This is a genomic window from Streptomyces sp. NPDC047061, from assembly GCF_040643955.1.
Taxonomy (GTDB): Bacteria; Actinomycetota; Actinomycetes; order Streptomycetales; family Streptomycetaceae; genus Streptomyces.
Genome location: NZ_JBEYVI010000015.1, coordinates 55038 through 168530, shown reverse-complemented (window position 1 = coordinate 168530; position 113493 = coordinate 55038). Strand labels below are relative to the sequence as shown.

Annotated in this window: 102 protein-coding genes and 1 pseudogene (1 of these 103 cut by a window edge); 39 read left to right on the top strand and 64 right to left on the bottom strand. The window is 70.7% G+C overall.

Annotated features, from left to right (window positions below; genetic code table 11):
• Together ABZ887_RS22865 and ABZ887_RS22860 are read right to left on the bottom strand one after the other, a co-directional pair.
• Window positions 1-750, bottom strand: partial view of a DUF3152 domain-containing protein gene (locus ABZ887_RS22865; protein WP_361292237.1) — the beginning only. Its footprint begins 783 nt before the window's first position; the window shows 750 of its 1533 coding nt (coding positions 1-750); its start codon is at window positions 748-750; its stop codon lies beyond the left edge, outside the window.
• Window positions 751-757: 7 nt separating this feature from the next.
• Window positions 758-1789, bottom strand: a complete 1032-nt coding sequence (locus tag ABZ887_RS22860; RefSeq protein ID WP_361292235.1) for an alpha/beta hydrolase — start codon at window positions 1787-1789, stop codon at window positions 758-760.
• Window positions 1790-2036: 247 nt separating this feature from the next.
• On the opposite strand from ABZ887_RS22860, the gene ABZ887_RS22855 reads away from it, so the two are divergent.
• From ABZ887_RS22855 to ABZ887_RS22840, 4 genes are all read left to right on the top strand, one after another.
• Window positions 2037-2261 (top strand): hypothetical protein, encoded by a 225-nt coding sequence (locus ABZ887_RS22855; protein WP_361292233.1) that lies wholly within the window; start codon window positions 2037-2039, stop codon window positions 2259-2261.
• Window positions 2262-2429: 168 nt separating this feature from the next.
• Window positions 2430-3074, top strand: coding sequence for a TetR/AcrR family transcriptional regulator (locus tag ABZ887_RS22850; RefSeq protein ID WP_089098915.1), 645 nt, complete (start codon window positions 2430-2432; stop codon window positions 3072-3074).
• 139 nt (window positions 3075-3213) lie between these two features.
• A complete protein-coding gene (locus tag ABZ887_RS22845; protein WP_046730492.1) occupies window positions 3214-3441 on the top strand; it encodes a DUF3107 domain-containing protein in 228 nt (75 codons plus the stop codon).
• Between the two features lie 199 nt (window positions 3442-3640).
• A complete protein-coding gene (locus ABZ887_RS22840; RefSeq protein ID WP_089098916.1) occupies window positions 3641-3913 on the top strand; it encodes a hypothetical protein in 273 nt (90 codons plus the stop codon).
• A gap of 97 nt (window positions 3914-4010) precedes the next feature.
• Here the strand turns inward: ABZ887_RS22840 and ABZ887_RS22835 are convergent, their stop codons facing one another.
• Window positions 4011-4757 (bottom strand): ferritin-like fold-containing protein, encoded by a 747-nt coding sequence (locus ABZ887_RS22835; RefSeq protein WP_352367017.1) that lies wholly within the window; start codon window positions 4755-4757, stop codon window positions 4011-4013.
• A gap of 552 nt (window positions 4758-5309) precedes the next feature.
• Here ABZ887_RS22835 and ABZ887_RS22830 point away from each other — a divergent pair.
• Together ABZ887_RS22830 and ABZ887_RS22825 are read left to right on the top strand one after the other, a co-directional pair.
• The gene (locus tag ABZ887_RS22830; RefSeq protein ID WP_361292230.1) at window positions 5310-7925 is read left to right on the top strand and encodes a DEAD/DEAH box helicase; all 2616 of its coding nucleotides are present in this window, start codon (window positions 5310-5312) and stop codon (window positions 7923-7925) included.
• A 261-nt stretch (window positions 7926-8186) separates the two neighbouring features.
• On the top strand, window positions 8187-9089 hold the full coding sequence (locus ABZ887_RS22825; RefSeq protein ID WP_361292228.1) for an alpha/beta hydrolase: 903 nt from the start codon (window positions 8187-8189) through the stop codon (window positions 9087-9089).
• On the opposite strand, the gene ABZ887_RS22820 is transcribed toward ABZ887_RS22825, so the two are convergent.
• Window positions 9086-9979 carry an NYN domain-containing protein gene (locus ABZ887_RS22820; RefSeq protein ID WP_361292227.1) on the bottom strand — a complete coding sequence of 298 codons (894 nt, stop codon included), beginning with the start codon at window positions 9977-9979 and terminating at the stop codon, window positions 9086-9088. The two genes, ABZ887_RS22825 and ABZ887_RS22820, sit on opposite strands and share 4 nt — an antisense overlap.
• Before the next feature lie 170 nt (window positions 9980-10149).
• Here ABZ887_RS22820 and ABZ887_RS22815 point away from each other — a divergent pair, with 170 nt between their 5' ends.
• Window positions 10150-10302, top strand: coding sequence for a hypothetical protein (locus ABZ887_RS22815; protein ID WP_361292225.1), 153 nt, complete (start codon window positions 10150-10152; stop codon window positions 10300-10302).
• Window positions 10303-10486: 184 nt separating this feature from the next.
• On the opposite strand, the gene ABZ887_RS22810 is transcribed toward ABZ887_RS22815, so the two are convergent.
• The 3 genes from ABZ887_RS22810 to ABZ887_RS22800 form a co-directional block, all read right to left on the bottom strand.
• Window positions 10487-11092 carry a MarC family protein gene (locus tag ABZ887_RS22810; RefSeq protein WP_361292223.1) on the bottom strand — a complete coding sequence of 202 codons (606 nt, stop codon included), beginning with the start codon at window positions 11090-11092 and terminating at the stop codon, window positions 10487-10489.
• Window positions 11093-11147: 55 nt separating this feature from the next.
• On the bottom strand, window positions 11148-12005 hold the full coding sequence (locus ABZ887_RS22805; protein WP_361292221.1) for a PHP domain-containing protein: 858 nt from the start codon (window positions 12003-12005) through the stop codon (window positions 11148-11150).
• 217 nt (window positions 12006-12222) lie between these two features.
• The gene (locus ABZ887_RS22800; protein ID WP_361292219.1) at window positions 12223-12864 is read right to left on the bottom strand and encodes a DUF6758 family protein; all 642 of its coding nucleotides are present in this window, start codon (window positions 12862-12864) and stop codon (window positions 12223-12225) included.
• A 159-nt stretch (window positions 12865-13023) separates the two neighbouring features.
• Between ABZ887_RS22800 and ABZ887_RS22795 the strand changes: the two genes are divergently transcribed.
• Window positions 13024-14250, top strand: coding sequence for an MFS transporter (locus tag ABZ887_RS22795; RefSeq protein ID WP_361292217.1), 1227 nt, complete (start codon window positions 13024-13026; stop codon window positions 14248-14250).
• A gap of 53 nt (window positions 14251-14303) precedes the next feature.
• Here the strand turns inward: ABZ887_RS22795 and ABZ887_RS22790 are convergent, their stop codons facing one another.
• The gene (locus ABZ887_RS22790; RefSeq protein ID WP_361292214.1) at window positions 14304-14900 is read right to left on the bottom strand and encodes a suppressor of fused domain protein; all 597 of its coding nucleotides are present in this window, start codon (window positions 14898-14900) and stop codon (window positions 14304-14306) included.
• A gap of 485 nt (window positions 14901-15385) precedes the next feature.
• Between ABZ887_RS22790 and ABZ887_RS22785 the strand changes: the two genes are divergently transcribed.
• Both ABZ887_RS22785 and ABZ887_RS22780 read left to right on the top strand, forming a co-directional pair.
• Window positions 15386-16516: a magnesium and cobalt transport protein CorA gene (locus ABZ887_RS22785; protein ID WP_361292212.1), complete on the top strand. Its 1131-nt coding sequence runs from the start codon at window positions 15386-15388 to the stop codon at window positions 16514-16516.
• Window positions 16517-16539: 23 nt separating this feature from the next.
• Window positions 16540-17052: a hypothetical protein gene (locus ABZ887_RS22780; protein WP_361292210.1), complete on the top strand. Its 513-nt coding sequence runs from the start codon at window positions 16540-16542 to the stop codon at window positions 17050-17052.
• Window positions 17053-17254: 202 nt separating this feature from the next.
• On the opposite strand, the gene ABZ887_RS22775 is transcribed toward ABZ887_RS22780, so the two are convergent.
• Entirely contained in the window at window positions 17255-17980 is a 726-nt protein-coding gene (locus ABZ887_RS22775; RefSeq protein ID WP_361292208.1) for a hypothetical protein, read from the bottom strand.
• Window positions 17981-18179: 199 nt separating this feature from the next.
• Between ABZ887_RS22775 and ABZ887_RS22770 the strand changes: the two genes are divergently transcribed.
• From ABZ887_RS22770 to ABZ887_RS22760, 3 genes are read left to right on the top strand one after another with little or no spacing between them, the layout of a single operon-like run.
• Entirely contained in the window at window positions 18180-19514 is a 1335-nt protein-coding gene (locus ABZ887_RS22770) for a CBS domain-containing protein (protein WP_361292206.1), read from the top strand.
• The gene (locus ABZ887_RS22765; RefSeq protein ID WP_361292204.1) at window positions 19504-20091 is read left to right on the top strand and encodes a DUF1003 domain-containing protein; all 588 of its coding nucleotides are present in this window, start codon (window positions 19504-19506) and stop codon (window positions 20089-20091) included. The genes ABZ887_RS22770 and ABZ887_RS22765 overlap by 11 nt, the downstream gene beginning before the upstream one ends.
• 43 nt (window positions 20092-20134) lie before the next feature.
• A complete protein-coding gene (locus ABZ887_RS22760; protein ID WP_361292202.1) occupies window positions 20135-21268 on the top strand; it encodes an Mrp/NBP35 family ATP-binding protein in 1134 nt (377 codons plus the stop codon).
• Between the two features lie 81 nt (window positions 21269-21349).
• Here the strand turns inward: ABZ887_RS22760 and ABZ887_RS22755 are convergent, their stop codons facing one another.
• Entirely contained in the window at window positions 21350-21787 is a 438-nt protein-coding gene (locus ABZ887_RS22755; RefSeq protein WP_361292200.1) for a hypothetical protein, read from the bottom strand.
• A gap of 183 nt (window positions 21788-21970) precedes the next feature.
• On the opposite strand from ABZ887_RS22755, the gene ABZ887_RS22750 reads away from it, so the two are divergent.
• Window positions 21971-24526 (top strand): DUF6185 family protein, encoded by a 2556-nt coding sequence (locus ABZ887_RS22750; RefSeq protein WP_361292319.1) that lies wholly within the window; start codon window positions 21971-21973, stop codon window positions 24524-24526.
• Between the two features lie 106 nt (window positions 24527-24632).
• Here ABZ887_RS22750 and ABZ887_RS22745 read toward each other — a convergent pair whose 3' ends face one another.
• From ABZ887_RS22745 to sigE, 5 genes are all read right to left on the bottom strand, one after another.
• Window positions 24633-25304: a hypothetical protein gene (locus ABZ887_RS22745; protein ID WP_361292198.1), complete on the bottom strand. Its 672-nt coding sequence runs from the start codon at window positions 25302-25304 to the stop codon at window positions 24633-24635.
• A 239-nt stretch (window positions 25305-25543) separates the two neighbouring features.
• Window positions 25544-25990 carry a sec-independent translocase gene (locus ABZ887_RS22740; protein ID WP_361292196.1) on the bottom strand — a complete coding sequence of 149 codons (447 nt, stop codon included), beginning with the start codon at window positions 25988-25990 and terminating at the stop codon, window positions 25544-25546.
• Window positions 25991-26191: 201 nt separating this feature from the next.
• Complete coding sequence (locus ABZ887_RS22735; protein WP_361292194.1) at window positions 26192-26788, bottom strand: trypsin-like peptidase domain-containing protein; 597 nt, start codon at window positions 26786-26788, stop codon at window positions 26192-26194.
• A gap of 178 nt (window positions 26789-26966) precedes the next feature.
• Complete coding sequence (locus ABZ887_RS22730) at window positions 26967-27944, bottom strand: zf-HC2 domain-containing protein (protein WP_361292192.1); 978 nt, start codon at window positions 27942-27944, stop codon at window positions 26967-26969.
• On the bottom strand, window positions 27941-28657 hold the full coding sequence (sigE, locus tag ABZ887_RS22725; RefSeq protein ID WP_361292190.1) for an RNA polymerase sigma factor SigE: 717 nt from the start codon (window positions 28655-28657) through the stop codon (window positions 27941-27943). The genes ABZ887_RS22730 and sigE overlap by 4 nt, the downstream gene beginning before the upstream one ends.
• Window positions 28658-28907: 250 nt before the next feature.
• Between sigE and ABZ887_RS22720 the strand changes: the two genes are divergently transcribed.
• Entirely contained in the window at window positions 28908-29591 is a 684-nt protein-coding gene (locus ABZ887_RS22720) for an O-methyltransferase (protein WP_361292188.1), read from the top strand.
• A gap of 126 nt (window positions 29592-29717) precedes the next feature.
• Here ABZ887_RS22720 and ABZ887_RS22715 read toward each other — a convergent pair whose 3' ends face one another.
• Entirely contained in the window at window positions 29718-29885 is a 168-nt protein-coding gene (locus tag ABZ887_RS22715; protein ID WP_069751535.1) for a DUF3117 domain-containing protein, read from the bottom strand.
• 389 nt (window positions 29886-30274) lie between these two features.
• Here ABZ887_RS22715 and ABZ887_RS22710 point away from each other — a divergent pair, with 389 nt between their 5' ends.
• Entirely contained in the window at window positions 30275-31078 is an 804-nt protein-coding gene (locus ABZ887_RS22710; protein ID WP_361292186.1) for an enoyl-CoA hydratase-related protein, read from the top strand.
• Between the two features lie 95 nt (window positions 31079-31173).
• On the opposite strand, the gene ABZ887_RS22705 is transcribed toward ABZ887_RS22710, so the two are convergent.
• Complete coding sequence (locus tag ABZ887_RS22705; RefSeq protein WP_361292184.1) at window positions 31174-31779, bottom strand: DNA-3-methyladenine glycosylase I; 606 nt, start codon at window positions 31777-31779, stop codon at window positions 31174-31176.
• Window positions 31776-32144, bottom strand: a complete 369-nt coding sequence (locus tag ABZ887_RS22700) for a DivIVA domain-containing protein (protein WP_361292182.1) — start codon at window positions 32142-32144, stop codon at window positions 31776-31778. The genes ABZ887_RS22705 and ABZ887_RS22700 overlap by 4 nt, the downstream gene beginning before the upstream one ends.
• A 161-nt stretch (window positions 32145-32305) precedes the next feature.
• Here ABZ887_RS22700 and folP point away from each other — a divergent pair, with 161 nt between their 5' ends.
• Complete coding sequence (gene folP / locus ABZ887_RS22695) at window positions 32306-33166, top strand: dihydropteroate synthase (RefSeq protein WP_361292180.1); 861 nt, start codon at window positions 32306-32308, stop codon at window positions 33164-33166.
• A gap of 233 nt (window positions 33167-33399) precedes the next feature.
• On the opposite strand, the gene ABZ887_RS22690 is transcribed toward folP, so the two are convergent.
• Window positions 33400-34158, bottom strand: coding sequence for a TIGR00730 family Rossman fold protein (locus ABZ887_RS22690; protein ID WP_361292178.1), 759 nt, complete (start codon window positions 34156-34158; stop codon window positions 33400-33402).
• Between the two features lie 104 nt (window positions 34159-34262).
• On the bottom strand, window positions 34263-35342 hold the full coding sequence (dapE, locus tag ABZ887_RS22685) for a succinyl-diaminopimelate desuccinylase (RefSeq protein ID WP_361292176.1): 1080 nt from the start codon (window positions 35340-35342) through the stop codon (window positions 34263-34265).
• Window positions 35343-35489: 147 nt separating this feature from the next.
• Between dapE and ABZ887_RS22680 the strand changes: the two genes are divergently transcribed.
• Both ABZ887_RS22680 and ABZ887_RS22675 read left to right on the top strand, forming a co-directional pair.
• Complete coding sequence (locus tag ABZ887_RS22680) at window positions 35490-36455, top strand: heavy metal transporter (RefSeq protein ID WP_361292174.1); 966 nt, start codon at window positions 35490-35492, stop codon at window positions 36453-36455.
• A gap of 271 nt (window positions 36456-36726) precedes the next feature.
• A complete protein-coding gene (locus tag ABZ887_RS22675) occupies window positions 36727-37158 on the top strand; it encodes an ATP-binding protein (RefSeq protein WP_361292172.1) in 432 nt (143 codons plus the stop codon).
• 135 nt (window positions 37159-37293) lie between these two features.
• On the opposite strand, the gene ABZ887_RS22670 is transcribed toward ABZ887_RS22675, so the two are convergent.
• Entirely contained in the window at window positions 37294-38388 is a 1095-nt protein-coding gene (locus tag ABZ887_RS22670) for a bifunctional succinyldiaminopimelate transaminase/glutamate-prephenate aminotransferase (RefSeq protein WP_361292170.1), read from the bottom strand.
• 147 nt (window positions 38389-38535) lie between these two features.
• Entirely contained in the window at window positions 38536-38856 is a 321-nt protein-coding gene (fdxA, locus tag ABZ887_RS22665; protein WP_089098949.1) for a ferredoxin, read from the bottom strand.
• Between the two features lie 140 nt (window positions 38857-38996).
• Between fdxA and ABZ887_RS22660 the strand changes: the two genes are divergently transcribed.
• Together ABZ887_RS22660 and ABZ887_RS22655 are read left to right on the top strand one after the other, a co-directional pair.
• A complete protein-coding gene (locus ABZ887_RS22660) occupies window positions 38997-40010 on the top strand; it encodes a GNAT family N-acetyltransferase (protein WP_361292168.1) in 1014 nt (337 codons plus the stop codon).
• A 50-nt stretch (window positions 40011-40060) separates the two neighbouring features.
• Complete coding sequence (locus tag ABZ887_RS22655) at window positions 40061-40924, top strand: transglutaminase-like domain-containing protein (protein ID WP_361292166.1); 864 nt, start codon at window positions 40061-40063, stop codon at window positions 40922-40924.
• Between the two features lie 261 nt (window positions 40925-41185).
• Here the strand turns inward: ABZ887_RS22655 and ABZ887_RS22650 are convergent, their stop codons facing one another.
• From ABZ887_RS22650 to ABZ887_RS22610, 9 genes are all read right to left on the bottom strand, one after another.
• Window positions 41186-41800, bottom strand: a complete 615-nt coding sequence (locus ABZ887_RS22650) for a response regulator transcription factor (RefSeq protein ID WP_361292164.1) — start codon at window positions 41798-41800, stop codon at window positions 41186-41188.
• Window positions 41797-42996: a histidine kinase gene (locus ABZ887_RS22645; protein ID WP_361292317.1), complete on the bottom strand. Its 1200-nt coding sequence runs from the start codon at window positions 42994-42996 to the stop codon at window positions 41797-41799. Before ABZ887_RS22645 ends, ABZ887_RS22650 begins: the two co-directional genes overlap by 4 nt.
• 5 nt (window positions 42997-43001) lie before the next feature.
• On the bottom strand, window positions 43002-43742 hold the full coding sequence (locus tag ABZ887_RS22640; protein WP_361292162.1) for an ABC transporter permease: 741 nt from the start codon (window positions 43740-43742) through the stop codon (window positions 43002-43004).
• Window positions 43739-44707, bottom strand: coding sequence for an ABC transporter ATP-binding protein (locus ABZ887_RS22635; RefSeq protein WP_361292160.1), 969 nt, complete (start codon window positions 44705-44707; stop codon window positions 43739-43741). The genes ABZ887_RS22640 and ABZ887_RS22635 overlap by 4 nt, the downstream gene beginning before the upstream one ends.
• A 151-nt stretch (window positions 44708-44858) precedes the next feature.
• Complete coding sequence (locus ABZ887_RS22630; protein ID WP_361292158.1) at window positions 44859-45311, bottom strand: hypothetical protein; 453 nt, start codon at window positions 45309-45311, stop codon at window positions 44859-44861.
• Window positions 45312-45500: 189 nt separating this feature from the next.
• Window positions 45501-47912 carry a hypothetical protein gene (locus ABZ887_RS22625; protein WP_361292156.1) on the bottom strand — a complete coding sequence of 804 codons (2412 nt, stop codon included), beginning with the start codon at window positions 47910-47912 and terminating at the stop codon, window positions 45501-45503.
• Between the two features lie 156 nt (window positions 47913-48068).
• Window positions 48069-48485: a DUF6113 family protein gene (locus ABZ887_RS22620; protein ID WP_361292154.1), complete on the bottom strand. Its 417-nt coding sequence runs from the start codon at window positions 48483-48485 to the stop codon at window positions 48069-48071.
• On the bottom strand, window positions 48482-49348 hold the full coding sequence (gene mshB / locus ABZ887_RS22615) for an N-acetyl-1-D-myo-inositol-2-amino-2-deoxy-alpha-D-glucopyranoside deacetylase (RefSeq protein ID WP_361292152.1): 867 nt from the start codon (window positions 49346-49348) through the stop codon (window positions 48482-48484). The genes ABZ887_RS22620 and mshB overlap by 4 nt, the downstream gene beginning before the upstream one ends.
• A 71-nt stretch (window positions 49349-49419) precedes the next feature.
• Entirely contained in the window at window positions 49420-49614 is a 195-nt protein-coding gene (locus ABZ887_RS22610; RefSeq protein WP_351711165.1) for a hypothetical protein, read from the bottom strand.
• A gap of 202 nt (window positions 49615-49816) precedes the next feature.
• Between ABZ887_RS22610 and ABZ887_RS22605 the strand changes: the two genes are divergently transcribed.
• Window positions 49817-51937: a prolyl oligopeptidase family serine peptidase gene (locus ABZ887_RS22605; protein ID WP_361292149.1), complete on the top strand. Its 2121-nt coding sequence runs from the start codon at window positions 49817-49819 to the stop codon at window positions 51935-51937.
• A 246-nt stretch (window positions 51938-52183) separates the two neighbouring features.
• Here the strand turns inward: ABZ887_RS22605 and ABZ887_RS22600 are convergent, their stop codons facing one another.
• From ABZ887_RS22600 to ABZ887_RS22580, 5 genes are read right to left on the bottom strand one after another with little or no spacing between them, the layout of a single operon-like run.
• Window positions 52184-53257: a dipeptide ABC transporter ATP-binding protein gene (locus tag ABZ887_RS22600; RefSeq protein ID WP_361292147.1), complete on the bottom strand. Its 1074-nt coding sequence runs from the start codon at window positions 53255-53257 to the stop codon at window positions 52184-52186.
• Window positions 53250-54224, bottom strand: a complete 975-nt coding sequence (locus ABZ887_RS22595; RefSeq protein WP_361292315.1) for an ABC transporter ATP-binding protein — start codon at window positions 54222-54224, stop codon at window positions 53250-53252. Before ABZ887_RS22595 ends, ABZ887_RS22600 begins: the two co-directional genes overlap by 8 nt.
• An 8-nt stretch (window positions 54225-54232) precedes the next feature.
• Entirely contained in the window at window positions 54233-55213 is a 981-nt protein-coding gene (locus tag ABZ887_RS22590) for an ABC transporter permease (RefSeq protein WP_361292145.1), read from the bottom strand.
• Complete coding sequence (locus ABZ887_RS22585; protein WP_361292143.1) at window positions 55206-56129, bottom strand: ABC transporter permease; 924 nt, start codon at window positions 56127-56129, stop codon at window positions 55206-55208. The genes ABZ887_RS22590 and ABZ887_RS22585 overlap by 8 nt, the downstream gene beginning before the upstream one ends.
• 6 nt (window positions 56130-56135) lie before the next feature.
• Entirely contained in the window at window positions 56136-57767 is a 1632-nt protein-coding gene (locus tag ABZ887_RS22580; protein ID WP_361292141.1) for an ABC transporter substrate-binding protein, read from the bottom strand.
• A gap of 601 nt (window positions 57768-58368) precedes the next feature.
• Between ABZ887_RS22580 and ABZ887_RS22575 the strand changes: the two genes are divergently transcribed.
• The 5 genes from ABZ887_RS22575 (at window position 58369) to ABZ887_RS22555 (ending at window position 64463) form a co-directional block, all read left to right on the top strand.
• Complete coding sequence (locus ABZ887_RS22575; RefSeq protein WP_361292139.1) at window positions 58369-59358, top strand: ABC transporter permease; 990 nt, start codon at window positions 58369-58371, stop codon at window positions 59356-59358.
• 78 nt (window positions 59359-59436) lie between these two features.
• Entirely contained in the window at window positions 59437-61203 is a 1767-nt protein-coding gene (locus tag ABZ887_RS22570) for an ABC transporter substrate-binding protein (RefSeq protein WP_361292137.1), read from the top strand.
• A 120-nt stretch (window positions 61204-61323) separates the two neighbouring features.
• Window positions 61324-62304 carry an ABC transporter permease gene (locus tag ABZ887_RS22565; protein ID WP_361292135.1) on the top strand — a complete coding sequence of 327 codons (981 nt, stop codon included), beginning with the start codon at window positions 61324-61326 and terminating at the stop codon, window positions 62302-62304.
• Window positions 62305-62355: 51 nt separating this feature from the next.
• Entirely contained in the window at window positions 62356-63393 is a 1038-nt protein-coding gene (locus ABZ887_RS22560; RefSeq protein ID WP_361292133.1) for an ABC transporter ATP-binding protein, read from the top strand.
• 26 nt (window positions 63394-63419) lie between these two features.
• Window positions 63420-64463 carry a dipeptide ABC transporter ATP-binding protein gene (locus tag ABZ887_RS22555; RefSeq protein WP_361292131.1) on the top strand — a complete coding sequence of 348 codons (1044 nt, stop codon included), beginning with the start codon at window positions 63420-63422 and terminating at the stop codon, window positions 64461-64463.
• A 120-nt stretch (window positions 64464-64583) separates the two neighbouring features.
• Here ABZ887_RS22555 and ABZ887_RS22550 read toward each other — a convergent pair whose 3' ends face one another.
• From ABZ887_RS22550 to ABZ887_RS22540, 3 genes are all read right to left on the bottom strand, one after another.
• Entirely contained in the window at window positions 64584-64889 is a 306-nt protein-coding gene (locus tag ABZ887_RS22550; protein WP_361292129.1) for a hypothetical protein, read from the bottom strand.
• A gap of 182 nt (window positions 64890-65071) precedes the next feature.
• A complete protein-coding gene (locus tag ABZ887_RS22545) occupies window positions 65072-66028 on the bottom strand; it encodes a hypothetical protein (protein WP_361292127.1) in 957 nt (318 codons plus the stop codon).
• Complete coding sequence (locus tag ABZ887_RS22540) at window positions 66028-66435, bottom strand: ATP-binding protein (RefSeq protein WP_361292125.1); 408 nt, start codon at window positions 66433-66435, stop codon at window positions 66028-66030. Before ABZ887_RS22540 ends, ABZ887_RS22545 begins: the two co-directional genes overlap by 1 nt.
• Window positions 66436-66631: 196 nt before the next feature.
• Between ABZ887_RS22540 and ABZ887_RS22535 the strand changes: the two genes are divergently transcribed.
• The 3 genes from ABZ887_RS22535 to ABZ887_RS22525 all read left to right on the top strand — a co-directional run bounded on the left by ABZ887_RS22535 (window position 66632) and on the right by ABZ887_RS22525 (window position 68495).
• Window positions 66632-67483, top strand: a complete 852-nt coding sequence (locus ABZ887_RS22535) for a helix-turn-helix transcriptional regulator (protein WP_361292123.1) — start codon at window positions 66632-66634, stop codon at window positions 67481-67483.
• 7 nt (window positions 67484-67490) lie between these two features.
• Window positions 67491-67691 (top strand): DUF397 domain-containing protein, encoded by a 201-nt coding sequence (locus tag ABZ887_RS22530; protein ID WP_361292121.1) that lies wholly within the window; start codon window positions 67491-67493, stop codon window positions 67689-67691.
• Between the two features lie 63 nt (window positions 67692-67754).
• Window positions 67755-68495, top strand: coding sequence for a class I SAM-dependent methyltransferase (locus ABZ887_RS22525; protein WP_361292119.1), 741 nt, complete (start codon window positions 67755-67757; stop codon window positions 68493-68495).
• On the opposite strand, the gene ABZ887_RS22520 is transcribed toward ABZ887_RS22525, so the two are convergent.
• The 8 genes from ABZ887_RS22520 to ABZ887_RS22485 all read right to left on the bottom strand — a co-directional run bounded on the left by ABZ887_RS22520 (window position 68473) and on the right by ABZ887_RS22485 (window position 80164).
• The gene (locus tag ABZ887_RS22520) at window positions 68473-68877 is read right to left on the bottom strand and encodes a hypothetical protein (protein ID WP_361292117.1); all 405 of its coding nucleotides are present in this window, start codon (window positions 68875-68877) and stop codon (window positions 68473-68475) included. The genes ABZ887_RS22525 and ABZ887_RS22520 overlap by 23 nt on opposite strands.
• 93 nt (window positions 68878-68970) lie before the next feature.
• Window positions 68971-70080 (bottom strand): dipeptide ABC transporter ATP-binding protein, encoded by a 1110-nt coding sequence (locus ABZ887_RS22515; protein ID WP_361292115.1) that lies wholly within the window; start codon window positions 70078-70080, stop codon window positions 68971-68973.
• Window positions 70081-70093: 13 nt separating this feature from the next.
• Window positions 70094-71155, bottom strand: a complete 1062-nt coding sequence (locus ABZ887_RS22510) for an ABC transporter ATP-binding protein (RefSeq protein WP_361292113.1) — start codon at window positions 71153-71155, stop codon at window positions 70094-70096.
• A gap of 22 nt (window positions 71156-71177) precedes the next feature.
• Window positions 71178-72158 (bottom strand): ABC transporter permease, encoded by a 981-nt coding sequence (locus ABZ887_RS22505; protein ID WP_361292111.1) that lies wholly within the window; start codon window positions 72156-72158, stop codon window positions 71178-71180.
• A gap of 94 nt (window positions 72159-72252) precedes the next feature.
• Window positions 72253-74064 carry an ABC transporter substrate-binding protein gene (locus ABZ887_RS22500; protein WP_361292313.1) on the bottom strand — a complete coding sequence of 604 codons (1812 nt, stop codon included), beginning with the start codon at window positions 74062-74064 and terminating at the stop codon, window positions 72253-72255.
• An 86-nt stretch (window positions 74065-74150) separates the two neighbouring features.
• Complete coding sequence (locus tag ABZ887_RS22495) at window positions 74151-75185, bottom strand: ABC transporter permease (RefSeq protein ID WP_361292109.1); 1035 nt, start codon at window positions 75183-75185, stop codon at window positions 74151-74153.
• A 699-nt stretch (window positions 75186-75884) separates the two neighbouring features.
• Complete coding sequence (gene typA, locus ABZ887_RS22490) at window positions 75885-77792, bottom strand: translational GTPase TypA (protein WP_361292107.1); 1908 nt, start codon at window positions 77790-77792, stop codon at window positions 75885-75887.
• Between the two features lie 140 nt (window positions 77793-77932).
• Entirely contained in the window at window positions 77933-80164 is a 2232-nt protein-coding gene (locus tag ABZ887_RS22485) for an ABC transporter family substrate-binding protein (protein ID WP_361292105.1), read from the bottom strand.
• Window positions 80165-80508: 344 nt separating this feature from the next.
• On the opposite strand from ABZ887_RS22485, the gene ABZ887_RS22480 reads away from it, so the two are divergent.
• The 4 genes from ABZ887_RS22480 to ABZ887_RS22465 are packed head-to-tail and all read left to right on the top strand — an operon-like array spanning window position 80509 to window position 84397.
• Window positions 80509-80799, top strand: coding sequence for a hypothetical protein (locus tag ABZ887_RS22480; protein WP_361292103.1), 291 nt, complete (start codon window positions 80509-80511; stop codon window positions 80797-80799).
• A 48-nt stretch (window positions 80800-80847) separates the two neighbouring features.
• On the top strand, window positions 80848-81669 hold the full coding sequence (locus tag ABZ887_RS22475; RefSeq protein WP_361292101.1) for a hypothetical protein: 822 nt from the start codon (window positions 80848-80850) through the stop codon (window positions 81667-81669).
• On the top strand, window positions 81669-83624 hold the full coding sequence (locus ABZ887_RS22470; RefSeq protein ID WP_361292099.1) for a fumarate reductase/succinate dehydrogenase flavoprotein subunit: 1956 nt from the start codon (window positions 81669-81671) through the stop codon (window positions 83622-83624). The genes ABZ887_RS22475 and ABZ887_RS22470 overlap by 1 nt, the downstream gene beginning before the upstream one ends.
• Window positions 83621-84397 (top strand): succinate dehydrogenase/fumarate reductase iron-sulfur subunit, encoded by a 777-nt coding sequence (locus ABZ887_RS22465; RefSeq protein WP_361292097.1) that lies wholly within the window; start codon window positions 83621-83623, stop codon window positions 84395-84397. The genes ABZ887_RS22470 and ABZ887_RS22465 overlap by 4 nt, the downstream gene beginning before the upstream one ends.
• Here ABZ887_RS22465 and ABZ887_RS22460 read toward each other — a convergent pair.
• Together ABZ887_RS22460 and ABZ887_RS22455 are read right to left on the bottom strand one after the other, a co-directional pair.
• Entirely contained in the window at window positions 84372-85361 is a 990-nt protein-coding gene (locus ABZ887_RS22460) for an aminoglycoside phosphotransferase family protein (RefSeq protein ID WP_361292095.1), read from the bottom strand. The genes ABZ887_RS22465 and ABZ887_RS22460 overlap by 26 nt on opposite strands.
• Window positions 85358-86476, bottom strand: coding sequence for a glycosyl hydrolase family 18 protein (locus tag ABZ887_RS22455; RefSeq protein WP_361292311.1), 1119 nt, complete (start codon window positions 86474-86476; stop codon window positions 85358-85360). The genes ABZ887_RS22460 and ABZ887_RS22455 overlap by 4 nt, the downstream gene beginning before the upstream one ends.
• A gap of 319 nt (window positions 86477-86795) precedes the next feature.
• Between ABZ887_RS22455 and ABZ887_RS22450 the strand changes: the two genes are divergently transcribed.
• Window positions 86796-88217, top strand: coding sequence for a hypothetical protein (locus tag ABZ887_RS22450; RefSeq protein WP_361292093.1), 1422 nt, complete (start codon window positions 86796-86798; stop codon window positions 88215-88217).
• 255 nt (window positions 88218-88472) lie between these two features.
• Here ABZ887_RS22450 and ABZ887_RS22445 read toward each other — a convergent pair whose 3' ends face one another.
• From ABZ887_RS22445 to ABZ887_RS22420, 6 genes are all read right to left on the bottom strand, one after another.
• Window positions 88473-91064, bottom strand: a complete 2592-nt coding sequence (locus ABZ887_RS22445; protein WP_361292091.1) for a SpoIIE family protein phosphatase — start codon at window positions 91062-91064, stop codon at window positions 88473-88475.
• A 259-nt stretch (window positions 91065-91323) separates the two neighbouring features.
• A complete protein-coding gene (locus ABZ887_RS22440; protein ID WP_361292089.1) occupies window positions 91324-91731 on the bottom strand; it encodes an ATP-binding protein in 408 nt (135 codons plus the stop codon).
• A 190-nt stretch (window positions 91732-91921) separates the two neighbouring features.
• A complete protein-coding gene (locus ABZ887_RS22435) occupies window positions 91922-92365 on the bottom strand; it encodes a (deoxy)nucleoside triphosphate pyrophosphohydrolase (RefSeq protein WP_361292087.1) in 444 nt (147 codons plus the stop codon).
• 21 nt (window positions 92366-92386) lie between these two features.
• Window positions 92387-92590 carry an SPOR domain-containing protein gene (locus ABZ887_RS22430; RefSeq protein WP_361292085.1) on the bottom strand — a complete coding sequence of 68 codons (204 nt, stop codon included), beginning with the start codon at window positions 92588-92590 and terminating at the stop codon, window positions 92387-92389.
• A gap of 330 nt (window positions 92591-92920) precedes the next feature.
• On the bottom strand, window positions 92921-93673 hold the full coding sequence (locus ABZ887_RS22425; protein ID WP_361292083.1) for a GntR family transcriptional regulator: 753 nt from the start codon (window positions 93671-93673) through the stop codon (window positions 92921-92923).
• Window positions 93674-93820: 147 nt separating this feature from the next.
• The gene (locus tag ABZ887_RS22420; RefSeq protein WP_361292081.1) at window positions 93821-95038 is read right to left on the bottom strand and encodes a DUF4190 domain-containing protein; all 1218 of its coding nucleotides are present in this window, start codon (window positions 95036-95038) and stop codon (window positions 93821-93823) included.
• A 100-nt stretch (window positions 95039-95138) separates the two neighbouring features.
• Here ABZ887_RS22420 and ABZ887_RS22415 point away from each other — a divergent pair.
• A pseudogene (locus ABZ887_RS22415) lies at window positions 95139-95336 on the top strand (proteinase inhibitor I4 serpin); the annotation flags it as partial.
• A gap of 155 nt (window positions 95337-95491) precedes the next feature.
• Window positions 95492-96664 carry a serpin family protein gene (locus ABZ887_RS22410; RefSeq protein WP_361292079.1) on the top strand — a complete coding sequence of 391 codons (1173 nt, stop codon included), beginning with the start codon at window positions 95492-95494 and terminating at the stop codon, window positions 96662-96664.
• Window positions 96665-96843: 179 nt separating this feature from the next.
• Here the strand turns inward: ABZ887_RS22410 and ABZ887_RS22405 are convergent, their stop codons facing one another.
• From ABZ887_RS22405 to ABZ887_RS22370, 8 genes are all read right to left on the bottom strand, one after another.
• Window positions 96844-97671: an oxidoreductase gene (locus ABZ887_RS22405; RefSeq protein ID WP_361292077.1), complete on the bottom strand. Its 828-nt coding sequence runs from the start codon at window positions 97669-97671 to the stop codon at window positions 96844-96846.
• A gap of 44 nt (window positions 97672-97715) precedes the next feature.
• The gene (locus ABZ887_RS22400; RefSeq protein WP_361292075.1) at window positions 97716-99233 is read right to left on the bottom strand and encodes an ATP-binding protein; all 1518 of its coding nucleotides are present in this window, start codon (window positions 99231-99233) and stop codon (window positions 97716-97718) included.
• Entirely contained in the window at window positions 99230-99937 is a 708-nt protein-coding gene (locus tag ABZ887_RS22395; RefSeq protein WP_361292073.1) for a response regulator transcription factor, read from the bottom strand. The genes ABZ887_RS22400 and ABZ887_RS22395 overlap by 4 nt, the downstream gene beginning before the upstream one ends.
• A gap of 97 nt (window positions 99938-100034) precedes the next feature.
• Window positions 100035-103013, bottom strand: coding sequence for a glycoside hydrolase family 2 TIM barrel-domain containing protein (locus tag ABZ887_RS22390; RefSeq protein WP_361292071.1), 2979 nt, complete (start codon window positions 103011-103013; stop codon window positions 100035-100037).
• Between the two features lie 102 nt (window positions 103014-103115).
• Window positions 103116-105860, bottom strand: coding sequence for an alpha-mannosidase (locus ABZ887_RS22385; protein ID WP_361292069.1), 2745 nt, complete (start codon window positions 105858-105860; stop codon window positions 103116-103118).
• 33 nt (window positions 105861-105893) lie between these two features.
• Complete coding sequence (locus ABZ887_RS22380; RefSeq protein ID WP_361292309.1) at window positions 105894-106700, bottom strand: carbohydrate ABC transporter permease; 807 nt, start codon at window positions 106698-106700, stop codon at window positions 105894-105896.
• Window positions 106701-106747: 47 nt separating this feature from the next.
• Window positions 106748-107695, bottom strand: coding sequence for a sugar ABC transporter permease (locus tag ABZ887_RS22375; RefSeq protein WP_361292067.1), 948 nt, complete (start codon window positions 107693-107695; stop codon window positions 106748-106750).
• A 7-nt stretch (window positions 107696-107702) separates the two neighbouring features.
• Window positions 107703-109037, bottom strand: a complete 1335-nt coding sequence (locus ABZ887_RS22370) for an ABC transporter substrate-binding protein (RefSeq protein WP_361292065.1) — start codon at window positions 109035-109037, stop codon at window positions 107703-107705.
• A gap of 268 nt (window positions 109038-109305) precedes the next feature.
• On the opposite strand from ABZ887_RS22370, the gene ABZ887_RS22365 reads away from it, so the two are divergent.
• Entirely contained in the window at window positions 109306-110307 is a 1002-nt protein-coding gene (locus ABZ887_RS22365; protein WP_361292063.1) for a LacI family DNA-binding transcriptional regulator, read from the top strand.
• Between the two features lie 80 nt (window positions 110308-110387).
• Here the strand turns inward: ABZ887_RS22365 and ABZ887_RS22360 are convergent, their stop codons facing one another.
• On the bottom strand, window positions 110388-112586 hold the full coding sequence (locus ABZ887_RS22360; RefSeq protein WP_361292061.1) for a DEAD/DEAH box helicase: 2199 nt from the start codon (window positions 112584-112586) through the stop codon (window positions 110388-110390).
• A 281-nt stretch (window positions 112587-112867) separates the two neighbouring features.
• Here ABZ887_RS22360 and ABZ887_RS22355 point away from each other — a divergent pair, with 281 nt between their 5' ends.
• Window positions 112868-113449, top strand: coding sequence for a Uma2 family endonuclease (locus ABZ887_RS22355; RefSeq protein ID WP_361292059.1), 582 nt, complete (start codon window positions 112868-112870; stop codon window positions 113447-113449).
• Window positions 113450-113493 lie beyond the last annotated feature (44 nt).

The window sequence follows — 113493 nt, the reverse complement described above, 5'->3', positions numbered from 1 at the left end:
GGCGGCGGCCGCGATCCCGGTGAAAGCCCGCCCCTTGCCGCCCTTGAGCTGGACGGCCGGTTCGCCGGTGGGCGGCGCGTCGTCGTCATCGCCGTCGTCCGTCCCGGACGGGAGCGGCGACGCCTGCGGGTCGGAGAAGGGCGGATACGTTTCCGCACGCTGGGCGCCGATGCCGGGGCGGGGCGTGAAGACGTCGGCGTCCTCGTCGAAGGCGTCGACATAGTCCTGCCGGGGCCCACCGGGCCCGCTGCGCCGCTGCCGCGGTATCGACACACCGGCGGCACCGGCCGCCCCGGCGACACCGGCCTGCCCGCCCGTCTCACCCCAGCCACCGCCCGCTTCACGCTGCTGGGGATGACCACCACGGACCCGGGGGACGCCGCGCGCGGGGGTCCCGTCCGGGAACCGGGGGACGCCGTGCGCGGGGGTCCCGTCCGGGAACCGGGGGACGCCGTGGGCCGGGGTGCCGTCCGAGTAGCGGGGCACGCCATGGGCCGGCGTACCGTCGGCGAACCGCGGCACCCCCCGCACGGGCGTGCCATCGGGCATGCGCGGGCTGCCCTGGGCCGGCGTCCCGTCCGCGAACCGGGGTGATCCGCCCGCAGGTGTCCCGTCGGACGGACGTGGCACTTTCGCGCCCGCAGGCCCGCGCCCACCGTCTCCCGGGCCTTGCTTCCGGGCCGCGCGCACGCCCGCTATGTCCGCGTCATCGCCTTTGGGTGCCGGGCCACGGCGGCTGTGGCGTCCCACTCGCCCCTCAGCTCCCCGCGCCCGGCGCGACCGGGCGGCCACCGGCGGTCCCGGCAGCCGATCCACCGGCCAACTCTTCGGCCAACTCCTCGGCGGACGCGAGGAGTTCACGGAACGCCCCGGCCACCGCCTCCGGGTACTCCATCATCGCCACATGCCCGGCGTCCGGCATGGACAGCAGCCGGGAGTGGCGGAAGCTGCGCGCGGCCTTCTGGGCCATGCGGTAGCCGACGAGCTGGTCGCGGCCGCCGTAGATCAGCAGGGTCGGGGCGAGGACGCGCTCGGCCTGGCGCCAGAGCCCGTGCTGGCCGCCCAGCGTGTAGGCGTTGATGATCCCGCGCGCGGAACGCGCCATCGCGTCCCAGAAGTACGGCAGTCGCAGCCGCCGTTCCAGCTCCGCCACCGCGTGCTCGAACGCCTCGGGCGTCACCCGGCCCGGATCGCCGTAGCAGAGGCCCAGGACACCCCGTACCCGCTGTTCGGCGGTCCACTTGCCGGTGGTGCGGGTGAGGAGCCCGGCGATGCCGGGGAGGCCGAGGATGACCGTCGGCACGGCCGTGCGCTGCACGCGGAGCTCGGGCAGGGCCGGCGAGACGAGCGTGAGGGTGCGGACGAGGTCCGGGCGGACGGCGGCGACCCGGGTGGCGACCGCACCGCCGAGGGAGTTGCCGAAGAGGTGGACGGGGCCGCGGCCGGCCGCGTCGAGATAGCGGATGACCGCGCGCGCGTGCCCGGTCACGGAGTAGTCGCCGTCGTCCGGCGGCGGGGAGTCGCCGAAGCCCGGCAGGTCGACGGCCTCGCCGTCGACGACGCCCTCGAGCCGCTCCATCAGCTCCGACCAGTTCTGCGAGGAGCCGCCGAGCCCGTGGATGTACAGCGCGGGCGGCAGGCCCGCGCGCGCGGGCGGCCGCGAACGGATCGAGAGGGTGACGCCGGGCAGTCCCACCGACCGCAGCCGCTCGCCCTCCGCGACTCTGACTGCCGCAGCCTCGGGGAGCACGCTGGTGGGCGGCACGAAGGGCAGTTCGGTCGAAGACATGGGCCAATGTTACGAGACGATCACACAGTGATTCATGTGTTCGCCGTCACAGGATTGCCCGGGCGAGCCGCGCGAGCCACGCACCGGCCGGGGTGAGGTGAAGGGTCACCGGCCGCCGGGAGCGAACGGCCCTGGTTGGCACGGCGATGGCATAGCGCCCGCTTCCGGTGTCTCCTACGCTCGTACACAGGGCACCCGTTTGTGGCCCCTGCATCCGCCAGGGATCTCCGAAGGAAGGGAGCCCACCATGGCCCATGACCCCACCGACCCGGACGTACTCGACGATCTGGAGGCGGAGGACGCCCCGGAGATCGGTGTCGAGGCCCCCGAGGGCGACGCAGCAGAGCAGCACACGGACGTCACACCGTCCCACGACGACCCGCTCACCGGTGTGGACCCGGGCCGCGCGAACGAGGCCGATCTCATCGAGCAGGCACGCGTGGTCTCCCTCGACGAGGACGACTACCGCTGACCGGAACCGGCCTCCGGCGGGCCCACCTGGCCTGTCCGCATTTCCCGGTGCGGCTTTCGCCGTCGTCCGGTACGTGAAATTCTGCGCTCGCACCGCGCACAGCACGGTTACCGAAAAGTACGATGGCCGCGCGGAGCGATCCGCATGTGGACGACATTGGGAGGCGGCGTGACAGCCATCGAGCAGACAGAGGCGGCACGCCCGCGGGGCACTCGCCTGCCGCGCCGTGCCCGCCGGAACCAGTTGCTGGGCGCCGCCCAGGAGGTATTCGTCGCGCAGGGGTACCACGCGGCCGCGATGGACGACATCGCCGAGCGTGCCGGCGTCAGCAAGCCGGTTCTCTACCAGCACTTCCCGGGCAAGCTCGACCTCTACCTGGCCCTGCTGGACCAGCACTGCGAAGCGCTGATCCAGGCGGTGCGCGGCGCGCTCGCGTCGACGACCGACAACAAGCAGCGGGTCCGGGCGACCATGGACGCGTACTTCGCGTACGTCGAGGACGACGGCGGGGCCTTCCGGCTGGTCTTCGAGTCCGACCTGACGAACGAGCCCGCGGTGCGCGAGCGCGTCGACAAGGTCACCACCCAGTGCGCCGAGGCGATCTGCGAGGTCATCGCCGAGGACACCGGCCTGCCGAGCGCCGAGTCGATGCTGCTGGCGTCGGGTCTCGGCGGACTCGCCCAGGTGGTGGCGCGGTCCTGGCTGCACAGCGACCGCAGCGTCCCGCGCGATCAGGCGGTACAGCTGCTGACCTCGCTGGCCTGGCGGGGCATCGCGGGCTTCCCGCTGCACGGGATCGACTCCCACCACTGACGCCCCCGCGCCGCATTCCCGTTCGCTGTTCGCTCCTGGCGTGCACGCCCGCAGCGTGTACGTCCCCTCACCGGGCTAATGTGTGCAGCGTACGGCGCGGAAGGTCGCGCACTTCACTGACCGTCGGAGGGACATAGCCGTGGAGGTCAAGATCGGCGTGCAGCACGCGCCCCGCGAGATCGTGCTGGAGAGCGGTCTGAACGCCGAGGAGGTCGAGCGCCTCGTCGCCGACGCGCTGGCCGGTAAGTCGCAGGTGCTGTCCCTGGAGGACGAGCGCGGCCGCAAGGTCCTGGTCCCGACGGACCGGCTGGCGTACATCGAGCTCGGTGAGCCGACCGTCCGCAAGGTCGGCTTCAGCGCGGTCTGACCACAGCAGCACGGAGGGGCCGGGTGGACGTGTGTCCACCCGGCCCCTCCGTATGTCGGCCCTCCACGTTCGGCCTCCACGTTCGGCCTCCACGTTCGGCCCACAAGTCGCCCACAGGGGAGGATTGCATTCCGCAGGTCACGGGTATGACGGGCTACGACCGTGAAGCACCGGCCGGCCGTGGGAGGGACCCCTCGTGATGCTCCTGGAAGTCCTAGGATCCGCCCTGCTCGGCCTGGCCTTGTCGTGGGCCGCGACCAGCCGCCTGTCCCACCGGCTCCCGGCCCGCCCCCTGGTGTTCTCCACGGGCGTCGCGGGAGCCCTCTTCGGCGACTTCGTCACCCACAGCGCACTCGGCCCCGGCGCGGTCCTGGTCACTCTCCTGGGCGCGGCGATCGTCTCGGCGGCATCCCTGTCCCTGCTGCTCCGCCCGGCGGGCCGCCGCCTCCGCCGACGATCGATCCCGGCGTAGCTCACCGAGACGCGCCCCAAAGGGGCGCGGGGAACTGCGCGACCAGCCACAACGCACCCGCAGCCGCGCAACTCCCGAAACCACTCCCGAGAGGGCGTTACGCGGCCAGCCCCAGCGCAGCCATCCGCTTCGTGTGCGCCTCCGTGATCCGCGAGAACATCCGCCCCACCTCGGCGAGATCGAACCCGTCGGCCACTCCCCCGACCAGCATGGTCGACAGCGCGTCCCGGTCGGCCACCACCCGCTGCGACTGCGACAGTGCCTCGCCCATCAACCGCCGTGCCCACAAGGCCAGTCGGCCGCCCACCCGGGGGTCGGCGTCGATGGCCGCCCGTACCTTCTCCACCGCGAACCCGGCATGCCCGGTGTCGTCGAGGACGGCCAGCACCAGCTCGCGCGTGTCGGAGTCGAGGCGGGCCGCGACCTCCCGGTAGAAGTCACTGGCGATCGAGTCGCCGACGTACGCCTTGACCAGGCCCTCCAGCCAGTCCGACGGCGCCGTCTGCCGGTGGAAGCCGTCGAGGGCCGCGACGAACGGCTCCATCGCCTGCGTCGCGTCCTCGCCGATCTCCGTCAGCCGGTTGCGCAGCCGCTCGAAGTGGTGGAACTCGGCCGACGCCATCTTCGCCAGCTCGGCCTTGTCCACCAGCGAGGGCGCCAGCTTGGCGTCCTCCGCGAGCCGCTCGAACGCCGCGAGCTCGCCGTACGCGAGGGCGCCGAGCAGGTCCACGACCGCGGCACGGTAGTGCGGGTCGGCGGCCGCCTGCGCCCAGTCCTGGGCAGCGACACCGGTCGGTTCGGCGGAGGCGGTCTCAGGCTTGTCAGAGCTCGTCATGAAGCGCACAATAGCCCGCCCACCGCGCCGAGGAAGCCCTGGGGAACCATCGGGGAAGTCCCGGCAGGCCATCCGATGTCTCCGCGAAGGCCCTGGTCAACCACTGTGACTACCACGACGTGACCAAATCGGCCATCACATGTGCACGATTCCGGGGTATGGTGGTAATGCGCCTGCTGGTACGCCGTCGATTCTCGACGTACCTCGACAGGCCGCACGTATGAGGATGCCCGGTCGGTGGCCCGATCGGCTCCGACCCGACAGCCCTCCCGGCTCGTACGGCACTGTGCGTACGACGACCGGAGGGACACACCCTCAGCGGTACGAGCGCTAGAGCGTCGGCAGAGGTCCCGTGCACTACGGCGTGCCCCCCACGGCCCGCACGTAAGGCAGCCGACGTCCCCCGGCACGGTCCGTCAAAGACCCCCGCGCTCGCCTCGCGCCGCGACACACAGAAGAGGCAGCACCCTGACTACGACGTTTCGTGAACTCGGAATCCTCCCCGAGACCGCCGAGGCCCTGGAAGCCGTCGGCATCGTCAATCCCTTCCCCATCCAGGAGATGACGCTCCCGGTCGCCCTGTCCGGCACCGACGTCATCGGCCAGGCCAAGACCGGCACCGGCAAGACCCTCGGCTTCGGTCTGCCGCTCCTGGAGCGCGTCACCGTCCCCGCCGACGTGGAGGCCGGCCGCGCCGCCCCCGAGGCCCTCACCGAGGCGCCGCAGGCGCTCGTCGTCGTCCCCACGCGCGAGCTCTGCACCCAGGTCACCAACGACCTGCTGACGGCCGGCAAGGTCCGCAACGTACGCGTCCTCGCCATCTACGGCGGTCGTGCCTACGAGCCGCAGGTCGAGGCCCTGAAGAAGGGCGTCGACGTGGTCGTCGGCACCCCGGGCCGGCTGCTCGACCTCGCGGGCCAGAAGAAGCTCAACCTCAAGCACATCAAGTCGCTCGTCCTCGACGAGGCCGACGAGATGCTCGACCTGGGCTTCCTGCCCGACGTCGAGAAGATCATCGACATGCTTCCGGCCAAGCGCCAGACCATGCTGTTCTCGGCCACCATGCCGGGCGCGGTCATCGGCCTCGCGCGCCGGTACATGAGCCAGCCCACCCACATCCGCGCCACCGCGCCGGACGACGAGGGCGCGACCGTCGCGAACATCGCGCAGTTCGTCTACCGCGCGCACTCCATGGACAAGCCGGAGATGATCTCGCGCATACTGCAGGCCGACGGCCGCGGGCTCGCGATGATCTTCTGCCGCACCAAGCGCACCGCCGCCGACATCGCCGAGCAGCTGCAGCGCCGCGGTTTCGCCTCCGGCGCCGTCCACGGCGACCTCGGCCAGGGCGCCCGCGAGCAGGCGCTGCGCGCGTTCCGCAACGGCAAGGTGGACGTCCTCGTCTGCACCGACGTCGCCGCGCGCGGCATCGACGTCGAGGGTGTCACCCACGTCATCAACTACCAGTCCCCCGAGGACGAGAAGACCTACCTGCACCGGGTCGGCCGTACCGGCCGCGCGGGTGCGTCGGGTACGGCGATCACGTTCGTCGACTGGGACGACATCCCGCGCTGGCAGCTGATCAACAAGGCGCTGGAACTGAAGTTCCACGACCCGGTGGAGACGTACTCCACGTCCCCGCACTTCTTCGAGGACCTCAAGATCCCCGCGGGCACCAAGGGTGTCCTGCCGCGCTCGGAGCGCACCCGCGCCGGGCTCGACGCGGAGGAGCTGGAGGACCTGGGCGAGACCGGCGGCCGCGGTGGCCGCGGTCGCGGTGGCCGGGGCGGTCGCCCCGAGTCCCGCGCCGACTCCCGCACCGAGGCCCGCTCCGAGGAGCGCGAGCGTCCGGCCCGCACCCCGCGCCGCCGCCGTCGCACGCGTGGCGGATCGGCCCTGGAGCAGGCCTCCGGTACGACGTCCTCGGCGCCCGCCGCCGAGTCCGCGTCGCCCGCCGCCTCCGACGACGCCCTCGCGGCGTCGGAGCCGTCGGCCACCCGCACTCCGCGCCGCCGTCGTCGCACCCGCAACGGTGCGCCGCAGGAGGCGGTGGCGGCCGCCGCTCCGGTGACCGTGACGCCGGAGGCCGTCGTCGAGACGGTCGAGGCCGTGGTCGAACCGGCCGCGCCGGAGCAGCCGCGCCGCCGCCGCACCCGCAGGTCCGCGGAGACGGCGCCGGTGGCGGAGGCGACGACGCCGGTGGCCGAGGCACCGGCCGCCGAAGAGGCGCCGGCAGCCCCCGTACGCCGCCGCACCCGCAAGGCGGCCGAGGCTCCGGAGGCAGCCGCCCCCGCGGCGGCCGTCGAGGCGGTCGAAGCAGTGGCCGAGCCGAAGCCGCGCCGCACCCGGAAGACGGCAGCCGCCGCCGAAGCCGCGGTGGACACCGCCGAAGCCGTCGAGGCCAAGCCCCGCCGCACCCGCAAGACGGCCGCAGCCGCCGCCGACACGGAGACGACCGAGGCAGCCACCGAGGCCAAGCCCCGCCGCACCCGGAAGACGGCAGCCGCCGCCGAGACCGCGGTGGACACCGCCGAGACCGTCGAGGCCAAGCCGCGCCGGACCCGGAAGACGGCCGCCACTGCCGAGGCAGCGGTGGACACCGCCGAAGGCACGGAGGCGAAGCCCCGCCGCACCCGCAAGGCGACCGCAGCCGCCGCCGACACGGAGACGACCGAGGCAGCCACCGAGGCCAAGCCCCGCCGCACCCGGAAGACGGCAGCCGCCGCCGAGACCGCGGTGGACACCGCCGAAGCCGTCGAGGCCAAGCCCCGCCGCACCCGCAAGACGGCCGCACCCGCCGCCGACACGGAGACGGTCGAGGCGGTCGCCGAGGTCAAGCCCCGCCGGACCCGGAAGACGGCAGCCGCCGCTCCCGAGGAGACCGCCGAGGCCGCGCCCAAGCCGCGCCGCACCCGGAAGGCGGCCGAGGCGGCCGTCGACACCGCCGAAGGCACCGAGGCCAAGCCCCGCCGGACCCGCAAGACGGCGGCAGCCGCCGTCACCGCGGAGATCCCGGCGCAGGCCACCGAGGAGCCGGCGGCCAAGCCGAGGCGACGCACGACCCGCAAGGTCACCGAGGCCGCCGAGACGGCCGGATCCGCCGAGGCGGCCGACGCGGAGGCGAAGCCGAAGGCCCGCCGGACCCGGAAGGCGACCGCCGCGGCCCCCGAGGCCTGAGCCGGCCTGAGTCCGTCACGACGGCCCGGACCACCCCGTGTGGTCCGGGCCGTCGGCGTTTCCGCAACACCCGCCGCACCCACCGCCCTCCCCGTCAGCCCATCGCACCGCACCCAACGCACCCCCCCTTCGGCCCATCCCGCCCTCCCCACCTCCCACGACCCGAGTCGCCGCCCGCCCCGCGGCGTTCGGCGCGTACCGGTGCCGGGATTCACCCACCGGCTCCCGGTCGGTCACCCCGCTCCGGATACCCTCTCCCCCATGAGCAGGCCTCGTACCTTCGTCCCGCCCGCCGGTGCCCGCGCGTATGCGCTCGCCACCGACCGGGGTGAGTTCGCCGTCGTCGACGCGCCCGTGGCCGCCGGCGTCGAGCCGAGGGGGGTCGCGCTGTTGCTGCCCGGGTTCACCGGCAGCAAGGAGGACTTCAACCGGCTGCACGAACCACTGGGCCGGCGCGGTTACCGGACGGTCGCCGTGGACGGGCGCGGGCAGTTCGAGTCGGACGGGCCCGCGGACGACGAATCGGCATACGCCCAGGACGAGTTGGCGCGGGACGTGCTCGCTCAGGCGGCGGCGGTCGGTGCGGGACGGCCGGTGCATCTGCTGGGGCACTCCTTCGGCGGTCAGGTCGCGCGTGCCGCCGTGCTCCTCGACCGCACGGCGTTCCGCTCGCTGACCCTGATGTCCTCGGGCCCGGCACAGATCTCCTCCTCCCAGCAGGAGCGCGTGAAGCTGCTGCGGGACGCGCTCGCCGTGATGTCGATGGCCGAGGTGTGGGACGCCATGCAGGCCATGGAGGCACCGGAGGAGCTGGAGGAACCGGACGCGCCGGCGGAGGGCCTGGAGGACGGCGAGGATCTTCGGCGCCGCTGGCTGGGCAACAAGCCGGCCCAACTCATCGCCGCAGGGCGCCAGTTGTGCATCGAGCCGGACCGCGTCGCGGAACTCGCCGCCGTACCGCTGCCGTTCCACGTCCTGTCGGGCGCCCGGGACGACACCTGGCCGGTCCCGCTGCTGGACGAGATGGCGCTGCGACTGCACGCACACCGGACGGTCGTCGAGGGGGCGGAGCACTCGCCCAACACGGACCGGCCCGCCCCCACCGCCGAGGCGATAGCCGCCTTCTGGGACAGCACCCAGGGCCAGGCCCGGAACCAGGGCTAGTACTGCGTCTGGAGGTGTTCCCAGAAGCCGTCCCGCAGGGCGCGGCGCAGGTCGGCCTGGCCGCGCAGGGAGTACTGGAGCATCCCCTCGGCCTCGACGAGGAGGTCCTGGTCGACGGAGCCCGGCAGGTAGGGGTGGCCGGGCAGCAGCTCGACGAGCGCCTCGCGCCCCCGCGAGGACAGCCACTTCGCGGCGATCTGCGCACCGACGAAACGGACGTCCTCGCGGGTGGGTCTGGTGGTGCCGGCCTCGTAGGCGGGGGCGGTGCGTCTGGAGACGTACGGCTTGAAGAACTCGAGGTCGAGGGTGCGCTGACTGTCGACCTCCCAGAGCAGCGGCTCGGCCTGGTTGCGGCCCTCGGGGGCCTCGATGCCCCACAGGTGGACGCGGGCGCCGTACCCCTGGGCGGCCTCGACCGCGGAGACCAGGTCCTCGTCGCCGCCGAGCAGGGCCGCGTCGCTGATGGCACGGTGCCGGGCGAGTGACTCCAGGTCGGTGCGGATCAGGGAGTCGACGCCCTTCTGCTGGTTGTTGGCGTTGAGGTTGCCGAGGCGGACCTTGACGTCGGGCAGTTCGGCGATGGTCTGCTGCTCGGCGGTGTGGATACGGCGGCGGGCACCGTCGTACCAGTAGACGCGGAGCAGCCGGCTGTCGGCGAAGATCTGGCGCGCCTTGTCGATGAGCGCCTCGATCAGTCCTTCGGCGTCGAGGTCGAAGGCGCGGCGGTCCTCCGTCCCGGCGACGAGCCGGCCCGTGGCCGCGTAGAGGTAGCCCGCGTCCACGAAGATGGCGTGCGTCGAGGGCGTCTTGGCCACTTCGGCGAGCATGCGGGTGAGCAGCTCGTTCGTCCGGTCGATACGGGCCTGGAGGGGGGCGAGGTCGTCGTTCATCGCCTCCATTGTCCCGGCGGTCACGCTGCGAACACAACCGGTCCCGGTCAGTCTCCTTGAGACTCGTACCGGTCGGTAATTAGACGTTCGAAAAATTTCTTTAGCGTAGGGAATGTTTGTAACACGCAAGCCGTTGACTCCTACGGAACACGACGACGAAGGGAGAGGCCATGCGCTTCGAAATCATGCGACTCGACGAGGTCAACGGAACCACCGTGGACAGCACTGTCGTGGACGCCGCCTCCGTCAGCAGGATCGTGCAGCAGGCCGCGGCCGTGGGGCAGCGCCTGTGGATCCGACCGGCCGAGAACCAGGCCTCGTGACGAGGCTTCGCACACGACGACGCGACACGAGAGACGAACGACAGCAACACCGACGACACTGACGACACGCGGAGCACCGCACAGTCTTCAGAACCCCCGTACGGCACCGATGCCGTGCGGGGGTTCTGCGTTCGCGGCCCGGCCCTGCGTCCCCGCCCGCTGCACGTCCTTGCGCCCGCGCCCGCTACGCGCCCTTGATCACCTGGGTGACGCCGTTGATGATCTGCTGCACGGCGATCGCGGAGAGCATCATGCCCGCGAGCCGCGTCACCAGGACCACGCCGCCGTCCTTGATGAGCCGGATGATCAGCAGGGAGTAGCGCATCACCAGCCACAGCACGACATGGATGGCGAGGATCGCGGTCCACACGGACACCTGCATGGCCGCGCTGTCGGCCTTCTGCACGGCGAGGATGACCGAGACGATCGCACCGGGACCCGCCAGCAGCGGCATGCCCAGCGGCACCAGCGCCACGTTGACGTCCTTGGTCTGCTTCGGCTCGTCGTTCTTGCCGGTCAGCAGGTCCAGGGCGATGAGCAGGAGCAGCAGCCCGCCCGCGATCATCAGCGCGGGCACGGAGACGTGCAGGTAGTCCAGGATCTGGTGCCCCAGCAGCCCGAAGACCGTGATCACACCGCCCGCCACGCACACGGCCTGGAAGGCCATCCGCCGCTGCACCTTGCCGGGCCGGCCGGCGGTGAGGGCGAGGAAGATCGGGGTGATCCCGGGGGGATCCATGATGACGAACAGGGTCAGGAAGAGGGAGCCGAAGACGGCGAGATCGAACATGGTGGTGCCACAGGCCTTGCTGGAGTGGGGGATTCGGGCGTGCGAGGGCGGAGCCTCAGGCCCCGCCGGTCCCCGGCACCGGGAAGGCACCCGTGGCCCGGCGCGTGATCTCGCCGTACACCTCGGGGTCGGTGGTGTACTCGCCAAGCGTCACCGTCTTGCGGCTGCCGTGGTAGTCGGACGACCCCGTGACCAGCAGCCCCAGTTCCCCGGCGAGTCCGCGCAGCCGTGCGCGCGTGTCCTCGTCGTGGTCCATGTGGTCGACCTCGATGCCGTCGAGGCCGGCCGCGGCCAGCTCGGCGATCGCCGACTCGGGCACCGTACGCCCGCGCTTGGCGGCCGCGGGGTGCGCGAACACGCACACTCCGCCGGCGCCCTTGACCAGCCGGATCGCCTCGAAGGGGTCGGTCTCGTGCTTCTCCACGAAGGCCCGGCCGCCGTCGGCCAGCCACTCCTCGGTGAAGGCGTCGCTCACGGTCGGTACGACGCCGAGCTCGACGAGCGCGGAGGCGACATGCGGCCGCCCGACCGAACCGTCCCCGGCGATCCGCTTCACCTGCTCCCAGGTGACCGGCACCCCCAGCCCGTTCAGCTTGGCGATCATGCCCTGGGCGCGCGGCACCCGGTCGTCCCGGACCAGCTCGCGCTCGGCGAGCAGACCGGGCTCCTCGGGGTCGAAGAGGTAGGCCAGCATGTGCATGGAGACGCCGTCGATCCGGCAGGACAGCTCGGCCCCGGTGACCAGGGTGAGCCCCTCGGGCAGCGCGGCGATCGCCTCGGCGTAGCCGCGGGTCGTGTCGTGGTCGGTCAGCGCGACGACGTCCAGCCCGGCAGCGGCGGCGTTGCGCACCAGCTCGGCCGGGGTGTCCGTACCGTCGGACGCGGTGGAGTGGCAGTGCAGATCGACACGCACGACACGGACTCCAACGGGACGGGACGGAAGGGACGCGTCAAGGATAACGGCCGCCAGAGGGTGCCCCTGTCACACGCGAAAGCCGGGGGCGCCCCATACAGCCAACGCACAGGACAACGCGCCCCGTCAGGGGCGCGGGGCTGTTTCGACATGCGGCTCCGCCGCGTGGGCGCGACCAGTCACGACGGCGCCGCAGCCGCCACGTACGGCACGCCCCCTACGGCTCCAGCAAGCGCGGCGACAACGCCCCGCACGGCACCAGATCCAGCTCCGCCCCCGCATCCCGCAGATCCGTCAGCACCAGCTCGTCGTACATCAGCAGCCCCGTCTGCTCGGGCCACACCACGATCCAGAGCCACAGCCCCCGCGCCTCGCCGGCGAAGACGGCCCGGTCGTCCGGCGCCCCGGAGACATGCCAGAGCGGCGTCGGCCGGCCCGCGGCCAGCACCTTCGCCTGCGGTGGCTTCTCCACGTTCATCGAGGGCCCGGGATCCGGCCCGTCGATCCCCGCGTACCGGGCCCCGAGGCCGACGCCCAGCTCCTCGGCGACCAGGATCATCTCCCCTATGCCGCCGAGCGGCGCGGGTCCGGAGCAGGCGACGGCGGTCGCGCGCCCCCCGCTGCGGTCGTCACCGGCGCACGCCACACCCGTGAACAGCCAGCCGACCGGCAGCGGCCAGGGCATCCACACCGGAACCTGGGTGCGGTGCACCACCACACCGAGGGCCTCGACGCTGGGTGGGATCACGGGCTGTACCGGATGCACGGTCCCGTGCACATCGCACTGCCAGGTGTCGGCGAAGAGTCCGGGAGCCCTGACCCGGCCACCACACTTCGGGCAACTGGGTTCGCCCCTCATAGGGCCCCACGGTCCTACCCGGAATCGCCCACGTCAAGGACGATCACCCGTCCGGGCGGACCGGTTCACCAGGGAGAACTAGATGCATCTTGCATTAATTAGCCGACCTAACTTACTATGTGCATACGCCAACTAAATCCGTCTGAGCGGAGGAATCGCATGGACGACCCCTTCGACGCGGGAGCGGGCAGCATCCTGCGGCAGCCGAAGGCCGTGTGGGCGACCGCCGGCGCATCCGTCGTCGCCTTCATGGGCATCGGACTCGTCGACCCGATCCTGCCCTCCATAGCCAAGGGCCTGGACGCCACGGCCGGCCAGGTCTCCCTGCTCTTCACCTCGTACTTCCTGATCACCGCCGTGGCGATGCTGTTCACCGGCTTCGTCTCCAGCCGCATCGGCGGCCGCCGGACGCTGCTGCTGGGCCTCGCGTTCGTCGTGGTCTTCGCCGGACTCGCCGGCACCTCGGACACGGTCGGCCAACTGGTCGGCTTCCGGGCCGGCTGGGGCCTCGGCAACGCCCTCTTCGTGTCCACCGCCCTCGCCGTCATCGTCGGCGCGGCGGCCGGCGGCAGCGCCGCGGCGATCCTGCTCTACGAGTCCGCGCTCGGCCTCGGCATGGCATGCGGCCCGCTGCTGGGCGCGGTGCTCGGCAACATCAGCTGGCGCTACCCGTTCTTCGGCACCGCCACCCTGATGGCGGTCGGCTTCCTGTGCATCACGGCGTTCCTGAAGGAGCAGCCGAAGCCCACCCGCAAGACGTCGGTCCTGGACCCGATCCGGGCGCTGGGCCACGGCGGCCTCGCCTCCGCGGCCGCCTCCGCCTTCTTCTACAACTACACGTTCTTCACGGTGCTGGCCTTCACCCCGTTCGTGCTGGACATGACCCCGTACCGCTCGGGCGCCGTGTTCTTCGCCTGGGGCGTGCTGCTCGCGCTCTTCTCGGTGGTGGTCGCCCCGCGCATGCAGCGGCGGTTCGGCTCCCTGAAGGTGCTCGGCGGCTCGCTCGTGCTGCTCGCCGCCGACGTCCTCGTCCTCGGCTACGGCAGCCACACCACCGCCGTCGTCTGCACGATCCTGTCCGGCGCGTTCATCGGCGTGAACAACACCGTCTACACCGAACTCGCCCTCGGCGTGTCGGACGCGCCGCGCCCGGTGGCGAGCGCGGGCTACAACTTCGTCCGCTGGTTCGCCGCGGCGGCCGCTCCCTACTTCGCCCCGAAGATCGAGGAGTGGAGCGACATCCACATCCCGTTCGTGGTGGCGGCGGTCACCGCGGTCCTGGGCGCGGTGGTCGTGCTCGTACGGCGGAACGCGCTCACACACGACGCCGAGGAACTGGAGCCCCGGCACGCCACCGAGGACGGCGTCACGGTCTTTGCCAACTGACTCCCGCCGGGCGGCGCTTGGTGAGCTTGCTCACCCCGCCCGCGCGGTCCGGCTCAGTCCAGCGGGGCGGATTTCCGGTGCGGGTCCCGGAGGTCCGTCCCGTTCGCGAGCCAGCGCTCCTGGAGGGCCCCGGCACCGTGCACGCGCTTCCAGGCGGCCTCGTTCGGCGTCATCGGCAGCAGCGGCAGGAACCGTACGGGGTCGAGGGGCTCGTCCAGCTCCAGATCCTCGACGAGACCGCCCGGCTCGCCGACCAGGACGGAGCTGAAGGGCGCCCCCGGCCACAGCGGGTCGCCGACGTCCAGCGACGTGCCCGGCGCCACGACCAGGCCTTCCACCTGCGGGGACGCGGCGAGTACGGCGAGCGCGCGAAGCACCTTGTCGGTCTCGGCGAGCCCGGCCCGGACCGACAGGACCAGCTCGGCCCGCGGTCCCTTGACGGGGTCCGCGACCATCGCGGTGGGGTCGGTCATGGGGTGCGCGGACATGCCGAGCGTGGCGTAGCGGACGACGTTCTCGCCCTGGAGGTCCTCGTGGAAACGGAGCACCTCGATGCGGTCCGTGCCGAGGAAGGTGACCGCCGCGCGCGCGTCCGGTTCGCCCAGCGTGGTGGTCAACCGGGCCTCTACCAGAGGAAGAACTTCAGCCATGTCGTGAGCATAGAACTCGTCAGTACCGGGCAAAGCGGCGCCTTGACACTGGGGGCTGCTGCTACTCTGGCCGCGGCGGTTCGGGGCAGCACGCAGCACGTCGCGACCAGACCCCGACGCCGACAGGACTCCCTTACGAGGGACCGGCTGGAGGAGGTGGGGCTGTCATGGATCGAAGTCACCCGTGCAGTACCACTCGCTCTTCCGGCCTCTGATTTCTTCTCTGGCTGGCTGCCGCCTTCTCGTGCGCGTTGTCGTTCGGAAGAGCACTTCGTTTCGCTTGCCTGATCCCTATGACCGGTCCGTTCCGGATCTGTCTGGATCCGTTCGTCTGATCTGAACCAGTAGCGAAGTCGCCACCGCAACGGTGCGGTGCTCCCCGCTTTGTGGACGTGCCAAACATCCGCAGTCAGGACGTCCTCATTCCGGGTAGTTCCACCCGTTCGCACGCGATCTTCCGCTGCCTGTCGCGAAGGAGCCTGCCCATGTCGATGATCCGCGACCTCCGTGCCGTGGTCCGCCCTTCCCGCCCCTCGCTGCGCAAGAGCCTGCGCCCGGACAACGGCGCGTACGACACCACCCGCGACCCCGGTACGCCGTCGGCCGTCGTCGACTGCGCCGTCTACCGCGACGGCGCCCGCGTCGAGACCGGCAAGCCGCTCACCCCGCACGAGGCGATGCGGCTGGTGCGCCGTGACGGCGGGTTCGTGTGGATCGGCCTGCACGAGCCGACCGAGGCCGAATTCGCCGGTATCGCCGGCGAGTTCGGGCTCCACCCGCTGGCCGTCGAGGACGCCGTCCAGGCCCACCAGCGCCCGAAGCTGGAGCGGTACGACGACTCCCTCTTCACCGTCTTCAAGACCATCCACTACGTCGAGCACGACCAGCTCACCGCCAACAGCGAGGTCGTGGAGACCGGTGAGGTCATGTGCTTCACCGGCCGGGACTTCTTCATCACCGTCCGGCACGGCGGGCAGGGCTCGCTGCGGGCGCTGCGGCACCGGCTCCAGGACGACCCCGAGCTGCTCGCCAAGGGCCCCTCGGCCGTGCTGCACGCCATCGCCGACCACGTCGTCGACGGCTATGTCGCGGTCGCCGACGCCGTCCAGGACGACATCGACGAGGTGGAGACCGAGGTCTTCACGCCGGGCCGCAGGGGCGGCGTCTCCCGAGGCGTCGACTCGGCGCGTATCTACCAACTCAAGCGCGAGGTACTGGAGTTCAAGCGCGCCGTCTCACCCCTGCTGCGCCCCATGCAGCTGCTGAGCGAGCGGCCGATGCGGCTGGTCGACCCGGACATCCAGAAGTACTTCCGGGACGTCGCCGACCACCTCGCCCGCGTCCAGGAGCAGGTCGTCGGCTTCGACGAACTCCTCAACTCGATCCTCCAGGCCAACCTCGCGCAGGCGTCCGTCGCGCAGAACGAGGACATGCGGAAGATCACGGCCTGGGCCGCGATCATCGCCGTACCGACGATGGTGTGCGGTGTGTACGGCATGAACTTCAAGTACATGCCCGAGCTGCACTGGAAGTACGGCTACCCGGTGATCATGGGCATCACGGTCTGCATCTGCCTCGGCATCCACCGCACGCTGAAGCGCAACGGCTGGCTCTGAGCGGCCCTGGATAGGCTGGCGCCATGACTAGCGAGCTGCTCGACCAGGCCCTCGTCGAGGAGGCCACGAAGAAGTCCGGCCTCATCTGGGTGCGGGGCGCGGGAGCGGCGGCCGCGCGTGCGGTGTGGCACGCGTGGGCCGACGGGGGCGTGTGCCTGGTCGGCGACGGGGCCGAGCAGCCGCTGGGTGAGCTGGCCGACGGGGGGTCGGCGGAGGTGACCGTGCGCAGCAAGGACAAGGGCGGCCGGCTGGTCACCTGGACGGCGACGGTCACGGAACTCCCCGCCGGCACCCCGGAGTGGGACACGGCGGTCGCGGAACTGAAGGGCAAGCGCCTCAACGCCCCCGACGGCGAGGCGATGACCGGCCGCTGGGCGAGGGAGTGCAGGGTGCTGCGCCTGACCCCGACGGGAGCGGTGCAGCCGTTGCCGGAGGGGAGCCTGGCGGAGGCCCCGGTCCCGTCCCCGGCAACGACCCGGCGCCCGGCTCCGGCCGCCCTGCCGCGCTTGCTTTCGAGACGCCGGAAGCACAAGTAGCGGACACCTGAGCCAGGTTCGGCAGCGCCGGACAGGTCCGTGGTGGCCGATCACCGTTGCGGCGGAGCACCGTCGCGTCGGGAATCGGGGGTGGCCGCCGCGGACTGCCCCGTCGTTCTCATGGACCCGCCGCAACGGCGCCCGGCCCCCGCGGCGTCGGCCGGCGGTGCCGAACCCCCCGGAGCCCCTGCGCGGCCGCCCCCTACGACGCGGGCAGCTGCTTCCCGTAGTCGACCGTGTCGCCCTTCTCCGGTTCGGCGACGCTGAAGTCCTTGCCCCAGTCGGAGAACGTGAGGGTGCCGGCGCCGCCGCCGCGTTCCAGGCGGAGGGGGTACGGCTTGCCCTCCAGGGAGACGTCCAGGGTGCCGCCGGAGCCCTTGTCGCCGGCGATGCGGATCGTGCGGGTACCGGACTGCTCGTGGTGACCGTCCGTGGAGAGCGAGCCGTGCAGGGTCAGCAGGCCCGAGAGGAGGAGGTCCTTGTCCGTGAAACCGCTGAACTTCTTGTACGCGGGGTCCGTCCGCGGCACCTTGACGTACTTGCCGTCGAGCTTGGTCGCGGCGGTCGTGTCGCTGCCGTCGGCGTGGTTCCAGAAGCCCGAGTCGGCCTGCAGATACAGCGTGTCGCCGACCCGCAGCAGCTGGAAGGTCGACCCCTTCGACGTGACCGACCCGGTCCCGCCGTCCTTGTTCAGGCGCATGTCCAGCTCGTACGTACGCCCGCTCGTGACCACCGTCCCCGCCATCCGCACCGTCGCCACCGACGAGGCCGCCGCCCGCGTCTTCGACTGGATCACGGCCGGCGACAGCTTGCCCACCCCGTTCGTGCCCGCGTCCGGATCCCCGCTGCACCCGGTGAGGACGGCCAGTGCGCACACGGCGGTGACCAGTGCGGCGTGGCGAGTACGGCCCGGAGCAATCGCGGTCACAGACAGGGCCACCTTTCTGAGGGGTCCGGCACGGCGTACCGCAGCGTACCGGTGCCCCACCCGACCGGCGGAGCCAGTCCGTCCGGACCGCCCACCAGGGCATATCCGATCGGTACGGGCTAGCCTGAAGCCCACCGAGCGGGCAAAAGGGACTGAAAACAACGCAAGCAGCACTTCGGCAGGCAAAGGAAGCAACCCCATGGCAGCCGGCGCTCCCCGCATCTTCGTCTCGCACCTCGCCGGTGTCCCCGTCTTCGATCCCAACGGCGACCAGGTGGGCCGTGTCCGGGACCTCGTCGTCATGCTGCGCGTCGGCCGCAAGCCCCCGCGGCTGCTCGGTCTGGTCGTCGAACTGTCCACCCGGCGCCGCATCTTCCTGCCCATGACCCGGGTGACCGGCGTCGAGTCCGGCCAGGTCATCACCACCGGCGTGCTGAACGTCCGCCGCTTCGAGCAGCGCCCCACCGAACGCCTGGTCTTCGGCGAGCTCCTCGACCGCCGCGTCGAGCTGGTCGAGACGGGCGAGGAGGTCACCGTCCTCGACCTGGCCGTGCAGCAGCTCCCGGCCCGCCGGGACTGGGAGGTCGACCGGATCTTCGTCCGGAAGGGCAGGAAGGCGGCCTTCCGGCGGGCCAGGGGCGAGACGCTCACCGTCGAGTGGTCCCAGGTCACCGGGTTCTCCCTGGAGGAGCACGGCCAGGGCGCCGAGAGCCTGCTCGCCACCTTCGAGCAGCTGCGCCCCGCCGACCTCGCCAACGTGCTGCACCATCTCTCCGCCAAGCGCCGCGCCGAGGTGGCCGCGGCCCTCGACGACGACCGCCTGGCCGACGTCCTCGAGGAACTCCCCGAGGACGACCAGATCGAGATCCTCGGCAAGCTGAAGGAGGAGCGGGCGGCGGACATCCTGGAGGCCATGGATCCGGACGACGCGGCCGACCTGCTCGCCGAACTCCCCGAACAGGACAAGGAACGGCTGCTGAGCCTGATGCAGCCGGCGGACGCGGCCGAGATGCGGCGCCTGATGTCGTACGAGGAGCACACGGCGGGCGGTCTGATGACCACCGAGCCGATCGTCCTGCGCCCGGACGCCACCGTCGCCGACGCCCTCGCCCGGGTCCGCAACGCCGACCTCTCCCCGGCCCTCGCCGCCCAGGTCTACGTCTGCCGACCGCCCGACGAGACCCCGACCGGCAAGTACCTGGGCACCGTGCACTTCCAGCGGCTGCTGCGCGATCCCCCGTACACCCTGGTCAGTTCGCTGGTGGCCGACGACGACCTGCAGCCCCTGGACCCCGACGCCACGCTTCCGGTCATCGCCGGGTTCTTCGCCACGTACGACATGGTCGCGGCGCCCGTGGTGGACGAGGCGGGGTCGCTCCTCGGCGCGGTGACCGTGGACGACGTACTCGACCACATGCTGCCGGAGGACTGGCGGGAGACCGAGTTCCACCTGGACGAGGAAGGGGAGCCGGCGGAGGGGAAGGCGGCGGACGGGAAGGCAGCGGAGAAGGGGGCGGGGATCCATGGCGGCTGAGCGGGAGGGCGCCCGGGAGCGGACGCCGGCCGGCGCCACCGCCGCGGGCCGGTCACGCCCCCGCCTGGACCAGCCGCGCCCGCCGCGGCGCAGGCTGCTGCCCGAGTGGGACCCGGAGGCCTTCGGACGGCTCTCCGAACGCATCGCGCGGTTCCTGGGCACCGGGCGGTTCATCGTCTGGATGACGTTCGTGATCATCCTCTGGGTGATCTGGAACATCTCGGTGCCCGGCGGGCTGCGGTTCGACGAGTACCCGTTCATCTTCCTGACCCTGGCCCTGTCCCTGCAGGCGTCCTACGCGGCCCCGCTGATCCTGCTCGCGCAGAACAGGCAGGACGACCGGGACCGGGTCAACCTCGAACAGGACCGCAAGCAGAACGAGCGGTCCATCGCCGACACCGAGTACCTGACCCGGGAGATCGCCGCGCTGCGCATGGGCCTGGGCGAGGTCGCGACCCGGGACTGGATCCGCTCCGAGCTCCAGGACCTGCTCAGGGAGATGGCGGACGAGCGACGGGACGGACAGGTCGTATTCCCGGCAGAACGGTCGGCACGGCGTGACGTAGACGACCGCTGAGGGGCGTTATAGGGGCACTGTGCCTCGCCGTACCATCGTCTGTATGGCTAGCGAAGACGCGGTGCGCGAGGCACTGGCGACGGTGAACGACCCCGAGATCAACCGACCCATCACCGAACTGGGGATGGTCAAATCGGTGGCGATCGGGGAGGACGGCGCGGTCGCGGTCACCGTGTACCTGACGGTCTCCGGCTGCCCCATGCGGGACACGATCACCCAGCGGGTCACCGACGCGGTCTCCCGCGTCGAGGGCGTCACGCGGGTCGACGTCACGCTGGACGTGATGAGCGACGAGCAGCGCAAGGAGCTGGCCACCGCCCTGCGCGGCGGCCAGGCCGAGCGCGAGGTCCCCTTCGCCAAGCCCGGCAACCTCACCCGCGTCTACGCGGTCGCCTCCGGCAAGGGCGGCGTCGGCAAGTCGTCGGTCACGGTCAACCTCGCCGCCGCGATGGCCGCCGACGGCCTCAAGGTGGGCGTGGTCGACGCGGACATCTACGGTCACTCCGTCCCGCGCATGCTCGGCGCGGACGGCAGCCCGACCCAGGTCGAGAACATGATCATGCCGCCGTCGGCGAACGGCGTGAAGGTCATCTCCATCGGCATGTTCACCCCGGGCAACACCCCGGTGGTCTGGCGCGGCCCGATGCTGCACCGCGCCCTCCAGCAGTTCCTCGCGGACGTCTACTGGGGCGACCTGGACGTCCTCCTCCTCGACCTCCCGCCCGGCACCGGTGACATCGCCATCTCGGTCGCCCAGCTGGTCCCGAACGCGGAGATCCTGGTCGTCACGACGCCTCAGCAGGCGGCGGCGGAGGTCGCGGAGCGGGCCGGTTCCATCGCGGTCCAGACCCACCAGAAGATCGTCGGCGTCGTCGAGAACATGTCCGGCCTGCCCTGCCCGCACTGCGGCGAGATGGTCGACATCTTCGGCACGGGCGGCGGCCAGCTGGTCGCCGACGGCCTGACCCGTACGACGGGCGCGACCGTCCCGGTCCTCGGCAACATCCCCATCGACGTCCGCCTCCGCGAGGGCGGCGACGAGGGCAAGCCGGTCGTCCTGACCGACCCGGACAGCCCGGCGGGCGCGGCGCTGCGGGGCATCGCGGGGAAGCTGGGCGGACGGCAGCGGGGCCTGTCGGGCCTCTCGCTGGGGATCACCCCGAAGAACAAGTTCTAGAACCACTACGACGAAGGGGGCGCTGTCCGTGACGGGCAGCGCCCCCTTCGTCGTATGCCTCCGTTGTCGCGTCGGTCGCGGTCAGCCGTCGCGTTCGCGCTCGCTGCCTGGGCACAGGTCCTGTGTGAGGCACAGCATGAGTACCTGGAAGGAGCCTCCTGCGGGCTCCCCGCCCTGCTCGCCCTCGGCGTGCGGCAGGAACCTCCATTGCGAGGCCTTGATGTGCCGTGTCCCAGCCGCCTTCTCCACATGAGCGTGCAGCGTCCGGGCTCCGGGATCGTTCGTCTCCACCAGAACCTCGTCCGCGGCAAGCGGGAAGTGATCGTGCAGCAGGCACAACCCGAAACGGTTCAAGTTGCCGTGCTTGACCAGCACCCCCACCAGATCCCGGACGAACTCCGCGTCCCGGGGGCCCAGCGCCTCGGCTTCCGCGAAGCGGGGAAGTGATGTTCTCGGAGCGGAAACGTTTAGGTCGGCCATAATCCCTCCGTCGAACGGTTGACGGCGATTGACGGTCATCGGATTCCATTATCAGCCACTGACTGCTTTCCTTCAATTCCGCGGACTGGGGCGAAGGAGTGGCCGCATCACCCTCCGCCGTGTGTCTGTGCATGACACTTAGGGCGCCTTCACTAAATTCGCCGGGGAGGAGGTGCCGACTCTATGACGGGTGTTCGGCGGTGGTGGCGGCTGTTGTCGCTGGTGGTCCTGGCGGTGATGTGGTGGGGATGCGCTCCCGCGGAGGCACGGCAGAACAGCCGTGATACCTGCCAAGAGGATCAGCTCGATTCCAGCAGGGTGGACGCCACGATCCGCTTCCGCCAGCACGGCAAGACTTACGTCCAGGTCTTTTCGGACATGACGATCGAGGTGCCTGCGCGGGCATGGGGGATGGCAAGCCAGCTGACATTCAGCGAGAAATCGAAAGAATACCAGACGGCCATGCACTGCCTGCTGCGCGGAGGAGACAACGAACTTCGCAACACCGAATGGCGCGACCATAATCCAGTCGCCACCGCCAAGGGCGACAAAGTCACGGTGAAATACAACTCGTTCACCTGGATCAACAAGTACCAGGCCTATCGCCTCGGCCCCTGGGTGATCACGGGAGGCAAGAAAAACAAAGAGGAATGGAAGGTGACCCTCCGGCCGTCGACACTGACACAAGCCCGCTGGAGGATCACGGCTGATCTGGGCGGCCTCAAATTCAAATACCATGGGCCGGCGTCGTCTGCCGACGCGACCACGGTGGTGTGGACCGAGCAGCAGCCCGAAGCTCTCTGTCCCGAGCACCCCTGCATCGAGGCCGATCTGCCGAGGCAACGGTCCTTGACGCTGAGCTGGGACGAGTCATCGCTGAAATCGGCGGGCATCGCCACGTGGTGGGTGCTCGCCTCCGGTGCGCTCGCGCTGGCCGCGCTCCGCGCCCAGCGCCGGTCCGTGCCCGCCGCGTCCTGGACGTGGGGATCCGGGTGGCGAGCCGGCGGGTTCGGCAGAGGCCTCGGCGAAGGTCTCGCGCGCCCCGTTCTGCACTGGGCCCTGCTCAGCGCGGCGATCGCCCTGACACTGGTGCTCCTCGGCCAGGAACTCGCTGTCAGCCTTCGGGGGAAAGCGATCATCTGCATCACCGCCGGCCTCACCCTGACCCTCGTCGCCCGGCCCTGGCACAACGGAGCGTCGTCCACAGCCCCGGAGACCGGCACCGGCGGCTCCGGGGGCCGCCGGCAGAGATACGCCGTTGTCGGAATCACTTCGGCGGCTGCGGGAATCGGCCTGCTGGTGGTGCTGGGCCACGGGCTCTTCGGCCTGCCGCGAGGCCTGTACACCCACGCGGCGACAACCCTCGCCGGCAAGGCCGGGTACGTGCTCATGGGCCTGGCCACGGTGTGGTTGTGGCTGGCCGCCATGGCGGCGTGGGCATGGCGCTTCGCACGCGACGGCGGACTGGTCCCCGCTCGCTGGATCCGGACCTGGGACAGGGCGCCGGTTCGCTGCGTCGCAGCCGTCGCAACCCTTTTGGGGATGGTCGCGGGCGGCCTTCTCTGGTGTCTCCGCTGGGCACTCGAAAATCAGTGGAAACGGGCCGCTTGGCTCGTCATCCAAAATCGCCCTTCAAAGCACGCGGAATACGTCAATCATTATCTGTCCAATTTCTTCTTCAGTGATCTCACCTGGATCTTCGCCTACAGCTGGCTTCTGACCGCTGTCGCACTCCTCGCCCTGTTGCACTCCCGCTTCGTCATTCAGCGCGCCCAGGCCGTCCGCGCCATGGAGAACATTCCACTGGGTCCGGACAAGCCCGATCTCCTGCTGATCGCCGCACTGTTCGCCTTGACCGTGGGGATGAGGGGCGCAAAATTCGCCCGCATCAACGCCCAGTACGGCGTGTGGTTCGCACTGAACATCGTCGCACTCTTCGCGGTCCTCGCAGCGGGACGACGATGGTCGGTACTGAGCCGGATGGGAGACCTGTTTTACCTGCACAAACCAGGAGCCAACAAGCGGACTGAACTGCTGGAAAAAGTCCATCAGTACCGCAACCTCAACCATCAACTGCAACTGCTGGACCAGGGACGCGCCAGCGGGGTCACCTGTGAGCAATTGGAGGCCCAGCTGCGCGAGCTGCGTCAGTGGCTGGTGTCCAAATGCCTCAAGAAAAACCCACCCAGCCAGATTTCGATCCTGGACGTCGCCCTGGCCTGGGGGCCGGAATCCTACTGGTGGCCCAATGCGTTGCACGGCGCGCGCCTGGCGTTCTGCTTCGGAATTCCGGCCAGCGGCACCCTCATCTATCTGGAGATGACGGATCTGTTCAAGGGCGGCCAGATCCGCGTCGAACCCACCGCGATTCCGAGCTTTGTCGCGGGGTTCATCGCCTATCAGACGGCATGGGCCGGAGCCGGCTTCGTCCTGGGCGCCCTGTGGCGTCTGCTACCGGGCCGCCGCAGTGCCGCCCGCGCGTGGAGCCTCACCTTCGCCTACGGCATTCCGGCCGTTCTGATCGGTCTGTTCGCCCAATACACCGATGCAGGCGTCAATATGCTGCTCCTCTATTCCGTGCTCATGCTCTTCATCCTGACGCTCACCAGCCTCTGGATGGACACCTCGACATTGCAGGAGGAACGGCAGTACTGGCCCAGCCGCTTCGCCCTGCTGCTGTCGATCCACCGGCTGCGCGGCCTCTCCGGACAGGTCGCCTGGCTTCTCGCCCAGGTGGCGGTGGTCGTGGCCATCGTGAAGACACTGATCAACAAATGAGGGGCTGTGCCGCCGCCCGGTGGCCGCCCCGCGTCACAAGGTCGCGGGGCGGTGCGCCGGGGCCTTTCCCGGAGTCTGCCGCCGGAGCACAGGGTGCCGGCGGCTCTCAGGCGTACTCGGCGATGTCCTTGATCACGGCGAAGCCGATGCCGTACGCGCTCATCCCCCGCCCGTACGCCCCCAGATGCACGCCTTCCTCGGTCGATCCCGCGAGGACCCACCCGAACTCCGACTCCCGGTAGTGGAACGGCGTCGACACCCCGTCCACCGGCAGCGACAGCGTCGACCACTCCGGCCCGCCGAGATCGTCGGCCAGCTCCCACGCCGTCTCGGTCTGCTGCTCCAGCCAGTCGTCCCGCAGGCTGTGGTCCATCTGCCCCGGCCAGGTGACGGACAGCAGCCCGACCCCGGCCAGCCACGCGGCGGACGACACCGACGTGGCCTCCAGCAGCCCTGTCCCGTCGGCGCTCCGCCGGGACGGACTCTCCGCGACGGTCACGACGACCGCGAACTTCTCCCGCGGCTCACCGACGGCCGAGGCGAGATGCTCGTTCCGCACCGACGGCTCGTCGCCGTGCCCGATCGACCCGTGCTCCACCGCGCCGTCGGCCGCCGCACCCACCTGCATCAGCCAGCGCGGCCCCGTGAACGCCTCGTCGAGGCCGTACCAGGGGAAGGGCGCCTCAAGGTAGCCGTCGACCATGCGGCGGACGGAGAGGGCCTGCTGTTCGCCCTCCGCGACCGGCGCCTGTCCGTCCACCTGACTTGTCATCTCCATCTGCCCCGACGCCTCCTAGCTCTGGTCGGTCCAGAGCGGCCCGCCCCCCTTCGGGCGCACTCGTCCGGTCCGCACAACAACTCGGCAGCATATCGACACCGCCGGGACCAGCAGCGAAACCGCCCGGTGCGTGGGTCGCGGCGGGCGGCGGGTTCGGGCCGTAAAAGACGTATGAGCGGCGCACACGCGCTATGAAACGCGTCACGTGCGCCGCTCATGCGCGGGTCGGTGATCCGGACTCAGGTGGCGTCCGCGTCGTACGGCGGACGGTCGTCCGTGCCCGGGTCCTCCGGCTTCTTGCTCATGTCGATCCGGCCGCTCCCCGAAGAACCGCTCCCGGAGGACGACGGCGAGGCGTCGCTCTCGCGGCTGTGCACCGCGTCCGTGACCTCGGCCATCTCCTTCTTCAGGTCGAAGCCGTTGCGGATCTCCTTCAGCCCCAGCTCGTCGCTGTCCAGGTGCTTGCGGATGAAGGTCTTCGGGTTGAGGTCCTCCAGCTCGAAGTCCTTGAACTCGGGGCCGAGTTCCTGCCGGATGTCCTCTTTGGCGCTCTCCGAGAACTCCCGGATCTTGCGGATGGTCCGCATGACGTCCTGGATGACCTTCGGGAGCTTGTCCGGACCGAACACGAGCACGGCGAGCACAATGATCGTCACCAGCTCGAGTGGTCCTATGTCATTGAACACCTGACGCTCCTTGCGATGTCCTCGGTCCTCGGCCCTCCGGTCGCTGTTGCGGGTGTTCCGTGGTCCGGGCCGGGTCCACGGTACCCGGCGGACCTGTCCGACCGGTACTGCCCCGAGGTGTCCGACTGCGTGTGTACGACCGGTTTTCCGGGTTGTTTGCCTAGTCGGGGCACGGACGGGGCTCCGCCTGTGAGGTTTCTGTCAGTTCCTGTCCGAAGAACCGGGACGGCCGCCGGGGCTGCCGAGCGGCAGCGGGGTGAGGCCCTGCACGCCGTGGACCTGGACGACGGCGAGGTCGTACCCGGCGTCCAGGCCGACGACGGTCGCCGGGGCGGTGGCTCCGCTGCTGAACGTCACGGTGATCCGGCCGCCCGCGGAGACCGCGGGGGCGACGACGTGGTTGTTGGTGAGGATGCGCCCGCGAGTGTCGAGGACGAAGCCGGTCCCGGTGGCCTGTCCGCCGGTGCCGGCGCCGGTGACGTGCAGGGTGACGACGCTGGGCAGCGCCCGCGCGGCGACCCCGGTGGCATCGCCGGGCGGCCGTCCGGGCGGCGGCGGGCCCGGCTGGGGCAGCTGTACGGCCTCCAGGCCGCCGGTGCGCTCCAGGTAGCCGCCGATCAGCCCGCCGGCCGCACCGGAGAGCACGGAGAGCACCAGCGCCCCCACGACCAGCGTCCGTCGGCTCCGCGACCGGCGCCGCCGCGCCGCGGCCCCGGCCTCATCGCCCTGCAGGAGGGACGGAGCGCTGCCGGTGGTGTCGCCGGGTGTCGTCGGTGACGTCGGTATCCCCTCGTCCATGGTCTCCTCGCGGGCTCACCGCGGCCCCGCTCATCGGCGGCTCGCGGAAGGTCGGCTCCTTGCCCGCGGTGGCACCACGGGCATGGCTGGCTCACAGGATTCAACCAGGTTCGCGAGTCGCCGCGCAGGACCGTTCAGCAGGTGGGCAGGGTTCGGTCAGCGGGCGGGCAGGGCCCGGTCAGCGGGCGGCGCGGGAGGAGCGGGACGGAGGCGGGGACGGGGACAGGGAGGGCGCGGAGGTGGCGTCGGGGACGGGTGCGGCGAACAGGCCGGTGCCGGTCGCCCCGGGGGTGCTGGTCCACGAGGTGAGGGCGAACGGCGGGTTGGCGTTCAGCGGCCGTATCAAGGGGGAGACCGCGGCCGCGCCGGCCATCACCGGTGCGGTCAGTTCCCGCAGCGTCTGCTGTGCGGCGGCCGGGGAGGGCACTCCGGGCAGCAGCGGTGCGGACACCGAGGTGGGCATGGCGGGGGCACCGCCGAGCAGGGTGCCGGACGACAGCAGCGGGGTGAGCAGGCGGCGGCGCTGCGTGTCGGCGGTCCCGGTGGTGCCCGAGCCCGCCGTGCCGGCCGGGGCGACGCTGCCGCCACCGCTGCGGGCGTCGGCGGCCGGGGCGCCGGGCAGGCCGGCGGTGACCCCGCCGAGGGCGACGGCGGCCAGCGAGACCGCACCGGCGGCGACGAACGCGAACCGCATGCCGCGCGAGGCGGAGCGGTCGCTGTCCGGGCGGCCGACGGGGTGGATGCGGAAGCCCCGGCCGGCGACCGCGGCCGGGTCGTGCGGACGGGCGGGGACATAGCCGAACTCGAAGCGGTCGTCCCGGCCCAGGTCGAAGACCCCGCTGTCGGATCCGCGCCCCGACGGGTCTCCCCCGCCGAACGGCGAACCGCCGCCGTCCGGGTCGCCGCCCGCGGGCAGCCCCTGCAGACGGGCCAGGAAGCTCTCGGAGGGCGGCGGCGGGGCGGCCGCCGCGAAGGCGTTCTTCAGGGCGCGCTGCGCGTCCGCCTCCGCCTTGCACCGGGCGCAGGTGGCCAGGTGGGCCAGGACGCGCTCACGCGTCTCATGACCGAGCTCTCCGTCCACCAGGGCGGAGAGTCGGTCTCCCAGGTGCTGCTCGGCGAGCTGTCGCCCGGCCGGTTTCGGTCGTGATCCACTCACGCGGTCGCGCCCCCTCCTCCCAGTGCGGGAACACGGGGCACGAAGGAACGGCGCTCGGCCTTGCGGGCCTCCGGGGAGCGGTGCGCGAGGGCCTTGCGCAGCTGGGAGCGGCCGCGGTGGATGCGGGAGCGGACCGTGCCGAGCTTCACGCCGAGGGTCGCGGCGATCTCCTCGTACGACAGTCCCTCGATGTCGCAGAGCACGACGGCGGCACGGAACTCGGGCGCGAGGGTGTCCAGGGCCTGCTGGACGTCGGCGTCGAAGTGCGCGTCGTTGAAGGCCTGCGAGGGGGTGGGCTCGCGGCTGGGCAGGCGCTCGGCCGCGTCCTCGCCGAGGGCGTCGAAGCGGATGCGCTGCTTGCGGCGGACCATGTCGAGGAACAGGTTGGTGGTGATGCGGTGGAGCCAGCCCTCGAAGGTGCCCGGAGAGTAGGTCGACAGCGAGCGGAAGACGCGGACGAAGACCTCCTGGGTGAGGTCCTCGGCGTCGTGCTGGTTACCGGTCAGGCGGTAGGCCAGACGGTAGACGCGGCCGCTGTGCGTGCTGACGATCTCATCCCACGTGGGCGGAGTCCATGCCTGCCCGTCCGCGTCGGTGGAGAAGGTCGCGGTCCGGTCCTCGCCCGTGGCGAGCGCGGCGGCGTGGCTGGGGTCAGCAGCGGTGTCGTTCACGGATTTCGGCCTGCCTGCCGATCCGAGGAAGCGCCGCAGCACTCCTCCCCGATCCTCAGGCTCAGCCGCACCTCCCCTGTCGGCTCTGGTGGTGTCCAGTGGAGCCCCTACCATAGCCACCTCGCCCGTTAGCACCGGATAAGCGGTTTTACAAGAATTTGATCTGTGCTGGTACGGCTGATCCGGCCGCAACAGCAGCTGCTCGACCGCCGTCTCGTCATCGTGATCCATTCGTGTCCCCCCGCCCTGTCTTCCACCCCTCTAAACGCCTGGTCCCATCTGCGGGTTCCCGGTGCCAACGGATACAGTCACGCCCAGGCAACCACGGGGACAGGAGAGGGTCATTACCGGCAACCGGCAGACGAGCTGGGCGTTCGCCGACGCCTACGTCGCCGAGGACGAAGCACTGCGGTGGGCCCGTGACCGGGCCCGCGAGGCAGGGCTGCGCTCGGTGTCGCCCGGCACGGGCGCCGCGCTGCGCATGCTCGCCGCCTCCGTGGACGCCAAGGCGGTCGCCGAGATCGGCACGGGGTGCGGGGTGTCCGGGATGTACCTGCTGCACGGCATGCGCCCGGACGGGGTGCTGACCACCGTGGATCCCGAGCCGGAACACCAGCAGTTCGCCCGGCAGGCCTTCCGCGCCTGCGGCTTCGCCAGCAACCGGGCCCGCTTCATCCCCGGCCGCGCCCTCGACGTGCTGCCCCGCCTCGCGGACGCCGGCTACGACCTCGTCTTCTGCGACGGCGACCGCCAGGAGTACTCCGACTACCTCGCTGAATCGTTGCGCCTGCTGCGTCCGGGTGGCCTGGTGGTCTTCGAGGGCGTCTTCGCCAACGGCCGCACCGTCGACTCGGGGCCGCAGCCGACCGAGGTACTGCGGCTGCGCGAGCTGCTGCGCACGGTCCGGGAGAGCCAGGAGCTGGTGCCGTCGCTGCTGCCGGTGGGCGACGGACTGCTGTGCGCGGTCAAGCGATAGCCCGCGCGGGCAGGAACCGGGGTCTCACGGGCAGGAACCGGGGTCTCACGGACGCCTGGAGATACGGCAACGCCCCGGCACCTCTTGGGATGCCGGGGCGACCGAAAGGGTATGGTCGCTGACGCCTCAGCCGACGACGTTCTTGAGGGCGTCGGCAAGCGCCGCGGCCTCGTCAGGGGTCAGCTCGACGACGAGCCGACCGCCGCCTTCGAGCGGAACGCGCATGACGATGCCCCGCCCCTCCTTGGTCACCTCGAGCGGGCCATCACCCGTCCGCGGCTTCATGGCCGCCATGCTCGTACCCCTTCCTGAAAACAGCTCATCGTCTACCGACGGCCCTGGAGGGCACGCGTGATCCTCACGGGACACGCGACACCGGCATCGAACACATTGCTTCCAAGCCATTATCCCGCATCTCAGGACCCGATGACCAACATCAGTCGGCATCGCTTGGGCAACGCACGCGAGCAAAACCACCCAATTCGGCGATGTGACTGCGATACTTCGCCGCCCTGCGTCCTTACGCCGACCGAGTCGGCCCCGGAATTCTTTGACGCAGGTCACACGCAGGGTCCGGTTCCCCGACGGCGATCTCCGCCATGCTGTCCTTCGGGCAGCGACGTACTGAGCGGTACGTCAGCCGCGACGACGCAGACGAACGAAGACGACGGAGGGGACGCACCATGACCGACACCGTGCTCTACGAGGTGAGCGACGGGCTCGCGACGATCACGCTGAACCGTCCCGAGGCGATGAACGCGCTGAACATCGCGACGAAGGTGGCTCTTCGTGAGGCCGCGCAGGAAGCGGCCGCCGACACTGCCGTCCGGGCGATCCTGCTGACCGCCGCCGGGGACCGGGCGTTCTGTGTGGGCCAGGACCTCAAGGAGCACATCACGCTGCTCGCGTCCGACCGGGAGACCGGGGCGGGGCAGACGATGACGACGGTGCGGGAGCACTACAACCCGATCGTCCGGGCGTTGGTGGGGGCGCCGAAGCCGGTGGTGGCCGGCGTGAACGGCGTCGCGGCCGGGGCCGGGTTCGGTTTCGCGCTCGCCGCGGACTACCGGGTGGTGGCCGACACGGCCGCGTTCAACACGTCGTTCGCGGGGGTGGCGCTGACCGCGGACTCCGGGGTGTCGTGGACGCTGCCGCGGGTCGTGGGGCCGGGGCGCGCCGCCGACCTGCTGCTCTTTCCGCGGAGCATCGGCGCGCAGGACGCGTACGAGCTGGGCATCGCGAACAAGGTGGTGCCGTCGGCCGAGCTGCGGGCCGAGGCCGAGAAGGTGGCACGGAAACTGGCCGAAGGGCCGACCGTGGCGTACGCGGCGCTGAAGGAGGCCGTCGCGTACGGGCTCACGCACTCCCTCGACGAGACGCTCGACAAGGAGGACGAGCTGCAGGCGCGGGCCGGGGCGGCCGAGGATCACGCGATCGCCGTGCAGGCGTTCGTGAACAAGGAGAAGCCGAAGTATTTGGGGCGGTGACCGTGGTGGGGACCTGCGGGTGTGGGGGCTGAGCGCGCCCGCGCGGCGGAGCCGCATATCGATGCGGCCCCGCGCCCCTTACGGGGCGCTGACCCTCACGGGACTTTTCGGGCCACGCAGGTTTCGAGATGGTCGTTCACCAATCCGCATGCCTGCATCAGGGCGTATGCCGTGGTCGGGCCGATGAAGCGCAGGCCGCGCTTCTTCAGGGCCTTGGAGAGGGCCGTCGACTCCGGGGTCACCGCCTGCACGTCGGCGATGGTCTTCGGCGCGGGGTACGTGCCCGGCTTTGGGGCGTACGACCAGATCAGCTCGTCCAGCTCGCCCGGGGCCCACTCCGCGAGGACCTTCGCGTTGGCCATCGTCGCGTCGACCTTCGCCCTGTTGCGGATGATGCCGGGGTCGGCCAGCAGGCGTTCGCGGTCCTCGTCGGTGAACGCGGCCACCTTCTCGATGTGGAAGCCGGCGAAGGCGGCCCGGAAGCCGGGGCGGCGGCGGAGGATCGTGATCCAGGAGAGGCCGGACTGGAAGGCCTCCAGGCTGAGGCGTTCGTAGAGGGCGTCGTCGCCGTGGACCGGGCGGCCCCACTCCTCGTCGTGGTACGCGACGTAGTCCTCGGTGGACAGGGCCCAGGGGCAGCGCAGCCTGCCGTCCGGCCCGGCCACCGCCGCTCCGTCGACGGTCTCGGGCACGTCGGTCATGGCCGGTCCTCCGGCTCGGGCTTGTCCAGCGAGGTGTGCGAGGAGTGCGGGGCGTGCGGCGTGGCCTGGGCGCCGGCCAGCGCGGACTCCAGGTCGGCGATCCGGGCGTCCCGCTCGGAGAGCTCGGCGCCGAGGCGGCTCAGCGCGTCGTCGACGTCCGCCATGCGGTAGCCGCGCGGGACGAGCGGGAAGCGGAGGGTCTCCACGTCCGCGCGGTTCACCGGGCGGTCCGGGGGCAGTGGGTCCTGGAACCGCTCGGGTGCCACCTCGGGCAGCGGTCCGCTCTCGCCGCCGCTCACCACGGAGAGGGTGACCGCGGCGACCACGACCGCGAGCGCGACGACCAGGAACAGGAACATAACCATCGCGGTGGGCCCCCAGGCTCGATGAAGCTCGGTGCAGCAGCACTCGTTGTGCTCAGTGTGCGCGGTGTCGAATGTGTCTGTGTCCGATCGTGCCATGCGCGTCTGACAGTTAGGGTCGCAGGCGGTCCTACCGAGGGAATTACTACGAGAGGTCACAGGCGATGCTCAGGCTGGGCAGGCGGGAATTCGCGCCGAACGAACCGGTGATCATGGCCATCGTGAACCGGACACCGGACTCCTTCTACGACCAGGGGGCGACGTTCCGCGACGAGCCGGCCCTCGCGCGCGTGGAGCAGGCGATCGCCGAAGGGGCCGAGATCATCGACATCGGCGGGGTGAAGGCCGGTCCGGGCGAGGAGGTCGGTGCCGAGGAGGAGGCGCGGCGCATCGTCGGGTTCGTCGCGGAGGTGCGCAGGCGCTTCCCGGACGTCGTGATCAGCGTGGACACCTGGCGGGCGTCGGTCGGGGAGGCCGCCTGCGAGGCCGGGGCGGATCTGCTGAACGACGCGTGGGGCGGGGTGGACCCGGGGCTGGCGGAGGTCGCGGCGCGGTACCGGGTGGGGCTGGTGTGCACGCATGCGGGCGGGGCCGAGCCCCGGACGCGGCCGCACCGGGTGACGTACGACGATGTCGTGGCCGACATTCTGCGGGTGACCCTGGGGCTGGCGGAGCGGGCTGTCGCGCTGGGGGTGCCGCGGGAGTCGGTGCTGATCGATCCCGGGCACGACTTCGGCAAGAACACCCGGCACAGCCTGGAGGCGACGCGGCGGCTCGGGGAGATGGTGGAGACGGGGTGGCCGGTGCTGGTCTCCCTGTCCAACAAGGACTTCGTGGGCGAGACGCTGGACCGGCCGCTGAAGGAGCGGGTGATCGGCACGCTGGCGACGACGGCGGTGTCGGCGTGGCTGGGGGCGCAGGTGTACCGGGTGCATGAGGTCGCCGAGACGCGGCAGGTGCTGGACATGGTGGCGTCGATCGCGGGCCACCGCCCTCCGGCGGTGGCCCGGCGAGGCCTGGCGTAGTCCGTCGCCCGAGCCCAGACCCGGGGGCTCCGCCCCCGGCCCTCCCCGAAGCCCTCACCCACCCACCACCCGACTCACCACCCGACTCGGTAGCCCGAGAGGTCCACGAGCCGACTCGCTCGGTGGGCCGAGAGGTGCATGAGCTCGCCTCGGTCTGTGGGCGGGGGCGCAGGAAGCTCGGCCCTCGCTTGTCAGCAGAGCGAGTCGGGTGGGTGGGTGAGCAACTGTCGGGGCTAGCGGGCCGCTTCCTTCGAGACCAGGCCCACCGCCTCCTCCACGTCGTCCGTGACGTGGAAGAGGAGGAGGTCCTTCTCCGCCGCCTTGCCCTGGGCGACCAGCGTGTTCTTCAGCCAGTCGACGAGGCCGCCCCAGTAGCCGCTGCCGAACAGGACGATCGGGAAGCGGGTGACCTTCTGGGTCTGGACGAGGGTCAGGGCCTCGAAGAGTTCGTCGAGGGTGCCGAGGCCTCCCGGGAGGACGACGAAGCCCTGTGCGTACTTCACGAACATCATCTTCCGCACGAAGAAGTAGCGGAAGTTGAGGCCGATGTCGACGTACGGGTTGAGGCCCTGCTCGAAGGGGAGCTCGATGCCGAGGCCGACCGAGACGCCGCCCGCTTCGAGGGCGCCCTTGTTCGCCGCCTCCATCGCCCCCGGGCCGCCGCCCGTGATCACGGCCCAGCCGGCCTCGACCAGGCCACGGCCCAGCTTCACGCCGGCGTCGTACTCCGCCGAGTCGACCGGCGTCCGCGCCGAGCCGAACACGCTGATCGCGGGCGGCAGTTCGGCGAGGGTGCCGAAGCCCTCGATGAACTCCGACTGGATGCGCAGCACCCGCCAGGGGTCCGTGTGGACCCAGTCGGAGGGGCCGCCCGCGTCCAGGAGGCGCTGGTCCGTCGTGCTCGCGGTCACCTGGCCGCGCCGTCGGAGGACCGGTCCCAGGCGCTGCTCGTCCGGCGGCACCTTCTTCCCCTCGGGGTTCCCGGTAGCCATATGTGCGCTCCCTCCGCTTGCAGGTGTATCCGCCCCAGCCTAGATCCGCGCGGGTTACAGGCGCGGGACGTCGGCATGTCCGGTGCGAAGCGCCGTCGTGTGGCTCAGCTGGTCAGCCAGGTGCGCAGGCGCTCCTCACCCGCCAGGATCTTGGCGGTTTCCACCCTTTCATCCCGCTTGTGCGCCAAGTACGGGTTGCCCGGGCCGTAGTTGACCGCGGGGACGCCGAGCGACGAGAAGCGGGAGACGTCGGTCCAGCCGTACTTGGGCATCGGGGTGCCGCCGACCGCCTCGATGAAGGCGGCCGCGGCCGGGTGGGAGAGGCCGGGCAGCGCGCCGGGGCTGTGGTCGTCGACCACGAACTCCTCGACCCCGCAGTCGGCGAAGACCTCGCGGACGTGGGCGATGGCCTCGGCCTCGGAACGGTCGGGAGCGTACCGGAAGTTGACGGTGACCACGCACGCGTCGGGGATGACGTTGCCGGCGACCCCGCCCGAGATGCCGACCGCGTTCAGGCCCTCGCGGTACTCCAGGCCGTCGATGACCGGGTAGCGCGGCTCGTAGGCGGCGAGCCGGGCCAGGATCGGGGCGGCCGCGTGGATCGCGTTGGAGCCCATCCAGGAGCGCGCCGAGTGGGCCCGCTCGCCCGAGGTCTTCAGGAGGACGCGCAGGGTGCCCTGGCAGCCGCCCTCGACCTCGCCGTTCGAGGGTTCGAGGAGAACCGCGAAGTCGCCGGCCAGCCACTCGGGGCGGGCCTCGGCCACGTGCTTGAGGCCGTTGAGGTCGGCGGCGACCTCCTCGTTGTCGTAGAAGACGAAGGTCAGGTCCCGGTTGGGGGCCGGGACGGTGGCCGCGATGCGCAGCTGGACCGCGACGCCCGACTTCATGTCGCAGGTGCCGCAGCCCCACAGCACGCCGTCCGCGTCGAGCCGGGAGGGCACGTTCTCCGCGATGGGGACGGTGTCGATGTGGCCGGCCAGGATCACGCGCTCGGGGCGGCCGAGGTCGGTCCGGGCGATCACGTTGTTGCCGTACCGGTCGACCGTCAGGTGCGGCAGGGCACGCAGCACGCTCTCGATCGCGTCCGCGAGCGGCTTCTCGGTGCCGCTCTCGGAGGGGAAGTCGACGAGCTGTGCGGTGAGCGCGGCGGCGTCCAGCGTGAGGTCAAGCGAGGTGTCGGCCATGACCTCGACCCTAGCGCCCGTCGGCCGGCCGGCGGATTCACAGGCTTCCGGACCCCGGGGTGAGCGGCTCGTACTCTCCAGTATGTTGTACGCGTGCCAGAGCCGTCCCCCATCCGCCCCAAGCGTCGCGGCCGCATCCTGCGTTTCGTGTCGGGCTTGGTCATCCTGTGCGCCGTCGCGGCCTATCTCGTCGTCCAGTACGTCACCGGCGGCGGTGGCGCCGAGGGCTGCAAGGTCGTCTCGGGCCGAGCCGACGGGAAGTCCTACGAGTTCACGCCCGAGCAGGCGGTGAACGCGGCGACGATCGCCGCCGTCGGCACCGGCCGCGGCATGCCCGAGCGGGCAGTGGCCATCGCCCTGGCGACCGCGATCCAGGAGTCGGGGCTGCTCAACATCGAACACGGCGACCGGGATTCGCTGGGCCTGTTCCAGCAGCGGTCCTCGCAGGGCTGGGGCACCGAGAAGCAGATCCTGGACCCGGCGTACGCGGCCGGCATGTTCTACGCCCACCTGGCCAAGGTGCCGCACTACGAGACCCTGCCGCTGACGGTGGCCGCGCAGCGCGTGCAGCGCAGCGGTTACCCGGAGGCCTACGCCAAGCACGAGACCGACGCCACACTGCTCGCGGCCGCCCTGACCGGGCAGGCGGCGGCCACGCTGACCTGCGACGGACGCCCGGCGGCGACCGGCACACAGGCGACGACGGCGGCGAGTACCGGCACGGGTACGGACGCGGTACGGACCGCGCTCGTACGGGACTTCGGCCGGGACGCGGTCGAGGAGGCCGGCGCGGAGGTGAGCGGTTCGTCCGCGAGTTCGCCGACGCCGACGCCGAGCGTGACCGCCACGGCGCACGGGCGGACCGTGACCGTGCCGGTGCCGGAGGGGAAGAAGAAGGACAAGTCGGGCCGCACCGAGAGCGAGCGCGGCTGGCAGCTGGCGCACTGGGCGGTGGCCAACTCCTCGGCGCTGAACATCCAGCGGGTCTCGTACGCGGGCCGGGAGTGGGCCGCCGGGAGCACGGACAGCCAGTGGGAGACGGCGTCCGGCACGCAGGGCACGAGCGGAGCGGAGAAGTCCGCGGGCTCGGTACGGATCGTGACCGGGCAGTAGTTCGGGGGTTCCCTCCGGCGGGTCAGCCGGGACGCGACGCATGCGTGGTGCGCCCACGTTTTCGCACGGTTACTCACGCATGCGTGACATCCCTTGGGAACAGCGCGCCGAAAGGATTCTCCGGAGGCCGCGGCCGGGCACCGTTTGCCCGTTTTTCTCCACACCCGATAATGCGATGCGTTATCAATTCTTTACCTTGGGTCTCCGCAACCTTCGCGGGCTTCGAGCGGTAGTCACGGCGATCACGTTCCCTCCCGTCGAATGGAGCACCATGTCCCTCCCTCTGACCCGCCGGATCGCCCGTGCCGCGCTGCTCGTCGCAGCGGGAGCGGCTGCCGGGGTCGGTGCGGCCGGCTCCGCCGGCGCGGCCCCGAGCCTGCCGGCCACCCCGAACCTGGGCGGCCTGACCGCGCTGGACGGAGCGAACGTCGGCAAGACCGCCGACGGTGCGACGCAGACCGTCACCGGGGCCGTGGGCCACACCGGCGGCAAGGCGGTCGAGTCGGCGGTGCCGGCCGCGGGCAAGACCGGCGGCAAGGCCGTCAAGAAGGCGGCGCCGGTGGTGCAGCACACCGCGGGCGACGCGGCCGGCTCCGCCGGTGGGCTGCTGGGTGACACGGCGTCCACCGCGACGAAGGGTGGGCTGCCGACGGACGGGCTCGCCAAGGGTGGGCTGCCGGTGAAGGGGCTGCCGCTCGGGTGAGTTGCCCAGCCGCTGCTCGGAAGGGACCCGGGGTTTTCCCTGGGTCCCTTCTCGTTGTGCGTCGGCTGCGGGCCGGTGGGGGTTGTTCGCGCAGTTCCCCGCGCCCCTGACGGGGCGCTCCAGCCGGGGCGCGTTTCAGGAAAGCCGCTCCACAGCCGCTCGAACTCGCTCGTCCGTCGCTGTCAGGGCCACGCGTACGAAGTTCTCGCCCGCCTCGCCGTAGAAGTCGCCCGGTGCCACGAGGATGCCCAGGTCCGCCAGGTGGGACACGGTCTGCCAGCAGGACTCGTCCCTCGTCGCCCACAGGTAGAGGCTCGCCTCGCTGTGTTCGATGCGGAAGCCGTGGGAGAGGAGGGCGTCGCGGAGGAGGCCGCGGCGGGCGGCGTAGCGCTCGCGCTGCTCGTGGACGTGGGTGTCGTCGGACAGGGCCGCCACCACCGCCGCCTGGGTCGGGGCCGACGTCATCATGCCGCCGTGCTTGCGGATCTCCAGGAGGGGGCCGAGGACCGCCGGGTCGCCGGCCAGGAAGGCCGCGCGGTAGCCGGCGAGGTTGGAGCGCTTGGAGAGGGAGTGGACGGCCACGATGCCGTCGTACGAGCCGCCGTTGACGTCCGGGTGCAGGACGGAGACCGGGTCGGCCTCCCAGCCCAGTTCGAGGTAGCACTCGTCGGAGAAGAGCAGGACGCCGTGGGCGCGGGCCCAGGCGACGATCTCCGTGAGTTCCTGCTTCGCGAGGACCTTGCCGGTCGGGTTGGACGGGGAGTTCAGCCAGAGGAGCTTCAGGCCGGCCGGGTCCAGGTCGCGCGGGTCGTCGTAGACCTCGTGATCGGCGCGGGCGAGGCGGGCGCCGACCTCGTAGGTGGGGTACGCCAGGCGCGGGTGGGCCACGCGGTCGCCGGGGCCGAGGCCCAGCTGGGTGGGGAGCCAGGCGACGAGTTCCTTGGAGCCGACGATCGGCAGGACGTGGCGGTGGGTGACGTCCCGGGCGCCGAGGCGGCGGGTGACCCAGCCGGTGATCGCGTCGCGCAGCTCGGGGGTGCCCCAGACCGTGGGGTAGCCGGGCGAGTCGGCGGCGTCGATCAGGGCCTTCTGGATCAGGTCGGGGACCGGGTCCACCGGGGTGCCGACCGACAGGTCGACGATGCCGTCCGGGTGTGCCGCGGCCGTCTTCTTGTACGGTTCCAGCTTGTCCCAGGGGAAGGTGGGCAGACGGTCGGAGACTGCGGACACGGTTCCTTGCTCACTTTCTTCGGTACGACCGGTAGGACCGGTACGGCCGGTACGGCAAACGCCTCGGTCCCGTGCGGCGCCGATCGGGCGTGATCAGGCCGTACGGGACCGAGGCGGCACGGTGGTGCGGCGGGCCGCCGGTGCGGACTACTCGGCCTGCGGGGGCAGCGCGGCGATGAACGGGTGGTCGCGCTCGATCAGGCCCAGCTTGCTGGCGCCGCCCGGGGAACCGAGGTCGTCGAAGAACTCGACGTTCGCCTTGTAGTAGTCCTTCCACTCCTCCGGAGTGTCGTCCTCGTAGAAGATCGCCTCGACCGGGCAGACCGGCTCACAGGCACCGCAGTCGACGCATTCGTCCGGGTGGATGTACAAGGACCGCTGGCCCTCGTAGATGCAGTCGACCGGGCACTCCTCGATGCACGCCTTGTCCTTCACGTCGACACAAGGCTGCGCGATGACGTAGGTCACGCTGTCGTTCCTCCTCGATTGGGCGCTGGCGGGCCTCCGTAGGCTCCGCCGCCTGGCGCGCGGGAGCGCGGCGTCGTCGATGCCCGCCCCTAGTATCTCCGTTCCCGGGCATGATCCGAACAGGAGGGGTGAACTGACCAGTGGAAATCTCTGCCGCAGGACGCTTCGAGGTCCGTATCACCGCTGCTGACGTGGGTAAACGGGTGTCCGTGCGCCGTTTGACCGGAAATGGTGTCGGCGCGGAGAAGTTCACCGACACGGTGGGTGTTCTCACATCATGGGACGACGACGGCATGCTGACGATCACACGGCGGGACGGCGAGACAGTCCGGATACCGGAGTCCGCGCTGGTGGCGGGGAAGGTGGTGCCGGCCGCTCCGGCGCGCCGCCGGGGACCCGCGGCGACCTACCGGGAGCTCGCGCGTGTCGCCTCGCGCGGGTGGCGGCCGGTGGAGAGCGAGCGGCTCGGCGAGTGGGAGCTGCGGGCGGCCGCGGGGTTCACCCGGCGGGCCAACAGCGTGCTGCCGCTCGGTGATCCCGGGCTGCCGCTGGACGCCGCGCTGACGGCCGTGCGGCGGTGGTACGGCGAGCGGGGGCTGCCCGCCTACGTGCAGACCGCGACCGGCGCCGAGGGCACGCAGGAACTGCTCTGCGCGGAGCTGGAGCGGCGCGGGTGGGTGCGCGAGGTGAGCGCCGAGCTGTGGACCGGGGGGCTGGCGCCGGTGGCGGACCGGGCGGAGGGTGCTGATGTGGTGCTCGCCCGGGAGGCCGGCGAGGACTGGCTGGCGCGGTACCAGCGCAAGGGGGTGAGCGAGGTTGCGCTGAAGGTGCTGGGGAGCGGGCCGTCGGTGTGGTTCGCGACCGTGCCCGGCAAGTCCGCCGGAGATATCCCGGCGGCCATCGGGCGGCTGGTGGTGGACGGCCGGTGGGCCGGGTTCGCCGCCGTCGAGGTGGATCCGGAGCTGCGGCGGCGTGGGCTGGCCACCGAGGTGATGGCCGCGCTCGCGCGCCGGGCGCTGGAGGAGGGCGCGTCGGCGGCCTGGCTGCAGGTGGAGACGGACAACGAGGGGGCGCGGGCGCTGTACGGGCGGCTGGGCTTCGCGGCGCATCACGCGTACCACCACTACCGGGCGCCTGAGGCGGACGGCTCCTGAATCCTGGAGCCGGGGCGGTACCGATCATTCCGAAGGGGCACGAGACAGCTATGGCTTCCGGTCAGCCACATCCACGTCCGCCGTCGTCGGGGCGGGCCGCCGAGGTACGGGGGCGGTTCGCCGAGGAGGCGCGGTCCGAGCGGCCCGATCTGGTGACGCTGTGTCTGCTGCTGGGCGCGGCGGCCGACGGCTCGCTGGACGAGGCCGGGATCGACGCGGCTCAGATGGAGCTGGACCGGCTGGCCGGGCAGCTGCCGTACCGGCCGGGCGGGCCGCATGCCTGGGCGACGGCGGCGCAGCGGGTGCTGGGCGAACGGTTCGGCTTCCGGGGCGCCGCCGCGGACTACCAGCGGCTGGAGTCCTCGCTGCTGCACGAGGTGCTGCGGCGGCGGCGCGGGCTGCCGATCCTGCTCTCCGTGGTGTGGCTGGAGGTCACCCGGCGGGCGGGAGCCCCGGTGTACGGGGTCGCGCTGCCGGGGCACTTCGTGGTCGGGTTCGGGGCGGCGGAGGAGCAGGTGCTGGCCGACCCGTTCGACGGCGGGCGGGTGCTGACCGGGGCGGACGCGGAGCTGCTCGTGGTGGGGGCGGCGGGGGTGCCGCTGGAGCCGGCGATGCTGGAGCCGGCCGATGCCCTGGACGTCGTACGGCGGATCCTGAACAACGTGCGGGCGTGGGCCGCGGCCCGTCCCGAGCGGTCGGACGTGGGCCTGTGGGGGGTGGACCTGTCGCTGCTGATGCCGTCGCATCCGGCGCGACTGCGGTACGAGCGGGCGCGGTTGCTGGTGGAACGGGGCGAGTTCACGGACGGCGCCGAGGAGTTGGAGAAGTACGCGGGGCTGATCGACGTGGTCGACGAGGGGGCGGCGGAGAAGGTGCGGGGGGAGGCGCGGGCGGCGCGGGCTCGTCTCAACTGAGGGGGTTTGCGGGCCTGTTCGCAGCAGTGGTGACGGTGTGTGGGCGGGTGCGGCTCCGTGGGGGCCGGTCGCGCAGTTCCTCCCCCAGCCTTCGGCCGGGGGTACCCCCAGCGCCCCTTGGCGTGCTGCTCCGCCCGGCACCGACACGGCACCGCTCCCTCGCCGGGCGCCGCGGAGCCACCGGTCTCTTTGATCCGTCGCAACGGTCGGCCGAGACGGCGTGGTCCGGCGGTGCCCGGTCGGCCGCAACCCCTGGACCGGCTACAGCCAGCCCTTCTCCCGTGCGATCCGGACCGCCTCCGCCCTGTTGCGCACCGCCAGTTTCTGGATGGCCGTCGAGAGGTAGTTGCGTACCGTCCCCTGGGAGAGGTGCAGCGCCGCTGCCAGTTCCGCGTTGGTGGAACCGTCGGCCGCCGCGCGCAGGACCTCGCGTTCGCGGTCGGTGAGGGGGTTGGCGCCCTCGGCGAGGGCCGCCGCCGCGAGGGTGGGGTCGATGACGCGTTCGCCGGCGAGGACCTTGCGCACGGCTTCGGCGAGTTGGGCGGCGGGGGCGTCCTTGACGAGGAACGCGTCGGCGCCCGCCTCCATCGCGCTACGGAGATAGCCGGGGCGGCCGAAGGTGGTGAGGACGACCAGTTTCACCGCCGGCAGCGCCTTGTGGAGCCGGGCCGCCGCCTCGATGCCCGTGCAGCCCGGCATCTCGATGTCGAGCAGGGCCACGTCGATGTCGTTCGCCTGCGCCGCGGCCAGCACCTCGTCGCCGCGGGCGACCTGAGCGACGACCTCGATGTCGTCCTCCAGGCCCAGCAGGGCGGCGAGCGCCTCGCGGACCATCGACTGGTCCTCGGCGAGGAGGACCTTGATCGTACTGCTCATGCCCCGGATCCTACGGCCCTCCCGGAGTTGAGCGGGACCCGGGCGACCAGCCGGAAACCACGCTTCAGACGGCCCGCCTCCAGCGTGCCGCCCGCCTTCTCCAGCCGCTCGGTGAGCCCGGTGAGCCCGTTTCCCGGGCCCCTGCCGGAACCGCCCGTACCGTTGTCCTCGACGGCGAGTTCGAGGACCGGGCCGTCCAGGGTCTGACGGCGCAGCAGCTCCACCGTGCAGGCGCTCGCGCCGCTGTGCCGTACGACGTTGGTGATCGCCTCCCGCAGCGCCCAGGCGAGGGCCGCCTCGCCCTCCTCGGGCACGCCCGTGAGGTCGGGGTCGGCCGGGACCTCGGCGATGACCGCGGCGGCGGTCAGGGCGACCTGGGCGCCGGCAAGTTCGGCGGCGAGCCGGGGCCGCCGGTAGCCGGTGACCGCCTCGCGGACGTCCACCAGGGCCTGGCGGCTGACCTGTTCGATGTCGGTGACCTGCTGGGCCGCCTTGTCGGGGTGGTCGGGGAGCATCCGGCCGGCCAGCTCGCTCTTCAGGGTGATCAGGGAGAGCGAGTGGCCCAGCAGGTCGTGCAGGTCGCGGGCGAGGCGCAACCGCTCCTCGTTGGCCGCGAGTTGGGCGACGGTGGCGCGGGCCTTGCGCAACTCGATGGTGGTGGCGACGAGTTGCCGTACGCCGGTCATGGAGAAGCCGACCAGGAGCACCACCAGGAACAGGCCCCAGGCGTCGTCCAGGGCGTGGGCGTGCCAGCCCGCCAGCATCATCGCGGCGGTGGTGATCGGGATCGTCCAGTAGGCGATGCGGAGCGGGAAGGTGACCCCGCACATCACGGAGACGTACACGAACAGGCCGAGCCAGGAGCTGCCGAGGCTGAAGGCGAGGACGACCGCGAGCGTCCACTCCACGGCGACCGCGGCGGCGACGGTACCGCCGCGGAACGGCCGGCCCATCTGGCGGAAGACGATGGTCAGGTAGATCCCGACGAAGGCCGCCAGGCCCGCCGAGCCGGCCGCCGTGGCCCCGGTGGTGTGGTGGCCGGACGTCAGGTCGTCCACCGGGGAGCCCAGGAACACCAGCCACGGCAGCACCCACACCAGCTTGCGCATCGCCTCGCCCCGGTTGCGGGGCGGCTGGCCGATCCGTACCAGCCGGTCCGCCCGTGCCTCGTCCTCGGACCGCAGGTCTTCCGTCATCGTGCTCACGCCTTCAGCGTGTCCTTCCGGTACAGCCAGGCCGCGCCGCCGACGAAGAGGGCGAAGAAGACGACGAGGATGGCGATGTCCTGGGCGTGCGGGGCCCGGCTCTGCTCGATGGCCCGTCCCAGTGCAGCGTACGCGTGCGTGGGCAGCCACTTCGCGATGTCCTGGAGCCAGGTCGGGAAGGAGGAGGAGGGCCACCACAGGCCGCCGAGGATCGACAGGCCGAAGTAGGTGATCATCGTGATCGGGCGGACCGCGTCGCCGCTCGCCAGGTACCCGATGGCGACACCGAGCGCGGCGAAGACCAGGCTGCCGGCCCAGATCGCGCCGGTGAGCGCGAACCACTGCCAGGCGTCGAGGCGTACGTGCTTCACGGAGGCGGCGACCAGGAAGACGACCACGATGGACGGCAGGCTCACCACCGCCGCGCTGGCGGTCTTGGCGAGGACGTAGCCGCGGCCGGGCAGTGTGGTCAGCCGCAGTTGCCGTACCCAGCCGCTCTCGCGTTCCTTGGCGATGCGTTCGCTGTTGCCCATCAGGACGGCGGTGAGGGCGCCGAAGGAGGCCATGGAGACCATGACGTAGGCGGCGACGGACAGGCCGGAGTTGTCGACGGTCTCGCCGGTGCCGCCCTGACTGGCGACCAGCAGGAAGATGATCGAGGGGTAGATCACCGAGAAGAACAGGAACTTGCGGTTGCGCAGGGCGCGGGCGAGTTCCAGCTTGATCAGGGCGTTCATGACTGCGTGGCCTCCTTGGCCTCTTCGGCCTCCGTGATGGCGACGAAGGCCTGTTCCAGGCCGAGCCCGGCGACTTCGAGGTTGCGGGGGTAGACACCGAGGCCGTACAGGGCGTGGACGGTGGCGTCGGCGTCGGACGACTGCATGCGGATGGTCCGGCCGCTCCCCGCGGCGGAGCCGCTTTTTGACACAGTGACGGCGGTGAGGAAGGGCAGGGCCCGCAGCGGGGCCTCGTCGATCTCGCCCTCCAGGTCGAAGGAGATCCTCCTCGCTCCCGCCTTCGCCTTGATCTCGGCGGCCGTGCCGTCGGCGAGCAGCCGCCCCCGGTGCAGCACCAGCACCCGGTCGGCGATGGCGTCGGCCTCTTCGAGGTAGTGGGTGGCGAACAGGACCGTCCGCCCCTGGTCGGCCTGTTCGCGCATGGTGGCCCAGAACGCCTGGCGGGCGGAGACGTCCATGCCGGTGGTCGGCTCGTCCAGGACGATCAGGTCGCTGTCACCCGCGGTGGCGAGGGCGAAGCGGACGCGCTGGGACTGGCCGCCGGAGAGCTTGTTGACCTTGCGGTCGGCGATCTGCGAGATGCCCGCGCGGGCGAGGACGTCGGTGACCTTGTACGGCTTGGGGTGCAGCCGGCAGGCGAGCTTGACCAGCTCGGCGACCGTGACCTCGTCCATCAGGCCGCCGCTCTGCAGCATCGCGCCCACGCGTCCGGCGACGATGGCCTCGCGCGGGCTCAGGCCGAACACGCTCACCTTGCCGGCGTCGGCCTGCTTGAGGCCGAGCAGCAGGTCGAGTGTGGTGGACTTGCCCGCGCCGTTCGGCCCGAGCAGGGCCACGGTCTCCCCCGGGTGCAGCCGCAGCGAGAGCCCGTCGACGGCCCGTACGTTCCCGTAGGTCTTGCTCACTTCGTCGAACCCGACCACCACCGGGGTCCCGGTGGCCGTCGTCGCCGCTGTCGTTGTCATGCCTCCATGCTGGCGGCGGCCCCCTGTCCGGGGGCAGTGTCGGGCGTCCGGAGAGCCGCATGACAGATGTCATGAGCAGCGCCTGACATACGCGAAGGGGCGCCCGGTGAGCACCGGGCGCCCCTTGACCGCATTCCTCAGGACACGCTGATCAGCATCCTCGCGTGCCGCTGTCCACGTAGTAGTCCTTACCGCCCCACCAGACGTCACCGATCGCCGAGACACAGTAGTTCGCTGTACCGGTCACCCCGACCGGACCGGCCTGGTAGGAATAGGACCCCTGGTCCTCGGGTGACGCGGCGGCTATACGACAGGCGTCGCCTGTGCCCGACGTCTGCGAGCATCGGTATATCTGCACGGAAGTAGAAGCCGCGACTCCGTAAGAGACGCCTCGGTGGTAGAAACAGGTGCTATTGGTGCCACCGTTGCTGCTGTTGTAGTAGATGACCAGCTCACCTATGACGCTGCCGCTACGAGAGACGGTCCCGTCGTAGGTGACGGTGCCGGAGCACGAGGTGGCGGCCTGCGCCGGGGAGGCGAGGAACAGACCAGCTCCGGCGAGCATGAGCAAGCTGGAGAGGGAGACCATGGCGCGACGGAACATGTGCATACAAATCCCTGTCCGAGTCGGTTACCGAAACGACATTGATCTTGCAGCGAGCCGAAGCACCGTAGCACTGATCACAAGCTCAACTCCCGTCAATTAGAAGCCGATCGGTACCGCCGGCGCAGAGCGCGGAACACCAAGAAGGGGGGCCCGCTGGCGAGCACCGGGCGCCCCCTCCTCGAAGTGTCAGCTGGGGTTGGTATCGATGACTCCGATGCGCTCCGCCGGCGTCTTGCCGACCAGGGCCTTGCGCAGTGCCGAGGCGACGTCCTGCGGCGTGACGGCCGTCTTCTGGCCGGTGGCCCGGGTGATCAGTACGCCGTCGAAGGTGCTGCCGTACGCCTCCTTGAGCGCCTCCAGGTTGTACGTCTCCACCAGCTTGCCGTTCACCGCCTTGAAGCCGAGGATCTTCGGCAGTGACAGGGCACCGAACGGGATGCTGTGCGCCGCGTCCGTCTGCACGTAGGCCTTGTTCGACATCGCCGGCTGCGCGAACGCCTTCATCTCGCGGTCGACCTCGGCGTTGGTGACCGTCGGCTGCACGGTGGTCGTCGGTACGTTCACCGCGGAGGCGGTGCCGGTCTCCACCATCGTCTTGTACGCCTGCTCGACCGCCGTCGTGGAGGCGGCCGCGTCGATGCCCTTGCCCGCCTTGCCGTAGACCGCGACGGCCTTGCCGGAGGTGAACTTGATCGTGCCCTCGGTGACCGAGCCGGAGCTGCCGCCGAGGTCCTTGAGCGCGGCCTGGAGCTTCTCCTCGTCGACCGGCATGACGGGGTCGACGACCCGCTTCTGGCCGAACAGGGAGCCGATCACGGAGACCGGGTTGTAGTCGCTCTTGGCGGCCGCCTCGACGGTGTTCTGCATGTCGAACTGGAGGCCCGCCTGGTCCGGCGGCAGCGAGACGGTCTTGCCGTCGACGGACAGCTTCAGCGACTGGTTCACGTGCTTGCCGAAGGCGTCGTCGAGCTTCCTGACGGCGTCGTCGCGGGTGCCGCCGCCGATGTCGACGCCGAGCACCGTGGTGCCCTTGGGCACGTCGGAGTGGTTCATGAGCAGCCCGGCGCCGTAGACGCCGACGCCGCCGACCACCACGACACCGACGAGCAGCGGCAGCTTGCCGCGCTTCTTCCTGGCCTTCGCCTTGGACTTGGACTCGGCCGGGGGCGGCGAGACCGGCTCGGGCAGCTTCGGGGGCGTGTGCGGCAGCGGCCCGTCGGTGGGCGCGCCCGGCGCGAACGGGGAGCCCGCGCCCGGCGGCACGACCGGGATGCCGCTGGTGACGGTGTGCCCGGAGACGTTGTCCGCCGGGGAGCCGTAGCCGGGCATGCCCGGTTCGGGAGCGGGCTTCTGCGGGGTGAGGATCGCGGTGTCGTCACTCAGGCCGCCACCGGGGAGACCGGGACCGCCGGGGGCGGTGCGCGCGCCGGGCCGGGCCTGGGCGGCACGGGCGCGCGGACCGCCGGGACCACCAGGGCCGGGACCACCGGGGCCGGGGCGGGCGGGGCCGCCGCCGGGGCCCGCGGGACCGCCCGGGGTACCGAACGGCTCACCGCCGCTGAAGGCCCCGCCGGGGCCGCCCGTTCCGCCCGGGCCTGCCGGGCCGCCGAAGGGCTCGCCGCCGTTGACCGGGGGGACGAACGGGCCGTCCCCGGTGACCGGGCCGCCGGTGGGGCCTGCCGGGCCCTGCGGGCCGCCGAGGCCGCCGGGACCGCCCGGTCCGTTGAAGCCGCTGGGGCCACCGGGACCGACCGGGCCGCCGGGCGCGCCGGGACCGGCCTGGGCGCCGTTCTGGCCGCCGTTGTCCGAGAAGTACGGCAGGTCGTCGCGGCGGGCGTCGCCGCCGCCCTTCGCGCCGCCCCGGGAGCCGCCGAGGGGGCCCGCGGCGAGCGCCTCGGTCACGTCGAAGGAGCCGGTGCCGCCGCCGTGTCCGGGGGCCACCGGGCCGCCGGTCGCGCCGGTGGGCAGCCCCGCGCCGTTGGTCGCGCCGGGCCGGGACGCGCCGGGCACACTCATGGAGCCGACGACACCGCCGGGACGGCCGCCGCCCGGACGCGCACCGCCCTGGGTGGCCGGGCCGCCCTGGGTCGCCGGGCCGTTCGGCGACGCGGCGGGGGAACCGCCGGGCGCTCCGCCGCCGTTGGCGGCGCCGCCGCGCGGACCGCCCTTGGCCGGACCTGACTTGCGCGGCGCGAACCAGTCGCTGGCCTTCTCCTCGGCCGCGGGCGCGGGCGCCTGCTCGGCGGCGGGCGGCTCGACGATGCCGGTGGACATGGCGGCGCCCGTCGGCAGCGCGTGCGTGCCCGTCTCCTCGCTCGGACCGCCCGTGCCTGCGACACCGGCCACGCCGCCCTCGACGTCCGCGACGGGAGTGCGGACGACCACGGGCGGAATCGGCCGGGAGCCGGGGATGTTGATCCGGATCCGGGTCGTCAGCGTGGTCTCGGTCTTGCGTTCCTCCGGCTGCGCGGCCGAACGGGCCGCGTCCGTACCGTCTTCGGAAGCCATGGGGGTCCCGTACGGCGGCGTGCCCGAGGGGTATGCGGATCCTCCGCGCCCGTTGGGCCCGGAGGACGGAGTGTCAGTTTCACGACTCAAGGCAGGTTCTCCCGGTTGGCTCCACCGCCCGTGACGACCTTGCTGGGGCGGCTCGGCGGCGCGCACCACCATACTGGCCACTTCTGACGCTTATCCCATGACCGCTGGGGAAACCCACACCGGACTCCCACGGGCACCCCACGGCGAAGTGGTACGTCACTTGCCAAGTCGGGCGCCGTCCGCGTGAGGTTGCCGCCCCAAACCCATTGTGGCGCAGATCACAGCCAGCGCCATGCCGCCGAGCAGGAAGAGGTACGAGCCGACTCCCGCGCCGAACAGGAAGTCGCCTTCCGGCCGACTGGCGGTGAGGAAGATGACGGCGACGACCCAGCCGAACGCGGGCGCGACGGCCCCCGAGCGGCTCAGCACGGCCCGGGCCCCGCCGAGGAAGAGCCCGGCGGCGCCGGCCAGGGCGAGCAGCAGCCCGCCCGGGAACCAGCCGGCCTGGACGAGGGCGCCGGCGACGCCGACCACAACCCCGAGCACGACCAGGCCGAGGAGGGCCGCGACCCGGCCGGCCGAGGGCGACTGCAGGGGTTGCGCGAGTGCCGACCCGCGGCCACCGGAACTCATGACGCCTCCCCGAGGCCCGCGAAGAGATCGGTCTCCCGGGCGGCACCGGGCTCACCGCCCACCAACTCGTAGAACTCCGTGGTGAAAACGGGCTGCGCCAGCTCGTTGGAGAGCGCGAAGTAGCGGGCGCCGTGCGGTGCCACCTCGACCTGGGTGGCGTGGGCGGCCATCGCGGCGGCCTTGGCACCGGCGTACGCGGCGCCGTCGATCTCCGTGGTGACACGGCGGTCGTCGACCACGCCCGGTACGTCGTCGACGGCGGCGGACTTGGCGAAGGGCAGCCCCGGCAGGTCGTCCTGGAGCTTGGCGAAGGCGGCCTCGGCGACGGTGCGCGGGACGCGGTTCCAGTAGACCTTGGGGATGCGGTGGCCGGCCTCGGCGGCCAGTTCGACGGCTCTCATGGCGACGCGGTGGGCCTGGATGTGGTCCGGGTGGCCGTACCCGCCGTTGTCGTCGTAGGTGACGAGGACGTGGGGGCGGGTCTCCTGGATCACCTGGGCCAGGTGCCCGGCGGCCTCGTCGAGGTCGGCCCGCCAGAAGCAGTCGGGCGCGTCGTTGTCGGGCAGGCCCATCATTCCGGAGTCGCGGTAGCGGCCGGGGCCGCCGAGCAGCCGGAAGTCGTCGACACCGAGCTCGCGCATGGCGGCGGTGAGCTCGCCCAGCCGGTACTCGCCCAGGGCGGGACCGGTGAGATGCCGCAGCTCGGGCGGGATGACCTCGCCGCCCTCGCCGAGCGTGCAGGTGACCAGCGTCACATGGGCACCCTGGGCCGCATAGCGGGCCATGGTGACGCCGTTGTTGATCGACTCGTCGTCCGGGTGCGCGTGCACGAGCAACAGACGCCGGGTAGGCAGTTCCGTCATGTGCCCACCCTACGAAACGACACCGACAGTGCCGCGCAGCCCCGGTCGACCGGTGCGAAAAGCGGTCGGGGTCAGAACTTGATGCTGCCGATCATGCTGGCGACGTTCGTCGTCAGATCGCTGATCGTCGGTGCGATGGTCGAGGAGGCGAGATAGAAGCCGAGCAGGATGCAGACAACCGCGTGGCCGCCCTTCAGACCTGACTTCCTGATCAGCAGGAAGACGATGATCGCCAGCAGCACCACCGCCGAAATCGAGAGTGCCACGGCGGCTCACCTCCAAAGATCCCAGGGATGCGGGGGGTTCGGACTATGGGGGTTGTAGATCAGGTTGTAGATCGGTACAGCAAATCCATGCGCATGCCAGCAGGTTCATACCCACTCAGCGGTAGTGATCATAACTATGCGTGCTCGCGCATCGCTCGGCGCACGGCCGCACAAGGGGGCGCATGGCCAATATGGTCGGGGCATGACGACCGAGGCTGTCTCATTCCCCCGCCGGCACGCCCGCACCCAGCGTTTCACGCTCGGCGCGCCGCGCGCGTTCACCGTGGCCCCCGACGGCTCCCGCGTGGCGTTTCTGCGCTCCGGCACCGGCACGGACCGCGCCAACTCCCTGTGGATTCTCGATCTGCCGAGTGGTGAGGAGCGACTCGCGGCGGACCCGCGCACCCTGCTCGGCGGTGCCGACGAGCACCTCTCGCCCCAGGAGCGGGCCCGTCGCGAACGCAGCCGCGAGGGCGGTGCCGGCATCGTCGGCTACGCCACCGACGCGGCCCTGGAGTTGGCGTCTTTCGCCTTGTCAGGGCGGCTTTTCACGGCCGAGCTCAGGGCCGGCACGGCGCGCGAACTCCCGGTCCCCGGGCCGGTGATCGACCCGCGCCCGTCCCCCGACGGCCGTCATGTCGCGTACGTCGCGGAGGGCGCCCTGCGCGTGGTGGGCGCCGAGGGCGAGGGCGACCGGGCACTCGCCGAGCCGGAGTCGGAACAGGTCACCTACGGATTGGCCGAGTTCATCGCGGCCGAGGAGATGGGGCGTTCGCGCGGCTTCTGGTGGTCGCCGCAGTCCGACCGGCTGCTCGTGGCGCGCGTGGACGACACGCCGGTACGGCGGTGGTGGATCGCCGACCCCGCCCACCCGGAGCGTGAGCCACATCATGTCGCCTATCCGGCGGCGGGCACCGAGAACGCGGACGTACGCCTGTTCGTGCACGACCTCGGCGGGGCGCGCACGGAGGTCTCCTGGGACCGGGCGCGCTATCCGTACCTGGCGCATGTGCACTGGTCAGAGGCGGGTGCCCCGCTGTTGCTCGTACAGGCGCGCGACCAGCGCAGTCAGCTGTTCCTGGCCGTGGACCCGGGGTCGGGGGCGACCCGGATGGTGCACGCCGACGAAGATCCAACATGGCTTGAACTGTTCGGTGGGGTGCCCTGCTGGAGCCCCTCGGGACAGCTGGTCCGGATCGCCGACGAGGGCGGCGCCCGGGTGCTCGCGGTGGGTGAACGGCCGCTCACGGGACCCCAGTTGCACATCCGTGCGGTGCTCGACGTGACCACCGATGACGTGCTGGTCTCCGCGTCCGCCGGCGAGGAGGCCGAGTCCCCCGAGATCGGCGAGGTGCACGTCTACCGCGTGAACGAACTCGGCGTGGAGCGCGTGTCGCAGGAGCCCGGCGTGCACACGGCGGTGCGCGCCGGGGGCGTGACCGTACTGGTCTCCGCCACCCTGGACAGCCCGGGCGCCCGCGTCCAGGTGCTGCGCGACGGAAAGCACCTGGCGACTGTCACGTCATACGCCGAAGACCCCGGTTTGTCCCCGCGCGTGACGCTCACCTCGGGGGGCGCACGCCGAATTCCGTGCGCCGTGCTTATGCCACAGGACTACCACGGGGACACTCCCCTTCCGGTTTTGCTCGACCCCTACGGGGGTCCGCACGGCCAGCGCGTGGTCGCCGCCCACAACGCCCACCTCACCTCGCAGTGGTTCGCCGACCAGGGCTTCGCGGTGATCGTCGCCGACGGGCGGGGCACCCCCGGCCACTCCCCGGCCTGGGAGAAGTCCATCAAGGACGACATCGCGGCGATCGTCCTCCAGGACCAGGTCGACGCCCTCCAGGCGCTCGCCGCCGACTTCCCCCTCGACCTGACCAGGGTGGCGATCCGCGGCTGGTCCTTCGGCGGCTACCTCGCCGCCCTCGCGGCCCTGCGCCGCCCGGACGTCTTCCACGCGGCGGTGGTGGGCGCCCCGGTGACCGACCTGCGCCTGTACGACACCCACTACCAGGAGCGCTACCTCGGCCACCCGGCCGAACAGCCGGACGTCTACCGCCGCAACTCGGTGATCGACGACGCCGGCCTGGTCGACGCGGCCGAACCGCACCGCCCGATGATGATCATCCACGGCCTGGCGGACGACAACGTGGTGGTGGCCCACTCCCTGCGCCTGTCCAGCGCCCTGCTGGCAGCGGGCCGCCCGCACGAGGTGCTCCCCCTGTCGGGCGTGACCCACATGACTCCGCAGGAACAGGTGGCAGAGAACCTGCTGCTGCTTCAGCTGGAGTTCCTCCGGCGCGCTCTCGGACTGGACTGAGCGACAGCGCCCCACAGAGCACCGCAACCAATAATTGAGGAACCACGACGAAGCACCAGCCAGGTCCGCGAGAGCGGCGCCGGTTTAGGCGCAAAAAAGGGGCAACGGGCCGGAGCGACATGGCGCGCTCCGGCCCGTTTACGGCACCCGCACGGCCGTACGTTGAATAGAGTGACGCGTCCGTATATCGAGACCGGGTCGCTGAAGTTGCCTGCGTGTTAACGAGATTGATCCCGGTTCACCCCGCTATGCACCCCCGTCGGCAAGATCGTCCGTCGGCTCCTCCGGCGGCACCACCTGCTTCTCCTCAGCAAAGTGGCAGGCCGAGTCATGCACCGCCGGCCCCGACGCGAGCCGGAACACCGCGGGCACCGCGAGCAACGGCACCTCCAGTGCGCAGCGCTCCTGCGCCTTCCAGCACCGCGTGCGGAACCGGCACCCCGACGGAATGTTCGTCGGCGACGGGACGTCCCCGCTCAGGATGATCCGCTCCCGGTGCTCCCGCGCCTCCGGGTCCGGTACCGGCACCGCGGAGAGCAGCGCCTGGGTGTAGGGGTGGGTCGGGTGGTCGTAGATCTCCTCGTCCTTGCCGATCTCCACGATCCGCCCGAGGTACATCACCCCGACCCGGTCCGAGATGTGCCGCACGATCGACAGGTCGTGCGCGATGAAGACGTACGACAGGTCGAAGTCGTTCTGGAGCCGGTCCAGCAGGTTGATCACCTGGGCCTGCACGGAGACGTCGAGCGCGGACACCGGTTCGTCGGCGACGATCACCTCGGGGCGCAGCGCCAGCCCCCGTGCGATGCCGATGCGCTGCCGCTGTCCGCCGGAGAACTGGTGCGGATAGCGGTTGATGTACTCGGGGTTGAGCCCCACGACGTCCAGCAGCTCCTGGACCCGCCGGCGCCGGTCGCCCTTGGGGGCCGCCTCGGGATGGATCTCGTACGGCTCCCCGATGATGTCGCCGACGGTCATGCGGGGGTTGAGGGAGGTGTAGGGGTCCTGGAAGACCATCTGGATGTTGCGGCGGACCGCCTTGAGCGCACGACCGCCCAGCCTGGTGATGTCCTCGCCCTTGTACTTGATCGACCCCGCCGTCGGCCGCTCAAGATTGACGAGCATCTTGGCAACTGTTGACTTGCCGCAGCCGGACTCCCCGACGATGCCGAGGGTCTCTCCTTTGTTGAGCGTGAAGTCAACACCGTCAACGGCCTTGACCGCACCGATCTGCTTCTTGATCAAGATGCCCTGGGTCAAGGGGTAGTACTTGACCAGTCCACTCACTTCCAGGATCGGCTCAACCACCGCGTCAACCATTGAGGCACTCCCTCCAGAAGTGGCAGGCGCTGCCCCGGTGCCGGTCCACCTCGTACAGCGGTGGCTCGTCGGTGCGGCACACGTCCTGGGCCATGGGGCAACGGGGGTTGAAGGCGCAGCCCGGAGGGATGTCCATGAGGTTGGGCGGCAGGCCCTTGATGGCGTAGAGCTCCTGGCCCTTCTGGTCGAGGCGCGGGATCGAGTCGAGGAGCCCGCGCGTGTACGGGTGCGCCGGCGCCTTGTAGATGTCGTGCACGGGCGCGGACTCGACGATCCGCCCGGCGTACATGACGGCGATCCGGTCGGCGACGTCCGCGACCACGCCCAGGTCGTGGGTGATCAGGATCAGCCCCATGCGGTACTCGCGCTGCAACTCCGCGAGCAGGTCCATGACCTGGGCCTGCACGGTCACGTCCAACGCGGTCGTCGGCTCGTCGGCGATGATGAGCGCCGGTTCCAGGGCCAGCGCCATGGCGATCATGATGCGCTGGCGCATCCCGCCGGAGAACTGGTGCGGGTAGTCCCGCACCCGCTGGGCGGCCGCCGGGATCCGTACCCGGTCCATCAGCTCGACGGCCCTGGCCCGCGCGTCCTTCTTCGGCATCCCGCGGTGCACGACGAACATCTCGGCGAGCTGGTCGCCCACGCTCAGCACCGGGTTCAGCGCCGACAACGCGTCCTGGAAGATCATCGCCATCTCGGCGCCCCGGATCCTCCGTCTCTCCTCTTCCTTCAGTTTCAGCAGGTCGCGCCCCCGGAAGAGGATCTCGCCCCCGCCGATCCGCCCGGGCGGCATGTCGAGGATCCCCATGACGGCCTGTGCGGTCACCGACTTGCCGGACCCCGACTCGCCCAGCACGGCCAGCGTCTCCCCCTCGTCGACGGCGTACGAGACGCCGTTGACCGCCTTCGCGACCCCGTCTCGTGTCCGGAACTCCACGTGCAGGTCGCGCACTTCGAGCAGCACGGCGGCGCTCACCTCAGCTTCGGGTCGAGGGCGTCGCGCACCGCGTCGCCGAGCATGATGAAGGCCAGGACGGTGAGTGCGAGGGCCCCGGAGGGCCACAGCAGCGCGTGCGGGGCGTTGCGGATGTAGGGCGAGGCGGCGGAGATGTCGATGCCCCAGGAGACGCTGGGCGGCTTCAGCCCGACGCCGAGGTACGACAGGGTCGCCTCCAGGGCGATGTAGGTGCCGAGCGCGATGGTCGCGACGACGATCACGGGCGCCACCGCGTTCGGCGCGATGTGCCGGAGCAGGATGCGGGAGTTGGAGGCGCCGAGGGCACGGGCCGCCTGGACGTAGTCGTTCTGCTTCGCGGTGATCACCGAGCCGCGGGCGATCCGGGAGATCTGCGGCCAGCCGAGCAGCACCATGAACCCGATCACCGGCCAGACCGTATTACTCGTCACCACCGAGAGGAGGACGAGACCGCCAAGGACGACCGGGATCGCGAAGAAGACGTCGGTGATCCGGGAGAGCACCGAGTCCCAGAACCCGCCGAAGAACCCGGCGAGCCCGCCGAGGACCGACCCGAACAGTGCGACCCCGAGGGTGGCGCAGACGCCCACCGTGACGGACGTACGGGCCCCGTAGACGGTCCGCGTGTAGACGTTGCAGCCCTGTCCGTCGTATCCGAAGGGAGCGCCCGGCTGGGAGCCCTCCTGGGCCTTGGCCAGGTCGCACTTGAGCGGGGAGCCGGAGGCGATCAGGGACGGCCACAGGGAGATGACGACGAGGAAGAGGATGACGAGGGCGGAGACGATGAAGACCGGGTTGCGCCGCAGGTCCCGCCAGGCGTCGGACCAGAGCGAGCGCGGTCTGGCGGCCGGCCCGGTGCCGAGCGGTCCGCCCGGTGTCCGCTCCAGCGTCTGCGCCTCGCTCGTCGCGAGGTCCATCGCCCCGCCCGCTCCCGTCCCCGCGATCGCCCGGTCGGGCTCGAACGGCTGCTCAGGCATAGCGGATCCTCGGGTCGAGTACGGCGTAGAGCAGGTCCACCAGGAGGTTGGCCACCAGGAACACCAGGACCAGCACGGTCACGAACCCCACCACCGTCTGGGTGTTCTGCCGCAGGATGCCCTGGTAGAGCTGGTAGCCGACGCCGTGGATGTTGAAGATCCGCTCGGTGACGATCGCGCCGCCCATGAGCGCGCCGATGTCGGTGCCGATGAAGGTGACGACGGGGATGAGCGAGTTGCGCAGCAGGTGCCGGGTGATGACCCGGCGTCTGGGCAGCCCTTTGGCGATGGCCGTACGGACGTAGTCGCTCCGTTTGTTCTCGGCGATGGAGGTGCGGGTCAGCCGGGTGACATAGGCGAGCGACACGGAGGCGAGCACCAGCCCCGGCACGATCAGCTCGCCGAAGGTGGCGTCCGGGGAGACGGAGGGTTTGATCCAGCCCCACTCCACGCCCAGCAGCAGCTGGAGCAGCAGGCCGGTCACGAAGGTCGGTACGGAGATGACGACCAGGGTGGCCAGCAGCACCCCCGTATCGACGGGCCGCCCGCGCCGCAGACCGGTCACCACACCCAACGTGATGCCGATGACGATCTCGAAGAGGATGGCGACGATCGTCAGCCGGATGGTGACGGGGAACGCGGTGGACATCAGCTCGGTGACCGGCTGCCCGTTGAACGCCGTGCCGAAGTCGCCGGTGAAGACGTTCCCCATGTAGGTGAGGTATTGCTGCCACACCGGCTTGTCGAGTCCGAACTCCTTCTTCAGCTGGGCGGCGGTCGCCGGATCGCACGCGCGCTCACCGCACAGTCCCGCGATCGGGTCGCCCATGACATTGACCATGAGGAAGATCAGCAGCGTGGCCCCGACGAACACCGGGATCATCTGGAGCAGCCGCCGGACGACATAGCGCCCCATGCCGGTTCAGCTGACCTTGATCTCGTTGTAGACGGGGACGCTGAACGGATTGAGGGCCACGTTCGACAGCCGCTCGGAGTAGCCGGCGCTGCCGTTCTGGTACCAGAGCGGAATGGCGGCCATGTTGTCGCGGACGACGCCTTCGGCCTGCTGGAAGGTGGACACGGCCTTGGCGGTGTCGGTCTCGGCGTTCGCCTGGTCGACGAGTTTGTCGAAGTCCTTGTCGGACCACTTGCCGTCGTTGGAGGAGGCGTTCGTGTAGTAGAGCGGCTGGAGGAAGTTCTGGATGAGCGGGTAGTCCATCTGCCAGCCCGCGCGGAACGGTCCGGTCATCTTGTGCTGCCCGATCTGGTTCCGGAAGTCGGCGAACGTACCGATCGGATTCCCGACACACGCCTTGTCGTTGCCCAGCGCGTTGTTGATGGAGTTGCACACGGCGTCCACCCACATCCTGTGCGAGCCGGTGTCGGCGTTGTACGTGATCTTGAGCTGTCCGCCGGGTAGTCCCCCGCCCTCCTGGATGAGCTGCTTGGCCTGGGCGGGGTCGTAGTCGCAGGCGCTCCCGCACAGCCCTTCCTTGAAGCCGCCGGCCGCGCCGAGCACGGGCGAGGTCCAGTCGGTGGCCGGAGTGCGGGTGTTCTGGAAGATGGTGTCGGTGATCTGCTTCCGGTTGATGGCCATGGAGATGCCGGTGCGGACCTTGTCCGAGCCGCTCTTGTTCCAGGCGCTGTCGTAATAGGGGAAGGCGAGCGTCTGGATGATGCCGGCCGGGGTGTTGATGTAACGGTCACCGAGGTCGTTCTTGACGTTCTTGAGCTGCGAGGCGGGAACGTCGTCGACGAGGTCCAGGTTGCCGGCGATGAGGTCGGTGTAGGCGGTGTCGTTGTCCGTGTAGACCTTGAGGGTCACCCCGGCGTTCTGCGCCTTGTCGGCACCGGGATAGCCGTCCCACTTCTTCAGGGCCATCTGCGAGCCCTTCGTGTACGACTCGATGCGGTACGGCCCGTCGCCCACCGGTTGCTTCAGCCAGCCGGCGTGGTCGGTGAAGAAGGACTGCGACAGCGGGGCGAAGGCTGCGTAGCCGAGGGTGTCGGGGAAGCTGGAGAACTTCTGGTCGAGCGCGACGGTGAAGGTGCTGTCGTCGACGACCTTCAGGCCGGAGAGCGTGTCGGCGCTCTGCGAGCCGGTGTCCGGGTGAACCTTGTCGTAGCCCTGGATGTAGCCGAAGAAGTAGGCGTTCTTCTGGTTGTTCCGGAGACTCGCTCCGTAGTTCCAGGCGTCGACGAACGACTTGGCGGTCACCTTCTCGCCGTTGGAGAAGGTCCAGCCGTCCTTGAGCGTGATCGTGAAGTTCTGCGAGTCGCTCGTGTCGATCTTCTGGGCGAGCATGTCCGTGGCCTTGCCGGTCTTCGGGTCGTACTTCTTCAGACCCCGGAAGATCATGTCGAGGACCTTGCCGCCCTGGACCTCGTTGGTGTTGGACGGCTCCAGGGGGTTCTGCGGGTCACCCCAGGAGGAGCTGAGCACGCCGCTCCCGCCTCCGCCGCCCCCGCCGCTGCCGCCGCCCCCGCAGGCCGTGGCGGCGAGCGCCACCACCACCGCGCAGGCCGCCCCTCGGGCGTGCGTGGCTGAACGCATGGCGTGCCTCCTCCGTGAAAGGTGATCCGTCGGGATCCGTTGATCTCGTCAAGGTCGCTTGATCCGTCGAGATCGCTTGATCCATGGATGCTCCGCTATCGGTCAATATCGACCCAATAGCCCTGTACCGCTCACCCACTGCCCCGAACGGAGGCCTCCCGGCGGCCCCATGCCGACCTTTAGAGGGACACGTCACCCGATTGCAGGCACCCCTCCGGGACGCCCTTGAGGATCTTGTGAAGGCGATGCAATGGATCCCCGCGCAACGATGCCGAAACGTTGGATTGCGACCCGGCGATGTACGCATTTCGGCACCCAGGCGTCCGCATAACGAACTCCTTGCCCGATTTGCGCAGTTCGCCCGAACTAAAGCACGGTGCGATTACGAGGCGCTACCCGCGTAGCTACGGAACGGTCAAGTCGAGGCAAAGAAAGTAAAGAGAAGCCCAAGCCGACCGAGAATTTATTGACCTTGAATGAATTGCGTTGAAAAAGTCCGGCGTAGCCCGTAGGGGAGTGTGCCCTGCGGAGTCATCAGACCCTCCCTTGGGCCAGGAGCACCATGACCCCCCCAACTCCATCCGCGGCTGCCCCGCTCGAGGTGACCGACGAGACCGAGAAGAAGTCGATCACTTCGGACGGCTCGAAGGGCGCCGAGAGCAGGTCCCCTGGACAGCTCGCGTGGCGCCGCTTCAAGCGGGACCGCACGGGCGTCATATCCGCGATCATCGTGATCTTCTTCTTCGTGATCGCGCTGGCCGCCCCGCTCATCGCCAAGCTGTACGGGAAGGATCCGTACACCACGTACGGGCTGAACACGCCTGGACTGCTCGGGGACAACGGCTTCCCGGTCAAGCCCAACGGCGGCATCAGCCCGGACTTCTGGTTCGGCATCGACCCGCAGCTCGGCCGTGACGTCTTCACCTTCCTGCTCTACGCGATCCGCAACTCGCTGCTGATCTCCGTCGCCATCACGCTCTTCGTCGTGGTCCTCGGTGTGGTGGTCGGCGTGACCGCCGGCTACATGGGCGGCAAGACGGACTGGTTCTTCGGCCGGGTCATCGACATCCTGCTCGCCTTCCCGCAGCAGCTGTTCTTCGTAGCCTTCACCCCCGTGGTCGTCTCCTTGTTCGTGCCGGACAACGAGAACACCCCGACCTGGCTCGTCGTCATCTGCCTCGTCGGCCTCCTGACGGCCTTCGGCTGGGCCTCCATCGCCCGGCTGCTGCGCGGCCAGGTGCTGGCCCTGCGTGAACGGGAGTTCGTCGAGGCCGCCAAGGTCACGGGCGCGTCTCCGGCACGCATCATCTTCAAGGAGCTGCTGCCGAACCTGTGGACGCCGATCTTGATCCAGGGAACTCTGACGCTCCCGGCGATGGTCACGACGGAGGCAGGTCTCGCGTTCCTGGGTGTCGGTCTTCAGGACCCGACCCCCGACTGGGGCGTCATGATCGGATACGCCGCCAAGTTCTACCAGGACGACATCACCTTCCTGCTCTTCCCGGGCGTGGCCATGGTGATCTTCGTGCTGGCGTTCAACCTTCTCGGTGACTCGATGCGTGACGCGCTCGACCCGAAGACCAAGCGCTGATCTCCGGCTTCTTCAGGACCACGGCAAAGGCGCCGGGTGCCGGATTTCTCTCATCAACCCACATCAAGGCAGGATGCGATGTCTTTCTCGCGCAGAAACTTCCTGATAGCCACCGGTGTCGCGGCGGCGGCGGGCTCCGTGCTGACCGCGTGCAGCAGCGGTGACTCCTCCAGCGGCGGCAGCAGCGGCGGCAAGCAGGAGGCCGCCAAGGCCCAGACCACCACGGTCAAGATCGGCACGGCGGAGGACTCCAAGGGGCCGGCTCCGGAGGTCTCCGGCGCGAAGAAGGGCGGCAAGGTCTACCTTCTGAACGACGACGACTTCTCGCACCTCGACCCGCAGCGCGTCTACTACGCCTGGAACTCCCTCGCGGTCGTCGTCATCAACCGCGCCCTGACCGGTTACAAGGTCGCGGACGACGGTTCCCAGACCCTCGTCGGCGACCTCGCCACCGACACGGGCACGATGAAGGACGGCGGCAAGACCTGGTCCTTCACCCTGAAGGACGGCGTCAAGTGGGAGGACGGCTCCGACGTCACCGTCGACGACGTCCGCCACGGTTTCGAGCGTGCCTTCGCCAGCTACATCACCGAGGGCGCCATGTACGTCCAGTCGTGGCTGACGGGCTCCACGGACTACCGCAAGTCCTACTCGGGTCCGTACTCGGGCAAGCACCTGAAGTCGATCACGACGAGCGGGAAGACCATCACCTTCCACCTCTCCGAGGCCCGCCCGGACTTCAACTACGTCGTCGCGATGCAGACGTACGCGCCGACCCCGGTGAAGCACGACACCAAGCAGAACTACGACAAGAAGCCGTTCTCCAACGGCCCCTACAAGGTCAAGTCGCACGACACCGACAAGTCGATGGTGCTCGTCCGCAACGAGCACTGGGACGCGAGCACGGACCCGATCCGCAACGCCTACCCGGACGAGTTCGACTTCTCCTTCGGTATCGAGCAGCTGACGGCGATCGACCGTCTGCTGGCCGACTCCGGCAACGACCAGTACGCCGTCTCGTGGCGCACCATCCCGCAGGAGCGCATCCAGAAGGCGCAGTCCGAGGCCAAGGACCGTATCTTCCAGGGTCTGAGCAGCGGCGTCAGCGTCTACTGGATCAACACCACCCGGGTCGAGGACAAGGACGTCCGCGAGGCCATCATCAAGGCCTGGCCGACCGCCGCGATCCGTCAGCTCCAGGGTGGCTCGGTCCGCGGTGACTACGCGACCGGCATCATGAGCCCGCTCGTCGCCGGCTACAAGTCGCAGGACGTCTGGGGCAAGCTGAAGAACCCGGCGGGCGACCCGGCGGCCGCGAAGAAGATCCTGGAGAAGGCCGGCAAGACCGGCGCCAAGATCGTCTACGCGTACCAGCAGGACCCGACCCAGGCGAAGATCAAGGTCGTCGTGGAGAACGCCCTCAAGGCGGCCGGCTTCGACGTCGTCTCCAAGGGCATCGACTCCACCACCTGGTACGACCAGACCGGCAAGGTCGCCAACCCGTACGACATCTACTGGGGTGGCTGGTCCTCCGACTGGCCGACCGGTTACTCGGTCTTCCAGCCGCTGTTCGACAGCAAGGCGATCGCTGACGGCGGCTCGAACTACTCGCACCTGAAGGACCCGGCCGTCGACGCCGCCATCAAGGCCGCGACCGCCGAGACCGACAACGACAAGGCCAACGCCATGTGGGCCGCCCTGGACAAGCAGGTCACCGAGGACGCAGCGTTCATCCCGGACGTCTACATGCGCCGTCTGTACCTGCACGGCTCCAAGCTCGGCAACGTCAAGATGGACCCGAACTTCGACGGCTGCATGCTCTACAAGCTGTACGTCAAGGCCTGATCCATCACCTGAGAGGTGGGGCGGCTCCGGTCGCCCCACCCTCGGCTCGTCCACCGGACCTCCGGTCACCCCGGCACGGCCCGATCCGCACGACGGCCCTCCCAGGAAAGCCACCTCCCCATGTTTCGCTTCCTCGTCCGCCGCATCCTCGGCGCCGTAATCACGCTGTTCATCATCAGCGCGATCACCTTCCTGCTCTTCTACGCGGTGCCTCGTGACCCGGCGCGGATGGCCTGCGGCAAGCTCTGCACGCCGGAGACGCTTCAGCTGATCCGCCACAACATGGGAATCGACGAGGCGTTGCCCGTCCAGTACTGGCACTGGCTCACGGGCATCGTCCTGGGACGCGAATACCCGGGCTTCGGCCACTGCAACGCCCCGTGCCTGGGCTACTCGTTCGTGAACCGCGAGCCCGTGCTCTCCACGATCGCGGACCGCTTCCCGACGACGGTCTCCCTCGCCCTCGGCTCCGCCGTGGTGTTCCTCATCTTCGGTATCGGCGCCGGCATGCTCGCCGCGGTCAAGCAGGGCAAGGCCCTCGACAAGATCGCCAGCAGCGCGTCCCTGGTCGCCTCGTCGATGCAGATCTACTTCGTCGGCCCGCTGGCCCTGTACTTCCTCGTGTACCAGTTCCACATCCTTGACCAGCCGTCGTACAACAGCTTCCTCGACAACCCGCTCTCCTGGGCCAACGGTCTCCTGGTGCCCTGGCTGGTGCTGGCGCTGATCTGGACCGCCAACTACACGCGTATGACGCGCTCCCAGCTGGTCGAGACGCTCACCGAGGACTATGTGCGCACCGCCCGGGCCAAGGGCATGTCGCGGCGCAACGTCTTCTTCCGCTTCGCCTGGCGCGGCGCGATGGCCCCCATCATCACGATCTTCGGCATCGACCTGGGCACCCTGCTCGGCGGCGCGATGATCACCGAATTCACCTTCAGCCTCCAGGGCATCGGCCTGCTGTCCGTAAAGTCGGTGCAGACCAACGACCTGCCCATGCTGCTCGGCATCATGGTGATCACGTCGTCCTTCGTGGTGATCGCCAACATCGTCGTCGACGCCATCTACGGCCTCATCGACCCGCGTATCCGGCTCGCCTGACGCCGCCCGCCCCTACCAGCACCCCGCATCACCCCCCTCTGGAGCGTCCCCGTGACGAGCACCGATCAGCAGCCCTTCCTGTCCGTCAAGGACCTGAAGGTGCACTTCTCGACCGAGGACGGCGTCGTCAAGGCCGTCGACGGCCTCTCCTTCGACCTCATGCGCGGCAAGACGCTGGGCATCGTGGGTGAGTCGGGGTCCGGCAAGTCGGTCACCAACCTGACCATCCTGGGCCTGCACAACCCGGACAGCACCACGGTCGAGGGCTCCATCGAGCTGGACGGCCAGGAGCTGAACGGCGCCCCGGAGAAGACGCTGGAGCACCTCCGCGGCAACAAGATGGCGATGATCTTCCAGGACGCGCTCGCCTCGCTGTCGCCCTACCACACCATCGGTACCCAGATCGCCGAGGTTTACCGCAAGCACAAGGGCGCATCCAAGAAGGAGGCCCGGGAGCGGGCCATCGAGATGCTCCGGCGGGTCGGGATCCCCCAGCCCGAGATGCGCGTCGACGACTACCCCCACCAGTTCTCCGGCGGTATGCGCCAGCGCGCGATGATCGCCATGGCCCTGGTCTGCGACCCCGAGCTGCTGATCGCCGACGAGCCGACCACCGCGCTCGACGTGACGGTCCAGGCCCAGATCATGGACCTGCTCAAGGACCTCCAGAAGGAGTTCGGCACCGCGATCATCTTCATCACCCACGACCTGGGTGTGATCGCGGACATCGCCGACGAGGTGCTGGTCATGTACGGCGGCCGGTGCGTGGAGCGCGGCACGAAGAAGGAGGTGCTGAGCGCCCCTCAGCACCCGTACACGTGGGGCCTGCTGGCTTCCATGCCGAGCCTGGACGGCCCGGTGGACGTCCCGCTGAACCCGATCCCGGGTTCCCCGCCGTCCCTCCTCAACCCGCCCTCGGGCTGCCGTTTCCACCCGCGCTGCGCCTTCGCCGAGAAGGTGGACGGCAACCGGTGTGCCACGGAGAGCCCGGTCCTGGAGATCGTGGACGGCCGGGGCAAGGCCTGCCACCTCACGGACGAGCAGCGGGCCGAGTACCTGGCCGACCTGACCGCGGCCAAGCAGCACTGACGTACAAGAGACGGGACATCACCACCATGAGCAGCACCACTCCCCTCCTGGACGTCTCCGGGCTGACCAAACACTTCCCGATCAAGGGCGGCTTCCCGATCCGGCGCACGGTCGGCGCGGTCCAGGCCGTCGACGGCGTGGACTTCCAGGTCGCCGAGGGCGAGAGCCTGGGCCTGGTCGGCGAGTCCGGCTGCGGCAAGTCCACGACCGGCCGGCTGATCACCCGCCTGCTGGAGCCGACCGACGGCAAGGTCACCTACCGGGGCCAGGACATCACGCACGCCAGCCGCAAGGAGCTGGCACCGGTCCGCTCCGAGATCCAGATGATCTTCCAGGACCCGTACGCCTCGCTGAACCCCCGCCACACGGTCGGCAAGATCATCTCCGGCCCGATGGAGATCAACGACATCAACCCGGCCGGCGGTCGCGAGAAGCGGGTCCGGGAGCTGCTGGAGATCGTCGGCCTGAACCCCGAGCACTTCAACCGCTTCCCGCACGAGTTCTCCGGCGGCCAGCGGCAGCGTATCGGCGTGGCCCGTGCCCTGGCCCTGGAGCCGAAGCTGATCGTCGCCGACGAGCCGGTCTCGGCCCTCGACGTCTCCATCCAGGCCCAGGTCGTGAACCTTCTCCAGAAGGTCCAGAGGGAACTGGGCATCGCGTTCGTCTTCATCGCCCACGACCTGGCGATCGTGCGGCACTTCTCACAGCGCGTCGCGGTGATGTACCTCGGTAAGATCGTCGAGATCGCCGATCGCGAGGACCTGTACGACAACCCGCGCCACCCCTACACGCGGGCCCTGCTGTCCGCCGTGCCCGAGGCGACGGTGGAGGCGGAGCCGCGCGAGCGGATCCGCCTGGTCGGAGACGTCCCGTCGCCGATCAACCCGCCGTCCGGCTGCCGCTTCCGCACCCGTTGCTGGAAGGCGACGGAGAAGTGCGCGACGGAAGCGCCGCCGCTGGTCCAGGCCGACGGCAACAAGCCCGGCCACCTCACCGCCTGCCACTACCCCGAGGCCCGGGACACGGTTCCCGCCCCGCGCCTCTCCAAGGACCCCGAGGCAGCGGCCTGACACACCCCTTTTCCGTCAGCCGCCGCCTGCGGAACGGACTTTCACCGGCCCATTGACCCGAGCCCTGAACGTCCGCTCCAGGGGAGCAAGGGCCCGCACCTCCCCAGGTGCGGGCCCTTCTCATACATCGACGAAGATTTCCTCGGCGTCATCCGCGCGCAAGGCCCGGATCACCCAGGTGGTGAGCTCATCCGGATCCTTGCTGGCGTTCACCCGCGCACGAACAGCGTCACCAACCGAGATGCCGCGCCATTCCAAGACGCTCACGACCATCTGGTAACGCTCCCGAAGGCGCCCGGCCCGGAATCCTTCCTCCCAACCCTCGCTCCAGGCCTCGCTCTGGGCCTCTCGCCGGCCCTCCACACGTCCTTCCTCACGCACCTGCTCTGCCAGCGGATGCCGCCAGAAGTACTGAATCCCCGTCACCCGGCTCCTCCTAGTCCACTCCGTCCGACTACCGACCGCCCGGCGGCGGCAGCCTCTACTGGCCGCCCACTGGCTTTCCCTTGTGGCAGTGAGCCATGTCAAGGGTGATCGGAAGGTCATCGGCACCCTCGACTCGGTTCGCGGATGCACGGCTCTGCCTCAGAGCCAGGCGGCCCCAACGCTCACTCTCCGGCGAACAACTCCGCAGCGTCCATGACGTGCATCGCCCGTTGCGTCCAGGCTTCCAGTTGGTCCAGTTCCGTACAGGCCTTCACCCGCTCGCGGACGGCGAAGCTCACCGGCATTCCGCGCCACTGCAAGATCTGGAGAACCGTCTCGGCCTTGGCCTCGGCCCAGCCTTGCTCGCGACCTTCCCGACGCCCTTCCTGACGCCCTTCCTGACGGCCTTCCTCGCGGCCTTCCTCGCGGCCTTCCTCGCGGCCTTCCTCGCGCACCTGCTCCGCCAGCTCGTGCCGCCAGAAGTACTGGATCTCCGTCATCAGGTCCCTCCACATCTGTTTCGCCCTGGAATCAGCCAGGCACGAATCGACGAACTGCACGAGGACCGCGGCACTGTCACGGTCGATGGTTTTCAAGGCGGCTGCCAGGGATTCCAGTATGGCCGCGGCCCGCGGACCCCGCCCGTGTGTCATGGCCGAAAGCGCCGCAAGAGATACGTCGCTCTCGGCCTGCCGCTTGTCCGCGATCACCGGCACGTTGTCCGGCCCCAGCACCAACGGCCGTACCGTCAGCGACTCCCATCCTGGAAACCCCAGCTGGATGGGGCGAGACGCCCACTCCGCCGTCGCACGGCTCTGCGTGATGACGATGAGCACCGGCTCACAGCGGTACTTCTCGTAGAGATACGACAGGTAGTAAGGCCAGCTTCCGCGCTTGCGGTCATCGATCTTCCCCTGTGACTCGACGACCAGCAGATACGTCCCCTGCTCCGTCTCCGCCCGCAGCAACGTATCCACCCGACGCTCGACCGGCTCGGCCTCCGTGAGATCCACGTTCAGCGCGGCGAACGTCCGAGGTTCCGGAAACGGCAGAGACAAGACCTGCCGTAAGGCCTTGGTCAGCAACCCCGGCTCCTTCTGGAAGATCCGATGCAACGCCTCATGCGACGACCCCACCATCACGCCACCCCCAACTCGCACCACACGTACTTGCCCCGGTCGCCAAAGCGGGACGACGGCTGCCAGCCCCAGCAGTCCGCACACGCCACCACCAGCCCCAACCCCCGCCCCACCTCTTCGAGCCCCGTCACCGCCTCCAACGACCCAGGCGGCTCCGGAGGCACGGGATCCGCATCCCACGCCCCGATCCACACCACCCCCTCCGGGGAGCGCCGCACCCTCAGCGCGGCCGGCCCCTTCGTGTGCCGCACGGCATTGGAGACCAGCTCGGCGGCGAGGAGTTCCGCCGTGTCTGCCAGGCCGATCAGCCCGTGCATGGTCAGGATCAGGCGCAGGGTGCGGCGGGAGATCGTCACGGCTCTCAGGTCGTTGGGAACGTGGAGCGTGTAGTCCCAGGTCTCGGGCATGCGTCATCAACTCCGTCAGGTGAAGGGGATTTCACGCAGGTGGCATCGCCGCACGAGAACGGTGCGGTGCACTTCCGCAGCGTGTCCGTTACGTCACCGACAGTAGGGGTCAATTTTGGCACCACGCAAGTCGTTGCCATAATCTGACGCTCGAACGAGTCACTGCCTCTGGGCAGTCGGGGTGGAGGAGGGCGCCATGCCACGCAGGCAGCAGGCCACCGCGCGTCAGCAGCGGCTGGGCGTTGAGCTGCGGAAATTGCGCGAAGCGGCGGGGCTCAGAGGTCGCGACGCCGCCGAACTGCTGGGAACCGACTCCGCACAGGTGAGCCAGTTCGAAGCCGGTCTCGCCGGCGTCAGCGAGGCGCGTGTACGCCGGATCGCCGCCCACTACGCCTGCACGGACCAGGAACTCGTCGACGCCCTCGCGGCGATGGCCGCCGATCGGACACGCGGGTGGTGGGAGGAATACCGGGGGCGCCTGCCCTCGTCGTTCCTGGATCTGTCGGAACTGGAGTACCACGCCGCCTACCAGTGGGACGTGGAGTTCCTCTTCATTCCCGGGCTTCTCCAGACCGAGGACTACGCACGCGCGCTCTTCTCGTCCCGTGTTCCCCAACTCCCCGAAGAGGAGAGGGAGCTGCGTGTCCGGCACCGCATGCAGAGGCGCGTCATCCTGGAGAAGGCAAGGCCCGCGCCGTACGAGGCCGTGATCCACGAAGCGGCGCTTCGCATGATGGTGGGAAGCCGCACCGCCGCACGATCTCAACTCCTCCGGGTGCTGGAGCTTTCCGAGGCCGAGGGCACCTCGGTACGCGTGATCCCCTTCGATCTGGAGTACTTCATCGACCTGGGTGCCGCCATGGTGTACACCGGAGGCGCCGTCCCCAAGTTGGACACCGTCGTACAAGACAGCCCGCACGGCACGGGCTTCGTCGACTCCGAGGCACAGCTGGGTGTCTTCCGAACGCACTTCCGTAGATTGGAGTCGGCATCACTCGACCCGGACCGTTCGCGTGACTTCATCCACAGGCTGACGAAGGAGCCGTGAGGCACCCATGACCGACCTCGACAACTGGCGCAAGTCGTCCTACTCCGGCGGCGGCGACGGCAACGCCTGCGTCGAGGTCGCCCACCACCCCACCCACATATCCGTCCGCGACTCCAAAACCCCCGCCGCAGCCACCCTCACCTTCCCCGCCGCCGCCTTCGCCGGGTTCCTCGCGGCGCTCAAAGTGCCCGGCTCCGCAGGAAGTTGATAGAAGCTCAAGAAGAAGCCCGTTCCTGACCCCGCGTTCAACATCATGTGCCACACTGCCGCGGTGGTCGATCATTCGTACGCGGATCTCTCGCTCGCCGCGCTCTACGACAGCCTCAACCCGTGGGGGCCGGGTGACGACTTCTACCTGGACCTGGTGATGGCCGCCGGGTCCGTGCTCGACGTCGGCTGCGGTACCGGGCGGTTGCTGCGGCGGGCCCGCGGCGAGGGGCACGGTGGGCGGCTCGCGGGGCTCGATCCCGCCGCCGCGATGCTCGTGCAGGCACGGCGCGGAGAGTCCGCCGTCGAGTGGGTGCTCGGGGATCTGCGTACCCGTAGCTGGGACACCGACGGCTTCGACCTCGTCGTCATGACCGGCCACGCGTTCCAGGAGCTGCTCGGGGACGAGGAGTTGCGGGCGGCGCTGGCCGCGGTGCGCAGTGCGCTGTCCGCGACGGGCCGCTTCGTGTTCGAGACCCGTAACCCCGCCGCCCGGGCCTGGGAGGGCTGGACCCCCGACCGGGTGCGGCACGTCACCGGGCCGGACGGCCGCGCCTTCCGGGTCTGGCACGAGGTCGAGGGGCCGCCGAGCGGGGAACGGGTGACCTTCACCGAGACGTACGAGGGCGGGGCCTGGACGCAGCCCCAGGTGTGCCGGTCCACCCTGCGCTTCCTCGGAACCGATGCCCTCGCCGCCCACCTCGCCGGTGCAGGTCTGGTGGTCGCCGAGCAGTACGGCGACTGGGCGCGCGGGCCGGTCACCTCCGGAAGCCCCGAGATCATCACCGTCGCGCGGCACGCCTGAGGCCCGCGGCCGCCCGAGAGGGGTCGGCGTCCGTCCGGCCCGCGCCGGCGTTGTTCTCCTGCCGCTTCCGCAGCCGCCTCAGGACCAGCCAGCACAGGACGACCTGGACGATGCCCGCGACGGCATGGACGGACGGGGCGTACGTGTCGGGGCCGGGGCTGTGGTCGTCGTAGCCGAAGACCACCGCGCCGAGGAGGAACAGGATCGTCGTCACGACGCCCGAGGGGAAAGTGATGACGGTGACGGCCGCGGCCGCGGCGTCCAGGCCGTGTTCGACGCTCAGGTAGTCGAGGCCGAAGACCGTCACCAGGTACGCCAGCGCGAGGAGCGCTCCCGTCCTCCGGGAGCGGAGCGCCGTGGTTCTGGCTTCCGTGCTCGTCATGCGTCGTCCAGGGTGTGATGCGGGCGGATCAGGTCCCTGAGGTTACCGACGGGCTCTGACCAGGGCTTCTCCGCCCCCCTGCGCATGAGGGCTCTAGTTCTCCTCCTCCAGCGCCGCCAGCGCCGGATCCAGCACGATGTCCTCGTCCCAGGCCTCCGTCGTCGGGTCCTCCGGGAAGTGGCAGGCCGTGAGGTGGCCCGCCCGGTTGCCGGAGATCTGGACCAGCGGGGGTTCCTCCGTCGCACACTTGTCCTGGGCCTTCCAGCAGCGGGTGCGGAAGCGGCAGCCGGACGGCGGGGAGATGGGGGACGGGACGTCGCCGGCCAGGCGGATGCGTTCGCGGCCGGCCGAGTCGGCGTCGGCCGTGAGGTTGACCTCGGGGACGGCGGACAGCAGGGCGTGGGTGTAGGGGTGGCGGGGGCGGGTGTAGATCGCCTCCCGGTCGCCGACCTCGATGATCTTGCCGAGGTACATGACCGCGACGCGCTGCGAGAAGTGCCGTACCACCGCCAGGTCGTGGGCGATGAACAGGAACGCGATGCCCAGTTCCCGCTGCACCTCCTGGAGGAGGTTGACCACCTGGGCCTGGATGGAGACGTCGAGGGCCGAGACCGGCTCGTCGGCGACGATCAGCTTCGGCTCCAGGGCCAGGGCGCGGGCCACGCCGATGCGCTGCCGCTGGCCGCCGGAGAACTCGTGCGGGAAGCGGTTGTAGTGCTCGGGGTTGAGGCCGACGATCTCCAGGAGTTCCCGGACCCGCTTCTCGCGGCCGCCGTCCGGCTCTATCCCGTTGATCTCCATCGGGCCCGAGATGATCTTGCCGACCGTCTGGCGCGGGTTCAGCGACGAGTACGGGTCCTGGAAGATCATCTGGATCTCGGAGCGGATCGGCGCCAGCTCCCTGCGCGACGCGTGGGTGATGTCCTGGCCGCGGTAGCTGATCGCGCCGTTCGTCGGTTCCAGCAGGCGGGTGATCAGCCGGCCGGTCGTGGACTTGCCGCAGCCCGACTCGCCGACCAGGCCGAAGCTCTCCCCCACCCGCACGGTGAGGTCGATGCCGTCCACGGCCTGGACGTGCCCGATCGTCCGCCGGATCGGGAACCCGCCCTTGACCGGGAAGTACTTGGTCAGGCCGGAGACCTCGAGGAGCGGTTCACCGGCAGTCGCCTCACGCGGGGCGGGAAGGACCATGTCCTGGGTCATGACGTGTCGTCTCCTAGCCCAGACCGGGCTTGATCTCTTCGAGGAAGATGGTGCGTTTCTGGTCCGCCGTGAGGTGACACGCCGAGGAGCGGTCGGGGGCCAGCAGGGGCCGTTCGTTGACACACCGGGCGCCGCCGACCCGGTCCTGGAAGGTGCAGCGGGGGTGGAAGCGGCAGCCGGAGGGCGGGGCCAGCAGGGAGGGCGGGGTGCCGGGGATCGGGTTCAGCGGCGTGGCCAGGTCGGAGTCCAGGCGCGGCATCGAGTTGAGCAGGCCCCAGGTGTACGGGTGCTGGGGCGCGCGCAGGACCTCGTCGGTCGTGCCGCGCTCCACCGCGCTGCCCGCGTACATCACCATGATGTCGTCGGCCATGTCGGCGATCACCCCCAGGTCGTGGGTGATGAAGATGATGCCGGATCCGAACTCCTGTTGCAGGTCCTTGAGCAGGTCCAGGATCTGCGCCTGGACGGTCACGTCCAGGGCGGTGGTCGGCTCGTCGGCGATCAGCAGGTCGGGGTCGCAGACCAGGGCCATGGCGATCATCGCGCGCTGGCGCATGCCGCCGGAGAACTGGTGCGGGTAGTCCTTCGCCCGCTCCTTCGGGTTGGGGATGCCGACCTTGGCGAGCATCTCGACCGCCCGGTCCCAGGCCGCCCGCTTGGAGGCGCCCCGGTGTTTCATGAACGGCTCGGCGATCTGCCGGCCGACCGTGTAGTACGGCGACAGCGCGGTGAGCGGGTCCTGGAAGATCATGGCGACCTTGTTGCCGCGCAGCTTCTCCAGTTCCGACTCGCGGGCGGTGATCAACTCCTGGCCGTCCAGGAGGATCTCGCCCTCGACCGTGGTGAACTGCGGGTTGTGCAGGCCGAGGACGGTCAGGTTGGTGACCGACTTCCCGGAGCCCGACTCGCCGACGATCCCGAGGGTCCGGCCCCGCGCCACGTCGAACGACAGCCCGTCCACGGCCCGGACCACGCCGTCCTCGGTCTTGAAGCTGACGTGCAGGTCCCGCACCGAGAGGAAGGCACCCGCGTCGGCCGGTGCGGGGGTGCCGGCGTCCTTGGTCAGAGTGGTCACGACGGTTCTCCTCCTGACCGGCCTAGGCCAGCCGCACGCGCGGGTCGATGAACGCGTAGGCCGCGTCGACGACGATGTTGAAGAGCAGGATCATGGAGGCGGAGAACAGCATGACGCCCAGCAGCAGCGGCAGATCGCTGAACTGCACGGATTCCACCGCGAGGCGCCCGAGACCGGGCAGTCCGAAGGTGTACTCCGTGATGATGGCACCGCCGAGCAGCGAGCCGAGGTCGATACCGAAGATGGTGACGATCGGGATGAGCGAGCCGCGCCAGGCGTAGCGGAAGAAGACGTACTGACGGGACATCCCCTTGGCGCGGGCGGTGCGGACGTGTTCCTCCTGGAGCTGCTCGATCATCGACGAGCGCGCCATACGGGTGTACTGCGAGGCGAAGATCGTGGAGAGCACCACCCACGGGATGATCAGCCCGGTGAACCAGGTGACCGGGTTCGCGGTGAAGTCGTTGTACTCGGGCTTGTCGAAGATGTGGGACTGGTAGACCAGCGCGGCGAGCGCCAGCGGCCCCAGGAAGTAGATCTGCAGCGAACTGATCACCATCGAGCCGGCGGTGACCGTCTTGTCGAGCAGGGTGCCCCGTTTCCACGCAGCGAGCATGCCGGTGCCGAGACCGACGACCAGGAAGACCACCGCGGCCCCCAGGGTCAGCGAGAGCGTGGTGGGCAGGCGGTCCATCATGGTCGCCCAGACCTGGTCGTTGGTGTGGTACGAGTAACCGAAGCAGGGGGCCGGGCACGGACCCTGGGCGAACTGGTTGCTGCCCAGGATCAGGTTGTGCAGGAAGATCCAGTACTGCTCGGGGATCGACTTGTCGAGGCCGAGCACATGGTGGATGTTGGCCAGGCTGGTCGGATTGCAGGTCTTGCCGCACATCAGCAGCGCCGGGTCGCGTGGCATCCCGAAGAAAAGCAAGAACGTCACGATGCTCAACAGGAAGAGGATGACGACGGCACCGAGGATCCGGCGGACGAGGAAGCGCAGCATGCGAGGGGCTTTCTGACGTCGGCGGGCCGGGCGGTACCCGGTGCGCTGTCACCCCGAGGGGCTCAGGCACCGGGTACCGGGCGGGCGAGGGGGGTTACTTGATGTACAGGCGACGCGGGTCGATGCCGCCGATCACGTCGTCGTAGACCAGGCCGCCGACCTTGGAACCGGCGATCTGGACCTGCTTGTAGTCGATGGTGGGCACGGCGTTGATGACGTCCTTGGCCAGGTACTGGTCGATCTTCTCCCACGCGGCCGCCGACTTGACCGGGTCCGTGATCGCGTTCGCGGCGTCGATGTCGGCGTTCACCTTGGGGTCGTTGACGTGCGAGTAGTTGGGCGAGCCGTCGGCGATCACCCGGCCGTCGAACAGCGGCGGGATCACGGTCGAGGCGGACGGCCAGTCGGCGCCCCAGGCGGAGTGGTAGATGTCGTAGTTGTTGTCGACCTTGCCGATCTGGTCGTAGAAGGTCTCGGCAGGGATGTCCTGGCGCTGGACGTTGAAGCCGGCCTTGTCCAGCGCGGCGGCGATGGCGGCGGAGTACTGCTGGCCCTCTGGGGTGTTGATGTAGCCGTAGGTCAGCTTCATGCCGACCTTGCCGGCCTTCTTCAGCAGCGCCTTGGCCTTGGCGGCGTCACCGCCGGGGTTCTTCTTCTTGCCCCACGGGTCGAAGGAGGCGTCGTAGCCGCTGACGGTCGGGCTGATGAAGCCGCCGGCGACCTCCGCGGCGGAGCTGCCGCCGAAGGCACGGATCATCGGGGTGATCGGCAGGGCGTAGGCGATGGCCTCACGGACCGTCTTGTCCTTCAGCGCCGCGTGCGACTGGTTGATGTTGACCTGGCCGACGTAGGGCTGGTAACCGGCCACCGTACGGGCCTTGACGGCCGCGTCGCCCCCGAGGACCGCGGAGATGTTGCCCGCGTCCACCGAGTTGTTGAAGCTGATGCCGGTCTGGTCGGCGCCACTGTCCGCGAGCAGTGCCTTCGTGGAGTCCTCGTACTGGACGTTGAAGCTGAAGTTCATCTGGTCCACGTACTGGTTGCGGATCGGGTCCGTCTTCGCGTCCCAGTTGGTGTTCTTGACCAGCACCATGGACTTGCCGGACTTGAACGACTGGATCTTGTACGGGCCGCTCGTCACCGGCGCCTTGTCGTACTTCTCCTTGGTGTCGCCCTTCTTGGAGACGACGGCGTAGCCGGCCATGGCGAGCGCGTACGGCAGGTCCGGGTGGGCGGTCTTGAAGTGGAAGATGACGGTCTTGCTGTCGGGCGTCTCCAGGACGCTGTCCGACAGGTGCTTGCCCTTGTAGGGGCCGTCGGGGAGCAGCTTGCGGTAGTCGGCGCCGTTGGTGTCGGCCAGCCACTGCTGGAGGTACGTGGGGCCCTGGTTGATGAAGGGCGCGAAGAGCCGCTCGAAGGTCTGGCGGAAGTCCGCGGACGTGATCGGCGTCCCGTCCGAGAACTTGATGCCGTCCTTGAGCGTGTACTTCCAGGTCTTGCCGCCGTCCGTGGTGGTACCGGAGTCGGTGGCCAGGTCGCCGACGACCTCGTGCTTGCTGCCGTCGTTGCTGGTGGCCTTGTAGCCGGTGAGACCTCTGTGGATCAGCGTGGCGAGCGAGCCCTCGTCGGAGACGTAGATCTGCGCGGGGTCGAGGTGCGCGTACGAGTCGCGCTGCAGCACTTCGAGGGTGCCACCGGTCTTCGCGCCCGGCACGGCGGTCGCGGGTCCTGTCGAGTCCTTCGCGTCACCGAACTTGATCGACGCCTGCTGCCGTTTGGCGTTCTGCTGGTCCTTCTTGTCGTTGTCGCTGGCGTTGCTGCCGCCTTTGCTGCAGCCGCTGAGCACGAGTGCCCCGGCCGCAAATATCGACAAAGCGGCGTATGCATGGCGTCCGCCCCTACTCATCACTGAAGTCTCCACCCATCTGTGTGTACGCCGGTGCAAGGAAATGGCCGTGCGGTATCCGGGCGAGGACGCCCACAAGCTCTCGGTCAGCGCGCCGTCTTGGGATCGAAGGCGTCCCGGACCGAGTCCCCGAGCAGGTTGAAGGCGACGACGAAGACGACCATCGAGACGCCGGGGAAGAACATGTACGTGATGTCGTTCTGGAGGACCAGTTCGGTCGAGGCCTTCGAGAACATCTGGCCCCAGTCGGGCGTGGGTTCGACGATGCCGACGCCGAGGAACGACAGACCGGCCTCGATCGTCACGAAGCTGGGGAGGATGTAGGTGGCCTGCACCAGCAGCGGTGTCACCACGTTCGGCAGGATCTCCCTGCGGATGATCCGCCAGGGCGAGGCGCCGCTCACCTTGGCCGCTTCGATGAACTCCCGTTCTCGCAGGGCGAGTGTCGTACCACGCAGAATGCGGGCGAGGCTCATCCAGCCGAGCACCCACTGGACGACGATCAGCGCGACGACGCGCACATAGGTCGGCGTCTCGTCGCGCGGACTGACGAACAGTGAGACGACGACCGGCATGCTGGCGATGAAGAACAGCTGCGAGGGGAAGGCGAGCAGGAAGTCGATGAGCCGGCCGATGAAGAAGTCGGTCTTGCCACCGATGTATCCGGCCGTGACCCCGAGGAGGATGCCGGTGAGGACGACCGCCACGGTGACCGCCAGGGAGATCAGCAGTGACGTTCGGATGCCGTAGATCAGCTTGGTGAACACGTCGTAGCCGTTGCCCGGTTCCAGGCCGAACCAGAACTCGCTGCTGATTCCGCCGTTGGGCTGCACGGGCACACCCGCACTGTCGAAGAGTTCCGGGCGTTCGTCGGCGTAGATGGTGTACGGGTCCTTGCCGTACACCTTCGAGATCAGCGGGGCCGCCGCGGCGACGACGAAGAAGAAGGCCACGACGAACGCCGAGATGACACCGGTGCGGTCACGCTTGAAACGTATCCACATCAGCTGGCCCGGCGACCGGCCCTCGACCTTCACCGTCCCGGTGTTCGTGTCGGGCTGGGGTCCGCCGTCCACGACGGCCGACCTTCCGCCGCCCTCAATGTCCGTAGGACTTGTCACGGTTCGTCCAATTCACAGGTATGGGTGTGCCGAACCGGCGACCGGCGCGGGTGCGCGGCCACCGAGGCGTGATCGATCCGATGAGCGATGATCCGACGAAGCGTCAGGGCATCCCCGCGGTGAGCGGGAATGCCGCAGCCGGACGCGCGTAGGCGAACGGCGGCGCTACACGGCGGACCGCTGCTTCAGGACCAACCGCCGGACGGGCAAGGCCGATCGGACGGAACGGCCGCCGCGGACGGAACGGACGATGGAACCCACCTGGTACCTGTGACACTGCACATGGGACTTCTCCTCATGACTTCACGTGTTCACCAACAGGAGGCTTCCGTCCACACCCTCCGACACCCCTGACGGAGGGTCAGACACCCCCTGGTGCTCGTGAGTCGGGCGCTGTCCCCACAGCGCGAGACCCATTGACCCGAGCGCTACGCGGCTAACTATCTGCCATGAGCCAGGTGCCGACCACTGTCTTTAAATCTCAATTCAGTCACAGCTGGCGCGTAGTTCTTCCGAAAAATGGACAAAGCGTTCGACGGGAGAAGGCCGCGAAACGGACTTGTTACATGGGTATCGGGCGAGGATCTCCGCATTTCGGACAGCGGGTCGAGGATGGCCGACTTCCGCCCGCCCGAAATTGGGTTGCAAAAAGCCCGGGCACCCCCATGATGGGGGCACCCGGGCTCAGGTGTCCTGCGGTCAGCCGTGCTTGGCGCGGCTGGCGGCGCGGGCCCGCTCGCGGGCGTCCAGGTTCACCTTGCGGATGCGAACGGCCTCCGGGGTCACCTCGACGCACTCGTCGTCACGGCAGAACTCCAGCGACTGCTCCAGCGAGAGCTTGCGCGGCGGCACGATCGCCTCGAACGAGTCGGCCGACGACGACCGCATGTTCGTGAGCTTCTTCTCCTTGGTGATGTTCACGTCCATGTCGTCGGAGCGGGAGTTCTCGCCGACGATCATGCCCTCGTACACCTCGGTGCCGGGGTCGGTGAAGAGCACACCGCGCTCCTGGAGGTTCGTCATCGCGAACGCGGTGACGGCACCGGCGCGGTCGGCGACCAGCGAGCCGTTGTTACGGGTCTGCAGGGCACCGAACCAGGGCTCGTGGCCCTCATGGATGGAGTGCCCGATACCCGTGCCGCGGGTCTGCGTCAGGAACTCGGTCCGGAAGCCGATGAGACCGCGGGACGGCACCACGAACTCCATGCGGACCCAGCCCGAGCCGTGGTTGGACATGTTGTCCATCCGGCCCTTGCGGACGCCCATGAGCTGCGTGACGGCGCCCATGTGCTCCTCGGGCACGTCGATCGTCATGCGCTCGACCGGCTCGTACGTCTTGCCGTCGACCTGCTTCGTGACGACCTGCGGCTTGCCGATGGTCAGCTCGAAGCCCTCGCGGCGCATCTGCTCGACCAGGATGGCGAGCGCCAGCTCACCACGGCCCTGGACCTCCCAGGCGTCCGGACGCTCGGTGTCGAGCACGCGGAGGGAGACGTTACCGACCAGCTCGCGGTCGAGGCGGTCCTTGACCTGGCGGGCGGTGACCTTGCGGTCCTTGACCGCGGCCTTGTTGTCGGCACCCTTGCCGGTACCACCGCGGCCGACCAGCGGCGAGGTGTTCGTACCGATGGTCATCGAGATCGCCGGCTCGTCGACCGTGATCAGCGGCAGCGGGATCGGGTTCTCGGTGTCGGCGAGGGTCTCGCCGATCATGATGTCCGAGATGCCGGCGACGGCACAGATGTCGCCCGGGCCCGCCACCTCGGCGGGCTTGCGGGTGAGCGCCTCGGTCATCAGCAGCTCGGTGATGCGCACGTTGGACATCGTGCCGTCACGCTTGATCCACGTGACCGTCTGGCCCTTGCGCAGCTCGCCCTGCTCGACGCGGAGCAGCGCGATACGGCCGAGGAAGTTGTCGGCGTCCAGGTTGGTGACGTGCGCCTGGAGCGGGGCCTCCTCGTCGTACTCGGGAGCCGGGACGTGGGAGAGGATCGTGGAGAAGAACGGCTCCAGGTTGTCGCTGTCGGCCGGGACGGTGCCGTCCTCCGGCTTGGTCAGCGAGGCCACGCCGTCACGCGCACACGCGTAGACGATCGGGAACTCGATCTGGTCCTCGTCGGCGTCCAGGTCGAGGAAGAGGTCGTAGGTCTCGTTGACGACCTCGTCGATCCTGGAGTCCGGGCGGTCCGTCTTGTTGATGCACAGGATGACGGGCAGGCGCTGCTGGAGGGCCTTGCGCAGCACGAACCGGGTCTGCGGCAGCGGTCCCTCGGAGGCGTCCACCAGCAGGACCACCGCGTCCACCATCGACAGACCGCGCTCGACCTCGCCACCGAAGTCGGCGTGGCCCGGGGTGTCGATGATGTTGATGGTGATGACGTCGCCGCCATCCTTGGGGTGGTACTTCACGGCCGTGTTCTTGGCCAGGATCGTGATGCCCTTCTCACGCTCCAGGTCGTTCGAGTCCATCATTCGGTCGTCGAGCGACTCGGCGGCGTGCGCTGCGAAGGCACCGGCCTGCTTCAGCATGGCGTCGACGAGGGTCGTCTTGCCGTGGTCGACGTGGGCGACGATGGCGACGTTGCGGATGTCGTGGCGCGTGGCCATAGTGCGGCGTACTCCCGGAGTATGAGGAAGGGGCCTGCGCGTACATCGGTGTTACGCGGACCCTGCCGGGCTGAACACGCCACGGCCTCACCCCATGGTACGTGCACTCTCCAGTGGGGGCTCGCCGGGCCGCCCCCGCCCTACCCCTTGCTCGGGCTGGGCGACACCTTGGCGCCCTTCTTCAGGAAGCCCATGTCCTGGTACACCGGCGTCTGGAAACCGAAGGCACCCACGTTCACCAGGCCCTTCCGGGCCGCCACGATCTGTGGCCGCTGGTACAGCGGCAGCGACCCCGCCGCCGCCCAGATCCTGGAGTCCGCCTTGCGCAGCAGCCCGTCCGCCTCGTCCTCGTCCAGCGTGCCCAGCGCCTGGTCGAAGAGCTGGTCCACCTGGTCGGTGCCGACCCGCGTGTAGTTCTGCTCGACGTTCAGCGACCCGTCGGCCGCCACCACCGGCTTCGCGTAGATCGGCCGGGCGTCCGTCGCCGGGAACGCGGACGACGGCCACGAGTACAGCGCCAGGTCGTACTGCCCGGACGCGATGTGGTCCTTGAAGTAGCTGTCGTCGGAGACCTTCTTGATCTCGGTCACGATGCCCACCTTGTCCAGCATCTTCGAGATCTGGCCGGCGACCGCCTGGAGCGACTCCGAGCCCGGCCCCGACGGCAGCACGAACCGCAGCGAGAGCGCCTTGCCGTCCTTGGCCAGCGGCCCGGCCGGCGCCCCTCCCCTGGGTGCCGCCGTGCCCTTCGGCGCGTACGCCCCCGGCGCCCCGTGGGCGTGGTCCTTCTGGTGGTCGCGGGTGTCCTTGTCGTGGGCCTTGTCGTCCTCCCCGACGATGTACTGCCCGTCGTGCCCGCCGTCCGACTCGTCGCCCTTGTCGCCCTTCTTCTTCCCGTCCTCCGCTCCGGCCGCCTTGCCGCCGGTCTTGACCGGCCCGCCGGCCACCCAGCCCGCGTCGGCGAGCAGCGCCTGCGCCTCGTGGGTGTCGAGGCCGCCGATGGCCCCGCTGCCGTCGGTGTAGGCGGCCTGCCCGGACAGGGCGACATGGCTGCCGACCGGCACCGCGGGCAGCCCCAGCGGGGTGAGCACCAGCTTGGCGAGCGCCTTGCGGTCCAGGGCGCGGGCGACGGCCCGGCGCACCCGCTCGTCGGCGAGCGGGCCCTCGGAGCCGTTGAGGGCGAGCTGGGTGAAGGCGGGTTCCAGGGACTTGCGGACCTCGAAGTCGTGCAGCTCGTGCTGCTGCTCCAGCCACTTCGCGATGCTCCTGCGGAGCTTCTTCGGCCCGTCGGGGAGCTTCTCCTCGTCCATGCCGAGGGTCAGCGCCCAGGACCGCAGTTTCTTCGCGGAGGTCTTCCCGGCGCCCTGCAGGGGCAGGCCGGTGCCCTTCTCGCGGCCGGCGATGGTGATCCGCTCGGCCTCGGCGGCGTCGATGTCGGCGACGTCGACGGTGCCGGCGGCGAGCGCGGAGGCCCGCTTGTCGCGGTCCACGGCGTGCAGGTCGATCTCGTCGAGCTTGGCGGGACGGCCCCACCAGCGCGGGTTGCGGGTGAGGACGACGTCCTTCTTGGCGGTGTCGACCTTGTCGAGCCGGAAGGGGCCCGCGGTGACGGTGAGCTTGCGGCGGGCGCCGTCGTTGAAGGCGTCCGGGGTGCCCATGACGTCCTTCGGGTACAGCGGCGAGAACAGCGACTTCCAGTCGGCGTACGGCCGGTCGAAAGTGACCCGGACCTCCAGGTCGTTGGCGCCGCGCTCGATCTGGGCGATGCGGTCGTAGCCGGCGTTCCGGGCGGTCCAGTAGGCGGAGTCCTTGCCGGACAGGGCGCGCCACTGGGCGGCGAAGTCGGCGGCGCCGATCTCCCGGCCGTCGCTCCAGACGGCCTGCTGGTCGAGCTTGTAGAGGACGACCTGGCGGGGCTCGGTCTCGATGACCTTCGCGGACTCCAGGTAGTCGGGGTTGCGGACCGGCTTTCCGGTGGCGTCGATGGTGAACATCGACGGCAGGACGGCCTGGGCGACCCGGGTGGTGCCCGCGTCGGCATCGGCCTGGAAGGTGTTGAGGGTCTCCGGTACGGCGTCCACGGCGATCTTCAGGGTGCCGCCCTCGGCGACCGCGTCCCGGGCGACCGGCACGATGTCCTGGCCGGCCAGCGGCTTGCTGGCCTCGTCGTCGGAGCCGCAGCCGGCGAGGAGGGGGACGGCCAAGGCGCCTGCTGCGAGGAAGGCGAGGCTTCGCTGGTAGCGCCGCGATGTGCCGCCGTGGCTCGCCTGCGGGTCCGTGGGGGCTGGTCGCGCCCACGCGGCGGTAGCCGCACATTCAATACGGCCCCGCGCCCCTGAAGGGGCGCTACTGCCGACGCCGTGGTGAGACATCTCTGCTTACCTCCGGGAGGCCCCGTGACACGGGTGCGGTCTGTTCACGTTTGGGGGTATTTTGGAGTTGATCACATGTACGTCAGAAGTACGGACCCCACTGAAATGGACGGGGTCCGTCGGCCGGGTACGACACGGCGGCGGGGGCTGCCAAAGGCCACCCGTGCGGCCCAATGCCGTGCTCCTCCCCGGCGCACACAGAGCGCGTGCGGGCGTGCGACGGAGGCTCGCAATCCGCCAATCGCTGCACATGGCTTCACATCAGTAGGTGTGACGCGCAACACTCGCAGGCGCATGAACGTTGCCACCTTGGACCACGAAGTCCGCGGAAGTGAGGTCACGTCATGTCCGTGCACGACGACCTGACGTCAGTCCAGCGTTGCCTAGAAGACCTGAACCGGTCCGTCGGCCGCCTGGAGCAGCAGCTCGGGAGCGGCGGACTGGAGATGCGCCGCGTCCGTGCCGACGCCGATCACCTGCGCGAGAGCGTGGCACTGCTGCGGGAGACGGCCCGCGCCGGCGCCCCGGGCAAGCGCCCCGAGCTCGTGACCATCTCCGACGATCCGTACGACATCAACCTGTGGACGGACACGGACGACGAGGGTCTCGGCGCCCGCGACCGGCACGCCCCCTAGGAGCGCTGACCGCAGGCCATCAACCCCGACCCCGACCGGAGTCATCCATTGGCCACTGGTACGGAACCACATCCGAACAGCGGCGGCGTACGCACCCGTACGCGCGCCGCGATCTCCGCCCCGCACCTGCGGACCGACCGCTGGTGGCTGGCGCCCGCCGTCACCGCGGCCGGTCTGTTCGCGTTCGTCGTCTACTCGACGTGGCGGGCCTTCTCGAACGCGCACTACTACTCGGCGCCGTACGTCTCGCCGTTCTACTCGCCGTGTCTGGCCGAGAACTGCAAGGTCATGCCGTCCGGCCCGAACGCCGACCTCTTCGGCAGCTGGTGGGCGATCTCCCCGGCGATCATCATCCTGATCTTCCCGCTGGGCTTCCGCCTGACCTGCTACTACTACCGCAAGGCGTACTACCGCAGCTTCTGGGCGTCCCCGCCGGCCTGTGCGGTGGCCGAGCCGCACGCGAAGTACACCGGTGAGACCCGCTTCCCGCTGATCCTGCAAAACGTCCACCGGTACTTCTTCTACTTCGCCCTGCTGGTCGCCGGCGTGCTGACCTACGACACGGTCCTGTCGTTCCGGGACACCCACGAGAACTGGGGCCACATGGGCCTCGGCACCCTCGTCTTCCTGGTCAACATCGTGCTGATCTGGGCGTACACACTGTCCTGCCACTCCTGCCGGCACATCGTCGGCGGCAAGCTCAAGCACTTCTCCAAACACCCCGTGCGCTACAAGGCATGGCAGTTCGTGGGCAGGCTCAACGCCCGCCACATGCAGCTGGCCTGGGCGTCGTTGGTGAGCGTGGCGCTCGCCGACTTCTACGTCTATCTGCTCGCGTCCGGTGTCTTCGACGATCCGAGGTTTTTCTGATGCCCGTGGTGGACCGGCAGGAGTGGGACGTCGTCGTGATCGGGGCCGGTGGCGCGGGCCTGCGCGCCGCGATCGAGGCGCGCGAGCGGGGCGCCCGTACGGCGGTGATCTGCAAGTCGTTGTTCGGCAAGGCGCACACGGTGATGGCCGAGGGCGGCATCGCGGCGGCCATGGCCAACGTCAACGAGCACGACAACTGGCAGGTCCACTTCCGCGACACCCTGCGCGGCGGCAAGTTCCTCAACCAGTGGCGGATGGCCGAGCTGCACGCCAAGGAGGCCCCGGACCGGGTCTGGGAGCTGGAGACCTGGGGCGCCCTCTTCGACCGCACGAAGGACGGGAAGATCTCCCAGCGCAACTTCGGCGGCCACGAGTACCCACGCCTCGCGCACGTCGGCGACCGTACCGGCCTCGAACTGATCCGCACCCTCCAGCAGAAGATCGTCTCGCTCCAGCAGGAGGACAAGGAGGAGACCGGCGACTACGAGTCCCGGCTCAAGGTCTTCCAGGAGTGCACGGTCACCCGGATCCTCAAGGACACTGCATCCAACAGCGGCTCCGCCGCGGGCCGGGTCTCGGGGGTCTTCGCGTACGAGCGGGAGACCGGCCGTTTCTTCGTCCTGGAGGCGCCCTCCGTCGTCATCGCGACCGGGGGCATCGGCAAGTCCTTCAAGGTGACGTCGAACTCCTGGGAGTACACCGGGGACGGGCACGCGCTCGCCCTGCTGGCCGGGGCGCCGCTGCTCAACATGGAGTTCGTGCAGTTCCATCCGACCGGCATGGTCTGGCCGCCGTCGGTGAAGGGGATCCTGGTCACGGAGTCGGTGCGCGGCGACGGCGGGGTGCTGCGCAACTCCGAGGGCAAGCGGTTCATGTTCGACTACGTCCCGGACGTCTTCAAGGAGAAGTACGCCGAGTCGGAGGAAGAGGGCGACCGGTGGTACGAGGACCCGGACAACAACCGGCGTCCTCCCGAGCTGCTCCCCCGCGACGAGGTCGCCCGCGCGATCAACTCCGAGGTGAAGGCGGGCCGCGGCTCCCCGCACGGCGGGGTCTTCCTGGACGTGTCGACGCGGATGCCGGCCGAGGTGATCCGGCGGCGGCTGCCGTCCATGTACCACCAGTTCAAGGAGCTGGCCGACGTCGACATCACGGCGGAGGCGATGGAGGTCGGGCCGACCTGCCACTACGTGATGGGCGGGGTCGCGGTGGACTCCGACACCGCCGCAGCCCGTGGCGTGCCGGGGCTGTTCGCGGCCGGTGAGGTGGCCGGCGGGATGCACGGCTCCAACCGGCTGGGCGGCAACTCCCTCTCCGACCTGCTGGTGTTCGGGCGCCGGGCGGGCTGGCACGCCGCCGACCACGCGGCGGACCAGGACGACCGGCCGGCGGTGGACGACGAGCAGATCGACGCGGCGGTGGCCGAGGCGCTGCGGCCCTTCTCCGCGGAGGGCCAGGAACCGGACTCCGGCCCGCCGGAGAACCCGTACACCCTCCACCAGGCGCTCCAGCAGTCCATGAACGACCTGGTCGGCATCATCCGCCGGGAGGGCGAGATGGAGCAGGCCCTGGAGAAGCTCGCCGAGCTGCGGGTACGGGCGCGCCGGGCCGGGGTGGAGGGGCACCGGCAGTTCAACCCGGGCTGGCACCTCGCCCTGGACCTCAGGAACATGCTGCTGGTGAGTGAGTGCGTGGCCCGGGCGGCCCTTGAGCGCACCGAGTCGCGCGGCGGCCACACCCGCGAGGACCATCCGACGATGGACCGCCGCTGGCGCCCCGTCAACCTGCTCTGCCGGCTGGCCGACCCCACGGGCGGGTCGGCGGCCACCGACCCGGAGCGCGGCCAGATCGACCTCACCCGTGAGACCACCGACCCCATCCGAGCCGACCTGCTCGCCCTCTTCGAGAAGGAGGAGCTGGTCAAGTACCTCGCCGAAGAGGAGCTGTACGAATGAGCGGCTACACGGCCCACTTCCGGGTGTGGCGGGGCGACGTCGAGGGCGGCGGCCTGGAGGACTTCAAGGTCGAGGTGAACGACGGCGAGGTGGTCCTCGACATCATCCACCGCATCCAGGCCACCCAGGCCGCCGACCTGGCCGTCCGCTGGAACTGCAAGGCGGGCAAGTGCGGTTCGTGCTCGGCGGAGATCAACGGCCACCCGCGCCTGATGTGCATGACCCGGATGTCCGTCTTCGAGCAGGACGAGACCATCACGGTCACCCCGCTGCGCGCCTTCCCGGTCATCCGCGACCTGGTCACGGACGTCGGCTTCAACTACCAGAAGGCGAGGGAGGTCCCGTCCTTCGTACCGCCCGCCGGCCTCGGCCCCGGCGAGTACCGGATGTACCAGGAGGACGTGGACCGCTCGCAGGAGTTCCGCAAGTGCATCGAGTGCTTCCTGTGCCAGGACACCTGCCATGTCGTCCGTGACCACGAGGAGAACAAGACGGCCTTCGCCGGGCCGCGTTTCCTCATGCGGGTCGCCGAACTGGACATGCACCCGCTGGACGCGGCGGAGACGTCCGGCCTGGACCGCAAGCGCACGGCCCAGGACGAACACGGCCTCGGCTACTGCAACATCACCAAGTGCTGCACGGAGGTCTGCCCGGAGGGCATCCACATCACGGACAACGCCCTGATCCCCCTCAAGGAGCGGGCGGTCGACCGCAAGTACGACCCCCTCGTGTGGCTCGGCTCGAAGATCAGGAGGCGCCCCGCAGGAGGCTGAGCACCTGCCGGAGGTTGAACTCGGCGATGTCCCGCATCTGTTCGCGCTCCGGGAAGTCACCGTCCAGCAGCCGCAGCGGGCCCGCGACGAGGTTGAGGTGCATCGCCAGGCGGTACAGCGCCGTCCGGTCCTCGTCGAGGTCGGCGGTGCGCAGCACGTCGTAGGCGGGCCCGAAGCGGAGCTGGAGGAAGGCGTGCTCCCATTCGGCGTCGAAGTACATCAGGCCTTCGATGTCGATGAGCGCGGGGTCGCCCTCCTCGGTCACCAGGACGTGGTCCGGGCCGAGTTCGCCGTGCACGAGGGAGGCGTGGTCGCGCGGCTCGACCGCGTCGTAGAGCTCGTGCACCCGCTCGGCGAGCGCCTGCCGTACCTCACGCACCCGGGGGTCCCGCTCGGCCACCTCCGCGATGTCGCGCATCGCGCGGTCCGCGACGACCTGTTCGCAGGAGTTGCCGAGCGGCTTCCCGCCCTCCTCCACCAGGGCGGCCTTGCCGTACCCGGCGGAGACGTGCTCCCGGAGCACGCCGAGGGTCCCCGCCAGCCGGGCCAGCGGCACCCGTGCGGCGCCCGGGTCGCTGCGCAGCAGCAGCTCCAGGCTGCCGCCGCGGACGTCCTCGACGACCGCGGCGTACGCGGGCAGGTGCTCGGCCTCCTCGTCCGCGAACAGCAGGCGCGGGGTGCGCACGCCGAGCTCCGTCAGCAGGTCGTGGGCGGACAGGAACAGGCCGAGACCGGAGGCGTGCGCGAAGGGGTCGCGGATGTCGACGTCGGCGGGCCCCCAGTAGTCCTCCTCCGGGGACCAGACGTACGCGATCGCGCTACGGCCGTTGTCGAGGGCGAGCCGGTAGACGCCTTTCTTGCTCCCTCCGCGCAGCCGGGCGACGGCCGCGGGGGCACGGCCGAGGGCCTCGCGGGAGAGCGACGCGAGGTCGTCACGGGTGAGGTGGGCACGAGCGGTTGTCATGGCGTACGGACCCAGTCCTTCCGATAAGAGGTCCAGTCATCCTCGGTGGCGGCGAAGTCGACGTACAGGGCGACGCCGAAGTTAGCGCGATCCGCGTCCGTGCGTGACAGTCCCAGCCGAACCCCGCGCACGGCCGCCGGCACGGTCTCGGCGTGCGCCCAGTGCCCGAACCGGTTCTCGTGATAGAAGGGCAGCCCCATGAGGAGCTCGGTCGACCTGGGCGTGACCTCCAGCGCAAGGCTCGTCTGCTGCGCGACGTAGCCTCCGTACAGGCTCTGCAGGGGCTGCATGGTGTCGTACGACATCACCGCGATCTGATCCACCCGACGAGCGACTTGCCCGAAATACTCCTGTGACCACCATTTCGGATGACCGGTGACGGTACCCCAGAAGGAGTGAAAGGCCGGCAGCGGATCGATCTGGTGTGCGGCGACGGAGAGCAGCGGGGTCGCGGGGCGCAGGGCGTCGAGGAGGGCGAGGTAGTTCCGGTCGCCGGAGTGCAGGGGCTCCAGGTCGAAGTGCACGCCGTCGAACCCGGCCCCGACGACCTGCCGGGCGGATGCGACGACGGCGTCCCGCGTCGCCTTCCTCTCCAGATGCATGGCATCCGGCTTCTCGGGCGCGAGCTCGTCGCCGAGCCAGGCCTGCACCCGGACGCCGGGGAGTTTTCGATGCACGGCTGTTATCAGCCAACGGGCCTTGGGATAGGCCGATTTGGGCAGCGTGCCGTTGTGTTCCAGTGGTCCGGCATGGACGTAGAGGTCGCGTATGCCGGTGTCCGCGAGCCGGGCGGCGAGGGCGGTGACGTCGGCGTCGGTCTTACGACCGTCGACCCAGGCGTGACCGAGCCAGAGGGCGTCCCGGCTCCTGCTGTACGTACCGGCCTTCGGGTCGCCGGTGTAGTTGATGCGGAGGGCGGTCTCGGCGATGAGGAGGGGGACCAGCAGCACGAGGATGACGCGGAGCGTCCATCTGCCGATTTTTTTCCCACCCGCCCAACCCGTGCGGCTTTCGTCGTCGGGTGCGGGTGGCCCCTGCGGGGGTGCGGACGCGTCGGCGACTGCGGGTGGGACCTCGGCGGAGTCCGATGCGTCGGACGGCGCGAGTGACGCCAGTGCGGAGTCCGGTGCGTCGGGCGGCGGGGGTGGTGCCTGGGCAGGGGGTGGTTCGGTGGTGGGTGCGGGTGGTGGTGGTCGGAGTTCCGGTGTGTCGGCGGCTGTGGGTGGCGCCTGGGGCGAGTTTGGTTCGGCGGTGGTTGAGGGGTCTCTCTCCGGGTTTGGGCTCCGTTTCATGTTCTGTCCCCCTTTTCTTGTCGTCCCCCGGCTGCCTCAGCCCCGGTCGCGAAGCCGACTGGCTGCCCATACGCTCCGAAATGTGACGTCATCCTTGATCCGGGGTCGGCCGAGGCATGCCACCGGGCACATAGGTGTGCGGGTGGGGCATGCGGTGCTGGGCGGGGTGACCGGGGTGGTCTGGCTGGTGTTGCCGGTGATGACGAGCGCCACTCAAGATCCGGTTCCCGTGGCGGGTGGCGGGACGGTCGCCACGGCCCGGGCGGCGGACGGGGCGTCGGCCACCGACTACGTCCTGCCGCTCGTCGCCGTCGCGGCGGCCGGTGCCCTGGGCGGCTACGGATACGTACGCCGGATACGCCGGGCCCGCTCCCGCACCACGCCGGGGATCCTCTCCCCCGCCCCGCCGGCTCCGTCGCCCGTCGACGTCAAGCGGCAGGCCCGCGCCTCCCTGGTCCTCGCCGACGACTGCGTACGCACCAGCCGGGAGGCGCTCGGGTACGTCGACGGGGGCGAGTCCGTCGTACGGGCCCTGCGGGCGGCCGAGACCGAGCTGGCGGCCGCGTTCGCGATATGGCGGCGGTACGAGGAGGGGGTGCCGGGGGACGACACCGGCCGGCGTCAGGCGCTGGTGGGGGTGATCGGGCGGTCCGCGGAGGCGGGGCGTCAACTGGACGCGGAGGCGGCGGAGTTCGACGCGGAGTGGGACGCGGGGGACGCGCTGGCGGTGGCCGAGGGGCGGTTCCGGCAGCTTGCGGGGCGGACCGGCGGGGTGGCGGGCGTACTGGCCGGGGCGGGCGAGCGGTACGGCGCGACGGCGGTCGCCTCCGTCGTCGGACATGTCGAACAGGCCAAGGATCGGCTGGTGTTCGCGACCTCGCGGCTCAACCGGGCCCGCCAGGACGCCGATTCAGGCGACGGCGAGGGGTCCCGGCGGGGGGTGCGGGCCGCCGAGGGGGCCGTGGCGCAGGCCGGGGTGCTGCTGGGCGGGGTGGAACGGCTGGTGCGGGAGCTGCAGGCGGCGGCGGGGCTGCTGCCGGCCGCCCTGACGGGCGCGGAGGCGGAGCTGGCGGGTCTGCGCGGGACGGCCCTGCCGGCGCGGCTGGCACACGCCGACACCGTACTGGGCGCGGTGCGGCACGAGGTGACCGGTGGGCCGTACGACCCGTTGGACGCCCTGCGCCGGGTCGTGCGGGCGGTGGAGGGGACGGGGGGCGGGCGGTCCGGGGTGATCGCGGCGGGGGCGGGGCTCGTGGCGCGGAGTGCGCTGGGCGCGGCGGACGACTTCGTCGGGACGCATCGGGCGGCGGTGGGGGCGGAGGCGCGGACGTTGCTGGCGGCAGCGGGGCGGGCTGCGCCCGCGGACACCGACAGGCTCGCGCGGAAGGCGCGGGAGTTGGCGGAGCGGGATGTGCGGGCGCACGGCAACCCGTTCGCCGGGGAGGCCGCGCAGGGGATCGGGGTGGCGGGGGCGGTGCTCGGGGGTGTGCTGCTGGGTGAGGAGGGTGACGGGGGGCCGGTGGTGGCCTTCGGGGGGCCGGAGAGCAGGGGGAGGCTGGGGTAGCGCGTCAGGGGGTGCCACGGGGGACGTCGGGCGGCCGCGGGTGGGTGGGGGCTTGTCGCGCAGTTCCCCGCGCCCCTGAAGGGGCGCCTCGGCTGGTCGCGCCCACGCGGCGGAGCCGCATATCGGACACAGCCCCGCGCCCCTTTGGGGCGCGTTGTTGCGGACGTCGGCTGTAGCGCCCCGTCAGGGGCGCGGGGAACTGCGCGATCGGCCCCCACGGCGCCGCACCGGACAACCGGCCGGAACCACCCCTCCTCAGAACAGGCTGAGCAGCGCCTCCGCAGGGTCGGTCAGGCCCGTCTCGCCGTCCGGCAGCGGGAGTTCGAACCACACCGTCTTCCCGCGCGGTGTCCGGCGCGAGCCCCACGCCGCGCTGAGCAGGCCGACCAGCTGGAGGCCACGCCCGCCCTCGTCGGTGTCCCGGGCGCGGCGGCGCCGGGGCTGGACCAGGCCCGAGTCCCACACCTCGCACACCAGCGTGCGGTCGAGCAGCAGCCGTAGCCTTATCTCGCCCTCGCCGTACCGCAGGGCATTGGTGACCAGTTCGCTGACCAGCAGCTCCGTCGTGTCGACCAGCGGCTCCAGGCCCCACGTGACCAGCTGGCCGCGCGCGTACTCACGGGCGCGGCCCACACTGCGCGGCTCTCGCGGCAGCGCCCAGTCGCCGACCGACTCGGCCGGCAGTCCCTGGACACGTGCCATCAGCAGCGCGATGTCGTCCTCACCATGGTGCGTGTCCAGGGTGCTGAGGACGTGGTCGCAGACGTCCTCCAGGGGCTGGGACGGGTCGGTGAGGGCGCCGACGAAGGCCTGGAGGCCCTCGTCCAGGGGGTGGTCGCGGGACTCGACCAGACCGTCGGTGTAGAGGGCGAGGAGAGAGCCCTCGGGGAGATCCACCTCGACCTCCTCGAAGGGCTCGCCACCGACGCCCAGTGGCATGCCGGGCGGGACGTCGAGCATCAGGGCGTCCTCGCCGGGTTCGACCAGGACCGGCGGCAGGTGGCCGGCGTTGGCGAACGTACAGCGCCGGGTGACGGAGTCGTAGACGGCGTACACGCAGGTCGCGAGGTAGACCTCGGAGAGGTCGGCGTCGCGGGGCTGGCGGGCGGTGCGGGTGGCCTGCTGGACCCCGCCGGGGGTGCCGAGGCCGCGGGCGATCTCGTCCAACGCGGAGAGCACCTCGGCCGGTTCGAGGTCGAGCAGGGCCAGGGTGCGGACCGCCGTGCGGAGTTCGCCCATCGCGACCGCCGCGCGTAGACCCCGGCCCATGACGTCGCCCACCACCAGCGCCGTGCGGTGGCCGGGGAGTTCGATGACGTCGAACCAGTCGCCGCCGACCTCGGTGGCCGCGTTGCCGGGCAGGTAGCGGCAGGCGATGTCGAGGCCCGAGGCCTCCGGGTCGCCGGGCGGGAGCAGGGACCGTTGCAGTATCAACGCCCGTTCGTGTTCGCGCCGGTAGAGGCGGGCGTTGTCGATGCAGACGGCGGCGCGGGCGGCCAGTTCGACGGCCAGGTCCCGGTCGCGGTCGCCGAACGGCTCGCTGCCCTTGGTGCGGGCGAACTGGGCGAGGCCGACGACCGTGTCGTGGGCGACCATGGGCACGGCCAGCGTGGACTGGACGAGGCCGCCCTCCGCCGCCGGCACGTGCTGCGGGCGGGCGGTGCGCAGGGCGTCCGCACACGGGGAGTTGAAGGGGTAGTGGTGGACCGCGCCGACGGCCACCGGGACGCCGCCGCCCACGAAGGGCGCGTCGGAGACCGCGCTGGCGAACGCGACCCGGCGCAGCTCGGCGCTGCCGTCGGCGAGGCCCGGCGGGGTCTCGTCGCCGGCCAGCAGACCCTGGTAGAGGTCGACGGTGGCGATGTCGCAGAAGCCGGGCACGACCACGTCGAGGAGTTCGCGGGCGGTGGTCTCCAGGTCGAGGGAGTTGCCGATGCGGGCGCCGGCCTCGTTGAGGAGGGCGAGGTTGCGCCGGGCGGCGGCGGCCTCGCGGGCGGCGGCGCGGCGGGCGGTGATGTCGAGGCCGAGCCAGGCGATGCCGATGGGGCGGCCGGTGCCGCTGTGCACCCGGTAGAGGTTGATGGACCAGTGCCGGCGCTCCTCGGAGCCCGGCACGAAGCCCGTGACGTGCATGTCGGTGATGGAGTTGCCGGTCTCCAGGACCCGGCGCAGGGTGGCCGCGACCCGCTCGGCCTCGGAGCGCGGCAGGTAGTCGTGGACGCCCTTGCCGCGGTGGTCGTCGGGGGTGCCGCCGAAGATGGAGGAGAACCGTACGTTGGCGCGGCGGATCCGCAGGTCGGTGTCGATCAGCAGGAAGCCGAACGGAGATTGACCGAATATCGACTGCGAGGCCGCGAGGTCGGTCTCGATGCTGCGCAGGGTGCGGACGTCGACCACGATGCACACGGCCGCGTTCTCGCCCTCCGCGGTGCGGGTGGGCATCACGTAGACCTCGGCGATGCCCTCCTCGCCGCGCTCGCCGTCCGCCGCGGCGGGCATCCGGAACGGGACCACGCCGGTCCACTCCCGCCCGTCCAGGATCTCGGCCATCTTCCGCTGGCCGCGTGCGCGCAGGTCCGGGTCTATGAACGCCTCGATGGGGTCCATGCCGACGGCGCGCTCGGCCGGGATGCCGAAGATCTGCTCGGCGCGCAGGCTCCACTGGTCGACCAGGCCGCCGGCGCCGATGGAGAACGAGGCGACCTTGATGTAGTCGTAGATCGAGCCGGGCGGGCTGCTCTGCCACATGGCGTCGCCAGGGGCCGCCGCGGCTGTCTCCGCGGTCCCCGCCCTCGCGCCGTCCGACGGGTCCTCGGACTCCGTGGCCTTAGCTGGTATCTCGCTCACGCGAACCGTCCCCTCCAGCTCACCGCGTCCGGCACCGGTCACCGGGTGCGGCTGCCCGCAGTATCCAGCACTACGGCGCCGCCTGACACGGTGTTCACGATCACAGCACGGTCCCGACGATTTCCGGACCGGACCGTGACAACACTTCCAGTCTTCTAACCAGGGAACACGCCGTCGAATCACGTACTCGGGCACGTGTTGATCAGCCACTCTCGCGGGTGGACGGCGTCGCACCGCGTGTACATCCCGTTCACCCCGTTCACCCGGGTACCGCCAGCTCGAACCAGACCGTCTTGCCGTTGACGCCGGGGCGGGTGCCCCAGCTGCGCGAGGAGCCGGCGACGAGTTGAAGGCCGCGGCCGTTCTCGTCGTCCGGGCCGACGGCGCGTTCGCGGGGTGGGTCCGGGAGCGGGTCCGAGACCTCGACGCGGAGCGTGTCGCCGAGGCCGGCGGGCCGCACCAGGCGGACGCCGATGGGGCCCGTGGCGTGCCGCAGCGAGTTGGTGACCAGCTCGCTGACCAGCAGGGCGGTGATGTCGGCGAGGGTGTCTAGGCCCCACCCGCGCAGTTGGTCACGGACCGCGGTACGGGCGGTGCGCACGGCGCCCGGTTCCGCGGGAAAGGTCCACTCGGCGGTGTCACCTTCGGTGTCGATCACACCGATCACTTCCCAGTCGCTTTCCTGGCTGCGAGCCCGCCCCTGTCCGGTTTCGTGGGGTTAATGGGCACATACCCGATTACCGGGGGGCAGTACCGCATGGGAGGGCGCACTGTGGTGCGAACGGCTTACGCCGGTGGGGCCGTGCGCCCAGGAGCTCGGGAGGCGTGGTTGTCGGGCGCCTGCGGGTACGTCGTGGCTAGTCGCGCAGTTCCCCGCGCCCCTGTTCGTCGGGGCTACGCCCCGGACTCAGCAGGGCGGCCACCTCGCGTACCGCTGGTACGTCCTGGTCCAGCCAGGGGACCGTCCAGAGGTCCTCCGGGGTGAGCCAGCGGAGCTCGTCGTGGTCCTGGAGGGGCTTGGGGGCGGGGGAGGCGGGGTGCAGGCGGGCCGTCCACACCTGGAGGACGTACGGCTCGCGCAGCGGCCACTCTCCCGGCACCCGCGCCAGCGCCTCCGTCTCGACGCCCAACTCCTCGCGCAGTTCGCGCACCAGGGCGTGCTCGGGGGTCTCGGCGGGCTCGACCTTGCCGCCGGGGAGCTCCCAACGGCCGGCCAGCTCGGGGGGTGCGCTGCGGCGGGCCGCGAGGAGGCGGCCCGCGTCCAGCAGGGCGGCTCCGACCACCACGATCCGTTCGCTCATGGGCCGGAGCCTACGGGAGGGTCAGTTCCGGCTGACGCCGTCCCCGTTGCCGTTGCTGTGGCCGATGCGCTCGACCCAGTAGAGCTGCTTGTGTCCGCGGTCGTCGAGACTGTCGGCGATCTTCTGCGCCTCGGCCCGGGTCGCGTACCGGCCGACGCGGTAGCGATTGCCGTTGTCGTCCTGCCTTATGACGAGCCAGGGGAGAGAGACCGTGCCTTCCGTCATCGCGCCCCTCCGCATCTCCCGGCTCCCGCCCATCCCCGCCCCGCTAAGGAAACCGCACTCCGCATATGCCCGAGCGTACGCCTAACCTTTACGCAGCGAATACGCCTTTTCACAAAGAGGTACGCAACCAGCCAGAACGGTGGGGGGCGCACGGTGACGAATGCGCCGTTCGCGCGCCTCTCGCTTCGGGTCGCGGGCATACCGGGGACGGCCGGGGCCACCTGGGAGAACGGCCGGATTGCAGCACCCGGGTCCAGGTACGGACCCGGACGGTGAAGGCGTCAACCATCGCAAGGGTGTGCGCTACTTCACGCAGAGGTGGTACGCGCGCTACTTCACCGGCAGATGGTAGGACGCCCGGTAGCGGTCGGCCGGGATGACCACGTCCGCGGTCTCCACCGGGCGGCCCGAGGCGTAGTACGTCCGCTGGATCACCAGGACGACATGGCCGGGGACCCCGCCCAGGGTGAGCAGTTCCTCGGCGAGGCCGGGGCGGGCGCCGACCTCCTCGGTGACGTTGTCCACGACGACGTCGATGGCGCGCATCCGCTCGACCACGCCCATCCCGCCGAGCGGGCCCTCCTCGGGCAGCATCACGGGGGTGCGGCCGGTGACGGCTAGGGGCTCCCAGGAGGTGGAGAGCATCATCGGCTCGCCCGCGTCCCGGAACAGGTACCGGGTGCGCATCACGCGGTCGCCGACGTGGATTCCGAGCCGGTCGGCGATCGCGGCACCGGCCTCGGCCTGCTCGCTGCTGGACTCCCAGGTGCCGCGCGCCGCCGCGTCCGACTGCTCCTGCCGGAACGGGGTGGCGCCGCCGACCGGGCGGAACCCGGAGCGGGCCACCCGCCGGGGCACGGGCCGCTCGCGCACGTAGGTCCCAGAGCCGGAGCGGCCCTCGACCAGCCCCTCGGCCATCAGCACCTTGCGGGCCTCCAGGGCGACCGTGTCCGAGACGCCGTACTCCTCGCGGATGCGGGCCTGGGAGGGCAGCCGGGTGTGAGGCGGCAGCGAACCGTCGACGATCTTCTTGCGGAGATCACCCGCGACACGCAGATACGCCGGCTGCTCACCGAAAGTCACTGGCCGCTCCCATCAGGTTGTACAGACAGCAACAGCGTGGCAACCGTGGGTTGAGCGGTGCAAGCAAAGGCCAGAGAATCACTCGATGTGATGACATATGGCCTGGGGAGGCTTTACGCAGGCACTTTCTCCCCGCTATAGCCGCGATCACACCTCCAGGCCGGAGCCACTTCCTCCGCTGCCGGAGCCGGCGCCCCCGTCGTCGTACGAGGGCGGGCTCGTGGCGAGGCCCAGAGCCTTGCGCGCGGTGACGGTCCGCTTCGGGTCGAGCAGCGTCGAACCCTTGTCGTAATGGGTGTAGTACGTGTCCGCGTCCGTGGCCTTCGCGGCCTTCGCCCACTCCGCCTTCGCCCGGTCGAGGTCCGCGACCAGGTCGCTCACCGGCTGCTTCGCGTCCGGGGCCCAGCCGTGCGCGCGCAGCAGCGCGGTCTGCTTGCCGAGGGCCGTGGTCACCCGGTCCGCCCACTGCCGGTAGCCGGGCAGGTCGTCCTCGACGTACTCGGCCTCGGGGACGGTGCCGAGGGCGGAGTTGAGGACGTGCGCGGCGTCCAGGTAGGCGACCTGGTCGTCGTCCAGCACGCTCTCGTCGTTGCGCAGCGAGCCGGACAGGGTGCGGCCCTCGGTGGTGTTGCCGAAGACGCAGGCCACCTCCCGGTCGCCGTACCCCCAACTGTCCTCACTGGGCGTGAAGTAGTACACGTCGACGTCGTCGGGGATCGCCCAGCCGTCCATCGCGTAGCCGTCCTCCAGGGCGTAGCAGCGCCGGTCGGCGGAGTCGCCGACGCCGTCGTCACCCGGGTAGGACGAGCCCTTGAGCCTGTAGGTGGCGAAGACCTCGCCGTCGTGCGCCTTCTCGCAGTCCACCACGTCGATGTCGGAGACCAGGTCGCCGGTGAGCGTGCCGTCGGGGGTGTCGAAGCAGTCGCCGGTGGCGAGGGAGAGGCTGGAGCTGTCGTTCGCGCCCTCCTTGAAGCCCTCCCAGAAGTCGGCCGCCCCGCCGGTGGCCAGCAGCAGCACCCACAGGGCGAGCCCGACCGAGGAGAGCACCGACCCGATGACCGCCATCGCCTTGCCGCGCTCACCGCGCCTGCGGATCTGGCCGAGCCCGATCAGCCCCAGCACCAGCCCCACCCCCGGCAGACAGCACAGCAGCCCGAGCACGAGGGAGGCGATGGCGAGCCCGTTGACGGGCGGCTGGGCGGGGTAGGGGCCGTAGCCCTGCCCCCAGGGCTGGTACGGCCCGGGGTACGGCGGCTGCTGCCCGTACGGTCCCTGCGGGTACGGCGGGTACTGCGGCTGGCCCGACTGAGGCGGTGGATAGGGCCCTTGTGGCTGGTGGGGGCCGGGGGGCGGAGGTATGGACACCGGTACCGTGCTCCTGAGGGGGCGTCGGGCCGCGCGGAAACGGACGGCTGGACTGACGTACGACTGCGCGCATCGTAAGCGCGCCGTGAACGGGGGCGGAATGAGGGTGGGGAAGGCGGCCGTGGGCGCGGTGAACGGCCTGACCGCACGCTGGGCGGCCGCGTCGGAGGGCGGCACGGTCTTCTCCGCGGCCGGGGTCTGGCCGCTGCTGGCCTTCCTCGCGGACGGGGCGCACGGCAGGGCGCGCACCGAACTGGCGGACGCGCTGGGCCTGCCGGCGGACGAGGCGGCGGGAGCGCCGCCCGAACGGCGTCACGTCACCACCGAGATCAACGCCGCCTTCGACCGCCCCTTCGGCTTCCTCGCCCTGCACCGGCACTCCCGGCTCGTCCTCGCGGCGGGCTGGGTGACGGACCCTCTGCCCTTCCCCGAGTACCCCTGGGAGCACGACGAATGAACGACACCGTCCGCGCCGTCAACGCGCTCACCGCACGCTGGGCGCGGCAGACCAGACAGGGCACGGTCTTCTCGGCCGCCGGGGTCTGGCCGCTGCTGGCCTTCCTCGCCGACGGCGCCGCGGGCCCGGCCCGGGACGAACTGACCCGGGCCGTGGGGATGCAAGCCGACCAGGCCGCCGCCGGTGCGCGGGAGTTACTCACGGGGCTCGACTCGATGCCGGGCGTCGGAGCGGCTCTGGGACTGTGGACCGACCGGGCGCTGGAGCTGCGCGAGCAGTGGGCGGCGGGGCTGCCCGCCGACGCGCACGGCGTGCTCGACGCCGATCCGGCGGCCGCCCAGGAGGCGCTGGACGCGTGGGCGGCGAAGCGCACCGAGGGGCTGGTGGAACGGATGCCGGTCCGGCCGGCCGAGGGCGCCCGGATGGTGCTGGCGACCGCGCTGGCGCTGCGCACGGACTGGCAGCACCCGTTCCGGGAGACGATGCTGCGGCCCGGCTCCGGGCCCTGGCAGGGCCGTACGCTGGCCGGTCTGCACCGCAGCAGCGTGCGCCTGGACCGGATCTGCGTGGCCGCGGGCCCGGACGGGCACGTCACCACGGTGAAGGTCCTCGGGGACAACGGCCTCGACGTGCACCTGGTGCTCGGCGCGGAGGGCATGGCTCCCGGGCAGGTGCTGCACACGGGCATCGGTGTCCTGGAGCGTGCCCTGCCGGTGGCGACCGGCGGACAGCTCCCCTACGGGCCCGCGGGGCCGGGTGTGGTCGTGGAGCGGGAGCCGTGCGTGGCCCCGGACCCGATCCGGCTCGATGTGACCACCCCGGGCTTCGCGGTCCGCGCCGACCACGATCTGCTCCAGCTCCACGGGCTGTTCGGTCTCTCCACGGCCGCGGACGTCCGCGAGGGGCACTTCCCCGGGATGAGCGCCGCGCCGCTCGCCGTCGGGGCGGCCGGGCAGTCCGCGGTCGCGGAGTTCGGGCCACTGGGCTTCCGGTCCGCCGCGGTCACCGCCGTGGTGGCGGCGCCGGGCGGCGGGCCGCCGCGGTACCGGCACGAGTCCACGGTGGTGCGGGCCGCCTTCGACCGCCCGTTCGGCTTCCTCGCCGTGCACCGGGAGAGCCGGCTGGTGCTGGCGGCGGGGTGGGTGACGGAGCCGACGGTCGTGGACTGAGGGTTCGGCTGCGGGTGCGTGGGGGTTGCTCGCGCCCACGCGGCGGAGCCGCATATCGGACACAGCCCCGCGCCCCTGAAGGGGCGCTCGTGCAACCCCCTGCTTTTAAGGGGCGCGGGGAACTGCGCGAGCAACCCCCACGCACCCGCACACGAACGACGGCGCACCCCGCGGAGCGCCTAGTCGAAGTCCGTGGCCCGCGTGCGCTTCTCCCAGGCGGCGATGTCGGATCGTACGACGTCCAGTTGGGTCAGTACGGCGGTCACCGCGTCGTCGCCGAGGGGGAGGTGGAGCGGGGTCTGCTCGGCGTCCAGGGCGGCCAGGATCAGGGCGGCCGCCTTGGCCGGGTCGCCGGGCTGGCTGCCGTCGCCGCCCTCGACGAAGCCGCGGGTCTCGGCGACCCTGGCGTACACGCCGGTGTCGGAGCTGGCCCCGGCCCGGCTCGTGTCGAAGAGCGCGGTGCGGAAGGCGCCCGGCTCCACGATCAGCACCTTGATGCCGAACTCCCGCACCTCGTCGGCGAGTCCCTCGGACATGCCCTCCAGCGCGAACTTCGTGCCGCTGTAGGCGGAGAAGCCGGCGAAGGACATCTGCCCGCCCATGCTGCTCATCTGGACGACGGCTCCCGAGCGCTGTGCGCGCAGGTGCGGCAGCACCGCCCGGACCAGCGCGGCCGGGCCGAACACGTGCAGGTCGAACAGGTCGCGCAGTTCGGCGTCGGTGGTCTCCTCGAAGGCGCCGACATGGGTGCGGCCCGCGTTGTTGACGAGGACGTCGATCCGGCCGTGGCGGGCGATCACGTCCTGTACGGCGGGCCCGATCGCCGCCGTGTCCGTGACGTCCAGGCGGACCGGGTCCACCCGGCCGGGGTGGGCGGCGGCCAGCTCCGCCAGTGCCTCGGGGCGCCGGGCCGCCCCGACCACGGTGTCACCCGCGGCGAGCGCGGCCTCGGCGAGCGCCCGGCCGAAGCCGCTGCTCGCGCCGGTGACCAGCCAGACCCTGCTCATCACTCAGTCTCCCTGTCCTCTGCGGTCTGCTCAGCCAACCACCCTTATCCGAAAGGGAGTTCACGTCCAATGGGTTTCCGCGGCGGGTTCACCTCACCGGCGTACGCCGGGCACAGCGGCAGCCGTACCGTGAACACCGTGCGGCCCGGTTCGCTGCTGACCTCCGCGCGGCCCGCGTGGGCGGCGGACACGGCGGCGACGATCGCGAGGCCGAGGCCGCTGCTGCCGGTGGCCCGGGAACGGGAGGCGTCACCGCGGGCGAAGCGTTCGAAGACGCGGGGCAGCAGGTCGGGCGGGATGCCGGGGCCGTCGTCGGCGACGCGGATCAGCGCCTGGTCGTCGGTGGTCCGCACGGTGACGGTGACCTTGGTGCCGGGCGGGGTGTGGGTGCGGGCGTTGGCGAGGAGGTTGGCGACGACCTGGTGGAGGCGGTCCGGGTCGCCCTCGACCAGCACCAGGTTGCCCGGCATCAGGAACTCCCAGCGGTGGTCGGGTCCGGCCGCGCGGGCGTCGGCCACGGCCTCGGCGAGCAGCGGGCCGAGGCCCACCTCCTCGTGGGCCAGCGGGCGGCCGGTGTCCAGGCGGGCGAGGAGCAGCAGGTCCTCCACGAGGGTGCGCATCCGGCCGATGCCGGACTCCATGCGGCCCAGCGCGTACTCGGCCTGCGGGGCCGCCGACTTCGGTGCGCGGCGCACCAGTTGGAGATGTCCGGCGACGGAGGCGAGCGGGGTGCGCAGTTCGTGGCCGGCGTCGGCGAGGAAGTCCCGCATGCGCAGTTCGGTGGCGTAGCGGTCGGCGAGGGCGCTCTCGACGTGTCCCAGGAGCCGGTTGACGGCCTCGGCGAGCCGGCCGGTCTCGGTGGCGTGGTCGGCGTCCGGCACCCGCTCCAGGGCTCGGACCTCGCCGTATCCGAGCGGCTCGCGGGAGATGCGGGTGGCGGTGGCGACGACGCGTTGCAGGGGCCGTAGCTGACGGCCGATCACGGTGGCCGCGATGAGCGCGGCGACGGCGAGGGCGGCGGCCGCGATCGCCGACTCGACGGCCAGCAGCCGGCCGAGCATCTGGTCCACCGGGCGCACCGACAGCGCGGTGACGACGGTGACCTCGGAGCTCGGGGTGTCGGCGCGCACGGCCTTGACCCGGTAGGTGCCGCGGCCGGGCAGGTCCAGGGTGTGGCGGTGGCCGTCGGCCTCGACGGTGGCGAGGAGCCGCCGCTGCCCGGCGGTCGGGGCGGTCAGCTCCCCGGAGCCGGTCACGACCGCCGCGTGCCGGACGGTGCCCGAGCCGTGCCGGCCGGCCACGGAGACGCCGATGGTGCCCGCCGGGACCCCGAACGCCCTGAGGTAGGGCAGTCCGCTGGTCGGGGCGCCGATCTGGCCGCGGGCGGCCGACGAGTGCTCGGCGAGGGCGTCGAGGCGCTGGTCGAGGCCGGTCATCAGGTAGGTCCGCATGGTCAACCCGGTGATGGCGATGATCACGACGGAGAGGGCGGCCAGCAGCAGGCTGCTGGAGAGGATCATCCGGGAGCGCAGGCTCCGCGGGCGGCGCGGGCCGCGTCTCATCGCTTCGCTTCGGCGGGCTTCATCAGGTAGCCGACGCCGCGCACGGTGTGGATGAGGACGGAACGGTCGCGCTCGATCTTGCGGCGCAGGTAGCTGACGTAGCTCTCGACGATGCTCAGGTGGCGGTCGGCCTCGCCCGCCCAGACGTTGTCGAGGAGTTCGGCCCGGCCGAGGACCCGGCCGGTGTGCCGCATCAGGTAGCGCAGCAGCTCGAACTCCCGGGCGGTGAGCCGGACCGGGGTGCCGGCCCGGTGCACCTGCCGGGTCTCCTCGTCGAGGGTGAGGTCGCCGACGGCGAGCAGCGAGCCGCCCGCGCCCGCCGCGTCGCAGCGGCGCAGCAGGGCGCGCAGCCGGACCACGACCTCGTCGAGGTCGAACGGCTTGGGCACGTAGTCGTCGGCGCCCGCGCGCAGGCCGGCGACCCGGTCCTCGACGCTCTCCCGGGCGGTCAGGAACAGCACGGGGAGGTCCGGGCGGTAGGCCCGGAGGCGCCGCAGCACCTCCAGGCCCTCCAGGTCGGGCAGTCCGCGGTCCAGGACGACCGCGTCGGGCCGGAAGCCGCGGGCCGCGCTCACCGCCGTCGTGCCGTCCAGCGCGGGCTCGGTCCGCCAGCCCTCGGCCCGCAGCACTGTCACCAGCAGGTCGGTCAGGTCTTTCTCGTCGTCCACGACCAGGATCCGTGGGGTACCGGTGGATAACTTCATGGCCGGTGACCGTCCACCTCCCGGCCGTGAGACGCGTGGGTGCGGACTGTGAAAGAGCTGTCGGGCTGTCAGATCGGTCGCCCAGGGGCCTGGTTGCTCAGGCTCCCGCGGTGAAGCGCAGCCTGATCGTGCGGGCCTCGGGGCGCAGGGCGAACTCCGGCCACACGTCCGGGCCGCAGGCGCGGGAGCCGAGGCCGTGCTGGGCCGCGTCGACGATGAGGTGGCTCGTGGTGGACTCCGGGAGTTCGAAGGGGTGGGCGGCCCGGGCGAGTTGCTGCGGGGTGTGGCGGGAGAGGGTGAAGCCGGGGCGCCGCCCGCGGGTGTCGGGGAGGGCCTCGACGCGCAGGGCCCCGGTGTCGCCGCTGGTCAGCGTGAGGCGGCGGAGCCGGGAGCGGTGGCCGGTCTCCTGGGGGCGCGCGTAGTCCACCGACAGGTCGCGGACGGTGGCCGAGAACCGGCCGGTGCGGGCCGCCCGGAGGCTGTCGGGGTAGGACTCCAGCGGGCCCAGTCCGAACCACTCGGCGCCGTCCACGGGGGCCGTCCCGTCGGGGAGTTCGAAGCGCACCCCGATCCGCGGCCACACCGTGGACCAGCCGCGCGCGGGCTCGATCTCGACGCGCAGTTCCAGCTCGCCGTCCTCGACCGTCCAGACCGACTCCACGGTCACGGAGAGCGCGGAGTCCGCGGCGGAGACCCGGTCGACGGTGCGCAGCGCGTCCGTGGCCTGCTCCACTCCGACCCGGCGGGCGACGAGCCGGTCGAGTCCGTCCCGGCGCCACAGCTGGGCGCTGGAGACCCCCTCGGCGCTGGCGTCGCTGCCCTCCAGCCGGTCGGCGGTGCCCTCGTCGTTGTCGGTCGGGGCGCGGAACAGCTCCAGCCGCGGGCCGGTCACGGGCCGCCCGGCGAGCCGGGTGAGGGAGCCGCCGGTGAACTCGGCGATGCCGAGGGCGAGGGTCCCCTCGCCGGGCCGCCAGCCGGACCGGGGGCGGACGGCGGGCACCGGCCGCCGTACCGAGCAGTCGAGCTGGGCGGTGGCGATCTCGTGTCCGGCGGGGGCCCAGGCGGTGTCCGTCGCCAGCACCGCCTCGACCGTCAGCCAGGTCTCGGCGTCCGCGGCCACCGCGACCGCGGGCAGCGGCACCCGGCCCGACTCGCCCGCCGCGAGCAGCGGGGCCTCCAGCTCCCCGGCCTCCACGGGGACGCCGTCGAACTCGACGCGCCAGCGGAAGCGCAGGTCGGAGGTGTCGGCCGAGTGCCGCAGGTTGGTGACGGCGAGCTTGTCGCCGTCGAAGGCGAAGCGGACCGGCTGGACGACCGCCTTGAACTCGTGCAGGCCGGGCGTCGGCACGTCGTTGCTGAGCACCATGCCGTCCATCACGAAGTTGCCGTCGTGCACGACCTCCCCGAAGTCGCCGCCGTAGGCGTAGTACGGGGTCCCGTCGGGGGCGGTGGCGAGGATGCCGTGGTCGCGCCACTCCCAGACGAAGCCGCCGTGCAGCCGCGGGTGGCGGTGGACCAGTTCCTCGTACTGGTCGAGGGCGCCCGGCCCGTTGCCCATGGCGTGGGCGTACTCGCACAGCAGGAACGGCTTGGTGCGCTGCCGGGCGCCCTGGGCCGGGGTGCAGCCGAGCAGGGGGGCGGTGGAGCCGTCCGTGCCGATCTGCTCGGTCTCCGGCACCGTCGAGTACATCCGGGAGTAGACGTCGGTGTACTCGCCGGTGTAGTCGCCCTCGTAGTGGACGGGGCGCTCGGGGTCGCGGGCGTGCACCCAGGCGGACATGGCGGCGAGGTTGGCGCCGGTGCCGGCCTCGTTGCCGAGGGACCACATCACGACGCCGGGGTGGTTCTTGTCCCGTTCGACGGTGCGCTCGATGCGGTCCAGGCAGGCGGCGCGCCAGGCCGGGTCGTCGGTCGGGTTGCCGACCCAGCCGACCTTGTCGAAGCCGTGCGTCTCCAGGTCGCACTCCAGGACGACCCAGAAGCCGAGTTCGTCGGCGAGGTCGAGCAGCCGGGGGTGCGGCGGGTAGTGGCTGGTGCGGATGGCGTTCACGTTGAACCGCTTCATCCGGGCCAGGTCCGCGCGGGCGTGCGCCTCGTCGAAGACCCGGCCGCGCTCGGGGTGGGCCTCGTGCCGGTTCATGCCGTGGAAGACGACCCGGCGGCCGTTGACGAGGAACTGGTCACCGCGGATCTCGACCGTGCGGAAGCCGATGCGCAGGGCGATGGTCTCGGCGGCGGAGGAGACGGTCGCGTCGTAGAGCCGGGGCAGTTCGGCCGACCAGGGCTCCACCTCCGGGATGTCGACGGGCGCGACGTCGGCGGCCGTCTCCCAGACCCGCTCCACGCCCAGTCCGGGGATGCGCAGGGTGACGGGGAACGCGGCCGCGCCGGCGGTGACCTCGGTCTCGACGCGGCCGCGCCCGCCGTCGTACCCGGTACGCAGCCAGACGTCCTCGATGCCGCCGGCCGGGCGGGCGAGCAGGGTGACGTCCCGGAAGATGCCCGGCAGCCACCACTGGTCCTGGTCCTCCAGGTAGCTGGCCGCCGACCACTGGTGCACGCGTACCGCGACGGTGTTGTCGCCGGGGCGCACCGCGGACGTCACGTCGAACTCGTGGGCCAGCCGGCTGCCGCTCGCCGCGCCGATCCCGACGCCGTTCACCCACACCTTGAACAGCGACTCGACGCCGTCGAACCGCAGCACGACGCGTTCGGCGTCCGCCCAGTCGGCGGGGAGGTCGAAGTGGCGGCGGTAGTCGCCGGTGGGGTTCTCGTCGGGGACGTGCGGCGGGTCGATCGGGAACGGGAACTGGATGTTCGTGTAGGCCGGCCGGCCGTGGGCGCCGTCGCCTTCGAGCACCCAGTGGGCGGGCACCGGGATGCCGGCCCAGCCCTGGTCGTCGAAGTCCTCGGCGGCGAACTCCTCGGCCACGGCCGCCGTGGGCGACAGCCGGAAGCGCCAGGGTCCGTTCAGCGAGAGGGACGGGGCGTCGGAGTGCAGCCAGGAACGGGCCGGGCGCAGGGCGCCGTGCCAGGGGGTGGGGTCCGATACGTACGCGGTGGAGTCGAAGGCCAAGACGTCACAACTTTCTTGATGATAGAGGCGCCCCAAAGGGGCGCGGGGAACTGCGCGACCAGCCACGACGGACCGGCAGACGACAGACGGCACATCGCGGCCCTACCTGCGGAGCACCACCGTGCGGATCTCCCAGGGCCCGAGGACGAGGTCGAGTCCGTCCCGCACCGGTTCGGCGGCGAGCGGCCGACCGAGCAGGTCGACCGTGGTCGCCTCGCTGAACGCACCGGTCACGCGGACGGCCGTCGCGGTGTCCCGCATCGCGGCCAGCCGGACCTCGGTGCCGGGCCCGTGCTCGGGGTCGGTGACGCGGCGGATGCACGACACGTGCACGTCCCGGCCGTCGACCTGGACGCCGTGCGCGTCCGCGGGCAGCGGGCCGCCGGCGGGCGCGGTGCCGCGGGTGACGAGGCAGTCGCCCCGGAACTCCTCCGCCAGGGCGACGGCGTTCGCGCCCTGCCAGCCGGCCGCCCAGGGCAGCACCGCGAACCGGTTCTCGATGCGCATGCCCAGGTCCTGGGCGCCCGGGGCGGGGATCTCGCTCGCCGCGGGCTCGTCGCGCAGGGGGTGGATGTTCACGCTGATGGAGCCGATGGCGCGCAGCAGGGTGAGGGCGAGTGCGGAGCCGTCGTCGACGAGTTCGTACTCGGCGGAGTGGTCGAGCAGGACGGTGGCCGGGCCCGCCGCCACGAAGGTGCTCGCCGGGAAGGTCGGGAGCGGGTACTCGCCCCAGCCGCCCTCGGCGGTCAGGCCGCGCTCGGTGACGGCGAACTGCCCGGCCGACGCGGAGCCGGTGACGGGCACGGGCAGCGGGACGTGCAGGCGCAGCCGGTGGTCGGCGGACCGGTTCAGGAACGCGGTGGAGACCCGGACGAAGGGCTCGCCCGCCCGGACCTCCACCAGCATCTCCACGGGGGTCGGGACGGTACGGCCGCCGCGCCGGTCCCGGTCGCCGTCGGCGAGCGCTTCCGGCCACTCGTAGACGCGGGTGACGCGCAGCCGGGCCCGCAGCGGGCCGCTTTCGAGGAGTTCGACGCCGACGCGGGTCGGCTCGGACACCAGGACGTCGTGGGCCGGCGGGGCGTAGTTGTAGCTGTCGCCGCGGTCGCCGCCGTCGACCAGGCGGCCGACGCCGGACAGGACGGTGCCGTCGACGCCGGTCACGTCCAGGGTGCCGTCGGCGGCGACGGCGACCTTGACCAGGCCGTTGGAGAGGGTGTCCGCCGTCGCCGTCGCGCCCGGCGTCACGGGGGCGGCGGGCGTCGCGGGGGCGGCGGGCCGGTCCCCCGCCGCGACCCGGAAGGCGGCCAGCCCGGCGGCCGGGACGGGCACCGCCACCAGCGCGGTGGCCCGGGCCTGGGCCAGGGTCCGTACCCGCCACTCCCCCGGGTGCGCCGCGGCCGCGGCGGCGACCTCGCCGCGCAGGGTCATCAGGTCGAACGGGCCGTCCGGGACCTCGGCGAGGTGGAAGACCAGGGAGTTCGGGGTGAGTTCATAGCCGTTGATCAGCAGGCCGAACAGCTCGCGGCGGTGGATCCGGCGCAGGACGCGTTCCAGCCGGCCGGCGTCGAGCCGCTCGTCGCTGAGGACGGTGGGGGCCTGGGAGACCAGCTGCACGGGGTGCGCCGCGCCGTCGGCGGTGGTCGCGACCAGCGTGCTGCCCTCCGGGGCGGCCACCACGTCCACCTCGACCAGTGCGGTGCGCGGCGCCGGCAGCGGGTTGGCGACCAGGTAGGCGTCGGCGGGCACCCCGGCGGCGGGCTCGGCGAGGGCCGCGTCCCGGACCGCGCGGGCGGTCTGCGCGGCCTCGGCGAGACGGGCCGCGACCTGGTCGCAGGTCTCGTCGGTGCCGGAACCGACCACGGAGTCGTGCGCGGTGGACTCGATGATCTTGTGCCAGGCGAGGGCGAGGAAGTTGGCGTCGTCGCGGCGGGACCACAGGGCGTTCATCCGCTCGGCGTGGTCGACGGTCCGCTCGGCGGCGGCCATCCGCTGCTTGAGCCCGAGCCGCACCGACAGCACGCCCGGCAGGATGTTGCCCCGTACGTGACTGCGCAGCTCACCGGTGACGACGGCGGTCACCTCGTCCCGCGGGTGCCCCCGGATGTACTCGTCGAGCGTCGCGACGGTGATCGGCCGCTCCTCGCCGGACGCCTTCCGCAGCCACTCCCCGAGGAGCGGGTCGGGCGCGTTGTGGTCGGTGCCGGCCATGGCGAGCAGCGGGTCGCCGCCCCAGCGTCCGGCGGTCATCTCGGCGTACTCGCCGAGCGCGTGCCGGATCCGGTCGGGCACCAGCAGGACGTCGAGGCCGTTGTCGTAGCCGTCGAAGAGGAACTCGGTGCGTACCTCGGAGCCGTCGGGCGCGCGCCAGCGGAAGGCGTGCCCGTCGACCGTGCCGGGCACCCCGCGCCACAGCGCCGCGTGCTCGATGCCGGCGCGCGCCAGGATCTGCGGCATCTGCGCGATGTGGCCGAACATGTCCGGCAGATAGCCGACCGGCATCGCGCCCCCGAGGCGTTCCGCGGCGGCCCACCCCATCTGCAGGTTGCGGACGACGGTCTCGCCGGAGCAGAGGAACTCGTCGAGCAGGACCAGCCACGGCCCGACAGCCAGCCGGCCCTCGCGGACCAGGGCCGCGACCCGGTCACGGTTCTCGGGCCGCATCTCCAGGTAGTCCTCGACCGCGGCCATCTGCCCGTCGACGGTGAACCGGAAGTCCGGGTCGGCCTCGGCCGTCTCCAGCACGGTGTCGAGGGCGGTGACGAGGCGGTGCCGGAACACCTGGAACGGCTCGTACCACTCCCGGTCCCAGTGGAAGTGGGGCACGAACACGGCGGAGTCGGTCATGGAGGGAGACACCTTCTGTGCGTGGGGGGGGCGTCACTTGAGCGAGCCGGCGGCGAGGCCGGTGCGCCAGAACCGCTGGAGGAGGATGAACACGACGATCACCGGCAGGATCGACACCAGCGAGCCGGTGATGATGGACTGCTGGAGCAGCGGGGCGCGGGCGGTCTGGCCGTTCCACTCGTACAGGCCGAGGGTGATCGGGAAGAGGGACTCCTTCTGCAGCATCACCATCGGCAGGAAGAAGTTGTTCCAGATGGCCACGAACTGGAACAGGAAGATGGTCACCAGGGCCGGGGTCATCAGCCGGAACCCCACCGAGAAGAAGATCCGGAACTCACCCGCCCCGTCCAGCCGCGCCGACTCGATCAGCTCCTGCGGCACGGACGCGTTGGCGAAGATCCGCGCCAGGTAGACGCCGAACGGGCTGACGATGCTGGGCAGGAACACCGCGAGGTAGGTGTTGACCAGCCCGGTAGCCGAGAACAGCAGGAACAGCGGCAGGGCGAGCGCGGTCGTGGGCACCAGGACGCCACCGAGGATGACGGAGAACAGGAACTCCCGGCCGCGGAAGGCGAACTTGGCGAGGGCGTAGCCGCACAGCGCGGAGATCAGGGTGCCCACGGCCGCGCCCAGCACCGCGTAGAGGACGGTGTTGAGGGCCCAGCGGCCGAAGATGCCGTCGCTTCGGGTGAACAGGGTGTGCAGGTTCTCGAACAGGTTGAAGTGCGAGAACACCAGCCCGTTGGTGGCGGCGAGGTCGCCCTGCGGCTTGGTCGAGGCGACGACCAGGAAGTACACCGGCAGCAGGAAGTAGACGGCCAGGAGCAGCATCAGCCCCATGGCGGCCGTACGGCTGACCCGGCTCTCGCGGTTGCTGGTCGGTGTGCTCACAGTCCGGCCTTCTTCGAGGTCAGTCGCATGAACCCGAAGCTCAAGACGAAGGTGATGACGGCGATGACGACGGAGATGGCCGCTGCCTGCTGGTAGTTGTTCCCGGAGGCCACCGTGTAGGCGAGCATGTTCGGGGTGAACGTGCTGGAGATGTTCGAGGAGATCTGCCGCAGCACGGCCGGTTCGGCGTACAGCTGGAGCGTGCCGATGATCGAGAAGACGGTGGTCAGGACGATCGACGGGGCGATGATCGGCACCTTGATCCGCCAGGCGATGGCCCAGTTGGAGGCGCCGTCGAGCTTCGCGGCCTCGTAGAGCTCCTGCGGGATCGACTGCAGCGCCGAGAACATGATCAGCATGTTGTAGCCGGTCCACAGCCAGGTGGAGACGTTCGCGGCCGACCACAGCACGGCACCCGGGCCGAGGAAGTCGGGGTGCAGCCCGACGCCGTTCAGCAGGTCGACGACCGGGCTGAGCTGGGGCGAGTAGAGGTACGACCACATGATCGCGGCGATCACGCCGGGTACCGCGTACGGCATGAACGCGACGATGCGGAAGAACCCCTTGGCCCGCAGCAGGGGCGTGTCGAGCAGCAGCGCGATGATCAGGGCCACGAACAGCATGACCGGCACCTGCACCACGCCGAACAGCCCGATGCGGCCGATGCTGGACCAGAACTCGTGGTTCTGGAACACCTGCCCGTACTGCTCGAAGCCGCCGAAGGTGGTGTACGACGTCCCGTACTGGCCGCCGGAGCGGCGCACGACGCGGAAGCTCTGCCAGAGGGCGTAGCCGACCGGCACCAGGTAGAACAGCAGGAACGGCAGGAAGAACGGGGTCACGAAGGCGGCGACGGTGCCCGCCCGGGGGCCGCCGCCGTTCGGGCGACGGCGGCCTCCGGGCGTGGTTCGCACGCCGGCCGAGCGGGTTGCGAGGTCGGTCATCGAACGGTCACTTGCCCGCCGTCGCCGGGATCGCCTGGTCCTTCATCGACTTCAGCGCGGCGGCCTGGGCGGTCGCGAGCGCGTCGTCGAGGGTGCCGCTGCCGGCCGCGGCCTTGGCCATGGCGTCCTGGAGGGCCAGGTTCACGGTCTTCTGCGTGGGGCCCCAGGCGAAGCTGGTGTCGATCTTCTTGGAGGCGTCGGCGAAGACGTCGAAGATCTTCTGGTTGTTGTAGTACGGCACGCCCTGCTTCAGCGCGGGCAGGTCCAGGCCCGCGGTGGCCGCCGGGTAGAGGCCGCCCAGCTTGTTCTCCAGCGCCAGGGCGTCCGGGTCGGAGTTCAGCCAGGTGTTGAACTCGACCGACTCGTAGAGGTGCTTGCTTCCCTTCATGAACGCGACGGTCGAGCCGCCCCAGTCACCGGAGGAGCCGTTCGCGCCCCACGTCGGCATCGGGACGATGGTCCACTTCCCGGCCTGCTTGGGCAGGTTGTCGCGGAACATGCTGTAGCCCCAGGCGGCGCCGACGTAGGTGGCGAGCTGGTCCTTCTGGTACGCCGCGTACATCTGGGTCGAGCCGTGGGCGAGGTCGGTGCGCACGACCTTCTCGGAGATCAGCTTCTGCCAGTAGTCGGCGACCTGCTTGCTCTGCGCCGAGTCGACGCTGACCTGCCACTTGTCGCCGGAGTAGCCGTACATCTTGGCGTCGTTCTGCCAGAGGAGCCCGTTGAACCACTCGGCGTTGTTCGGGTCGAAGAACGTGATGTCGAGGTTCGGGTCCGCCTTGTGCAGCTTCCCGGCGGCCGTCGCGTACTCGTCCCAGGTGGTGGGCACGGCAACGTTGTACTTCTTGAACAGGTCGCTGCGGACGTAGAGCGCCATCGGCCCGGTGTCCTGCGGGATCGCGAACACGCCGGTGCCGCCGAAGCTGGTCTGCGACCAGGTCCACGGCACGAACTTCGACTCGGCCGCGGTGGCCGCCTTGCAGGCGGAGGCGTCCACGAAGGCGCTCTGGGTGCGCAGGTTCGGGAGTTCGTCGTAGCCGACCTGGGCGAGGTCCGGGGCCTTGTCCGCCTTGAGGGCGTTGCCGAGGGTGCCGTACTGGTCGTTGGAGATGTTCTTCGTCTCGACCTGGACGTTCGAATGCTGCTTGTTCCACAGGTCGACGACCTTGTCCATGCCCGGAACGGTGTTCCAGTACTGGAGGGTGACCTTGCCCTTCGCGGGCTCGCAGGAGGATGCGGACGCCTTGTCCGACGAGCCGGACGAGGAACACCCGGCGAGTACGACGATGCCGGCCGTGGCGGCTGCGACGGCGAGGCGGGTACGCGTGACTGTGCTGGTCATGTCTTCCGTTCCAGAGAACGCCTGGCGAAGGTGGTCAGGCGGGTCGACGTTGACTCCTGGAGGCGGCTGCCTTCTGGTGGGAACTGGTTGGAACAAGGGTCCGTGAGCGGTAACGTGAGCGCTCACGGGAGCGGTAACGGGAAGTTGATTGGGAGTGTGTGCTCCGGTCCGCCGGAGTGTCAAGGCTCATGACGTCGGACCCGGGCATACTCGGTGTCCCTGCGACGCGGGCGCGTCGGCAATTTCACGGATTTCGCGGAGGTGAGCGATGGCGTCGTCGGGGACCGGACCCCGCAGGGTGACGATCGACGATGTGGCCGAGGCCGCCGGGGTGTCCCGGCAGACCGTGTCACGGGCCCTCAACGACAAGGGCGAGATCGGCGTCTCCACGAAGCAACGGGTCCTGGACGCGGCCCTCGCGCTGGGGTACCGGCCGAGCCGGTTCGCCAGGGGGCTGGTGCGGCAGGACACGTTCAGCGTCGGCCTGGTCATCCCCGACCTGCTCAACCCGTTCTTCACCGAGGTCGCCGCCGCCGCGCTGGACGCGGCCCGGGGACGCGGCTGGCACGTCGTCGTGTACGACACCGGCGACCGGGTCGAGGAGGAGCGCGGCACCCTGGAGGTGATCGCCTCCCAGGTGGACGCGGTGGTGGGCTACCTGAGCCTGCCGGAGGACGAGATCGCGCGGCTCACCCGTGGGCTCCCCGTCGTCCTCATCGACCGCAAGCACCGCACGGAACGCTTCAGTTCGATCCTGATCGACGGCGAGGCGGGCGTGCACGCGGCGATACGGCACCTGACCGGGGCCGGGCACCGGCACATCGGCATGCTCGACCACGCGGAACGCTCCGAGCCGAGCATCCGGCACGAGTGGTTCGACGCCGCGATGTCCGCGTGCGGGCTGGACTCCGGTTCGGTGGCCCGCGCGGACCAGAGCGTCGAGGGCGGTGAGCGGGCGCTCCAGGAACTCCTCGCCCGGCACCCGGATCTGACCGCCGTGTTCACGTTCAACGACATCATCGCGATAGGCGCGTTGCGCGCTGCGCGCCGGCTCGGCCGGCAGGTCCCCCGGGACCTCGCCCTGATCGGCTTCGACGGCCTCGGCCTCGGCACGCTGGTCGAACCGCAGCTGACCACGGTGGCCCTGGACACCCGCCGCCTCGGCGCCCTCGCCGTCGAACAGGCGGCCCGCCTGCTGACCGGCACCGGCCCCCTGCCCGAGGACCAGCTGAAGGTGAGGGCGGAGTTGCGGGTGCGGGAGTCGGCGTAGGGGGCCTGGCTCGGGGCTCGGGGCTCGACGGTGACGGATCCGGAGCTCCGCGTTCTCCCGTCGAGGTGTCAGGCGTGGTGTCAGGCGTCGGCTCTCTCGACGGGGTCCGGGGCCGTTCCCTCGACGCCGCCCAGGGCCCTCATGCCCAGACGCGCCTGTTCCTCCTCGACGATCCGGCGGGCCAGTTCGGTGTCCGAGACGTCGACCGCGTCCGGAGTGGCCTCGGCCACCGCGCTGCGGCGGGCGTAGGCGTCGAACAGGCGGGTCTTCCGCTCCAGCATCTTCACCAGACGCTCGTCCACTCCCCCGGTGGCGAGCAGGCGGTGCACCCGGACCGGTCTGACCTGGCCCATGCGGTGGGCCCGGGCGACCGCCTGGTGTTCGATGGTCGGCTTGATCTGCGGTTCGCAGATGACGACGACGGAGGCGGCCTGCATGTTGAGGCCGACGCCCGCCGCCTGGATCTGCGCCAGCAGCACCGCGGCGCCCGGGGCGGCGGCGAAGTCGTCGACGAGCTGCTGCCGGCGTGCGGCCGGGACGGCGCCGGTGAGCGGGCCGAAGACCGTGGTGCCGGTGGCGAGCGCCTCCTCGACCACGCGCAGGACGTCCTTGAAGTTGGAGAAGACCACCGTCTTCTGCCCGTTCTCGCCGGACTCCTCGACGATCTCCCGGAGCCGCTCCAGCTTGGCCGACTCCTCGGGGCGCAGGTAGGCGGCCCTGCGCATCGCCATGAAGTTACCGGCGCGTACGGCGTCGCGGTACGCCTCCTCGTCCGACGCGCTCAGCTCCTCCCACTCGTCGGTGTGCTGGAGGCTGGGGAGCTCCGCCAGCACGTCCCGCTGGTTGCGCCGCAGGTAGACGGGGGCGACGGCCTTGCGGAAGGCGACCGATCCGGCCAGGGCGTCACCGTCGTCCAGGGACTCCGCGACGCCGCGGTCGAGCATGCCGACCAGGTTGCGGAACTCCGCGACCCGGTTCTCCATCGGGGTGCCGGTCATGAAGAGGGTGCGCTCGCAGCGCTCCGCCCACCGGGCCACCGCCTGGGACCGCTTGGCCTTCGGGTTCTTCACCGAGTGCGCCTCGTCGACCACGAACAGGCCGACCTCGCCGCCGCCCGGTTCGGGAAACCCGCGCAGCGCGTCGAACGTGGTCACCGCGACCCCGCCCCGCTCCTGCCAGTCGGCGAACGCGTCGCGCCGGTCGGGGCCGTGCAGGAGCAGCACGCGCAGGGCGCTGCGGGCCTCGATCTCCCGCGTCCAGTTCACGAGGACGCTCGCCGGGCACACCACCATGAAGTGGCTCTGCCCCTCGGCGGCCAGGTGGGCCAGCACGGCGATCGCCTGGATGGTCTTCCCGAGGCCCATCTCGTCGCCGAGGATCACCTTGCGCTGCACAAGGGCGAACCGGGCGCCGAACGCCTGGTAGCCACGCAGGGAGACCCGCCGGTGGGAGTCGTCGAGGTGCTGGGTCCGGACCCGCTCGGCGATCTCGTCCGGCAGGAAGCCCTCGGCGGCGGCCGTGTCGGGCGCCGCGCCGGAGATCTCGGCGAGGAGGCTGTAGTACTCGGCGGACCGGAGTTCGAAGTCCGCCCAGGCGGCGAGGTCGGACGACGGCCCCCGGAGCAGGTCCACCGAGGCCTGCGCGAAGAGTTCGGGCAGCCGCCCCCGGTCCGCCTCGTCCACCAGCGGACCGAGTTCGGCGACCGCCGCCAGCGCGCGGGCCTTCCGCTCCCGGCCGGCCAGGAGCATCCGCAGCCGCCCGGCGGCCGGCCCGGCGTCGGCCAGCAGCGGCTCCAGGCGTTCGGCCACAGCACCGGCCCGGTCGACGGCGCGCCGGGCGTCCGGGCCGGCCTCCACGAGTACGTGCAGCGCCCTGACGAGCGCGGTGGTGGCCGGCTCGGGCCGGTCCACGTCGATGTGGACGGCCACGGTCTCGTGCACGGCCTCGGAGAGCCGGCGGGCCGCGGCGAGCATCTGGTCGACGGTGCGCTGCCCGACGCCGGGGATCTGCCGCAGCCGGTAAGGGCCCGCGTCGAGCACCGCGCCCACCGTCCGCAGTCCGCTCTGCTCGACGCCGCCGAGCCGCAGCCGCCCTTCGGTGACGTCCTGCAGCCGGGCGACCGGGATGGCGTCGAGCTCCCGCTGCGCCGCGGCGTCGTGGATCGGCGCCAGTGCAGCCCGTACCGCTTCGACGGCCCCGCCGTGGTCCCCGACCACGTTCCGGGCCGCCTCGTGCAGTCGCGCTCCCCTCGCGACCAGGTCCCGCTCCGCCCGCCCCACACGCCCCGCCCCTCACTCGCCGTTCCGGCATCCTCCCACCAGGCACCGACACCCTCGACGGGACGGGAGCGTCGCGTGGGTGTGGTACCGCGGCCGGAGCGAGTGGGCTGCCACGGCCGGCATGCGCACCCGGCCCACCGGCCCCAGGTCACTGCCCGGACGGACCGCCGGGCCACGAGGCGGGGAGCCGTGTGCCGTGGGTCGTCCCCCATGCCCGGGTGTCGGGTGAAGGCAGATGTGATCTCGTGGCCCCGGCGGTGCGGGATCGCTACGGTTGAGCCATGACCGCACTGCCCGACTGGATGCGCCCACCGCGCGTGGAAGGCTGGTTCGCGGAGGACCTGGACCGCCTCCCCGAGGCACCCCGCCACACCGAGCTGATCGACGGAGCCCTCGTCTTCATGCTGTCGCCTCAGCGGTGGTGGCACGGCCACCTCGTCACCATGCTCACCGTCGCCCTCATGGAGCAGGCTCCCGCCGATGTCAGGGTCGGCCGCGAGATGACCATAAAGCTGGACGAGCGAAACCGGCCCGAGCCCGATCTGCTGTTGACGACCGCCCATTACGACGGCGACCGTACCTGGTTCGCGCCGGACGAGGTACGACTCGTCATCGAAGTCGTCTCACCCGAGTCCGCACACCGGGACCGCACGGTCAAGCTCCGCAAGTACGCCGAGGCGGGCATCCCGCACTACTGGTGCATCGAGGAAGAGGACGGCGCCCCCGTCGTGCACGCCTACGAACTCGACGAACCGACCGGAGCCTACGCACCCGCAGGCATCTTCCGCGGCACGCTGAAGCGCCCGGTGCCTTTCGAGATCAGCCTGGATCTCGACAAACTCACCCCGCCTCGGGGCAATTAGGAATCGGCACCACATCAGCACGGGAACACCGAAGGGGCCGGGCT

Coding starts and splice junctions, on each gene's coding strand:
- ABZ887_RS22840 (WP_089098916.1), top strand. CDS start 3,641: ATGCTCCTGGAAGTCCTAGGATCCGCCCTGCTCGGCCTGGCCTTGTCG.
- ABZ887_RS22400 (WP_361292075.1), bottom strand. CDS start 99,233: ATGAGACGCGGCCCGCGCCGCCCGCGGAGCCTGCGCTCCCGGATGATC.
- ABZ887_RS22810 (WP_361292223.1), bottom strand. CDS start 11,092: ATGTTCGATCTCGCCGTCTTCGGCTCCCTCTTCCTGACCCTGTTCGTC.
- ABZ887_RS22590 (WP_361292145.1), bottom strand. CDS start 55,213: ATGCCTGAGCAGCCGTTCGAGCCCGACCGGGCGATCGCGGGGACGGGA.
- ABZ887_RS22700 (WP_361292182.1), bottom strand. CDS start 32,144: ATGGTTATGTTCCTGTTCCTGGTCGTCGCGCTCGCGGTCGTGGTCGCC.
- ABZ887_RS22570 (WP_361292137.1), top strand. CDS start 59,437: ATGTCTTTCTCGCGCAGAAACTTCCTGATAGCCACCGGTGTCGCGGCG.
- ABZ887_RS22565 (WP_361292135.1), top strand. CDS start 61,324: ATGTTTCGCTTCCTCGTCCGCCGCATCCTCGGCGCCGTAATCACGCTG.
- ABZ887_RS22460 (WP_361292095.1), bottom strand. CDS start 85,361: ATGACAACCGCTCGTGCCCACCTCACCCGTGACGACCTCGCGTCGCTC.
- ABZ887_RS22480 (WP_361292103.1), top strand. CDS start 80,509: ATGTCCGTGCACGACGACCTGACGTCAGTCCAGCGTTGCCTAGAAGAC.
- ABZ887_RS22515 (WP_361292115.1), bottom strand. CDS start 70,080: ATGACCCAGGACATGGTCCTTCCCGCCCCGCGTGAGGCGACTGCCGGT.
- ABZ887_RS22370 (WP_361292065.1), bottom strand. CDS start 109,037: ATGACCAGCACAGTCACGCGTACCCGCCTCGCCGTCGCAGCCGCCACG.
- ABZ887_RS22385 (WP_361292069.1), bottom strand. CDS start 105,860: ATGACCGACTCCGCCGTGTTCGTGCCCCACTTCCACTGGGACCGGGAG.
- ABZ887_RS22465 (WP_361292097.1), top strand. CDS start 83,621: ATGAGCGGCTACACGGCCCACTTCCGGGTGTGGCGGGGCGACGTCGAG.
- ABZ887_RS22630 (WP_361292158.1), bottom strand. CDS start 45,311: ATGTTCCGTCGCGCCATGGTCTCCCTCTCCAGCTTGCTCATGCTCGCC.
- ABZ887_RS22780 (WP_361292210.1), top strand. CDS start 16,540: ATGACTAGCGAGCTGCTCGACCAGGCCCTCGTCGAGGAGGCCACGAAG.
- ABZ887_RS22645 (WP_361292317.1), bottom strand. CDS start 42,996: ATGACGGAAGACCTGCGGTCCGAGGACGAGGCACGGGCGGACCGGCTG.
- ABZ887_RS22620 (WP_361292154.1), bottom strand. CDS start 48,485: ATGAGTTCCGGTGGCCGCGGGTCGGCACTCGCGCAACCCCTGCAGTCG.
- ABZ887_RS22395 (WP_361292073.1), bottom strand. CDS start 99,937: ATGAAGTTATCCACCGGTACCCCACGGATCCTGGTCGTGGACGACGAG.
- ABZ887_RS22520 (WP_361292117.1), bottom strand. CDS start 68,877: ATGACGAGCACGGAAGCCAGAACCACGGCGCTCCGCTCCCGGAGGACG.
- ABZ887_RS22540 (WP_361292125.1), bottom strand. CDS start 66,435: ATGCCCGAGACCTGGGACTACACGCTCCACGTTCCCAACGACCTGAGA.
- ABZ887_RS22375 (WP_361292067.1), bottom strand. CDS start 107,695: ATGACCGACCTCGCAACCCGCTCGGCCGGCGTGCGAACCACGCCCGGA.
- ABZ887_RS22355 (WP_361292059.1), top strand. CDS start 112,868: ATGACCGCACTGCCCGACTGGATGCGCCCACCGCGCGTGGAAGGCTGG.
- ABZ887_RS22380 (WP_361292309.1), bottom strand. CDS start 106,700: ATGGGGCTGATGCTGCTCCTGGCCGTCTACTTCCTGCTGCCGGTGTAC.
- ABZ887_RS22735 (WP_361292194.1), bottom strand. CDS start 26,788: ATGGACGAGGGGATACCGACGTCACCGACGACACCCGGCGACACCACC.
- ABZ887_RS22800 (WP_361292219.1), bottom strand. CDS start 12,864: ATGAGGGGCGAACCCAGTTGCCCGAAGTGTGGTGGCCGGGTCAGGGCT.
- ABZ887_RS22635 (WP_361292160.1), bottom strand. CDS start 44,707: ATGACAACGACAGCGGCGACGACGGCCACCGGGACCCCGGTGGTGGTC.
- ABZ887_RS22795 (WP_361292217.1), top strand. CDS start 13,024: ATGGACGACCCCTTCGACGCGGGAGCGGGCAGCATCCTGCGGCAGCCG.
- ABZ887_RS22860 (WP_361292235.1), bottom strand. CDS start 1,789: ATGTCTTCGACCGAACTGCCCTTCGTGCCGCCCACCAGCGTGCTCCCC.
- ABZ887_RS22765 (WP_361292204.1), top strand. CDS start 19,504: ATGGCGGCTGAGCGGGAGGGCGCCCGGGAGCGGACGCCGGCCGGCGCC.
- ABZ887_RS22500 (WP_361292313.1), bottom strand. CDS start 74,064: ATGAGTAGGGGCGGACGCCATGCATACGCCGCTTTGTCGATATTTGCG.
- ABZ887_RS22410 (WP_361292079.1), top strand. CDS start 95,492: ATGAACGACACCGTCCGCGCCGTCAACGCGCTCACCGCACGCTGGGCG.
- ABZ887_RS22790 (WP_361292214.1), bottom strand. CDS start 14,900: ATGGCTGAAGTTCTTCCTCTGGTAGAGGCCCGGTTGACCACCACGCTG.
- ABZ887_RS22705 (WP_361292184.1), bottom strand. CDS start 31,779: ATGACCGACGTGCCCGAGACCGTCGACGGAGCGGCGGTGGCCGGGCCG.
- ABZ887_RS22820 (WP_361292227.1), bottom strand. CDS start 9,979: ATGAACGACGACCTCGCCCCCCTCCAGGCCCGTATCGACCGGACGAAC.
- ABZ887_RS22825 (WP_361292228.1), top strand. CDS start 8,187: ATGAGCAGGCCTCGTACCTTCGTCCCGCCCGCCGGTGCCCGCGCGTAT.
- ABZ887_RS22655 (WP_361292166.1), top strand. CDS start 40,061: ATGGCTTCCGGTCAGCCACATCCACGTCCGCCGTCGTCGGGGCGGGCC.
- ABZ887_RS22710 (WP_361292186.1), top strand. CDS start 30,275: ATGACCGACACCGTGCTCTACGAGGTGAGCGACGGGCTCGCGACGATC.
- ABZ887_RS22675 (WP_361292172.1), top strand. CDS start 36,727: ATGTCCCTCCCTCTGACCCGCCGGATCGCCCGTGCCGCGCTGCTCGTC.
- ABZ887_RS22815 (WP_361292225.1), top strand. CDS start 10,150: ATGCGCTTCGAAATCATGCGACTCGACGAGGTCAACGGAACCACCGTG.
- ABZ887_RS22530 (WP_361292121.1), top strand. CDS start 67,491: ATGACCGACCTCGACAACTGGCGCAAGTCGTCCTACTCCGGCGGCGGC.
- ABZ887_RS22535 (WP_361292123.1), top strand. CDS start 66,632: ATGCCACGCAGGCAGCAGGCCACCGCGCGTCAGCAGCGGCTGGGCGTT.
- ABZ887_RS22605 (WP_361292149.1), top strand. CDS start 49,817: ATGACGACCGAGGCTGTCTCATTCCCCCGCCGGCACGCCCGCACCCAG.
- ABZ887_RS22855 (WP_361292233.1), top strand. CDS start 2,037: ATGGCCCATGACCCCACCGACCCGGACGTACTCGACGATCTGGAGGCG.
- folP (WP_361292180.1), top strand. CDS start 32,306: ATGCTCAGGCTGGGCAGGCGGGAATTCGCGCCGAACGAACCGGTGATC.
- ABZ887_RS22600 (WP_361292147.1), bottom strand. CDS start 53,257: ATGGTTGACGCGGTGGTTGAGCCGATCCTGGAAGTGAGTGGACTGGTC.
- ABZ887_RS22830 (WP_361292230.1), top strand. CDS start 5,310: ATGACGCTCCCGGTCGCCCTGTCCGGCACCGACGTCATCGGCCAGGCC.
- ABZ887_RS22785 (WP_361292212.1), top strand. CDS start 15,386: ATGTCGATGATCCGCGACCTCCGTGCCGTGGTCCGCCCTTCCCGCCCC.
- ABZ887_RS22755 (WP_361292200.1), bottom strand. CDS start 21,787: ATGACCGTCAATCGCCGTCAACCGTTCGACGGAGGGATTATGGCCGAC.
- ABZ887_RS22485 (WP_361292105.1), bottom strand. CDS start 80,164: ATGTCTCACCACGGCGTCGGCAGTAGCGCCCCTTCAGGGGCGCGGGGC.
- ABZ887_RS22470 (WP_361292099.1), top strand. CDS start 81,669: ATGCCCGTGGTGGACCGGCAGGAGTGGGACGTCGTCGTGATCGGGGCC.
- ABZ887_RS22745 (WP_361292198.1), bottom strand. CDS start 25,304: ATGGAGATGACAAGTCAGGTGGACGGACAGGCGCCGGTCGCGGAGGGC.
- ABZ887_RS22435 (WP_361292087.1), bottom strand. CDS start 92,365: ATGAGCGAACGGATCGTGGTGGTCGGAGCCGCCCTGCTGGACGCGGGC.
- ABZ887_RS22760 (WP_361292202.1), top strand. CDS start 20,135: ATGGCTAGCGAAGACGCGGTGCGCGAGGCACTGGCGACGGTGAACGAC.
- ABZ887_RS22405 (WP_361292077.1), bottom strand. CDS start 97,671: ATGAGCAGGGTCTGGCTGGTCACCGGCGCGAGCAGCGGCTTCGGCCGG.
- typA (WP_361292107.1), bottom strand. CDS start 77,792: ATGGCCACGCGCCACGACATCCGCAACGTCGCCATCGTCGCCCACGTC.
- ABZ887_RS22580 (WP_361292141.1), bottom strand. CDS start 57,767: ATGCGTTCAGCCACGCACGCCCGAGGGGCGGCCTGCGCGGTGGTGGTG.
- ABZ887_RS22545 (WP_361292127.1), bottom strand. CDS start 66,028: ATGGTGGGGTCGTCGCATGAGGCGTTGCATCGGATCTTCCAGAAGGAG.
- ABZ887_RS22715 (WP_069751535.1), bottom strand. CDS start 29,885: ATGGCGGCCATGAAGCCGCGGACGGGTGATGGCCCGCTCGAGGTGACC.
- ABZ887_RS22770 (WP_361292206.1), top strand. CDS start 18,180: ATGGCAGCCGGCGCTCCCCGCATCTTCGTCTCGCACCTCGCCGGTGTC.
- ABZ887_RS22690 (WP_361292178.1), bottom strand. CDS start 34,158: ATGGCTACCGGGAACCCCGAGGGGAAGAAGGTGCCGCCGGACGAGCAG.
- ABZ887_RS22640 (WP_361292162.1), bottom strand. CDS start 43,742: ATGAACGCCCTGATCAAGCTGGAACTCGCCCGCGCCCTGCGCAACCGC.
- ABZ887_RS22430 (WP_361292085.1), bottom strand. CDS start 92,590: ATGACGGAAGGCACGGTCTCTCTCCCCTGGCTCGTCATAAGGCAGGAC.
- ABZ887_RS22505 (WP_361292111.1), bottom strand. CDS start 72,158: ATGCTGCGCTTCCTCGTCCGCCGGATCCTCGGTGCCGTCGTCATCCTC.
- mshB (WP_361292152.1), bottom strand. CDS start 49,348: ATGACGGAACTGCCTACCCGGCGTCTGTTGCTCGTGCACGCGCACCCG.
- ABZ887_RS22585 (WP_361292143.1), bottom strand. CDS start 56,129: ATGGGGCGCTATGTCGTCCGGCGGCTGCTCCAGATGATCCCGGTGTTC.
- ABZ887_RS22555 (WP_361292131.1), top strand. CDS start 63,420: ATGAGCAGCACCACTCCCCTCCTGGACGTCTCCGGGCTGACCAAACAC.
- ABZ887_RS22650 (WP_361292164.1), bottom strand. CDS start 41,800: ATGAGCAGTACGATCAAGGTCCTCCTCGCCGAGGACCAGTCGATGGTC.
- dapE (WP_361292176.1), bottom strand. CDS start 35,342: ATGGCCGACACCTCGCTTGACCTCACGCTGGACGCCGCCGCGCTCACC.
- ABZ887_RS22365 (WP_361292063.1), top strand. CDS start 109,306: ATGGCGTCGTCGGGGACCGGACCCCGCAGGGTGACGATCGACGATGTG.